At 29.1% G+C, this 115,343-nt stretch carries 75 protein-coding genes, 1 other RNA gene and 1 pseudogene (1 of these 77 running past the window's edge); 42 read left to right on the top strand and 35 right to left on the bottom strand.

The window, feature by feature from the left end:
- The 4 genes in view from nadE to pheT are tightly spaced (at most 11 nt apart) and all read left to right on the top strand, a layout consistent with a single transcriptional unit that may run on beyond the window.
- A protein-coding gene (gene nadE, locus OF377_RS00380) for an NAD(+) synthase (protein ID WP_263835927.1) crosses the window boundary here: on the top strand, positions 1-554 show its 3' portion. It extends 220 nt beyond the left edge of the window; 554 of the gene's 774 nt are visible here — the last part of the coding sequence; its start codon lies beyond the left edge, outside the window; it ends in the stop codon at positions 552-554.
- Positions 523-1,086, top strand: coding sequence for a hypothetical protein (locus tag OF377_RS00375; RefSeq protein WP_263835926.1), 564 nt, complete (start codon positions 523-525; stop codon positions 1,084-1,086). The genes nadE and OF377_RS00375 overlap by 32 nt, the downstream gene beginning before the upstream one ends.
- Positions 1,052-2,050, top strand: a complete 999-nt coding sequence (gene pheS, locus OF377_RS00370) for a phenylalanine--tRNA ligase subunit alpha (RefSeq protein WP_263835925.1) — start codon at positions 1,052-1,054, stop codon at positions 2,048-2,050. The genes OF377_RS00375 and pheS overlap by 35 nt, the downstream gene beginning before the upstream one ends.
- Before the next feature lie 11 nt (positions 2,051-2,061).
- Positions 2,062-4,383 (top strand): phenylalanine--tRNA ligase subunit beta, encoded by a 2,322-nt coding sequence (gene pheT, locus OF377_RS00365; RefSeq protein ID WP_263835924.1) that lies wholly within the window; start codon positions 2,062-2,064, stop codon positions 4,381-4,383.
- A 7-nt stretch (positions 4,384-4,390) separates the two neighbouring features.
- Here pheT and truA read toward each other — a convergent pair whose 3' ends face one another.
- Positions 4,391-5,119 carry a tRNA pseudouridine(38-40) synthase TruA gene (gene truA, locus OF377_RS00360; protein ID WP_263835923.1) on the bottom strand — a complete coding sequence of 243 codons (729 nt, stop codon included), beginning with the start codon at positions 5,117-5,119 and terminating at the stop codon, positions 4,391-4,393.
- Positions 5,120-5,176: 57 nt separating this feature from the next.
- Between truA and leuS the strand changes: the two genes are divergently transcribed.
- Together leuS and pip are read left to right on the top strand one after the other, a co-directional pair.
- Positions 5,177-7,600: a leucine--tRNA ligase gene (leuS, locus tag OF377_RS00355; RefSeq protein WP_263835922.1), complete on the top strand. Its 2,424-nt coding sequence runs from the start codon at positions 5,177-5,179 to the stop codon at positions 7,598-7,600.
- Positions 7,601-7,605: 5 nt separating this feature from the next.
- Complete coding sequence (gene pip, locus OF377_RS00350) at positions 7,606-8,547, top strand: prolyl aminopeptidase (protein WP_263835921.1); 942 nt, start codon at positions 7,606-7,608, stop codon at positions 8,545-8,547.
- A gap of 77 nt (positions 8,548-8,624) precedes the next feature.
- Here the strand turns inward: pip and OF377_RS00345 are convergent, their stop codons facing one another.
- Entirely contained in the window at positions 8,625-9,293 is a 669-nt protein-coding gene (locus OF377_RS00345; RefSeq protein ID WP_263835920.1) for a LemA family protein, read from the bottom strand.
- Between the two features lie 86 nt (positions 9,294-9,379).
- Here OF377_RS00345 and OF377_RS00340 point away from each other — a divergent pair, with 86 nt between their 5' ends.
- The 11 genes from OF377_RS00340 (at position 9,380) to OF377_RS00295 (ending at position 20,827) form a co-directional block, all read left to right on the top strand.
- On the top strand, positions 9,380-9,790 hold the full coding sequence (locus tag OF377_RS00340; RefSeq protein WP_263835919.1) for a hypothetical protein: 411 nt from the start codon (positions 9,380-9,382) through the stop codon (positions 9,788-9,790).
- A gap of 4 nt (positions 9,791-9,794) precedes the next feature.
- Complete coding sequence (locus tag OF377_RS00335; RefSeq protein ID WP_263835918.1) at positions 9,795-10,571, top strand: TrmH family RNA methyltransferase; 777 nt, start codon at positions 9,795-9,797, stop codon at positions 10,569-10,571.
- A complete protein-coding gene (gene holA, locus OF377_RS00330) occupies positions 10,561-11,487 on the top strand; it encodes a DNA polymerase III subunit delta (protein WP_263835917.1) in 927 nt (308 codons plus the stop codon). Before OF377_RS00335 ends, holA begins: the two co-directional genes overlap by 11 nt.
- Entirely contained in the window at positions 11,488-12,855 is a 1,368-nt protein-coding gene (locus tag OF377_RS00325; protein ID WP_263835916.1) for a hypothetical protein, read from the top strand. It abuts the gene before it with no gap.
- Between the two features lie 22 nt (positions 12,856-12,877).
- The gene (locus OF377_RS00320) at positions 12,878-13,867 is read left to right on the top strand and encodes an ECF transporter S component (RefSeq protein WP_263835915.1); all 990 of its coding nucleotides are present in this window, start codon (positions 12,878-12,880) and stop codon (positions 13,865-13,867) included.
- Between the two features lie 132 nt (positions 13,868-13,999).
- Entirely contained in the window at positions 14,000-15,391 is a 1,392-nt protein-coding gene (gene nusA, locus OF377_RS00315) for a transcription termination factor NusA (protein WP_263835914.1), read from the top strand.
- Between the two features lie 2 nt (positions 15,392-15,393).
- On the top strand, positions 15,394-15,651 hold the full coding sequence (locus OF377_RS03285) for a DUF448 domain-containing protein (protein WP_443080788.1): 258 nt from the start codon (positions 15,394-15,396) through the stop codon (positions 15,649-15,651).
- Between the two features lie 26 nt (positions 15,652-15,677).
- Positions 15,678-17,525: a translation initiation factor IF-2 gene (infB, locus tag OF377_RS00310; RefSeq protein WP_263835913.1), complete on the top strand. Its 1,848-nt coding sequence runs from the start codon at positions 15,678-15,680 to the stop codon at positions 17,523-17,525.
- Positions 17,525-17,860, top strand: a complete 336-nt coding sequence (rbfA, locus tag OF377_RS00305; RefSeq protein WP_263835912.1) for a 30S ribosome-binding factor RbfA — start codon at positions 17,525-17,527, stop codon at positions 17,858-17,860. The genes infB and rbfA overlap by 1 nt, the downstream gene beginning before the upstream one ends.
- Before the next feature lie 1,014 nt (positions 17,861-18,874).
- Entirely contained in the window at positions 18,875-19,354 is a 480-nt protein-coding gene (gene msrB, locus OF377_RS00300; RefSeq protein ID WP_263835911.1) for a peptide-methionine (R)-S-oxide reductase MsrB, read from the top strand.
- A 105-nt stretch (positions 19,355-19,459) separates the two neighbouring features.
- Positions 19,460-20,827: a Vmc-like lipoprotein signal peptide domain-containing protein gene (locus tag OF377_RS00295; protein ID WP_263835910.1), complete on the top strand. Its 1,368-nt coding sequence runs from the start codon at positions 19,460-19,462 to the stop codon at positions 20,825-20,827.
- Positions 20,828-21,289: 462 nt separating this feature from the next.
- On the opposite strand, the gene rnpB is transcribed toward OF377_RS00295, so the two are convergent.
- The 4 genes from rnpB to OF377_RS00275 form a co-directional block, all read right to left on the bottom strand.
- Positions 21,290-21,674: RNase P RNA component class B (gene rnpB / locus OF377_RS00290), an RNA gene on the bottom strand.
- Between the two features lie 36 nt (positions 21,675-21,710).
- Positions 21,711-24,143: an Ig-specific serine endopeptidase MIP gene (gene mip / locus OF377_RS00285; protein ID WP_263835909.1), complete on the bottom strand. Its 2,433-nt coding sequence runs from the start codon at positions 24,141-24,143 to the stop codon at positions 21,711-21,713.
- 18 nt (positions 24,144-24,161) lie between these two features.
- Positions 24,162-26,579 carry a putative immunoglobulin-blocking virulence protein gene (locus OF377_RS00280; protein ID WP_263835908.1) on the bottom strand — a complete coding sequence of 806 codons (2,418 nt, stop codon included), beginning with the start codon at positions 26,577-26,579 and terminating at the stop codon, positions 24,162-24,164.
- A 130-nt stretch (positions 26,580-26,709) separates the two neighbouring features.
- The gene (locus tag OF377_RS00275; protein ID WP_263835907.1) at positions 26,710-29,109 is read right to left on the bottom strand and encodes a putative immunoglobulin-blocking virulence protein; all 2,400 of its coding nucleotides are present in this window, start codon (positions 29,107-29,109) and stop codon (positions 26,710-26,712) included.
- Between the two features lie 229 nt (positions 29,110-29,338).
- Between OF377_RS00275 and OF377_RS00270 the strand changes: the two genes are divergently transcribed.
- The 8 genes from OF377_RS00270 to OF377_RS00235 are packed head-to-tail and all read left to right on the top strand — an operon-like array spanning position 29,339 to position 39,662.
- Complete coding sequence (locus tag OF377_RS00270) at positions 29,339-30,814, top strand: MSC_0624 family F1-like ATPase-associated membrane protein (protein WP_263835906.1); 1,476 nt, start codon at positions 29,339-29,341, stop codon at positions 30,812-30,814.
- Positions 30,815-30,820: 6 nt separating this feature from the next.
- Positions 30,821-31,348, top strand: a complete 528-nt coding sequence (locus tag OF377_RS00265; protein ID WP_263835905.1) for a DUF2714 domain-containing protein — start codon at positions 30,821-30,823, stop codon at positions 31,346-31,348.
- Positions 31,349-31,383: 35 nt separating this feature from the next.
- The gene (locus OF377_RS00260) at positions 31,384-32,217 is read left to right on the top strand and encodes an MSC_0622 family F1-like ATPase gamma subunit (protein ID WP_263835904.1); all 834 of its coding nucleotides are present in this window, start codon (positions 31,384-31,386) and stop codon (positions 32,215-32,217) included.
- Positions 32,218-32,231: 14 nt separating this feature from the next.
- On the top strand, positions 32,232-32,699 hold the full coding sequence (locus tag OF377_RS00255) for an MSC_0621 family F1-like ATPase epsilon subunit (protein ID WP_263835903.1): 468 nt from the start codon (positions 32,232-32,234) through the stop codon (positions 32,697-32,699).
- 7 nt (positions 32,700-32,706) lie between these two features.
- On the top strand, positions 32,707-35,082 hold the full coding sequence (locus tag OF377_RS00250) for an MSC_0620 family F1-like ATPase-associated subunit (RefSeq protein WP_263835902.1): 2,376 nt from the start codon (positions 32,707-32,709) through the stop codon (positions 35,080-35,082).
- A complete protein-coding gene (locus OF377_RS00245) occupies positions 35,082-36,611 on the top strand; it encodes an MSC_0619 family F1-like ATPase alpha subunit (RefSeq protein WP_263835901.1) in 1,530 nt (509 codons plus the stop codon). The genes OF377_RS00250 and OF377_RS00245 overlap by 1 nt, the downstream gene beginning before the upstream one ends.
- A gap of 20 nt (positions 36,612-36,631) precedes the next feature.
- The gene (locus tag OF377_RS00240; protein ID WP_263835900.1) at positions 36,632-38,053 is read left to right on the top strand and encodes an MSC_0618 family F1-like ATPase beta subunit; all 1,422 of its coding nucleotides are present in this window, start codon (positions 36,632-36,634) and stop codon (positions 38,051-38,053) included.
- Entirely contained in the window at positions 38,028-39,662 is a 1,635-nt protein-coding gene (locus OF377_RS00235) for an MIP family Ig-specific serine endopeptidase (RefSeq protein ID WP_263835899.1), read from the top strand. Before OF377_RS00240 ends, OF377_RS00235 begins: the two co-directional genes overlap by 26 nt.
- A 304-nt stretch (positions 39,663-39,966) precedes the next feature.
- Here the strand turns inward: OF377_RS00235 and polC are convergent, their stop codons facing one another.
- From polC to OF377_RS00195, 8 genes are all read right to left on the bottom strand, one after another.
- The gene (gene polC, locus OF377_RS00230) at positions 39,967-44,250 is read right to left on the bottom strand and encodes a DNA polymerase III subunit alpha (RefSeq protein WP_263835898.1); all 4,284 of its coding nucleotides are present in this window, start codon (positions 44,248-44,250) and stop codon (positions 39,967-39,969) included.
- A 78-nt stretch (positions 44,251-44,328) separates the two neighbouring features.
- Positions 44,329-44,592 carry a hypothetical protein gene (locus tag OF377_RS00225; RefSeq protein ID WP_263835897.1) on the bottom strand — a complete coding sequence of 88 codons (264 nt, stop codon included), beginning with the start codon at positions 44,590-44,592 and terminating at the stop codon, positions 44,329-44,331.
- A 96-nt stretch (positions 44,593-44,688) separates the two neighbouring features.
- Positions 44,689-47,091 carry an endopeptidase La gene (lon, locus tag OF377_RS00220; protein WP_263835896.1) on the bottom strand — a complete coding sequence of 801 codons (2,403 nt, stop codon included), beginning with the start codon at positions 47,089-47,091 and terminating at the stop codon, positions 44,689-44,691.
- A gap of 112 nt (positions 47,092-47,203) precedes the next feature.
- Positions 47,204-48,718 (bottom strand): trigger factor, encoded by a 1,515-nt coding sequence (gene tig / locus OF377_RS00215; RefSeq protein ID WP_263835895.1) that lies wholly within the window; start codon positions 48,716-48,718, stop codon positions 47,204-47,206.
- A 91-nt stretch (positions 48,719-48,809) separates the two neighbouring features.
- A complete protein-coding gene (gene scpB / locus OF377_RS00210; protein ID WP_263835894.1) occupies positions 48,810-49,808 on the bottom strand; it encodes an SMC-Scp complex subunit ScpB in 999 nt (332 codons plus the stop codon).
- Between the two features lies 1 nt (position 49,809).
- Positions 49,810-50,640, bottom strand: a complete 831-nt coding sequence (locus tag OF377_RS00205) for a segregation/condensation protein A (protein ID WP_263835893.1) — start codon at positions 50,638-50,640, stop codon at positions 49,810-49,812.
- A gap of 98 nt (positions 50,641-50,738) precedes the next feature.
- Positions 50,739-51,527, bottom strand: coding sequence for a lysophospholipid acyltransferase family protein (locus OF377_RS00200; RefSeq protein ID WP_263835892.1), 789 nt, complete (start codon positions 51,525-51,527; stop codon positions 50,739-50,741).
- 36 nt (positions 51,528-51,563) lie between these two features.
- Positions 51,564-51,851 carry a hypothetical protein gene (locus OF377_RS00195; protein WP_263835891.1) on the bottom strand — a complete coding sequence of 96 codons (288 nt, stop codon included), beginning with the start codon at positions 51,849-51,851 and terminating at the stop codon, positions 51,564-51,566.
- Between the two features lie 186 nt (positions 51,852-52,037).
- Between OF377_RS00195 and OF377_RS00190 the strand changes: the two genes are divergently transcribed.
- From OF377_RS00190 to OF377_RS00155, 8 genes are all read left to right on the top strand, one after another.
- The gene (locus tag OF377_RS00190; RefSeq protein WP_263835890.1) at positions 52,038-52,943 is read left to right on the top strand and encodes a deoxyribonuclease IV; all 906 of its coding nucleotides are present in this window, start codon (positions 52,038-52,040) and stop codon (positions 52,941-52,943) included.
- 46 nt (positions 52,944-52,989) lie between these two features.
- Entirely contained in the window at positions 52,990-54,075 is a 1,086-nt protein-coding gene (gene rsgA / locus OF377_RS00185) for a GTPase RsgA (protein WP_263835889.1), read from the top strand.
- Positions 54,062-55,333: a bis(5'-nucleosyl)-tetraphosphatase (symmetrical) YqeK gene (gene yqeK, locus OF377_RS00180; RefSeq protein WP_263835888.1), complete on the top strand. Its 1,272-nt coding sequence runs from the start codon at positions 54,062-54,064 to the stop codon at positions 55,331-55,333. The genes rsgA and yqeK overlap by 14 nt, the downstream gene beginning before the upstream one ends.
- Positions 55,334-55,335: 2 nt before the next feature.
- On the top strand, positions 55,336-56,025 hold the full coding sequence (gene mtnN, locus OF377_RS00175; RefSeq protein WP_263835887.1) for a 5'-methylthioadenosine/S-adenosylhomocysteine nucleosidase: 690 nt from the start codon (positions 55,336-55,338) through the stop codon (positions 56,023-56,025).
- Positions 56,009-56,185 (top strand): hypothetical protein, encoded by a 177-nt coding sequence (locus OF377_RS00170; protein WP_263835886.1) that lies wholly within the window; start codon positions 56,009-56,011, stop codon positions 56,183-56,185. The genes mtnN and OF377_RS00170 overlap by 17 nt, the downstream gene beginning before the upstream one ends.
- Positions 56,167-57,624: an endonuclease/exonuclease/phosphatase family protein gene (locus OF377_RS00165; RefSeq protein WP_263835885.1), complete on the top strand. Its 1,458-nt coding sequence runs from the start codon at positions 56,167-56,169 to the stop codon at positions 57,622-57,624. Before OF377_RS00170 ends, OF377_RS00165 begins: the two co-directional genes overlap by 19 nt.
- Before the next feature lie 246 nt (positions 57,625-57,870).
- Positions 57,871-67,962, top strand: coding sequence for an SGNH/GDSL hydrolase family protein (locus OF377_RS00160; RefSeq protein WP_263835884.1), 10,092 nt, complete (start codon positions 57,871-57,873; stop codon positions 67,960-67,962).
- Positions 67,963-68,014: 52 nt separating this feature from the next.
- Positions 68,015-72,331 (top strand): hypothetical protein, encoded by a 4,317-nt coding sequence (locus OF377_RS00155; RefSeq protein ID WP_263835883.1) that lies wholly within the window; start codon positions 68,015-68,017, stop codon positions 72,329-72,331.
- A 58-nt stretch (positions 72,332-72,389) separates the two neighbouring features.
- Here the strand turns inward: OF377_RS00155 and OF377_RS00150 are convergent, their stop codons facing one another.
- A complete protein-coding gene (locus tag OF377_RS00150) occupies positions 72,390-74,048 on the bottom strand; it encodes a hypothetical protein (protein ID WP_263835882.1) in 1,659 nt (552 codons plus the stop codon).
- A gap of 245 nt (positions 74,049-74,293) precedes the next feature.
- On the opposite strand from OF377_RS00150, the gene rpsD reads away from it, so the two are divergent.
- Together rpsD and OF377_RS00140 are read left to right on the top strand one after the other, a co-directional pair.
- Complete coding sequence (gene rpsD, locus OF377_RS00145; protein WP_263835881.1) at positions 74,294-74,902, top strand: 30S ribosomal protein S4; 609 nt, start codon at positions 74,294-74,296, stop codon at positions 74,900-74,902.
- 93 nt (positions 74,903-74,995) lie between these two features.
- Entirely contained in the window at positions 74,996-75,958 is a 963-nt protein-coding gene (locus tag OF377_RS00140) for a hypothetical protein (RefSeq protein WP_263835880.1), read from the top strand.
- Between the two features lie 70 nt (positions 75,959-76,028).
- Here OF377_RS00140 and OF377_RS00135 read toward each other — a convergent pair whose 3' ends face one another.
- The 5 genes from OF377_RS00135 to OF377_RS00115 are packed head-to-tail and all read right to left on the bottom strand — an operon-like array spanning position 76,029 to position 78,189.
- Positions 76,029-76,352, bottom strand: coding sequence for a 4'-phosphopantetheinyl transferase superfamily protein (locus OF377_RS00135; protein WP_263835879.1), 324 nt, complete (start codon positions 76,350-76,352; stop codon positions 76,029-76,031).
- Positions 76,343-76,648 (bottom strand): hypothetical protein, encoded by a 306-nt coding sequence (locus OF377_RS00130; RefSeq protein ID WP_263835878.1) that lies wholly within the window; start codon positions 76,646-76,648, stop codon positions 76,343-76,345. Before OF377_RS00130 ends, OF377_RS00135 begins: the two co-directional genes overlap by 10 nt.
- Positions 76,649-76,653: 5 nt before the next feature.
- Entirely contained in the window at positions 76,654-76,920 is a 267-nt protein-coding gene (locus OF377_RS00125; protein WP_263835877.1) for a hypothetical protein, read from the bottom strand.
- Between the two features lies 1 nt (position 76,921).
- Positions 76,922-77,188, bottom strand: coding sequence for a hypothetical protein (locus tag OF377_RS00120; protein WP_263835876.1), 267 nt, complete (start codon positions 77,186-77,188; stop codon positions 76,922-76,924).
- A 44-nt stretch (positions 77,189-77,232) separates the two neighbouring features.
- On the bottom strand, positions 77,233-78,189 hold the full coding sequence (locus tag OF377_RS00115; protein ID WP_263835875.1) for a ribonuclease HIII: 957 nt from the start codon (positions 78,187-78,189) through the stop codon (positions 77,233-77,235).
- 75 nt (positions 78,190-78,264) lie between these two features.
- On the opposite strand from OF377_RS00115, the gene OF377_RS00110 reads away from it, so the two are divergent.
- Together OF377_RS00110 and OF377_RS00105 are read left to right on the top strand one after the other, a co-directional pair.
- On the top strand, positions 78,265-78,873 hold the full coding sequence (locus tag OF377_RS00110; protein ID WP_263835874.1) for a hypothetical protein: 609 nt from the start codon (positions 78,265-78,267) through the stop codon (positions 78,871-78,873).
- Positions 78,874-79,368: 495 nt separating this feature from the next.
- Positions 79,369-83,052, top strand: coding sequence for a hypothetical protein (locus OF377_RS00105; protein WP_263835873.1), 3,684 nt, complete (start codon positions 79,369-79,371; stop codon positions 83,050-83,052).
- Between the two features lie 354 nt (positions 83,053-83,406).
- Here OF377_RS00105 and OF377_RS00100 read toward each other — a convergent pair whose 3' ends face one another.
- The 6 genes from OF377_RS00100 to OF377_RS00075 all read right to left on the bottom strand — a co-directional run bounded on the left by OF377_RS00100 (position 83,407) and on the right by OF377_RS00075 (position 96,304).
- Positions 83,407-88,512, bottom strand: a complete 5,106-nt coding sequence (locus OF377_RS00100; RefSeq protein ID WP_263835872.1) for a DUF1410 domain-containing protein — start codon at positions 88,510-88,512, stop codon at positions 83,407-83,409.
- Positions 88,513-88,719: 207 nt separating this feature from the next.
- Positions 88,720-91,275: a hypothetical protein gene (locus tag OF377_RS00095; protein ID WP_263835871.1), complete on the bottom strand. Its 2,556-nt coding sequence runs from the start codon at positions 91,273-91,275 to the stop codon at positions 88,720-88,722.
- A gap of 383 nt (positions 91,276-91,658) precedes the next feature.
- The gene (locus OF377_RS00090; protein WP_263835870.1) at positions 91,659-92,438 is read right to left on the bottom strand and encodes a hypothetical protein; all 780 of its coding nucleotides are present in this window, start codon (positions 92,436-92,438) and stop codon (positions 91,659-91,661) included.
- Positions 92,439-92,919: 481 nt separating this feature from the next.
- Positions 92,920-94,896: a Vmc-like lipoprotein signal peptide domain-containing protein gene (locus tag OF377_RS00085; protein WP_263835869.1), complete on the bottom strand. Its 1,977-nt coding sequence runs from the start codon at positions 94,894-94,896 to the stop codon at positions 92,920-92,922.
- Between the two features lie 275 nt (positions 94,897-95,171).
- On the bottom strand, positions 95,172-95,831 hold the full coding sequence (locus tag OF377_RS00080; protein ID WP_263835868.1) for a hypothetical protein: 660 nt from the start codon (positions 95,829-95,831) through the stop codon (positions 95,172-95,174).
- Between the two features lie 2 nt (positions 95,832-95,833).
- The gene (locus tag OF377_RS00075) at positions 95,834-96,304 is read right to left on the bottom strand and encodes an HIT family protein (protein ID WP_263835867.1); all 471 of its coding nucleotides are present in this window, start codon (positions 96,302-96,304) and stop codon (positions 95,834-95,836) included.
- 83 nt (positions 96,305-96,387) lie between these two features.
- Between OF377_RS00075 and OF377_RS00070 the strand changes: the two genes are divergently transcribed.
- Entirely contained in the window at positions 96,388-96,801 is a 414-nt protein-coding gene (locus OF377_RS00070; RefSeq protein WP_263835866.1) for a hypothetical protein, read from the top strand.
- A complete protein-coding gene (locus OF377_RS00065; RefSeq protein WP_263835865.1) occupies positions 96,761-97,351 on the top strand; it encodes a YigZ family protein in 591 nt (196 codons plus the stop codon). Before OF377_RS00070 ends, OF377_RS00065 begins: the two co-directional genes overlap by 41 nt.
- Here OF377_RS00065 and OF377_RS00060 read toward each other — a convergent pair.
- The 5 genes from OF377_RS00060 to OF377_RS00040 all read right to left on the bottom strand — a co-directional run bounded on the left by OF377_RS00060 (position 97,348) and on the right by OF377_RS00040 (position 104,669).
- Positions 97,348-98,022, bottom strand: coding sequence for a hypothetical protein (locus OF377_RS00060; RefSeq protein ID WP_263835864.1), 675 nt, complete (start codon positions 98,020-98,022; stop codon positions 97,348-97,350). The two genes, OF377_RS00065 and OF377_RS00060, sit on opposite strands and share 4 nt — an antisense overlap.
- Before the next feature lie 321 nt (positions 98,023-98,343).
- Positions 98,344-99,480 (bottom strand): methionine adenosyltransferase, encoded by a 1,137-nt coding sequence (metK, locus tag OF377_RS00055; RefSeq protein ID WP_263835863.1) that lies wholly within the window; start codon positions 99,478-99,480, stop codon positions 98,344-98,346.
- A 248-nt stretch (positions 99,481-99,728) separates the two neighbouring features.
- Complete coding sequence (tsaD, locus tag OF377_RS00050) at positions 99,729-100,733, bottom strand: tRNA (adenosine(37)-N6)-threonylcarbamoyltransferase complex transferase subunit TsaD (protein WP_263835862.1); 1,005 nt, start codon at positions 100,731-100,733, stop codon at positions 99,729-99,731.
- Entirely contained in the window at positions 100,726-103,416 is a 2,691-nt protein-coding gene (ileS, locus tag OF377_RS00045) for an isoleucine--tRNA ligase (RefSeq protein WP_263835861.1), read from the bottom strand. Before ileS ends, tsaD begins: the two co-directional genes overlap by 8 nt.
- Before the next feature lie 197 nt (positions 103,417-103,613).
- Positions 103,614-104,669: a hypothetical protein gene (locus OF377_RS00040; protein WP_263835860.1), complete on the bottom strand. Its 1,056-nt coding sequence runs from the start codon at positions 104,667-104,669 to the stop codon at positions 103,614-103,616.
- Between the two features lie 168 nt (positions 104,670-104,837).
- Here OF377_RS00040 and truB point away from each other — a divergent pair, with 168 nt between their 5' ends.
- Positions 104,838-105,518, top strand: a complete 681-nt coding sequence (gene truB, locus OF377_RS00035) for a tRNA pseudouridine(55) synthase TruB (protein ID WP_263835859.1) — start codon at positions 104,838-104,840, stop codon at positions 105,516-105,518.
- Positions 105,484-106,341 carry a riboflavin biosynthesis protein RibF gene (gene ribF / locus OF377_RS00030; RefSeq protein ID WP_263835858.1) on the top strand — a complete coding sequence of 286 codons (858 nt, stop codon included), beginning with the start codon at positions 105,484-105,486 and terminating at the stop codon, positions 106,339-106,341. The genes truB and ribF overlap by 35 nt, the downstream gene beginning before the upstream one ends.
- Positions 106,342-106,920: 579 nt before the next feature.
- Here ribF and pepF read toward each other — a convergent pair.
- The 4 genes from pepF to def form a co-directional block, all read right to left on the bottom strand.
- Complete coding sequence (gene pepF / locus OF377_RS00025) at positions 106,921-108,729, bottom strand: oligoendopeptidase F (protein WP_263835857.1); 1,809 nt, start codon at positions 108,727-108,729, stop codon at positions 106,921-106,923.
- Positions 108,730-109,675: 946 nt separating this feature from the next.
- Complete coding sequence (gene parC / locus OF377_RS00020; RefSeq protein WP_263835856.1) at positions 109,676-112,090, bottom strand: DNA topoisomerase IV subunit A; 2,415 nt, start codon at positions 112,088-112,090, stop codon at positions 109,676-109,678.
- A 2-nt stretch (positions 112,091-112,092) separates the two neighbouring features.
- Positions 112,093-114,021 carry a DNA gyrase/topoisomerase IV subunit B gene (locus OF377_RS00015; protein ID WP_263835855.1) on the bottom strand — a complete coding sequence of 643 codons (1,929 nt, stop codon included), beginning with the start codon at positions 114,019-114,021 and terminating at the stop codon, positions 112,093-112,095.
- A 2-nt stretch (positions 114,022-114,023) separates the two neighbouring features.
- A complete protein-coding gene (def, locus tag OF377_RS00010; protein WP_263835854.1) occupies positions 114,024-114,626 on the bottom strand; it encodes a peptide deformylase in 603 nt (200 codons plus the stop codon).
- 272 nt (positions 114,627-114,898) lie between these two features.
- On the opposite strand from def, the pseudogene OF377_RS00005 reads away from it, so the two are divergent.
- Positions 114,899-115,343 (top strand): annotated as a pseudogene (locus OF377_RS00005) (hypothetical protein); the annotation flags it as partial.

The following is a 115,343-nucleotide window of genomic DNA, read 5'->3' as shown; positions in this document are numbered from 1 at the left end:
TGCAAAAACAATATCCAATGATAGAAGTAGTTGATCTTAAAACTATTTATGATAGTTATCAAACAATGATGCAAAATCAATTTACAAACCCTATTGTTTATGATAATTTAAAAACTCGTATTCGAAATAATTACTTATATGCAGTTGCAAATGAATATCAAGGAATTGTTATTTCAAGTTTAAATTTTGATGAATACCATTTAGGTTTTTTCACAAAAAATGGTGATAATAATGCAGATTATCATTTATTAATCGGATTATTAAAAACTCAAATTTACAAACTTGCAGCATATTTTCAACTTCCTAAATCGATTATTGATAAAAAACCATCACCCGGTTTTAATGATTTAAGCGATTATGATATTCTTGGTTTTAATTACCAAGATTATGAACGTAATTTATTGGGGTATAAAACTGCGAACACTAAGCATTTATTAAAAATCAAAGAACAAATTAAGAAAAACACACACAAGCATTTTACGATTAACCGATATGTGTTCACAAAGGAAGTGCAAACTATCTATGACCAATGATTTAAACCAACAAACAAATAATTTAAACACTCCGCCTTTTTCTGCAAAGGTACCAGAGAATAGTAAATGAAAAAAAATACGTAAATGAATGAAAACTTATAAAGGTTTTTGGGTAATTACCGCGATTACGTACATTTTTATTGCAATTTTAGTTGCTATTCTTATTTACGCTGCTGTTAATTTGGATTTTTCACTTAAATCATACAACCACTGGATTGATGTGCGTTACGATATTATTATTGATGATAAATACGGAGTGAGTTTGGATAATTATTACGCTTTGCAAATTTTTAAATGGGGTTCAGTTGTCGGGGTTATGTTGTTTTGTGTTCTCATACTAAACATTAATATTTTTGCATATTGGTCATATTCTAACCATTATATTCCTGAACTAAAAGAAAAACGTTTATTTTCAAGTTGAATTAAATTCTTTACTCAAAAACAAAAAATTAACAAAGACGAGAAAGAGACTAAACGGTTAACAAAACGTCTTACAAAGAAGAAGGTTAAAATCTCTGATGAACAAACAAGAAATTCTACAACAACTGCATAGCCAATTAAGCGTTGCGCAAAATAAACAGCAGTTAACTGAAATTAAAAACATTTTTATTAAACAACATTTGACACCATTATATAAAGAGTTAAAAAGTGCGGACGACAAAAAAACTATGGGTTTAATGATTAATGAATTAAAACAAGGGATTGAAGAATTATTTCAATCAATTTGTACAAAATTTGATCATCGTAATGAACCTAATTCCTTTGGTATCTATGATAATTTAAGTTTAAATACTCAACTTTTAAACCAAGGACATTTACATCTATTTACCCAGACTATCAACGATGTTGTTAGTTTCTTTAAACAATTAAATTTTGAAATTATTTCAGGGGATGAAGTGGTTTTACAAACCAAAAACTTTGATGCTTTAAATATTGATCCTAATCATCCAGCACGTGCAAACGCAGATTCATTTTTTATTAATAGCCAGTTAATGCTACGAACACATTGCACAACCAACACAGCCTACTTGTTAGATAACAACCAAAGTGATGATATCCGAATTATGTCATATGGAAATGTCTATCGAAAAGATGACGATGATGCAACCCACTCTCATCAATTTATGCAAATTGATTTTGTCTGAGTTAAAAAAGGTTTAAGTATTGCAAATCTTAAATGAATTATTACCAATTTTTTAAGTCATGTTTTTAATAAAGATTTAAAAACACGTTTTCGTTTAAGTTTCTTTCCGTTTACTGAACCATCTTTTGAAGTTGACGTAGAATGTTTTAAATGTAATGGGGATGGGTGCAATGTGTGTAAATATACAACGTGAATTGAAATTATGGGTGCAGGAATGTTGCATAAAAATGTATTAGATTATGCGGGAATTAATAAAGATTTAGATGGACTTGCATTTGGTATTGGAATCGATAGAATTATTATGTTAAAACACAACATTGATGATATTCGACATCTATATAATAATAATTTTAAATTTAACAAACAATTTTAGAAAGGAACATTATGTTAATTAGTTATAAAAAAATCTTAGAAATACAACCGAATTTAGCAGAAGTTCCTTTTAATGAATTATTACAATCATTAATGAACTTAGGGTGCGAGGTGGAGCAAGTAAATCCTGTATCTAATATTGATAAGATTAGTTGTTTACAAATCATTGATCGTGCAGATCATCCACAATTAAATAAGGTTCAAGTTATTTTTTTGAATAATGATAATCAAAAGTTACAAATTGTAACAAACCAATTGCATTTAATGATTGGGGATTGGGTTTTGGTGGCGCACACTGGTGCAAAGATCGGTAATTTTACAATAACTGAGCGTGATTTTAAAGGTGTTGTATCTTACGGGATGTTGTTGGGAATTGATGAATTAGATTATGAACACGCAAGTTATTATTCTAAAATTGATCGAGCAAACGCCATTGCAACAAAAGAAGTTGAACAGGCATTGACATTATTAGATGATCTTTATATTAAGGATTTAATGATTGACTTATCCTTGCCATCAAATCGTAATGAATTAAATAGCTACCATTATATAATTAAAGAATTAAGTGCTCTTTATAATTTTGTTTATGATAAGAATGAAACAATTAATATTCAACCTTTAACAAGTGATATTATTAGTGTTAACACCAATATTATTCGCAGTTATTTTTTAACAAAGATTACCAATTTTGATACTACTGTTAGCTTGAAACAAAAAGTTCTATTAGCACATCATAAAATAGTTGTACACAATAATTTCAATGATCACTTAAACTATTTAACTCTGATGACTTCAAACCCTATGCACTGTTTTGATGCGGACAAGGTAGTGGGAAAATTATTTGTTCGCGAACTAACAACTACTACCCGAATGGTGGGGATCGACCAACAAACTTACGATTTGTTACCAGGGGATTTAGTTTTAACTGATGACACTGGTGTTATTGCTTTATGTGGGATTATGGGCGCTGCTAGTCACGCAGTTGATAATCAAACAAAAAATGTTTATATTGAATGTGCTAATTTTGATTTTACATATGTGAAAAAAACAGCCAACCGGTTAAAAATTAATTCAAATGCAGCTAGTTTGTTTTCTAAACCACTCAATGAATCTGTCACATTACTGACCGTTAAATATTTACAAAATTATTTTAAAAATTATCAAAAACTACTGTTTGCAACTTTTGAAGAACCAACAACTAGTATCAATGTTAATTGAAACAAGCTTTATCAGGTACTAGGAACTAATGATATTAATATTAAGCAGGCACAAGAATTTTTAATTCGTCTAGGTTATTTAATCGCAAAGGATAATGTTATTGCCCCTGTTTATCGAACTGATGTGCTAAACGAGTATGATGTGTTTGAGGATGTTATTAAACTCTATGATATTAATAAGATTCCTGCTTTACCCATTGCATCCGCTAATAGCAATAAAGTTAACAATTTCAAATACGATGTGGTTTATCAATTAAAAGAAAAACTGATTAATAATAATTTAGTAGAATTAAAAACCTACCATTTGAAACCAGAGTCTAAAGCATATGCTTTTAATTGATACTATCCAAACCAAAAGACATATGACATTCTTAATCCACTTTCATCAAGTAAGGCTCATTTAAAACTAAATAACATTGATAGTGTTTTAGATGCTTTAACTTATAATTTACATTATAAAAACGATTTACAAAACGTTTTTGAAATTACAGAAATTAACCAAACAACAGAGAACAAAGCATTAAATATTACGATCGCTTTAAGTAGTTTTTTATTTTATAACTCTTTTGAACATCAGGGTTTACAGCCGAATTTATTAGTAGCTAAAAACTTTGCTCAATTAATTGCCGATCATTTAGGTTTAAAACTTGAGTACTTAGCAAACGATGATGCTATGGAATTGAACACAAATCAGTCCTTAAAAATTAGTTTTAAAAACCAACTAACCCATGGTTATCTAGGTTTATTAAAACAAAACATTAGTCAGGGGTATGATTTTATTGATCCAGTATATTTAGTTAGCTTAAATATTCCGTGAGACTTAATACAGCCAAAACAACCGGTTATATATCAACCGATAAGTAGTTTTCACGACATCATTAAGGATTTTTCAATTCCTTTAAACAACCAAACTAATTTAAATAAAATTTTAGCTTCTTTAAGAAAAATAAAACAAGTACACCAAGTATATGTGTATGATGTTTACATTAAAGACACGCACACAGTATATACATTCCGTGTCCATTTTAATAATAATTCCCGAATTATTAGTAATGATGAAATTATTTCATTGATGAAGGAAATTCAAGCATTATTAGAATCTTATCAAATCAATTAAATTTAATTTAATAATTAACTTTCATTAGATATAATCCGTGTCCTGGAAGAATTGCTTGAGCACTTCCTTTTAGCGGATGGTTTAAAAGATAAATGATTTCTGCTTCGGTTCGTTCATAGTTCATATACATCAACATACTTGCCACTACCATTCGAACCATATTTTTTAAAAAACCGTTTCCTGTAATATAAATTCTTACATCTTTCTTTGTTTCAATAATTTCAATTGCTTGAATTTCCCGTACAGTATTAGTTAGTTCACTAGTGCTAAATGAAAGAAAATTATGTGTTCCATAAAATTGTTGCTTAATTATTTCTAGTCGATTAATATCTCATTTTAAACGACTATCATAATATGCATAATGGCGTTCAAACAAATTTGTTTCTTTGTTAATGACATACATATAGGTCTTATTGATAGCATTGTATTGAGCGTGAAAATCATCATCAACTATTTTTACATCAATGATTTGAATATCAGAAGGTAAAAAAGCGTTAATGGCTTTTTGAATTATGTGTGATGGATAGTGCAAATTTGCGTGGAATACATTACAAACTTGTTGATATGCATGGACATATCGATCGGTTCGTCCTGATCCAATAACTTTAATTCCATCAAGTTTAAATACTTGTTGAAATGTTTTTTCAATAACCTCTTGGATTGTTTGTTTATTTGGTTGTTTTGCTCAACCATAATAATTGGTTCCATCATATTGAACACTAATTTTATAATTCATCATTAAACCTACATTTACAATATAAAATATAATTTATCATAACAGAAAGGATATTATATGTACAATCATAATAAAATCGAAAAAAAATGACAAAAACACTGACTTGAGCATCAAACATACCAGTTTCAAGACCGCAAGGATCACCCTAAATGTTATGTTTTAGATATGTTCCCCTATCCCAGCGGAAAAGGTTTGCACGTGGGACATCCCAAGGGCTATACTGCAACTGATGTTATTTCGCGTTTTAAGCGCTTAAATGGTTTTGATGTATTGCATCCAATTGGTTGAGACGCTTTTGGGCTACCTGCAGAACAATATGCACTTGAAACTAATAATCACCCTCGTGAATTTACAATGAGGAATATTGAGGTCTTTCGCAAACAATTGCAAATGTTAGGTTTTGATTATGATTACAATAAAGAAGTCAATACAACTGATCCCCAGTTTTACATGTGAACACAATGGATTTTTGTGCAGTTATATAAAAACAATCTTGCAGAAATCAAAGACATTGATGTTAATTGATGTCCAGGGTTAGGGACAGTTTTAAGCAATGAAGAAATTGTTTATGACGAACACAATAATCCAGTCAGTGAACGAGGCAAATTCCCCGTGTTCAAGAAACCAATGAAGCAATGGGTTTTAAAAATTAGTGCTTATGCAGACAAATTATTAAACAATCTTGTTGATTTAGATTTCTCCCCATCACTAAAAGCTTTACAAACTAATTGAATCGGTCGTTCTAAAGGTCATATTGTTCATTTTCCAGTTATAAATACGGATTTAGTTTGTGATATTTTTACAACACGTTTGGACACGATTTACGGTGTAAGTTTTGTTGCAATCGCATATGATCATCCGTTAGTTGATGCATTGATTAAAAAAAGTACAAACCAGGCTGCGGTTATTAATTTTATCAAGACAATGCAAAATACTTCTGACCGTCAACGTCTTGCTAACCAAGATAAAAATGGTGTTTTTATGGGATTATACGCCTTAAACCCTATTAATAATGAACAAATTCCAATTTATGTAGTGGATTATGTTTTAAATACCTTTGCAACAGGAACAATTATGGGTGTTCCTGCACACGATGACCGAGATTTAGCATTTGCAAAAAAATATAATTTGCCTATTAAAGTTGTGATTCAAAAATCAATTAACAATAACGAGGATCAATACATTAATTCGCCATTAATTAATGGTTTAAACAAAAGAAAAGCAATAGATGCGCTTGGAAAATATTTAGAGGATAACCAGATAGGAAAACCTGCAACATTTTTTAAATTACGAGACTGAGTCTTTTCACGCCAACGTTATTGAGGAGAACCATTCCCAGTACTATTTGATGAGAATAATAATATAAAAATTCTTGAAGACTTACCAGTTTTATTACCGGATTTAGAAGAATTTAAACCAAGTGGAGATGGGCAAAGTCCACTAGCTAACAACAAAGATTGATTATATGTGGAAATCGATGGGAAAAAATATCGACGAGAAACAAACACCATGCCGCAATGAGCTGGATCGTCATGGTATTATCTAGCATATATTCTAAAAAATTCTGATGGCACATATTTACCTTTAAACTCTAAAGAAGCCTATGCACGGTTCGAGAAATGACTGCCCGTTGATATTTATGTTGGAGGTCAAGAACATGCTGTATTACATTTACTGTATGCTCGTTTCTGACACGCTTTCTTATATGATATTAAGATTGTACCAACAAAGGAACCATTTTTTAAAGTCATTAACCAAGGAATGATTTTGGGACCAAATGGTGAAAAAATGTCTAAATCTAAAGGTAATGTAATTAATCCGGATGATATTATTAAATCTCATGGGGCCGATACTTTGCGATTATATGAAATGTTTATGGGTCCGTTGACCGCTTCATTACCATGAAGCGATGAAGGGCTAGATGGAATGCGAAAGTGATTGGACCGTGTCTACCGTTTATATACTAATGCCAATCAATTAACTGTTATTAAAGATGTTGATGGTTTACACGAAGATATAGTTTATGCCTACCACAAAATGGTTAAAAATGTTACCCAAGCATTGAATGAATATAGTTTCAACATTGCGATTAGTGAAATGATGGTATTTGTAAATATCTTATACAAATATAAACAAATCAATTATGATTATTTAGATAATTTCCTAATTATGTTATCTTGTTTCACACCTCACCTTGCAGAAGAATTATATGCAACAAATCATGCTATGTCAGTTAATCATCAAAATTGACCTATTTATGATGAAAAGAAATTGGTTTTGAACTATATTAGTTTACCAATTCAATTTAATGGAAAATTAAAGCATACATTAAAAATCAATAAAGACCTTGATGAAGCGGCAATTCTTGCGATTATTAACGCAAATGAAGAGATGCGCACGCTATTTAATGATGTGGAAATTATTAAAACAATTTATGTCCCAAACAAAATTATTAATTTTGTTGTTAAGAATAAAAATTAGAACTTATGCCTTATAAAAAATACCTTTATCCTAAAACAACGCCGTGATACACGGGTTATATTACAACATCTGACAAACACCAAATTTATTATGAATTATCTGGAAATAAAAATGGAATCCCTGTAGTTTATGTCCACGGTGGTCCTGGTGGATCAGTCGGGAGTGCTGCACATCGTTTTTTTGACCCTAAAAAATACTTTGTAATTACTTTTGATCAACGAGGATGTGGAAAATCAAAACCTTTTTTGAGTCTTGAAAACAATACCACCCATCATTTAGTTGAAGATATGCAACTACTGAAACGAACTTTAAATATTGAAAAATGAGTTATTTTTGGTGGTTCATGAGGAACAACTCTTGCTCTTGTCTATGCAATTAAGTATCCTGAAGATGTTCGTAGTTTACTATTGCGTGGTGTGTTTCTCGCACGTGCTTCATCAATCAAATGATTATACCAAGATGGTGCGAATATGATGCGCCCAGTGGAATATGAACAATTTGTAGATGGAATTCCAGAAGAGGAACGAAGTGATGTAATCAAGGCGTACCACAAGTTATTAAACTCATATGATCCAGCGGTTATGTTGGCTGCTGCTTATCAATGAAATGATTGAGAAACTTCGCTTGTTTCAGTTAATGATCAGAAATGACCAAAACGGGTTGACAGAGAAGAGTTTGCGGTTGCTAAACTTGAAAACCATTACTTTTATAATAATAGCTTTTTAGAAGAGAACTATATTCTTAATAATGCAGATGTTATTAAAAATATTAAAACTTATATTGTTCACGGAGCATTTGATCTTGATTGTCGCCCCATAGATGCTTATGATTTGCATAAAAAATTACCAAATAGTGAATTATATATTGTTAAAAAAGCAGGACACACAACTCGTGACATCCCACTTTTGAAACAAATTCTTGAAATTTTGGATGAAAAAATTAAATAATAAGCAAGTTATTATTTAAAAAACAACTTTTTTAAATAAATAAAAATACCACCCGGTAGTGGTATTTTTATTTAATTTTATCAGTTTGATAAACTTGCCATATTGACATCTTGACGTTCTGCTTGTGTTGCAGCAAAAACAGGCATTGTTGATAATTTCATTTGTTCTGCTACAATTACAGGCATAAATGAAAAAATCTTTGCATTTCATGCAGTTGATAATGCGTTGTATGCACGACGCGCTGATGCGATTTCTTTTTCCAATCAAGTTGAAACAGACATCAATTCCATCACCATTGTTGATGATTTTAAATCGGGATAACGTTCAAACGCAACATTAACTAATGATTGTAACTGTTGAATTGTTTGTTCATCTTTTTCCACGTCATTTGTTAAACGCATTGATCGATTTTTTGTGACATCATCTAAAACGCTATTTTCGAATTTATAATGTGATCTTACTTGTTCAACAAGTTTATTTAAAGTATCAAATCGTTTTGCTTGATTTACCTGGATTTGTGAAGATGCTTCATTTAAATCATTTTTCTCACTTAGAAAACTATTTTTTTGTTTAATCTTTCAAACTAAAAGACCAATTCAGCCAAGCAAAGAGATCACACCTAGAATTCAAAAGAAAATATATAATGCTTTTTCTCCTTTACTTGCTTTTGCATCATTTCTAACATTTGAAACGTTGGGATGCATTCCTTCAGCAGATTGTTGCTCTCATAAATTAATATCAGACATTTTAACCTCTTATTCATAATATTATGTTAATACGTTATATTATAATATAATAATGGTATTGTAATATTAAATTTGCAGGAGGATTTATGAGTAAAAAAATTACAATTGAATTTTCAGATGAAAATTATGAAAAATTAGAAAACTTTAAGATGCAATTAGATCCCGCCGGATTAACTCCGATGGTTGATTTTATTCAAGACTTAATTATTGATTTAGTTAAAACTACAGATAAGGTTGCAATTAACCCTAATGCTGCGGAATTTATGAAAGAAATGACACAGCATATGCAAAAAGCTTCTGAACATCTTCGTGGTGATAGTATGGAAGATTTTAGTAAGACACTAAGTGATTTTATGCAGACATTAAAAGATAACGAAGAATTTACTAAAAATAACCCTTTTAGTTTTGGATTTAATGACGATGAAACTGAAACAACCCCAACCCCAACCCCTGAACAGAAACCTGATCCAAAACCACAAGTAAAAAGAAAATCATAAGAGAATGCAAATAATTACATCAAATAAAAATCCTTTAATTATCCATGCTGCAAAACTTGTTGCTGACAAGAAATATCGTGATGAACATCAGGCGTTTGTCATTGAAGGGATTAAATTATTAGATGAAGCGATTAATAATCAGGCTGTAATCACTCATTTATTTGTCACAAACAGTTTTTATGACAAAAACTATGAGCAATTTTTTCCATATACTCTCATTAATAATATTACGATTATTCAAATTAGTGACCAGGTTGCGAAAAAGATCAGTAGCAATGTCCAAAGTGGGCATCTTTTCGGTTTAGTAAAAATGATCAACAAACCATTAGCGATGAAAAAATCAATTTTATTTCTAGACCACATCCAAGATCCTGGAAACCTTGGGACTATTTTACGTTCTGCTGTTAGTTTTAATGTGCAAAATATTGTTTTATATAATTGTGCTGATTTATATAATCCTAAAACAATTAAAGCGGCAATGGGTGCAACTTTTAAAATCAATGTGTTGAATATTAATCAAAAACAAACTGCGGTGGATTTTTTAAAAAAGATACAATTAACTAAAATAGCAACAGCGTTACATAAAAATGCAACTCCTTTACATCAATTTCATAATACAAATCCTTATTGCCTACTAGTAGGTAATGAAGGTCATGGCTTGGATGAAATCTTTATTAATTTAGCAGATCACATTGTGCAAATTATGTTATCTAACACAGAATCGTTAAATGTAACTAATGCAACTAGTATTTTTATGTATGCTTTAAATTATGAATCATAAAACTTTTTTAGTCAGTGACTACTACTTATTTTTTAATAATTGGTTAAAAAATAATATACATGATGAAATTATAAAAATCCAACCTGATGAAATGGTTGAAATGTTAGATGCTTTAACACAGTCTTTTTTGTTTGATGATGCAAAAACATATGTGATTGAAAATACAACTTTTTTTAGTACATTAGATACTTTTGAGGAATTTAATAAAAAAATTTTTAGCCACCCAAACTATCAGCAACTAAATTGTGTGTTTCTTATTGATCCTAAAAATATTAGTAAAGCGGCAAAAATTAAAGCATTTTTAAATGCTCAAATAGTTATTAATGATGTTACATGGACTAAAACAAGTGCTCATAAATATGTAGTAGATTTTGCTAACCATAACAGTTGGAAAATTACTGATGAAGCTATTAAAATGCTATTGTTTAATACAAATTACAATCGTTTTTTCTTGCATCAAGAATTAGAAAAACTTGCATTAACTCAAATTAAAAATATAGATAAAAATATAATTAAAATATATACTAGTGTTTATGATGATGCTAATATATTTCATTTATTAAACTTTTTGTTTTCCAAAAAATATGAAGAACTAAACAAATTAATTCAACAATTAAAATTATCTGGTTATGATGAAACAAGTATCATTAATTTAATGCTAAGTTTACTAGTTAATTACGCAGTTGTTAAAAAAAAGCTTGATCAAAAAATATCAACATCCCAAATTACAAAAGAATTAAAAATATTACCTTTTCAAATGCAAAATTATGTGCAGCATTTGCAATATATTAGTTATGATCATTTATATTCGCAAATAAAAAAGTTAATATTTTTAGATCTTGATCTAAAATCAAGTAAAATAAATAAGATATTAGGATTATCTAATTGAATCTACAATTTCTGAAAGGAAAAATAAATGATTAATAACCTCAATAATGCCCTTTTGTTGCGGACAAAAACCAATGCGTATTTAAATATTGTATTTTTAAACCAAAAATTAAATCACGCGGTCGCAACGGATAAGGATTTTGCTCAACTAGTATCACAAGTCATTGTGATGCTTGAACAACTAGAGCAGGAAACAACAAACAGAGACACTGTTAATAATAGTGTTGAATTTAATAAAGCTCTAATCGCTTACCATCCAAATATTATTTCTACACCCATTCAACTAAACGATGTCGATGATTATGAAGATTTATTATCTTCATTGCAGCATTATGTGCAAAATACTTATACTCTAAATATTGGGGAATTCGTTTCTCAATTTACAAGTGTCAACTTTATTTATGATAAAAAAGAATCATACGGGTACGAAGAAATTGAACAAACAAAAGTAGAAACTGAACCAGCTGTTAATAAGGTTGCAAGCGACCAAGTTGTTGATTTAGATGATGAGACTATTAGTGATCAAGAAACTACAAACCAAAGTAAACAATCTTCAATGGATGAAGATGTTTTCAAAAATCAATATTTAGACCAGGCTGCAATGATGGTTTGAAATCAGCAGGTTTTAGATAATAAAATTTATATTTATAAAACAAAACCACGAATTATTCCAATTATTAAATACTCAATTTTTGCACTATTATTGTTACTTTTCTTATCTGCTGTTATTTCGTTTGCTACAAAAACAACAATCATTACTAATAGTGATTTATATGTTGAAATTACACGGGATGATAATAAAAGAGGAATTTTTTCTTTATCGCAAGTTAATAGCATAGGTGTTCCTGTGATGTTAATCGCTGTTGGTTTGATTACGATCTTTATGGGAATTTCAGTGTTTAAGAGAAATCAGAATGAAAATTCAAAATATAGTTTTAAATTTGGTTTCTTTGGTTTTTTTATTGTTGCATTCTTTATAATTGCAATTGTTGAAATTTTCAATAAAGGTACAATTAGTTTTAAAAACGGAAACATTGCTTTAGAATTTAATAATATTCGTAATTTTTCACTCAATTATTTAGATAAGAAATTAGGGTATAACCCGTTGAATGATGGAACAATTCGTTTCAGTGATTCTGTTTCAGTGCAAGCTTTCTATGACCATCTATTCAGTGTTTGAATGACAAGTTTTGTCTTTAAAATGATTGAATTTGCAATGATTTTTGCGATTCTTGTATGTTTAATTATTGCACTTGTCTTCCGACCAAAATATGATCACGAGCGAAATGCAGAATTGATTAATCAAATTCGTGATGATATTTTAAATGATAGAATTAACCCAAACCAGTATGTAAAGCGTTCACAATCGATGTTTTCGCGCTTATTTGATATGTAATCATAAACAAGAAAGGATGAATATGTTTTCTTTTCAATATTCCTTGTTTTCCAAAAATCCCCGTCAAATAAAACTAAAAAGTAAATTTTTAGTTTTTTTATTCCCCTTTTATCCTTTAAAATTAATGCGCACAATTAATTTAATGACAGTTTATGCTCTTTTATTTGGTTTGCGTTTAGGGTTAGGATTCTTAAATATTAAACTAACTGGGGTGAACACTACGATTTCTTTTGCCTGGTTACCATTGATGGTTTTGGGATGGTATTTTGGACCAGTAATTGGGTTTTTTTCAGGTTTTCTGACCGATACAGTTGGATTTTTAATTAGACCAGCGGTTTGGTTTTGGATGTATGCTATTCAAGAACCTATTGTAGGATTAGTTGCGGGTTTACTAGGTTCAATTGCTACATTACGTAAAAATACCACCCGGCCAATTGTGGATTTACTAGTTAGTCAGATTCTCTATATGCTATTCATTGTTTTCACCTTTGTTATTATTATTGAATTAATTAGTCCCAATGCATCTGTCTTCAAATACCACAATAATCGTAAATCTCAATTTAGTCTTGAGGACAATTTTGTTAATACTTTTAAATATCTTGCCCTAGGATTCTTAATTTTTTTCTTTTTAATTACAGAATTTTTTGTTTTAATATACTATTTTAAAAACCGTAAGAATCCCAAAAAGCACCTAGTGTATTTAATTTACGGCTCAATGTTAGTATTATTTTCCACTCTTGTATTCTCGTTTGCTCTGGGACCAATTACAAGTGTTAAGTATTTAGAATATATCGGGCGTAAAGCAACATTGTATTTAAAATATGGAGCAAATTATTATCTGCTTCCTCGAATTATTAAAGAAAGCGTTAAAACCCCTGTTTATATTATTTTGTTTACTAGTATTGTTTTTAGCTTTGATTATATTTTTGTTAACGTTAAAAACATCGCAAAACATAAGTGGATTAGACCGTTATTTAACTTAAATAATAAAATTAGAATTAAAAATAATTAGGTGTTTTTTATTATAGGTCTTGCTGTTTTTGAGAAATTAGTTTATAATTATTATAATTTTATATATTTTATAGAAACGACGACCACTCCTAGGGTTGTCGTTTCTTTATCTCATTAACGAAAGGATTAACCAATGAGTAACCAAGAATCAGGTTTATTAAAACTTGTTAAAGAAATTGCGGTGGAGAAAGATATTTCCATCCAAGATATCCATCATATTTTGTTGGATGCTTTTTTAAAAACTTATAAACGTTCAAAACCGGATGAAAATATTCAGTTTGCAATTGATTTCGATAAAGGGGATATTATTGTTTCTGAATCTTTTCTCGTTGTTGATGATACGAGTTACGAAGATGATAGTTTCGATGATACTGTGCAAATATTACACAGTGATGCGTTAAAAATTGATCCTAAAATTAAGGTTGGTCAAACATTAGTAACACACCCTTTAATCAATGAAATTTTTTCTTCGTATGAAGTAGCACAAATTTTACAATTATTAAAACAACGAACAACCGAATTACATAATAAAAAGGTTTCGCAATACTGAGAACCAATGATCAACACTGTTGTGTATGCCAAAGTTGTTGAAGTTAGTCAACATAATGATTATATTAACGGCTATCATGTTCAATTAGAAGATAAATGAAATACTAAAGGTTATTTATCAAGTCGTGAAATTGTTAAAGGTGAAAACTTTGTAGTTGGTAATTCATACTATTTCGCAATTAAAGAGGTCAAAGAACAAAGCAAATTATGACCAGTTTTATTATCGCGTAAAGAACCAGTATTAATTAAGACGATTATTGCTAATGAGGCAGTGGATGTTGCCAACGGAACAATTGAAATTAATGCGATTGTTCGTGATGCAGGATTTAAAACTAAAATTGCAGTGTCTTCAACTAACCCCCATATTGATCCTGTTGGATCAATTATTGGTCAGGATGCCAATATTTTAAAAACAATTCAGCGCCAAATCGGTGAAGAGCGCTTGGATGTTGTTAAATATTCAACTGATAAACAAACCTTTATTGCAAATGCAATTGGGGTGAATAATATTTTAGGGATGACAATCAAAAATGAACCCAATGAAGATCCGAATGCATTATTTAAAGTCAAACAATTAGTGACTGTTATTGTAACTAATGAATCATTCCCAAAAATTATTGGTCGTCAAGGAAAAAATATTCGTCTAATCTCTAAATTAGTCCAAGCAAATATCGATGTGAAATCTATTGCTGATGCTCAAGCGCAAAGATTAGCTTATGAATCATTTAATAAAACAGTTTGACACCAAAAACAAATGCATTTAATTAATGAAAAAAACCAATCAAATGATGAAGTGTTGGCGATGTTAGATGCCGATGAAAATTCAGCATTACTTGCTAAAACATCAACAATTAAATCTGATGTACCAATTATTCAACCAGTTCTTCACGAAGATTTGAAAAATGAAGATTTAAGCAACGATGAAGATGATGATAACTGAGTTGTTGAAGGTTTTGAGGACTTAATTACAAAATAGTCATGCGACCTATCATTTCTATTCGAACATGCGTTAAAACACGTCATAAATATCCCCAAACAAATTTGCTACGGTTTATTATCACTCGTGAGCAATATATTCTTTTTAATCAAATGAGTGGTAGGGGATATTATATAATGATTGATCAGAATACTGATTTAAAATCAATCCTTACCTTTTTTTCGAAAAGGTTTGGGTGTAAGAATTTAGATATGGTTGCACATTATTTAAATGCTTACCAACAAAACTTATTAAAATAATATTAGATACCTAAGGAGCGTACAATATGGCCAAGAAAAATACCAAAGTTAAAAAAGATAAACGTCAAAGTATTGATTTAAAGAAACAAATCAAACAGGTTGATGTAGGAGTTTTCGATGGAACATTTGTTTTCACATCACCCTTAACGATTCAGGAATTAGCTCCAAAATTAAACAAAAGCACCAATGAAATTATTATGCATTATTTTAAAAAAGGAATTGTGTACAATCTCAACTCTGTGCTAGACGAAAATGCAATTGGTGAGTTGTGTTTAGAATATGATTTAGATTTTAAAATTGAAAAAAACATTTCAACTGAAAATGTTTTAGAGAACATTAATTTTAATGATGATGAAAAAGATTTGGAAAAACGACCTCCAATTGTAACAATTATGGGGCACGTGGATCATGGAAAAACAACTTTACTAGATACAATTCGAAAATCAGCAGTTGTTGAAGGAGAAGCAGGTGGGATTACTCAACATATTGGTGCATACCAAGTGATGAAAAATAACCAGCTAATCACTTTTATTGATACTCCAGGTCACGAGGCTTTTACTGAAATGCGAGCTCGAGGAGCAAACTTAACAGATATTGTTATATTAGTGGTTGCAGCTGATGATGGGATTAAAATGCAAACTGAAGAAGCAATTGACCATGCTCAAGCAGCAGGCGTGCCGATTATTGTTTTTGTTAACAAAATGGATAAAATTGGTGCGGACCCCGAAAAGGTTATTAGTCAATTATCAAGCAAAGATATTGTGGTTGAAGATTTTGGGGGAGATGTTGTTTGTATCAAAGGTTCTGCATTAAGAAACGAAGGAATTAACGAGTTGTTAGATGCAATTAATGTTATTGCAGAATTAAATGAGTATAAGGCTAATCCTAATCGACTTGCTTATGGAACGGTTATCGAAGCAAACCTTGATAAAGGTTTTGGGCCCGTTGCTACTTTATTAGTTCAAAATGGTTCGTTAACGAAAGGGGATTATTTAGTTGTTGGGGGCACATACGGAAAAATCCGGAATATGTTTGATGAAAATAATAATGAAATTGCCCAAGCATTACCGTCTAAACCTGTTAAGATATCAGGGTTGGATGAGGTCCCTACAGCGGGTGACAAATTTTTATCTTTAAAAGATGAAAAAGAAGCACGTGATGTTGCTTATTCAATTAAACAAAAGAAAATTCGCCTTGAACGTGCAGAAAATACCCAAACCGATAGTGTACGTGAAAAAATTAAGAGTGGTGAATTAAAAAATATTAACTTAATCGTCAAAGCAGATGTTCAAGGTTCGTTGGAAGCTATTCGGGGTATGTTAGATAAGATTGAGATGGATGGTGTTACAACAACATTAATTCGTGCGGCAATCGGAGGAATCACCGAATCTGATATTCGTCTGGCTCAAACATCCCAAGCATTAATTATTGGCTTTAATGTTCGTGCTAACAGAACAATGAAAGAAATTGCAGATGATGCACATGTTGATATTTATAGTTATGAAATTATTTATAAATTCAAAGAGGATCTATTAAACTGAATGAAAGGTGAATTAGATCCAATAAAAGTTGAAGAAGTGATCGGTGAAGCAAAAGTTTTACAAACATGAAAACATTCACAAATTGGTACAATATGTGGGGTGGTTGTTTTAAGTGGTAAAATGAAACGGAATGCTCTTGCTCGGGTAATTCGGGACGACATCGTTATTTATACAAGTAAAATTAATTCTTTACAACACAAGAAGGATCACGTTTCTGAAATGGGCGCTGGTAAAGAGTGTGGTTTAACTATTTTAAACTTTAATGATGTTAAAGAAAACGATATTATTGAAGCGTATGTAATTAATGAAAAAAGTGTTGATGAGGTTCAATAATGTCAACAAAAATTTTAAAACAAGAATCATATTTAAAAGATATGATTAATGATATTTTAGTAACGAAAGTGGAAAATAATCTAGCTAATAAAGCACGGGTTACTTATGTTAAATTAGCATCTGATTTATCCGTAGCGAAAGTATATATTGATGCCTTAAGTCGGGAACATATTGATAATGTATTAGAGGAGTTAAACCGTGTTAAAGGTTTTATTCGTTCTACATTAGCAAATGATTGAAACCGCTTTAAAATGCCTCAATTACTGTTTTTTAAAGACCAAACAATCGATTATGCACAACATATTGAAGATCTTTTAAAGCAAATCAAACAATAAAATAGATTACTAAATTTAAATATTTAGATTTAGTTAATATTTCTTTTCAACTTCAATCCTTCTCATAGTAACATAAGCATATGCTAAAATTATTTGTGCCTCTTATGTGTTTCTTATAAATTCAGAAGTCAAATAATAATTTAAGCCGAGTATAATTCTTTGTACAAGTGAGCCATTATATGCAGATGATATCTTTTAATCCACTTCTCTGTTTAGTTGGTATATGCAGTAGAAAAAAGTTCATATTGGTTTTTGTATAAAAAATTCGCCAATATAAGTATTTATAAAGAAGAAAACACCACCTAAAAAGTGGTGTTTTGTTTTATCTTAAACTAAAGAATATTTGGGGCTAGATTATTTTCGCAAGAAAATAATGAACTGATTTGATGATAAAAAAGCAATTTTTTGTTTATTTATTATTTCGATATCTAATCCATTTTGTAGAATTTTATAAATATGTTTGTAATATTTTATCAATATTAACATAATTAAACAATTCGATTTTAATTTTGCCAAAATATGTTTTATTCAGACAAATATCATATAGGGAAATGTTTTCATAGCATTTTGTAAGGACGGTGCAGAGTATGAAATAATGTGTTTATTGTTTCATTTGGAAGGATTATCTCATGCTCAATATCTTTCTTAGTTTGCCCTAATACACACTATTTTTAGAATATAATTAATATTTAAAACTTATAATGTAATTATGGATATCTTATTTATTAAAATGCATTTATAATAATTAAATAATTTTCATCTATCTTTATGTATTAATAGATCTATTTAAGAGATGATAAAATAAAAAATAATATAAATATAATTGTTAAATATATTAATAGCTATCTATGGCGGATAAATTAAATAGTAAATTTGCTTCAGTAAGATTTTCAAAAATAAATTATAATGAAAAATTATTCATGATGTCTTTCATATTTTCTTGTATATTTTAATGCTTATTTTCGCTTTTTATCTTACAATATATTTCATATATAAAAATAGAGCAGGGTATTTATGCAAAGAAAAAGAAAAATAACACCAGAAGAAAAGCAACTTCGGTTGACTGAATTAACAGATATTCAATATCAAGTAACCCAAGAGTCAGCAACTGAACAACCGTTTACTAACGAATATGATCGTTTTTTTCAAAAAGGAATTTATGTTGATATTGTGGATGGCACACCCTTGTTTTTATCAACATATAAATATAATTCTGGTTGCGGATGACCCGCATTCTCAAAACCAATTACTGCAGATTTAATTAGCGAATATGCTGATAATAGTCACAATATGCATCGGACAGAAGTGCGAAGCAAAAACGCTGATTCACATTTGGGTCATGTTTTTAGTGATGGACCTAAACAGGACGGAGGATTAAGATATTGTATTAACTCTGCAGCTTTAAAATTCATTGCATATGATGATTTAGAAAAGCAAGGTTATGGTGAATATAAATCATTATTAGATAGTGAAGAGTTAAAACGTAATAATTAATATTTGTATCCCTAATTAAGTAGTGTGTTGCTTTAGCCACTACTTTTTGCTTGTTTTAAAAGAATATATATAATGGAAATATTTATGAAAGAATAGGAATTAAAAATGAAAAAATTACATAAAAAATTAATCTTTATGATTTTGAGTGGTACATCTCTTTTAGGTACTATTGCAGCTATCGCAGCTAGTTGCAAATCTGAAAAACAGGAGAAATTAATTAAACAAACCAATCCAAATACAAAAAATTCTAAGGACGAAGCACCTAATAATAATTCTACACCACAACCGCAACCCACACCTAGCGATGAATCAAAAACAAAAAAACCTGATGTTACATTATCTCTTGACCCAGAAACAAATAGTGAAACTAAATCCGAAGTTAAATTAGAACAACAACAAGAACAGAAACAAGAATCTGAAAAGCGATCACCATCTCCAGAACAACCAGAGACGCATAACAATCAAAATAATGATAAACATATGAACCAAGAATCAAATCAGAATAATGGTAATCAACCAGAATTAGCGCCTGAAGAATCAAAGCCAAATAATAAAACTATGGATAATCAGGAAATGTATGATTCACAAATGTTTATTAGTTTTACTAGTCAGAATGCGAATATAGTTGATTTATTTGAGAATCAACCTACTCTATATAGTGTTTTAATATCTAACGATATTGTTCAAGAAAATTTAAAAGTAGAAGGTTATTATTTAATTACTAATTTATTTGACAATATTACAGGTGAACCGATTTTGTCCTTTTATAGTTCAACAGAAGATATTAAAGATAAACGTCCTATCGATGGTTATACATTTGTAGATTTTAAATTTGAAAAAGCAAAACTTGAAAATATATCATCATTTGACGTCGTGGGTATTAAATATGTTGGCGGATCCAAAAAAGATAATTCACAATCTAATCAAGAACACGTCATTAAATTCCAAAACCCTTTAGTTATTCAAGTTCGTAAAACAAACTCAGATGGAGTTTCTGAACTAAGAAATAATAATTATTTAGCTTTAGAAAACGTCATTAAAACCCGAGCGCAAAATTATTTAGAAGCCCATAATGAAATCGTTAAAATTGTTGATGAAATCCATGACAAAAAACAACAAACTACCTTGCGTGATCAATGAATAGCTGCTTATAATAATTTACAAGAAGCTTTTACTAATATCAGTTCAAGTAATACGTTTAATGAAGATTTGTTTATTAAACTATATGAAGCAACTGTTGATTATGAGCAAAAACCATTAAAGGTTAGATACCAAAATTTATTAGAACAGTTGAATAATTTACTAACCGAAGTAAATGCCAAATCCGATACCGAACCAAAATACAAAGAAATAAAAGCAACATTAGAAAATGCTTTGAACGAAGTTCAACAAAAAATTAATCAGGAAAGTTGAAATACTGATTATAAAAATGCGATTGAAAAGTTAACTGAAATATTAGGCAATGTTAATTAAATCCAACAATATAACTATAGGATAAGTTCATCTTTTATCAAGGAATTGAATTAATACTTAAGTTAGATTAAGTGTTTTTATTACTATAAATGATTTTCTTTTATGAATTTATGTTGCAAAGACTGTTGGCAAGCCTATTAGAAAATTAAGCAAAAGAATTTTCATATTTTTGTTTTAAACAAGTTTATATGCTCGTTGTTATTGCATAAGCAAAAAGTTACTAGTGATTCACAAGTGACCAAAAAGATAGATATTTAAAGTTATTATTTACCCAATATAAGGATTAGGAACTTATAAGCATCTTAGGTTGGTAGAGAACACGTAAAAGTAACTGAGTTTTGTTTTAATAATTAACTATACTTGAATTTATAAAAAAAAGCATAAGACTTAATCTTATGCTTTTTAAATTCTCTATAAAGATAAGAAAAACAGTAGCAAGCTACTGTTTTAATGTTCATCATATCAAATAAGCCGTGTTCTGTACTCTTAATGAGTGTTAATTATTTATCTATAAAATAAACAGTAGTTTATTTTATCTAGAAACCACTTATGATTCGTGTTTTCTAATTCCCTTACCAAAATTTAGGTTTCTTGCTTGCGGGGTTTACCAACGTTTCATCCCTTTAATTTCTTAAAGATTCGTCCCTGTGGCACTTTTAGATTGTTATTCCATATATTTTTTTAAATAAAATACTTAGGCTTAACAATAGCCGTCATTGATGAACACAATGCTATGCTTTATTAATTATACATACAACAAACACTACAAGGATTTCCACCTTGTGCAAGCACGGACTTTCCTCTATTAATAATCAATAACGATTTTAACAGCAATTAACTATGATATGGATTAGTTTTTGTTTATAAAAATATTTTTTAAAGTTTAATTATTGTTTGTATTACTTGTTGAAGGTTCGTTTTTGAAACGATATTTTTCTTCAATATTTTCTTCCTCAAAACCGTTAGGAAAAATATTTGTTCTCACATTTGGATTATTTTTATTTAGTTCTTTCAAAGCTTGACGGTATGAAGTTTTTTGGTCTTTACCACCACCAAAAATTAAATCGTATTGTGGCAAATTATATGTTCCATATAAACCGTTATAATCAAAACCTTCTGAACGTAATGCTCCAACTAAACCTGTGGATGTGAACCGCGTTGCAGTGTGGTATACACCAATAACTGCGTTATGTTGGTTACGCATCGATGAACCACTTGCTCCTCCGAATGGTTCATAATCACGTGGCATATATTGCAATCCGAATGAAACGTATTGCTTACCATCATGAGTTGTTAGGTATTTATCACCATTTCGTGGAGAAGCGATGAAAGCGTCAGATACCCCAGGTTTATTCAGGAATGAACGGTAACCAACTTGATAACTGAACCGACCACCTTTAGCTAATTCTTTTGCGTGTTCTGCACGCTCTTCATCGGTTGTTCCTACTTCTGGTAAAACCAATTTATCAAAGAATTCATATTTACCATTAGTTCATAGTGAAGTTGATCAACGAACTCAATTTTTAACTCGTTCTTCATCGTACTTACCAAAATAGAAATCTTCAATTGCCAAGGGGTAACCTAGTAAGAAGAATTGGTCTCCAGTATATTTATCAAAATCGGCTTTTAATAATGGTGCTTGGTTTTCTTTGTTACGAGAAAGATAATCGTAATCTAAAAATTTAATTTGTTTATCTGTTTCGTTAGCGTAATTGTTTGTTAGTGCTTCAGCGACTTTAGCATTGTTATTGACAATATTTTCAGGCACCACATTGTTTTTTGAAATGATTGATCATTCATTGGGTTTAATTTTACTAAAATCAACTTCAATAACTGCAAAATCTAAAAATTCTTTTCTATCTTTAAATTCTTCTTTATATTTGCTAGCTAAGTAGTCACTTGGGTCCTTTTCCAAAAAATCAGTAGCACTGTAGACAACTTTAAAGATTTCACTAATTCGGGTTGTTTCCTCTTCAGTTTTAAGATCTGTTCCAATTATAAATGTTGAAAAATTACTATCGTGTTCTGTCAAAGTGAATTTTGTTTGTAGAGGTGGATTTTTGTTTAGACGTGACAAACTAACGCCTCGCGTATTGTTACGCAATAAATCTGCAACGTGCAAGTTTGTCCCAAAATATCATTTAGTTGGGTATGAGCCATCAGTTGTTTTTTCGTAGTCTAAAATTCATACCGTTCCTCGAGATGTTGTTAATGGAAACTTTGAGGGATCAGATGTTGGGATATTTGGATTTTCTTCATTACCTTTTATATAACTTTGGTTTTTATTAGTAAAAGAGATTCCAAAAGTTTGTTCACCCATTGTTTGGTATTCTTTGTTTAGTAAAACTCGGGCAAGTCCTTTATTTCTATACTGGTTTCGGTTGTATGAGTCTACTCAAGACGGACCCTGACCAGGGAGTTTTTTGGCAATTGATAAGCCATCAAACTCTCCATCATTATTATAAACAGGTAGTGTGTAACCTTTAAATGCTTGATTATTGTAAGTATCTAAACCTAAATTTTTAGCTTTTTCGTCAAATTTAGTCTTTTCTGTACTAGTAACTGCAGCGAGATCTGGACGAACTTGATCGATAGATTCGTTGTTAAGTTGACGTTTTAGTTGATTTAGATAGTCTTCATTTTCATAAGCTACTCGTTGTTCAGGAGTATAACTTGTTAAGTAATTGACACGCTCTTGTTCTTTAGTTGCGGTTTTTTCATCAATAATTATTCCGTCTTTATCAACCAAATAAGGTTCAGTTTTAAAACCACTGATTTCTAAATCTTTTTCAACAAATGTTTTAGTTTTGTTATGAACGATTTTTAGTTTCAAGGTTGCATGACCGGTTTTGACAGAAATATTTTGTTTGGCATCGTTGTAATCAGGTTTAACTCCGGTAACAAGGACTGAAAATAAATCTGCTTTTGGTCCAGTTAGTTTAATTTTAATTTGATTTAAATCTTCTAAATCTCAAATATGAAGTTTTGATTTGTCTGGGTTACCATCGAGAAATTGGGTAACTTCTAATGCTAGTTCATTGACTCAATTTTTAACGTCTTCACTTGGTTCAGCGTTATTTAGTTCTGTACTGCTATTTTGGTTATTAGGCGTAATTGTCGAATTAGCTTCTGATGCATTTTTATCATTGTCAGGATTATTTGGTTTAGTATTAGGGTTATTAGGTAATGTATCGTTTGGCTTATCATTTGTATTTTTTTGCGCACAAGACGCAGCAATCGCGGCAATAGATAAGATTGTTACACTAAAACCTGTCAGTGCGTATAATATTTTTTTTGTATGTTTTACTTTTTTCATTATTCGTCATCCTTTGGATTATGCTACATCAATATTAGCTGTTGGATTATCTTCTTGAACAGCAAAATTACTTTGAAGTATTTGTTTTGTTTCTTCATCTCCGGCGTTGTATAAGACAGGGTTGTTTTTAACACCACTTGAATCAGTGTATTCTCGTAAGACTCGTAAATTAGCAATACCTTCACTATTTAATGGCTCAGTCCCTTTAATAACTTTAATACGTTTTGTATCCTCGTTATTTGAGAAAAAGATTTTTGTTCGTGGCATTTGGGGTTGTTCTTGGATCATAATTTCTTTAAATTGAGCGTGATTTAATTCATCGGTTGTAATTTCAAATGTTGCAGTGTCGTTTCTTAATCACAAGTATTTAAGTTTTCGCGTCCCATTTTCTGGTTTTTTGTGGTCTTGGAAAACAAGGCCACGCAGTGATTTTAATGATGTACGCGATAAATCTAGCCCTCATGGATATGAATTACCGCCTTGATTGTGATCAGGTTTTAACCCTGAGCCCATTTCACCTTGAAAGAAGGGCTCGTTATTTCGGACGAAATAGGCCATTCTTAAACCATAGTTAATTCGATTAAGTTTTAAAGCAAGTGATTTCTCATTCTCTTTAACATCTGATTGGTAAAAAGCAAGCGATGTAAATTGGATTCGTGTTCATGGGTGATAGCCATTACCATATCCACTAGGGGAGTTATAGTCATTAGTGTTAATTCAATGTACATTTTTTAAGGCTCAAGGGTTAATACGTCATGCTTCATCATAAGGGAGTTCATTAGTATATAGACCTAGTTCTTTAATTTCTTCTTTTTCCTCTAATGCAGCTAAAGCGCTTGTATCCTTCTTAACAAAAAAGAATTCAAGTTGTAATATTTTTTTAGGAAGAGCTTTTATAATGTGAACAAAAGCTTGATTAGCGTCTTTTGAACCAATATTTAAGAAACGGTATCCCTCAATTGTAACATTATCTTGTTTTAGTTTTTCTATTACATTAACAGTTCTTTCGTAGGCCCCTTGTTTAGATACATCAATTGTTAATACCCGACCTTCATTTCTTTTGTCATTTTCAGGATTATTTCTAGTAAGTTTATCAAAATTAATTCCGTCAATATTTTCAGAGTTATAACGAGCGTTATACTCAGTATCTACAGTTTTAGTTCACCCTTCATAGGTCCCGTCAATTAAGTTTTGTGGTGTTCGATTGTAATATGAGGAATATCCAAAAATTCGACGATTTGCGTTGTCATACTCTAAACGAGAAGTAACTTTGTTTGTTCCTGGCAGAGGATTGGAACTGTAACTGTTTATTTCTCCTTTTTCATCGATATATGAGTTTGAATCATCCAGACTATGACCATCCCGAATCGCTTTTTCAGCATCCTTTGATAAAGTGGTGAATTTATCGAAATCTAAATAAGAAACAATTTTTATGATTTTTGCAACCGATTTAGGAGTTTGGGGTAACGGATCTTGTGGTAAGTTTTTCAATTCTTGAATTTTTTCGGGTGGCGTTCCATCAATAACATATTTTTCTCAATTTCCATATCAAATAAGTCTTCAGTATTTATCAGATAAACTTAAAAAAGGGTTATCCCGCGAAAAATCATTACGATCATATTCATTGTGTCCATTAGTTAAGAAATATTTAGCTAAATTTTCTTGAGTAGCGTTTCGTACATAGTCTTTTTCTAGGGTTGGACTAAATGTATTTTTTTTGAAATAACTTGTTGATTTATCAACTTGTTTTTTGATGAATTCTTTTGATGGATCAAAATTTACAACATCAGGAACACGTTCAGAAAGGTATGGATCAGGATTTTTATTAACAATACCTGCTTCCTCATCACTTTTAAAATATAAACGATTAGGTTGCGGTTGTAATGTTACTTTTTCGGTTAACCCATCTACTTCGACATCTTTTTCAATCTGAGGTGGAAAAACTTGTAAATCTTTTGGTAGTTCTGTCTCAGTAATATCTTTTGGAGTAAGTTCATCTTCTTTAGTTATTTCATGAATTGGTTCTAAAATTTCTTCAATGGAAGGTTTTTCTTCTGGCTTTAAAATAGGTTCTTCAGGAGCAGGAGTAACTTCTGGTTCTTTTGGAACTTCTGGAACAACTTCTGGTTCTTTTGGGATTTCCACCTCAGGCACAGTTGATGGTGGGACTACTTCTTCAATCTCTAACTTATCAGTAATCTCAACTTTATCTTCATTGTGCTCGTTGATTTTGGTATTTGGTTGTGCTGGAGTAATTGGTTTGGAGATATTAATCTCATTAATTCCGTGATCATAGAAATCTGCGTTCTGAACGCGCGGATCAAGAATTTCCTGGGTAGCAGAATGTTTATTTAAACCCAATGTCGCTGCAATTGTTGAAGCAATTACTGCCGTTGTTGCGATGATACTGAGTGCTAGTTTGTGTTTTAATTTCATAAATTTCAACACTCCTTTCTTTAATGTATTTGCTGAATTTTATTAAATTAATTTAATCATTTATTTTGTTAGTATTTTTGTAATGATTTATTTCATTGATTATTTAGGTTTTATTATTATATAACAATTTTTACGCAACCTCAAAACTATGTTTTTGCACATTAACAACAGTTGTTGCATAGCCATTGTTTTCTAGAATTTTTCTTAAATCACTTGTATCTTCCTGATCAATTAGAATCGGTCGGGAATTAATTCCATTGACAGCGTATTTCAAGAATAGTCGTAAATTATTTGCACCGGTTGAATTTAAAGTCATATTTTGGGTGTTAGTAATTAAAAGTTCACGGGTTACATCTCCATTTGAAAACATAATTTTTGTGGGCGGCATTTGCATTGGTGAATCATCAAGTACATCAAAATGTGCATTATTTAGTTCATCAACATCAAGAGTATAAATTGAACTATCATTAAAGAAGTGAACACGTTTTAAGACACGTGGTTTGTTCTCTGGTTTAAGTTCATCGCTGAAGACTAAACCACGCAAACTTCTCAGTTGCTTGATACGTGACAAATCAAGCCCATTGGGGTACGAATTATTTCCTTCATTATTGTCAGGTTCAAGACCGCTGCCAAATTCACCCTGAAAGATTTTTTCGTTGTTACGAACTCAATAAGCCATTCTCAATCCTCGATTAATACGACTTAAATCAATTTGGTTATTATTTATACTTACATCCGCTCGGTCAAAGACTAGTGTATTGAAAATAATCCGCGAAATTGGTGAAACATTATTTGCAAATTTTCCAACTCGGTATTCCATTGTATTAACTCAAGCAACATTCTTAATTGCTCATGGGTTAATACTTCATTCTTCATCGACTGCCGATTGGTAAGTTGTATAAATTGATAATTCATCAATTTGCTTGTCGCGAATTGCATATAATGCAGATGTATTATGGTTTTCAAAGAATAATTCTAGTTGAGGGAGTTTAGAGGGCAGGATGTTTAAAATTTGATAAACTGTTTGTTGATGATCATCTCGACCAATATTTAGAAAACGATAAGATGTAATTTCTTGATTAGCATTCTTTAGATTATTAATAATAGCTACTGCTTTTTGATAAGCATTTGGATGTGCTAAATCAAAACTTACTTGGACACCCTTGTTACGAAGTTTTTTATCTAGTTTATTACGAGTTAGTTTTTTAACTATTATGCCTTGGTTCGGTTCAATTCCATATGGCTTATAATCAGCAGTAATATCAACTGAACTTCAACCGGGATATTCACCTGCTCGAATTGCATCGTTATTAATTCTTCCATCTGGTGAATCATATCCAAATGTACGATATTCACGGTTATCACGTTCTGCCGCATCACGCGCGTTATTAACTAAGGGGCGTCAACCGTATGACTCTATTTCTCCATTTTCATTAATAAATATATTATCTTCATCAATTGTATACCCTTTTTTCAGCCATTCATTAGTTGTTTTACTTGGCCGTTTTAAAAATTTTGATGAATCAAGATAGGCGATAATTCGAGCTAGACGTAATCAATATTTACGCTTATCTTTTTTTGCTTCTGCAACACTGGGGAATTTATCATAGTTAGCTTGCCCTTCTGCTGTTAAGAAATCTTTAACTTTATCTGTTAAAACAAAACGACCAATCCGATCATTAAGATAGCTTCATTGAAAATTTACACCTGCTGCTTGCGGATCTAAATTATTTAGCGCCTCTATACTTGGCTGGTTGTAAACTTTTAATAAAATTCCTTCCTCGCTATATACAGAGCCAGCTGGACCAATTTTATAGACATCTGGTTGCAGTATTGCATCCTTTAAACCAAGAACACCAATTCGAGTGTTTTCATCGATGATTTCTTTTGTTAAATCATCGATTCCAGTCATTCGCGGACCCGGTAGTGCGGTGTAATTAATGCGATTTGCAATATCACTATCGGATTCAAAACGTTGTCTTTCAGGTGGTCATGTTACAGAAACATAAACTTTTAAATTACCAACTGAACGGACAACTTTATTTGGTTTAGCAACATCAGATTCCAAATGTTCAGCTGTAGAAATTGATGGTGCTTGATTAATTATTTTGTTGTTTTCAGGTTGAATAATCGGCTGAACCTCTTGGACTTCAGGTTGAGGTTCTAATTCAGGTTTAACTTCTGTAAATTCTTCTTTTTCTGGATTATTAACTATAGGCGTATTTGACTCTACAATAATTTGATCATGGGTGATTAATTTATTTTCGTTAGGATTAATTAATAATGGTGTTTTAATTGGCGATTCGGGTTGTATTTGATGTTCTTTTGGTATATTACGATGGGGCGTTACTGGTTTATTTGTAATAAGTGGTTTAATTTGGTAATCATTAAAAACTTGGTCTGGTACAACTTGATTACCATAGAAATGTTTATTTTTTTGGTAATGCAAAATAACTGGAACACTAATAGCAGTTGTTAACGCAATTGCAAGAGTAGTGGTTGTTAACGCAATTTTTGGTTTTAATTTCATAGATTACCTCCTAATTCCTTATATTATATAAAAAAGTTTATTTGCGATAATAACTAATTAGATATACGAACCTATATAAGGATAAAAATGATAAATATTTTCATCTTTTTTATAATTTTAATTAAATTTTGACCAATTAGATAAATGAGAAATTTTTTTATATTATAATTTAAACATTATAAATAAGGATATGATAAGTATCTACGTAAAAAAAGAAAGATGAGGGAATATGCCCAATACATTTTTAACAAATAACTTGGGTCTTGTTGGCCAAAAAAATTTAAAAAGAAAAAAATACTCAAAAATTATTAAAAATAGTATTAGTTACGCTTTCTTGGGGATATACCTTGCAATCAGTTTAGCAATTTTATTTACCTTAGATAAATTTCTTTTTGGTGTAAAACAATCAACTGGTTTGACAAATGTTTTTGCATTTGATAATACGCGGTTATATTTCGAAAGTGCTGCACAAGTTACGAAAGCTGCTATTTTATTTTTTAGTATCTTTTTAAGTTTGTACTTTATGTACGCGTTATTTAATAAATCTTATTTCAAAGTTAAACACCATTGATGACTTCTAGGTTTATATGCTGTTTTATTTATTGTAAGCATTGGATTATATTTCGGTTTTGAAATTAAATCCTGAAAAGATGTCTTTGGGGTTAGTTTTTTATTTCTAATCCTAGCAATTATTAATTTATTTGGTTTTATTTTCGTAAAAACAAAGGAATTAAGTATTAACCTAGATTTTTACAAAAAACGGGTTTTTAATTATTTATCACACACATTTCTGATTTTATTAATTGTAATTGGAATCGGAATGTTAGGGGGTTTGAGTTTTAATGATCAACCTTTTGATCTTATAAAAGCAAATTTTGTTCAAGAAACAAAAACCCTAGTAGCAAACAAAGTATATGATGAATTCAACAATTTAGCTTACACACTAAATCATCCTGGTTATGCTGTTTTATTATTTGTTGTTATTTCACTATTAATTACTTTTGTTGTTGGAGCAAATTTAGTATTTATTGTAAATTTTAAAAATGCTTTAAGATGATTAAAATCAAAAGCAAACATCTTCGGATTTGCGATAGTAATTTTTTTAGCGGTTTTCTTTTACTTTTCAGTAATAAGTTTTAATGATAATAAAGAAAACTTATATCGTTCATTTATGAATAAAGAAAGTTTTGATTTAGTCTACGTAAACATTGTTTTTAGTATACTTGCAATTATATTATTTATCACATTAAGTTGGTTTAAAAGTACTAAAAATTGAGTACAAAAAAACATTTTTAACATTTTCTTTGCGGTTGAAATTATTCATTGATTAATTACATATCTACTTATCGCAAATCAAACTAATGAAGAACAAAACTTTATTTTAATTTGATTAAGCGCATTGACACTTTTGATTAATTTCGCAAATTACACAAGCATTACACGAGAAATATCACAACGTAATAAAATTTATTTAAGTATTTTCTTGATGTTAATTGTCATCATTATGAGTGCGAATGCAGCAAATGAATGATTAACACGATACCAAAATGATTTACAAACAAATCATTATTTAACATTATGAAATGCAACATTCATCCCATTAATGGTGTGTAGCACTTTATACACTATAGTTTATGGTTTAATATACTTTATTAAACAAATTAGAACATACCAAATTAATATGTATTTAAAGAATGAGAGATAGCGAAATATGAAAAAAGATAATCAGGAATTCCAAGCATTCAAAGAAAATGCACGGGTAGAAGCAAATAAAACTGGTTTAAATGGTGTTTATAAGCGTTTTTATGAGGCTGTGCAAAGTGATCGCTTTGTAAGTTTTGAAAGTTTAATTAATACAGCATTTTTAGATGCAAACTTAGTTTTTGATGCAAAAATATTAGAAAACTTAAAAGAAATAATTAAACAAGGAATTAAAAGTAAAAAAGATTTAGTTACATCAAGTTTTGTTGTTGCATTTGCTAAACAACCAAGTTTTAGTTTAATTAAAACTTACCCAACACTAAAAAGCAGTGAATCTCCAACAACAGATAGTATATCGTTAAAAAATAGTAATAATGATCAAAATTTAAACACTTTACTTACTGCGTTTGATGCATTAATTCATGAATTAGTTCTAGTTCAAAACAAATTTGTTGAAGTTGTTGAAGAAATTATTGTATACCAGCAAAAAGACACGGGAGCTTTGAAACTAGTGTTTAGCGAAAATGTTTTTAATTAATAAACTTTTGTGTATTACACTAGATAGGTATTTTTATGAATCTAAAAAAGAAAAAAGAACTATTAATTAACTATGTCAAACTAAACGACATTGTTTCTTTGAATCGTTCGTTATCATTGATTGCAATCCAGCAATTAATGAAAAAAATTAATAAACAAGAAAATAACATTATGACACATATGTCATTGTTAAACCAAGTATATGATAAAGATACGAACCAAATAGTTGAACCGAAAACTTTGTATATCTACTATGAGGCAAATGAGAAATTTACATCCGATTTCTATAACACTATTAAAGATTATTTAAGTACTCACTTTGAAAAGAAAAAGGATGCGCTCATTACAATTGGTAGTCGAGCAAAAGATTTTGCGGAACATCAGTTACAACAAACACCAGTCTTATCATTTCCTGATAAAGCAGATTTTAAAGAAATCGCTACTCAATCAGGTTTATTAGCAAACCTATTATTAACTAGACAAACAATTAATCGAGTTGTATTTTTGGTACGGTCAAATAAAATTAATGACTTACAAGCTGTGATGTTTCCGGTTGATGAATTCAGTTTTACTTTTAGTTTAAGTGAAGATAAAATCAGTAAATGAACTAACTTTAACAATCAAGGTTTTAAGTTTTATGATAATGTTACAAATTTTAAAGATAACGCTTTAGTTTCTTATTTTCAAACTACTTGTTATTTATTATTACTAGAATCATCATTTATTGTTTTTAAAAATAAGTTAATCAATGAAAATAAGATTCTTAAGGATTTAGAAATTCGGATCAAAAAAGCTAAAATGAGTTTAAACCGTGCGGTACGGGAAGCAGAAATTCAAGAAATAAACTTAATCCATGACAACAAGAAATAAAGGAAGTAAGCATAATGAATAATGAACAAACTTTGCGCACCGTAATTATTAATACATACGATAATGCTTATGTTTATGCTGATAAAGTAAAGATTGCTGTAAATATGCATAATGAAGATACATGGTTGCCTTTACAAACTAATCATGTTTCTTCTTTAAAATACGCAACTTACAAACTAAGTAACAAAAATAATGAGGATGTTATTTTTCATTTATGAAATGGGATTGTAACTGTTATAGAGAATGAAATCATTATTAATACCACGGATGATTTGATTTTTTATACTTCTAACAAGAAACTATATTTAACTAACCAAAAAAATCAAGATAATAGTGATTTACAAGCACGAATGAAATTGTTAATGAGTCAGGATAAAGATAAATTAACTTATATGCAAGAGTTAGAACTTGCTGAATTAGGTTGGAAAAACTATGTGTCTGTAATTAATGCTAATTTATATTTAATTAATAAAGAGGAGTAGAGAATATATGAAAAAAATAAAAAAACTTTGATTATCTTCTTTTGGTATTGTAGCTCCTTTAACTCTTCTTGCACCACTTACAATTAGCGCTAATGAAGCTAATACAGAGAATGAACCCAGTCAACCAACTCCCCCGCCAGCAACGCCACCTAAACCAAAAACCGATGAGGAGTTAGCAGAGCTTCAAAAAATTTTAGTGGAAGAAAATCAGACTCATTTAAAAGCTTTATTAAAAGCTTTAGTTAAAATTGCTGAAGATTTAATTGGTGAACTCGAAAAACGTGAATTTGACCCCGAAAAAGATGAATCTGAAGATAAATTTAACAAGTATAAATTACAGCGTCGTTTTTATTTGTATAAAGTTAAAGAATTTTTAGATACGAACTTGGAAGCAATTGAACAAGATCCTAAAAAATTCGGTTTTATTATTTTAGCTCCTAATGTTATTGCATACAATAAAGAATTTAACCAAGGGAAAATTAACATTTTTAACGAAGATTATAGTAATTCTTTTTGAGGTTTTACGAAAGAGTCTGATTATGCAGATGGTTTAAATCCATTTCATAATTATCAAAAAGAATCTGATCCCCAAAAAATTGCGAAAGCATTAAACGAATATGATGAAAAGCAATTTAAAAAATTTATTGGCGATTATTACCAAAATTTATACACCCGTGGTCGATCAATCTTCTTTTCTGAAGAAGATAATCCTGTATTAGATGAAAATTTTAAAATTGTTAACTCTGCTGATTCATCAGGTTTTCAAGCGACTAACCCTATTATTGACGATGATGCGATTGAAACCTGAGATCACTGGATTATTAATAAAATTGCAAAACGTTTCACAATTTTTGATTTAGAACAAAATAATAAAATTATTGAACCTCAACAAGAAAAACCTGATCAAAAAGAAGAGATTGAAAAACCGGATATACAGGATCCAGAAGTTGGACGACCACCAGAAGGTGAGAAAATTCCTAATATTGATTCTAATAAACCGAATGTCATCGACAAAAATGATGTTGAATTTATTAACGAATTAAAACAAGTTGATGTTTTTTTACATCCAAGTATTACTCCCGAAACATACCGCGAATATGTTAATAAATTTAATGAAAATCCGTCAGCTCCAGAAGTACAAAATTATTTCTTAATCAATTACCCTTTGAATAATTTTATTGAATATAAGGTTGTGAAAGCTGAACTTAATAGTGATGATGAAATTGTTGTTACTATGAATATTTGAAACAAATTTCAAAATAAACAACTTGCATTTAATGAAAAAGAAAATTCATACCAAATTATTGTATGAAATACGAATAAGAAAAATATTAGTAATTATTTAAGTGTTAATAATCAGTTTAATTCCAGATACAACCAAAACTATTACCAACTAGTATATGCAATAAACAGTAATTTAAACGCTTATTTCTTTGACCCAATTAAAAATACAACTAGCTTCCCTGATGGAATTGAATCAATTGGTGAATTATTTAATTATATTGACCCAGATAAACTAGCACTAGAATCCAAAATAATTCCAACAACCGTTACAGAATTAGAAAAAGATGTAGATGCAACCAACACTTCAAGAATTAGTCTTGATGATAATAATCAAAATAAATCAACGGATACAAGCGACATAGAAAATAAAACAAACAAACCTCTAACAAATCCCCAACTAAATAGTCGTATTATCAAAGTTTTAAATAGTTTATATACTTATTACTATCGAATGGTTAATTTAAAATCATTTCAAACAAAAATTAATGAAATTATTAACCAGAATTATAAGAACGATTTAACAGTTAATTCTTTAGCTACGGTCAACCAAGAGGCTGTTGATCTTCTTCTAGAATACTTCAAATATATTCGCCTTGAAAATGTGAATAAAAATAAAGATTCTAACCTAATGCTAACGACAATTCAAGACTTTGAACGTTTGTTTAATATTGGATTAACAATCAAGCAAAGTCCTTATAAAAATGAGTTAGAAACAGTAACACGTAAATTATTAATTCAATATAACCGCTTAATTCAGGAAGCAAAAAAAGTTAGTTTAAGCAAAAGTTTAAATAACACAACTTGGTACAACCAAATTACGAGTTTATTAACTCATGCTAAAAAAATCCCCTTGCAGTTACGAGAGATTAACGACACATTAACATCTGTTAAGGATGATGCCGCGTACAATAAAATAGTTATTGATGCAATTAGTAAATTACAAACTTTATTAAACCAGACTCACACGAATGATCATCACGCAGAAATTATTGCTGGTGTGTTCACAGGGATTGTATTAATTATCGTATTGATGGGTTTAACAATTTATTTTCTCAAAAAAAACAAAAAAATAACAAAGGTTAAGGAGTCATCTAAATAATGTCTAATTCTAGTCCGAAAATTATTGCTATTTACGATTATGTCGTACTTGCAGAAGGGAATATTGACTGAAAAGAACGTCAAAGTTTCCAAATTAAAAATAAACCCCACACAAACGCTATTGTCTTAACCGCAACCACTAGCCAAGCGTATCTTTTGGTAGACAGTTACGCAAATGACTTTAACGTTGGGGATGAATTGGTCGCTAACAACCACTATAACCAAGTGAGTACATCAATGGACTTTTTTGGTCATATTATCGATATTAACAACCAAATTCTGGATGAACCAGAATTAAATAATAATGTCCATTTTGAACCAACATTTGCAAAGACGTTTGATATCGCAAGTGATATGATGCACCGTAAACGTTTAGATCGTCAATTATACACAGGAATTCATGCAATTGACTTATTTAATCCCATTGGATTAGGCCAACGTGAATTAATTCTTGGTGATCGACAAACCGGAAAAACGCATATTGCATTGAACACAATTATTAATCAAAAAAATCAGGATGTAAAATGTATTTATGTGAGTATAGGTCAAAAACGACAATCATTATCTTATGTTTATAATACACTAAAAAAATATAATGCTCTTGATTACACAATGATTATTGACACTCCATCAACATCTGCGTTTCAACAATACCTTGCACCTTATGTTGCAATGGCTCATGCTGAAAATATTGCTAAGACCCATGATGTATTAGTGATTTATGATGATCTAACTAAACATGCAAATATTTATCGAGAAATTGCATTATTAACAAATAAACCGATTGCAAAAGAGGCATATCCTGCTGATGTTTTCTACGCCCACTCATCACTACTTGAACGTTCTGGAGCTTTTATTGATAAAAAAACAATTACTTGTTTACCGATTTTATCAACAATCGATAATGATATTACATCTTTAATCTCATCAAATATTATTAGTATTACTGATGGTCAAATCGTAATGAACTCAAATATGTTTGCAAATGGCCAGTTACCTGCTGTAGATGTTGATTTGTCTGTCTCTCGGACTGGTTCATCAGTACAGACTCGTGCAATTGCAAAAATTGCTAGCAAATTATCTAAAATCTATCGTGCGTACCGTAAACAATTAAAATTATCAAAAGTTCATTATGAGTTTAATAATGAAACGAATATGTTAATGATTAAAGGGGAACAAATTCAAAACTTCTTGCTACAAAAGAACTTTGTTTTGCACTCACCAATTGGTTTAATTATCGCTACAAAAGCTATTGGGTGAGAATTGTTAACTAACAAGTATGATACAACAAAATTTATGAAATTCCTTTCCCTATTAATTAATAACGATAAGCGTGCTAACAAAATTTTCGCAGCAATTATTAATGAACAACCAATTGATGAGCAACTAGCAAAGGCGTACTTTATTAGTGTTGCAAACCAATTTTATAAAACAGTAGGTGTGGAATATAACATTAAAAGCAAACTTAATACTATTGGTTTAGCTGACGAATTACTTACAGCACTTGTAGATAAAGTTGTTAATCGGTAAGAAGAGGAAAGATATTTATTATGAATGGAAAAATCGTTAAAATTTTTACAAATGTTGTGGAAGTTGAATTTATTACCCCAAACAACAATTTAAAAATTGACCAAGTGCTAACAATGCATGATAGTAATACGGTGTTATTAATTAAAGCTATTATTTCTAATCAACTTGTACGTGCTGTTGTTTTGCAGGCGCAAAGTGATATTAAAATTAATGATGATGTTATTAACACTGAGCGTTTGCTAGCTGTTCCTGTAGGTGAAAAAGCTAAAAATAAAGTGTTTGATGTTTTAGGAAATCCAATTTCTTTAAAAGATGAAGCTAATACTGAACTTGATTATGTACCAATGAATTCTTTGATTCGCAAGGAAAAACAATTAGACAATAAAACAACAATTTTAGAAACAGGGATTAAGGTCATTGACTTCTTCACACCCATTATTTCTGGCCAGAAACTAGGAATTTTTGGTGGTGCTGGGGTTGGTAAAACCGTTTTAATTAAAGAGATTATTTTTAATGCAAAACGTTTAAAACAAAAAACCTCTCCTATTTTTATTGGTTCAGGTGAACGTTCACGTGAAGGTCTTGAACTTTATGATGAATTAGTTGAAGCTAATTTAATGAGCAGTTCAACAATGTTTGTTGCTCAAATGAATGAAACACCAGCTGCTCGTGCTAACATTGTTCCTTATGGAATCACATGTGCAGAGTACTTGCGTGATTATCAAAAAGAAAATGTTTTATTATTCATTGATAACATCTACCGATTTATTCAAGCATCTAACGAGGTTGCGTCTTCATTAGATAAAAAAACGAGTATCGGAGGATACCAATCAACTCTTGACTCTGATGTATCGTTCATTCAAGATCGATTATATGCAAATGAAAATGGTTCTATTACATCTTTCCAAACTGTTTTTTTACCAATGGATGATATTTCAGATCCTGCTGCTGTATCCTTATTTTCGCACCTTGATGGTTCGTTAGTTTTGTCTCGTGATTTGATGGCAAAAAACTTATATCCAGCAATTGATCCACTTGAATCAAACTCGGTTTCTTTAAATCCTGAAATTATTGGACAAAAGCATTTTGATGCAATCGTAAAAGCGAAATCAATTTTAAAACAATATAAGGATTTAGAAGATGTTATTATGGTTTTAGGGATCGATGAACTAGACCCTGAAAACAAACGGGTAGTCAAAATTGCCTTACAATTACAAAACTTCTTTACCCAAAACTTTTTTATGGCTGAACATTTTACAAAAGAAAAAGGGGTTTATGTTCCATTAAAGGATACAGTAGATAGTGTGATTCGCATTATTAATGGGGAATTTATTAATCAAGGTCCAGAAATTTTTACTTTTATTGGATCAAATCTAAATATGAAAAGTGATACACAAATAACAAGTGAGGAACAAAATGAAACAAGCAAAGAAAAAAAGTAAACTCTGATGATCTTTAATTGCTGTTCCTTCATTTGCAATAATTGCGGGGATCGCTGCAAGTTGTAGTCCAGAAACAAAAAAATCTACTTCCCCTGTAATTCAACCTGTTTTGCCATCTATTGATCCTAAACAACAAAAAAGTGATAAACAAAAAACACAGACAAACACTAATCAAAAAAATGAGGATAAGACCGATAATACTACCTCTCAGAATCCTACTGCCCCAAATACAAAACCCTCTAAAGTAACTAATCCAGCAGTTGACAAATTAGTAGTGACAGACACAAAAGTTTATAACGACCGAATTAATAATTATAAATATACCAAACCAACACCTCCAGACCCAACAAACCCAGCCGGTGGATTTGCAACGGATGGTGACTGAGAAATACAAGGTAAACCACGTTATTGAAATGTAGCGAAAAATGATCAATATAAACTTCTAAATGATATGACAATGAAAATTGAAACAACGAATCCTGAATTAGGTGTTTTTACGGGAACTTCGTGAGTTGTAGATTACATTGAAAAAGAAGATGGAACATATCCAACAACTTGGTTTTTAGCAACAAACTTGCACGTTGTTGAAAAATTCTTATTTGAAGATGATGAATATGAAACAGGTGTTGCTAATATCCGCCAACCAGAACAGCATGCTTCCTTTTATGTAAACACTGTTCCAGAGCTAGATACTGAAGGAAATGTTATTAAAGAACAGGAACAAATTGCTGTTTCTAAATATCCGAAATTATTTTTTGCTGCAACAAATTATTTTACAGAAGGCAAAACAGCTGCTTTCTTTCAACACAACCCTAATGATACTTTAGGTACTGAAACAAACAAAAATGTACAAAATTACTACAAAGATTTTGCAATCCTAAAAGTTGAATTCGATGATTCTGAACAAGCAAAACAAGCAACAAATGATTTTTACACAAAATATAAGGATAACGTTGTTCCGTTTGCTAAAAAATCTTTATTAACTCAAGATCCAAATATTTTACGAGACACATATAGTTTATACACATTATCTTATCCTGGTTCACCAGTCAACAGAATTGATCCGGAGACAAACAAAGCATATAAATATAATAGCAAGTTTGTTATTAATAAGCGCGAAGGTGATGAGGATTGAGATCGTGGAGCGCCATTATATGGTGATGCAATTCGTGCTTGAGATTTACAATGACGAGCTCGTTATTTATTAAAAAATAAATATGACCAACACATCCCTGGTATTTTCTTTGCTCAAACAATCACAATTGATGCAGTTTTAACGGGTATCAATTACTTAAATACACATTACGATCGAATTGGTTTATTATATGGAATGAAGGATTCAGCAATTCCGCAAGGAGCTTCTGGCTCATTAGTTATTAACAAAGATAAAGAAATTGTGGGAATCTTATTTGGAGGCAATCCATCTGCACAAGTTGGATTCGTTGATCCAATTATCGGGGAAGAAGTGAAATATAGTAATAATTCAACTGCTCCTGCTTCTTGAAAATTTGATTTAATTAATGGTGCAGAAGGACAGACAAAATCTTACAAACAACAATTAGATAAATTCTTCCCTAATCTTAAAACATGACGCTATAAAACTCGTTAAATTTAAATTAATTACGACGAAACAAGGCAAAATTAATATACAAATTATTTACAACACTATTATATTCAGCACAACAACATACTGTTGTGCTTTTTATATATTTAATTTTTTGCTTTTTAGTTTGTTCCTATATACAATTTATCCAATATCAATTTCTTAGTTGCTTTTTGTTATTTTTAATAAAAATTATTTTAAGCACTGTTGATAATATATTTTTATAGCAACTGTTTAGTGAATCTAATTCAGACTTTATGAGATAAACAAAACACCACATAAAATGTGGTGTTTTTTCTTTTAATTACTACTAAAATAATTCAGTTTGAGCTGATTCATTAAAGTCACTTAAAGAACCAATTTGTTTTAATGTTTCAATCTGGCGCTTATTAATCATTGTACGTTCAACTAAATCATCAATGGTGGTAAATGTTTTTTTGTCTCGTTCTTGCATAATTGATCAAGCAACTTTTTCTCCTAAAGACGGGATACAAATTAATGGAGGAATGAGTGCGTTAGTCTTAACATCAATTAAAAAATCAGTGGCGTGGGATTGGTTTACATCAATGCTTGTTAGTGTAATTCCGCGCGCAAGTAATTCAATAATGATTTCATAAGTTGTTAAACTATCAAGTTCCTTATTGGTTGCATTTTTATTTCTTTTAATGCTCTTATATAATTCAACAACTTCGTTACGACTTTTTCCAAGAACTTGCAGATCAAAATTTTGGTTTCTTACAGTTAAGAAGGCAGCATAGTATTGTAAAGGATAATAAAGTTTATACCATGCAAATTTCCAAGCGTGCATAACATAGGCTGTGGCATGGGCTTTGGGGAACATATATTCAATTTTATTTGCTGAATCTATGTATCAATCAGGGATATTGTTGTCTCTTAAAATTTGTTCGTGTTCAGGCTTAATTTTTTTACCTTTTCTCACGTCTTCCATTATAAAAAATGAAGTTTTAAAATCTATTCCGTGATTGATTAGATAGCTCATGATATCATCTCGACAAGCGATTACATCTTTTAGTTTTTTATTCTCATTTATAATTAGCGACTGAGCATTATTTAAGTACACATTAGTCCCGTGTGACAAACCAGAAATTCGGATTAAATCAGCGAAACTACGTGGTTGAGTTGCAACTAACATTTGACGGACGAAACTGGTTCCAAATTCAGGAATCGAAATTGCTCCCGTTTTCTCATCTAACACATCTTCGGGTTTAATTCCCATTGCACCAATATCATAGAACATACGCATTGTTTTCTCATCACTTACTGGAACATCATCTTGTTTTATGTGCGTTAAATCTTCTAGGATTTTCAAAATAGTAGGATTATCATGTCCTAGAATATCGAATTTTAATAAATTATCATGAATATATTCAAAAGCAAAGTGAGTTGTTTTTCATGATTCATTTTCGTCATCAGCAGGATAATTGTAAGGGGTAAAATCGTAAATCGATAGATCATCGGGTACAATAATAATTCCTCCAGGGTGTTGACCTGTAGTTTTTTTGGTTGCATAACATTGCTTAACATACAAATTAATTGTTGAGTCTCGAATGACATCATCTGTTTTTTGTTCAAAATATTTTTTAACCATTGCATATGATGTCTTTGATTTAAGTTTAGAAATTGTTCCTGCTCGATAGGAATGAGTTTCTCCGAAAACTTCTTTGATAAACTGGTGAGCCTGAGGTTGATAAACCCCTGAGAAATTTAAATCAATATCGGGAACTTTATCCCCATCAAAACCTAGAAAAGTTTCAAAAGGAATATTGTGGCCTTCACGATCTAGAACATGATTACAACGTGGACATAATTTATGTGGTAAATCATATCCATCTTCTGCTTCAAGAACGAATTCGCAGTGTTTACATTCTGGACATAAATAGTGGGGCGCTAAAGGATTTACATCGGTAATATTTAAAAAGGTTGCAACTAAAGAGGAACCTACACTCCCTCGTGAACCAACTGTATATCCGTCATCATTGGATTTTTTTACAAGTAAATGTGAAATCCAATAGACGACACTAAAACCGTGGGTGATAATTGATTTTAATTCCTTTTCGATACGGGCTTGTACAATTTCAGGTAGATGATCACCATATTTTCTTTTTGCTGTTTGATAAACGAAATCAGTGGTTTTCTGATCTACATTCTCAATTTTAGGAGTGAAAAGTTCATCTTTTAAAGGTTTAATACTGAAATCAATTTGGTCTAAAATAATTTGGAAATTATTATTTAAAATTTCATATTTATCTTTTTGATCAATTAAATAACTTAGTTCATTTGCAAATTCATCATAATCTAAATAATGCAAATCGGGAACATAACTTTCGTTTCCAAAGCGATGCGCTCGTCCATTTAAACCCTTAGATTTGACATAGACATCATAGTATTTTTTATAATCTGCTTGTAGATAATAAACATGACTAGATGCAACGATGGGTTTATTAGTTTGTTTTGCTAAGAAAACTAGTTTATTAAGGGCATTATGCAAATCGTTAAATGTTAACTTTTCGTTGTGAATTTGATTTTTAAAGCAATTAACACTTGGTAATGTAATGAAGTCATAATAATTTATTTCTTTAATAATGTCATCATCATTTTTATTAAATAAACTATTAATTAATTCATTGTCATAAACAGCGTTGGTTAACAATAGGTTTTCGCGAAAAGGTGCGATTAATTCTCTGGTTAATGTTGGGCGGTTATTAAAATAAGTTGTGTGCGATAATGATACAAGCTCATAAATATTTTTAATCCCCGTTTGGTTTTTGGTGTAAATAGTTATTTGGTCTCCGAAAAAACGATTACGTAATGAACGGTTTTGAATTGCGTCGTTAACTTCTTTTCAGTTGTTAATGTGATGTTCATTAATTAATTGACTTAACATAATATTAAAAACATGTACTAAAACTTCTGCGTCATAATCAGCACGGTGAGCTATATCGTCCTCATAGCTAATCCCATTTTTCTTGCAAATTGCACCTAAACGGTGACTACGAAACCCTGGGTTCAAAGAACGAGACAACATTAATGTATCAATATACATATTTTTTAGTGGAGGTAAGTTATACTTATTTAAACGAATATTAATAAAATTAATATCAAAATTAATTGCATTATGTGCAACAAGAATCCGATCTTGAAATCAGTCTAACATTTGTTTTAAACCTGTTTTTTCATCTACTGCATTTATCACATGATCGTTAGTAATTTTTGTTAAATTAATAGTTGTTTGTTTTAGAGGTTGAGTAGGTTTTAAAAAGAATTGTTTTCGCTCTAAAACTTGTCCGTTTTTAACTAAAACTCCTCCGAATTCAATAATTTCATCATAATTGGGATACAAGCCAGTGGTTTCTAAGTCAAAAACAATATATTCTCGATTTTCGAAATTCAGATCTTGTGGGTTAATAACTGCATCGATCCGTTCTGGTAAAAGTTCAGATTCAAAACCATAGACGATTTTTAGAGTATCAGAACTTATTTTTTGTTTTTTAAGATATGTTTGAATTTCGGGATATGCTTGAACAACATAACGATCAGAAATTCCAATACAGGGAATTTTATGTTCGACTGCAAAATCAATTAAATCTTCAGTTCCGATAATGCAATCACTGCTGGTCATTTTGGTGTGAAAACCTAACTCAATTCGTGGTTTAATATTCTGTTTGTTTCCTAGATTTAATTCCTCATTAATTTTCCATAATTTTTTAGCTTTAATCATCGGGATCGTTTTCGTTAAATCATTGAAAGTATTGGTGACATCACCGAAAACTCCAATATGATCGCCTTCTTTTAAACTAAGAAAATGATCTTTAAATTTGTTGTTCATGCTAACATAATAACTAACACTCAAAGTTTCTGTTTCATCCTGAATAAAAATATTCATTACAACATCTTTGTTACTACGTTCTTTTTTTTCAATTTGAAAGATTCTTCCGTGAACACTTGCACTGTTCATATCCATATTTACATCTATGAGTTTAACAAATGTTTTAGCATCGTTTTTGTTGTATCTATTTCAATTAGATTGATTTTCATAGTTATTAAAAGCAATAGTTGGTTCTTGGTATGAATGTAATTGTTGAATTAAATTATTAGTTGTACTCGCTTGTTCGTTTTCAATTTGATTGATCATTGATGATTGGTCGTCAAACACAAAAACTAAATCTTTAAAAAAACAGCCACACGCTTGGAAATCATTTATTAAATTTTGTTTGAATTCCTCAAGAAATGCAAGCTGAATTTTTAAACTAGTTTTTAAAACTAGGTTTGGTTCATCAACAGTTAATTCTAAATAAATTCGGTTATTTCACTGGTTTTTTTCGAAAATATAATCTAAAAGATTTTGGTAATCATTAACATCGCGAAAGTAATTGATGAAAAAAAGCTTGAAATCACTAATGTGACTATGCACCTTATATTGACTAATTTGATCAAGGATAGTAAAATTAACGAAATCACTAAAACGGACAAGTAATTGCTTTTGACTTGTTTTTTTAACTGTATAAGCGGGTAATTTATCGTGTAAATACTTGGGTAATTGGGGGATAAGTTGCATTAAAATGTTATTAGGCATAAATATTCTCTCCTAAAAGTTGTGTTAATTTATTAGATAATAAAAAATAAGAAGTTGCCTTCTTATTGATTAAGGTTACTATTCTTCAAAATACAACGTAACATACACATGACCATCAGCGTAAATGCAGTCACCATCTTTAAGTTGATCAACTTGATCAACAAAATTTAAATTAAAACTATACTCTGGTTTGTTGACTGGACTTTTGGTTATAATTCCTGTTCTTAACTCATCTTTTTGCATTAGAATTTTATATTCATGAACATGGATGTGTCCGTGATGATGAGGTGGATTTGCTAAAATGTTATCTACAATTTTGTTATATTCAGATTTTATTTCCATATAAACATCTCCTTCGTTTATATTAATATATTATACTAAATAAAATTAGGAAGTTACCGGTGTAACTCCCTAATTGAGTATATATTTTTAATGTTACTATTGCTTTTGATCACTAAAAACAATTTGATAAACTTCATCGTAGTGTTTTACTAAATGAATTTGTAAATCATCGCGAACTTCTTGAGGTACATCCTCAAGGTAGCGTTCATCGTCAACTGGAAGAATAATTTCTCTTACTCCCGCACGGTGCGCTGAAATAACTTTTTCTTTGACTCCCCCAATAATTCCGACATTTCCCCGTAACATAATTTCTCCAGTCATTGATAAAATAGAACGAACAGGGCGTTTTGATAACGCAGAGATAATTGCAGTTGTTAATGCGATTCCCGCACTTGGTCCATCTTTAGGAATGCCTCCTGATGGAACGTGAACATGAATGTCAATTTCATTGAATTTTAGATCTTCGGGTAAGCCGTATTTTTGTGCATTTGCCTTAACAAATCCCAATGCGACACGCACAGATTCATTCATTGTTCGTTCAAGGTTACCTGTAATTGTAATTGCCCCACCTTTAACATTTGGTGTGAAGTTGACTTCGATTGGTAATAAGTCACCACCTGCTTGTGTATAAGCCATTCCATTAACAACTCCAGGAATTGTAATTTCTTCTTTTTGGGTAACATCGTATTTAATTTTACCAAGGTATTTAACAATTAACTCTTTAGTTAGAGTTGTAGGAATTAATTCAGTTGTACTTGGTTGTTCGACAATGTATTTACGTACAATATGTCCTAGTTGCCGATCAAGTTCCCGCACTCCCGCTTCCTTAGTGTAGTGCTCAATGATGAAGTCTAATACCTCATCAGTAAATACTAGATCATTAGTTTCTAGTTTAGCATCTTTGAAAATTCGTTTTAGTAAATGTTCTTTGGCAATATGACGTTTTTCAATTGCTGTATAACTTGAAAGCTCGATAATTTCCAAACGATCCATTAATGCGTATGGAATTCGGTCATAATAGTTAGCAGTAGCCATAAACATAACTTTACTTAAATCATATTCCTCTTCGATGTAATTATCAGAGAAGTTTTTGTTTTGCTCTGGATCAAGAACTTCAAGTAATGCGGCTGATGGATCACCACGATTATCTGATGTCATTTTATCGATTTCATCTAACAAGAATAGCGGATTATCAACTCCTGCTTTTTTCATTCCTTTAATAATTCGTCCTGGCATAGCTCCGACATAAGTTTTACGGTGACCACGGATTTCTCCTTCATCCCGTACACCTCCAAGCGAAACTTTAACAAAATTCTTATTCATTGCTTGTGCAATTGAATAAACAAGCGAAGTTTTCCCTACTCCAGGGGGACCAACTAAACAAATAATTGGACCTTTGATCAGTGGATTACGCATACGTAATGCTAGATATTCAAGGATTCGTTCTTTGACCTTACTAATTCCATAATGGTTCTGTTCAAGTACTTCTTTTACTTTGTTTAAATCATTGTTATCAACACCCATTTTACCTCATGGAAGTTCTAATAATCAATCCAAGTAAGATTTAATGATTGATGATTCATTAGAAGACATTGCCGCTTCGAAACGGCCGAGTTCAGCTAATGCACGCTCTTTGACTAGTTTTGGAAGATTTAACGTGTTAATTTTTGTACGCATTCGATCAGCATCGTCTTCACGAGTGCTTAACTCTCCTAACTCTTCTTTAACAACTTTTAGTTGTTCACGTAAGTAGAATTCTTTTTGTTGTTTTTGCAAATTGTTGTTAATAATTTGATTCACCCGAGCACGAACATCAGATTCAACTTTTGATAAATCAGTTAGTTTTGTATATAAAGACTCCAAAATTTGCTGGTGGACACTAACTAAATCTGTTTTTTCCATAATTTTCAAACGTTCTGCTGTATCACTTGTTTCATTTTCTGAACCCGCATTCGCAGGGAAATAAGTTTTAGCAGCTAAAAAGGCAAAACTTTCGGGATGAAATTGTAACGCACTTAAGCGTTCGGGAAAGTCCACGTTTTTCATTTTTGAACGTTCAGCAATAGTATGAAAAATTTGGGTATTGATGTCTGTAATTTGAGTTTGTTCTTCATCTGTTAAGGTTGTATTTTCGATTACAGGATCACAATAGAACATAAAATTCTTCTTTGCTTGTGATGTTAAATCGATGACTTCATCGCTATTAAAGTCAATACGAACTGCACGAATTCCGACAATATCGATAACATAACCACCATCTTCATCTTCCCGTAGATCTTTAATTTTAGTTAAAGTTGCGATTGGATGTAATTGTTGGGGTACAATTTTGTCTCCTTCGAATTGGTTATCAATTTGTGAAACAAGAACTAATTCTTTTGATTCTGAATTAAACGCAGTTTCAACAGCGACTTTGGAAAGTTTACGACCAACCTCGATCGTGATTTCTTGATATGGGAGAATAATACTCTCATAACTAATTAAAATAGGTTTTTTATCCATATTTTTTCATACCGTCCTTTTATTACTTGAAATAATTATAACAATAAAAAAACAAAATTAGCAAATAAATTAAAAGAGTGCTAATTTTGTTGGGATAACAGGCTAATGTTTTTTATTTGGTTTTTGTAGTTTTTGGTTTTGATGTTTTACTTGTATTTTTTGTTTTACTTGCTGATTTTGCTTTTTTAACTGGAGTTTCGGAAGTTGCACTAGTTTTTGTTTTGCAGACACGTTTTGCTTTGTTTGCTGTTTTTGCTTCATTGGTATTACTTGCAACAGTTTTTTCTTTATTATTTGCTGCAACTGGTTTGTTGTCCTTGTTCTTATCAATTAGGAACTGCATTACCTTTTTTTGGTTTACGAATTCAGTAACTAATTCGATATGTTCGTTTAGGTATTTAATTGTTTCATTGTTTGATGAACCATATAAAGCAGCCATTGTAGGAATTTGAGCACGTGTTTCTTCTTCAGTTACTTCAATATTTTCCTTATCAGCAATATAATCAATTACTAATGAAAGTTTAACTGTATCAACAACTTGTAGTTTTAAATCAGCGTTTAATTGTTCTTCGGTTTTGTTTGAAACACGTAAGTATTCTTTTAAATCCATATTGTAACGACTTAATTGAGCTAATAATTGTTGTTTTAAATTTGCACTTTCTTTGTTTAGCATTGATTCTGGAATTGTTGAAATAGTTGTTCGTGCTAATAATTGAGCGTTAATTTGGTTTTGTGCGTTGTTGTAATTTTCCTCTTCTGATGCTTTTTGAGCATTAGTTAAAATAAATGTTTTTAATTCTTCTAGTGTCTTAACACTTGGGATATTAAACGAAGCTGCAAATTCATCATTTAATTCAGGGAAAACAATTGAACTAATAGACTTAATTTTTAATTCAAATTGTGCTTCCTTACCAGCTAAATCATTTGCGTGGTAATCAGCTGGGAAAGTTACTGTAATTGTTTTTTCTTCATTAACCTTTAAACCAAACATTTGATCTTCAAATCCTGGGATAAAAGCATTTGAACCTACTACTAATGTATGGTCTTTTGCTTCTCCACCTTCGAAAGCAACGCCGTTAACAAAACCTTTAAAATCAAAGACAACTTCATCTCCGCTTTCAATGATTCCATTTTCATCTTTTTTTGTACGTTGCGCTCGAACTTTTTGTGCGTGTTTTAATTCCTTGTCAACAATTGAAGGATCAACATTTACTGGATTTAAACTTAAGGTTAAATCATCATATTTTTCTAATGTAATTGTAGGATAAATTTCATAAGCAAGACTTACAACTAGTTTATTATCATCAAGATCTAAAACGTTTACGTTTGGTGTATCTAATGTTTCTGTTGGATCTTCTTTGAATTCAGGAAGATCTTCTAGTTCTTTAATTAATGTAGGAATCACTTCATTTAAAGCACGGTCATATAAATCAAATCGATTAATTCGTTTTTTAACTTCTTCATCTGGTGCTTTCCCTAAACGGAAACCATCAATTTTTACTTTTTTCTTTAATTGACGTGTCAATGCCTGGGTTTGGTTTTCAAGTGCTTTTGATCAGATTGCTTGATCAGCAGTTACCTCGAATGTAATATTTAATTCATTTTTTGTTTTTTTATTTAATTGCATATCTCTCACTCGTTCTTACTATGTATTTATTTTGTATGTTTTTAAAAATGATTACTTCTAATATTGTAGCATTAAAAAATAATTATTTTTTTTATTCTCAATTTTCTTCCCCAACATCAACTGGATTAAAATTATGAAAATCCTTTTCCAATTTTGGAAGTTCCGCAATGTTTTTAATTCCAAAAAGATCAAAAAAACGTTGACTAACTTTATATAAAAGGGGTGATCCTAATGTTGGAGCTCTCCCAGCCTCAATAATTAAATTATGTTTTAATAGGGTATCTATCGCAGATTTAGGATCTTTTTTGCGGATTTGATAAATTTTTGCACGGGTTGTTGGTTGGTTATAAGCGATAATTGCTAATGTAATCATTGTTGTTTTACTCAAAATTAAACGGGTTGGTTCGTTAACAAAAAGTACCAAATGTTGTTTATTTTTTGGTTTAGTCAAAATTTTATATTTATCTCCAAACTTGACTAAAACAACTCCTGAATTTGATGTTTCGTAGTTTTTTTGTAACTTATTTAAGATATCGGTAATATCATAATGTTCTAGTTGCAAAGCGTTTTTAAAATCATTCAAACTTGCCCCATCTTCACCAGTTAAATACAAAATAGATTCAATAACTGAAATCGCATTTTGGATTTGTTCATCATTTAAGTCTGTTATTTTGAAAGTGTTGGTAAATTTTTGTTTTTCAAAATTTTGATGTAGAGTATTAAATTTAATTTGTTTTTTATTTTTAATGAAATTTGCTGCGTTGTTGCTTTGTTTTTGAACGCTATTATTTAAAATAATTTCTTTTTTTTCGCTTGTTTTCTTAATTATTGTATTTGGGTCAACAGGGCGGAAGATATCAGATGTTTTTGAACTTTTATTATCAAAATCATCTTCTGTAACAATCTTGGCTTGGTAATACTCGTTTTCTATACGGGTTTTAGTTTTGTGTTTTTTTAATGATTGTTTAAAGATTTCATCTTCATCACTGGTAGATTCAATAAAATAATCGTTATCCTTGAAACCTAAATGATCATGAGTATCATCTTGTTTTTTAGGATATAGATTATGCAAAATGTTCGGTTTATTCATACTAATTTCCTGTTTTATCAGTTGTACTATCAAAGATTAAATTATTTATATTGGGATTTAGTTCCAAAAGAGTAATTGTAATTTGATCAATTTCGTTTGTAATGATTTTTAATTTTTCCTTATAAATCAATGTTAAAATAACTAGCAAACTTGTTACTAAAAAACGTTTGTTTTTGTGGGTTGAAGGTTGATCAAGAAAATAAGTTAATAAATCACTTGTGTAATCTGGTTTACTTTGTAAATAAGTAATTAAATTTCACATTACATCATAAACATTATAATCCGGATTAACAAATTCGGTTTTAGTGAGGCTGTTATTAAGTTCGTATTCCAATATAACTTGATCCATCAATTCTTTTAACAATGTTATAGGTAGTTTATCAGGTAATGGCTTAAATGTTGCATCTTCATCAATAAATTCGGCATAATCTTTTTGAGGAATATCATACATTTTTTTACGTCAATGCATACATTCTTGCAAATAATTTGCGGCCTTTTTATAATTGTTATACTCAATTAATCGTTTAATTAAGTCTTCACGATCCTCATTTAGTTTTTGTTGTTCTAACAACGAAGGATTAGGGAGTAATGATAAGACCTTTAAACGTAATAAATGCGATGCATAATACAGATAATCACTGACGAGATCAAAGTCTTCAAGCGTGTTAATTTGTTCATCAATATATTTTTGGTACTGGTTAGTTAAACTGACAATATCAAGGTTGTTGATATTTTTACGACCCATTTTAATTAGTTCAATTAAGACATCTAATGGTCCGTCGAAATCATTTAATTGCAAACAGAAATCGAATCGATTCTTATTTATATCCATGTTAAAACCTGGACTCTCTTTTTTATATCTATGTTCTATATTATATACATTAATATGCAAAATACAAATAAAAAACAAACACACAAAAGCGTGTTTGTTTAAAAATGATAAACATTTTTTAATCGTGCATATTCATCGATGATTTTTTGTTCAATATTTTTCATTAAGATTTTTTTGTCAATATCTAGATAATCATAACTGTTGTATGGTTTTAAAAATGACACGTAAACGGTTTTTGTTTTAAAAAAATTACGTCGGAACCGTTTTTTATTATTATCATGTTTATCAATTGTATTAATTGAGTTTCCAACTACAAATGGCTGAATCGCACTTGCGGTGTTATAAGCAGGAGTTAAAGTTGCTGCTTGGAAAGGGAAAAAATCATCGCTGTGATTGCGTTTAGTTTCCGGAAAGACAACCAATCCACGTGTATGCTCTTTCAACAGTGTTTCTTGAGTTTTCATTGTTTTTAGAATTTGTCGAAGATCTTTACGATTTACATAAACAACATCGATTAAATTAAATAGGGGAGCAAAAAAAGATTTTTGTAACTCGATTTTTCCGATGAACGTGATATTTTGTAAGGAATGTTGTTCAAGCGCTAAAAATAACGCTAGAGCATCAATATTAGATTTATGGTTTCCTACATATAACATACTTCGGTTTGATAAAAAAATCTCATTGGTAGTTTCAACTTTAACATTCAATAATCACATTAAAGCGCGAAGTGCTTTGCTTACTCGTTTATAACGATCCGCTTCCGTAATGTCTTCTGGATTCTTTTTATATTTGTTTGCAAGTAGTTTTGCAAATAACATTTGGACTAATAAGTAGATTGCAACAAATGGGTATGATAAAAATCAGCCCAATGCTTTTAAAAATTTCATGATATCACCATTTGTTTATTGTAGCATATTACCCCTTTAATAATATGTATTTAATTCTAATTTTTCACATTCAATTAAATTAAAAAATTTTTGGTCCCAATTTTCATTTAACTCTGCCTTAACTATAATCAAATCACCATCAGATAATGTTTGCGTGTTAATTGCTTGTGTTTTGTTAAAAGTTAGAATTTTTGAAATGCATTGGTTGTTATGATCCAAGTAATAGGTTAAAATTTCTAATTGCTGGGATTGATTATGGTTATTAACTACATAACCACTAAAAAAATGAAAAGTATTTTCTTTGCTATAAATATGTTTTTGCATAGTATCATCTCCTAATAAAATTATGCAAAAACTAAATCTTAAAGAAATGTTAATAAAGGGTTATTTTTCCTATGTTTTATTATTATTTTATTTATTCTTATATTTTATTTTTCAAACAAAAAGACATTTTTTTAGGTAAATCTTTTATATACTATAATATACATATACTATATTAAGGTAGATAGAATGAATCATTACAATTTAATCATTGGTAGTCATGTCAGTTTAAAAGCTAAAGACTATTTTTTAGGATCAGTACGAGAGGCGTTAAGTTATGAGGCAAACACCTTGATGATTTACACGGGTGCACCCCAAAATACTAAGCGTACAGATGTTAGTGAATTTCAAATTCAGCAAGCACATGAGTTACTTGCAGCACATAATATTGCATTGGATAATATTATTGTGCATGCTCCGTACATTATAAACCCTTGTTCTTCAAAACCTGAAGTTCGGGAACTCGCAAAAAGTTTTTTAACTCAGGAAATCAAAAGAACACAAGCGTTAGGCTTGAAGAAAATTGTTTTACACCCTGGATCGCGTTTGAATCAGGATTTAGATGTTGCCCTGAATCAATTGGTAGATATGCTAAATGATATTTTTAGAAATCTTGACACAGATGTTTGTATTTGTTTAGAAACAATGGCTGGAAAAGGTAGTGAAATCGGGGATGATTTAATGCAACTCGCATACATCATCAACAAAATTGAATCAAAGAAAAATATTGGAGTTTGCTTGGATACTTGTCATATGTTTGATAGCGGTATTGATTTAACTCGTAGTTCGTTTAATGCATATTTAAATGAGTTTAATGAAAACATTGGACTTGAATTCATCAAAGTTTTACATATCAATGATTCAAAAAATATTCTCGCAAGTCATAAAGATCGACATGAAAATTTAGGTTATGGAAATATTGGTTTTAGTAATCTTTTGCACATTTTATACCATCCGTTATTAGATAACATTCCTAAAATCCTTGAGACTCCATGATATGGTGATAAAAAAAATCCAATCCCTCCATATAAAGATGAAATCGCTATGATTCGCAATAAACAATGGTTTGATTTTAAAAAAGAAAAACAAGAGTAAAATTTGATTTTATATAATATAAACATATTAACCAAGAGAAACATTTATGAATTTAAATAAAAAATGTAATGGTTGTGGAAGTATTCTGACCAACCAACAAGACCAACCGGGTTATACCCCTAAAATAATTGACAATCAAACAAAAATGTGTCAAAGATGTTTTAAGATTAAAAACTATAACTATAAACCTGACCACCAAAATATTGATGAAAAAATCAACAATGTATTAGCTCAACTTGATTTCACTAATTTACACATTATGATGGTGTTAGACATTTTTGATCTTGAAAATACGGTTATCGATGAGTTAGAACCTTATCAGGATCAAATCACCTTTGTTATTAACAAGATTGATTTATTACCCAAAAGCTTTCACGCAAATTTACTTAAGGAAAATATTATTGGTATTTTGCAAAACCACGGTTTTGTCAATCCTAATATTGTTTTTAGTTCAATTAAATCAAACACAAGTTTAAAAAATTTAATGGAAATTATTAATCAGCAAACGAAAAACAAACGAAAAACAATTTTTTTTGGTAAATCTAACGTTGGAAAATCGTCATTGATTAATGGATTATTAATGGTTAATAAATTACCCGCAAATCTAACAACTAGTTCATTCATTAATACTTCGACAAACATTTTAAAAATTAAAATTAACCACAATATCGTTTTGGATACACCAGGTGTCTTATTTCCGGATAACATTTTGAATTTTGTGCATAATGATGATAATAAGAAAGTTATTTATAAAAAAACAGTGGTTCGGAATTATTATTTAGCTCCCCAACAGACAATTATGTTTAATAAATTAGCATATATTTCATATTTAGATGGAGCACAAACTAATTTTAGTTTTTATATGAATGCTGATGTTAAATTTAAAAGAATGCAAACGCATTTAGTACAAAAGAATCTTGATAATACTTTGTTAGATCAAGAATTAAAAGTATTATATGCGGATTCTAATTTTGTTTGAAAAACTTATTATTTTGTTTTAGAGCCTGAACGTAAACATAATATTAATATTGCTGGTTTAGGATTAATTTCTATCAACCAAGAGGCGCGTGAAGTTAGCGTTACGGTGCATGAAAAAGTAGGAGTGAAATTAAGTTCGCATGCCATCATCTAATAATATTCCTCCCCATTTAGACCTGGTACAAACACAAAAAATTGTTTTATTTTTTGGTGCATTTGATATGTTTCATTATGCACATAAAGAAATGATTATCAAAACACAAAAATATCTGAGCGATAACACCCAGATTATTTTGGTGCCAGCTTCTAATAAATTCAATGCCGCACATTATGATCCGGATGATGAAATTGCTAAATTAAAAACTGATTTAGCGAGTTTTCATCATCGTTGTCAAATGATTAAAATGCAAACACAAAACATTGATAACTTGTATATTTCTGACTTAGAAATCATTTTAAATAAGCAGTATAAACGACAAATTTATAGTTATGAAATTTTAAAAGAATATCAAAAACTTTACCCTAATGCAATGTTCTATTTGATTATGGGAACGGACAATTTAAAAGAATTTAAAACTTGGTTTGAATATGATGTTATTCTGAAAAAAACAAAAATTATTGGTTTTAAGCGAGCGGATGATTGCATTAATAAAAAGTGTGTTGACCGGTGTATGTGTACAATTTATCAAATAGATGATTACCCAGTAATGTTAATGGATTTAGTTTATAAAGATGTATCATCGAGTCAAATTAAACAAACTCATGAATGAAAAGATCGTATTGATAACCAGGTTTTTTTGTATATGCTTGAGCATGGTTTTTATGGGATTTGATTACTAGAAAAGCATATTCGTAAAATGATTAATAATGAATGAAAAATCGATTATTACCGAATTAAACATTCGATTCGGGTGGCAAATTTATCAGCGAAATTAATGCAATATTATGATCCTAAAATTATGCATCTAGCATATACAGCTGGCTTGTATCACGATCTTTTAAAACCTTTAAATGAAGTACAAACAAACGAATATTATGATAAGTATTCAGCAGACAAGACAGAAATTCCGTGAACAATAAAACACGGAAGTAACGCTGCATTTTTATTGTATTTTACATATGGTTTTAAGAATAAAAAGATTTTGAACGCAATTATTCGTCACACACGCCCATATTTATATATTAAACGCCCAACACTTTTGGATATGGTGCTATTTGTAGCTGATAAAATCGAACCTGAACGTACAATAGATGATCATCCCCAAATTAAAACATTACGTGTAAATGCTTTTGAAAATATTGAGAAGGTTTTTTACGAAATTGATACATACCAAGATATGTGTTTTGGTCGCATCGAACTTGCTGATAATAAATTAATTAATCTTTTAAAAAGTAATAAGAAAGAAGGTTAGAAATGATTGGAATAATTGTTGCAATGCAGGATGAAGTTAGTTATTTTCTTGCTAAATATAGCGAATATAAAATTAAAAAAATTAATGGTATTACCTATTATATTTATAAAATTAATCACTATGAATTTGTTCTGGTTTTTTCAGATGTTGGTTTAGTAAATGCAGCGATGACAACTAGTGCTTTAATAAATAATTTCCAAATTGATTTTTTAGTTAATGTTGGAAGTTGTGGAACAAATAGTCCCGAAATTAAAGTTTTAACACCTTATTTGGTTGATAATGTTCAATATATGAACGTTGACCTCACAGCGTTTGGGTATCAAAAAAATCAAATCCCTCGCAAACCAACGAATTTTTTGGCACATAAAGATTTATCAGATGAAATTGCCGCAAATTTAAATTTAAATAGTTATGTATGTGGAAGTAGTGATATATTTGTCGATCATGAACAACACAATTTAATTAATGATTTTCAGCCAACTTTAATTGATATGGAGCTTGCCGCTATTGCGCACGTTGCATACGCTAATTTTATTCCGTGAATCAGTGTTAAAATGGTCTCTGACACTTTGGTTTCAAAAGCAAAAACAGCCCAAAGTCACCAGGATAATTTGAATGAAATTAACTTATATTTTCAAGACCATTTACTAGAAATTATTAAGACGGTTTATTTTTATGTCAAAGCCAATTAACACTAAAAAAATCACAAGTATCATTACGGGTATTCTTGTTGGAGGGATGTTTATTGCAACGATAACAACTGCTGCTGTTTTGACTAATAAACCTCCACAAAAACGAGAATCAAAAGAAAATGATGAGTTAAAGGAAAAAAAATGAAAAAACCAAAACTAATTAAAAAAATTATTGGTTATTCAATGCTAACTGCAACTAGTATTACATTAATGAGCAGTGCAACTAGCTGTTTTGCATTGCTAAATAGTTTTAAAACTGATAAACAAAAAAAACAAAATGAAGCAACAACGTCAAAATCTGATTTAATTAACCAACGAATTGAGACAAAGAAAGATGATGAAAAAAATGCTTCTGCAAACAATCAACAAAGTGACAACAAAGTTCCGAATACAAATGTTTCTTTATCAAATAATCCTTACCGACAATTAACTAAACAGGCTGGTTATTGACGTATTGGTCATTGAAATGTGTTAAATCAGGGAGGAGACAATGAGCTTAAAAATTTATTGTTAGCTCGGACAATTAATTATTTGAACCTTGATGTAATTGCTTTGACAGAGATAAACGCTCATAATGAAAACGATCAAGCGGTCAAAAATATTATCAAATATCTAAATCAATGAAACAAGGAAAATCCTTATGCTTACGTTTTAAGTGATGAATTATATAGTCCTGATTTTGTTACCCAAAAAGAACGCGTAGCATTTATTTATCGAGCAAATGTATTTGATGTTCAACAGGAGTTTTATTTTTTAAAAAACAAAAGAACTAACGAGCCAATCGAACTAAAACAAGTAGTTACAACAGAGGAAAATGACCCTAACATTAAAATTACTTATTCGCGTACTCCTTATGGCGTTAGTTTTATTGATAAACAAAAACAAATGGATTTTTCGATTTTAGCTGTCCATTTAGATTCACCAGGATCATCGAAAAATGCAAAAAGCAAACAAGATTTCGACTACCATTATAATAACGGTACCAAGGAATTAAACGAGGCCTATTGGTTAAAAAAAGTTATGCAAATGTTTGACGAACAAGATGGTAATAATCAGGATTTAATACTAACCGGTGATACCAATATTAAGGGTAAAAACCACAATCTTGTATTTGGTCATTTTAAAAACCAACCCAATGTCTACACAAGTTTATTAGATCCAATGATGAAAACTTCATTAGGTCAAACATATAGTAAATACGTTTCAGCATATGATAAATTATTTTTACACACAGATCGTGATTTAAAACAAGCATATACGAATCAACAAATGCTTGATTTATGGAATATGGGTCAAAGTCGATACGACATTATTGATGATGAAATACGTCGAATTGTGTTGGAAAACTGAATTGAAAAAGGCAAGAATAGTAAGAAAAAACCAGCAAATTATAGTGAGGATGAAATTAAAATGTGAATTCAAAATTGAAAATATTTTGACGATTTAACGAAAAGATCAACCTTAACTAAACCGGTACGTGACCAAATAGTTGCATATATTAATTATCTCGTTAGAAACCAAACAAGCGACCACGCACCTGTCTTTTTTGATCTAAAAATTGACACCCAAGATATCGCAAACGAGACGCCTAAAAATTAGTATAAAGAAAACGCATATAGTATTAAAAATCAAACAGGGAGGCTGTTTGATTTTTTGTTAATATTTTCTTTTTAATATTTAATTTTGCATTATTAGCGACTTTTGCGTTTATTTTAAATGAAGTAATATATTATATAAATATAATATATTAACAAGTGATTTTAAAAACCTAGCAAGAGATAAAAAGTATGCTAAAATAATAAGATATTAGTGTTGCATAGCAACATCTCTCATAAGGAGGACTTTATGATTAAGAAAAAGAAGATTATTGCTTGGGGATTGATTTCTGCACTCACAACGGCAAGTGTTGGAACGCTGGCAGCAAGTTGTGCAAAAGAAGAACCCATTAGTGAGTTTCCTGATCCAATAGAGAAAACAAATGAGGAGAAGCAAAAAGAAGAAGACAAAAAAGATTTAATTAATCGAATCGGCGGAGGAATTGATGTGGTTAATAAACCAAATAATAAACAACTAACTAGCATTGCTCCAAATGCTGATTTAAATGTAATTGAAATTCCTAAGACGCAAATTAAATATGTTGCTCTTGGTGATTCTATTACAGCAGGATTTAATGATATTCTAGGTTCTGATCTTGCTGGAGAGTTGATTGATAATGAAATATCAGGTCTTTCATATCCTGCTTTTTTAGTTGATTTTATGCAACGCTTAAACCAAAATGCCGTACTAAGTTATGATAATGCAGCGATGACTGGTTCAACGGTTGCAAGTTGACTATATCTATTTAACGATCGCAATCCTGCTTATACAAATGGTGATAAAAGTCGTAATTTAAGATTTGGCTACGCATTAGATCAACAAGATAATGCGGCATTCAGGGATCGTTTAGCAAAATATTTTGATCCAATTGCATTTAGTGATCAAGAGATCAGCGTTGAACAAATGCAACAAGCTACAAGTAAATTACGTTTGAAAATTAAAGATGCCAATTTTTTAACACTAACATTGGGAGCGAATGATTTTATTTTAAGTCATACGTTTACAAGCCTAATTCGTGATCTATTTGGCGCAACGGACGAAGGGGTTGCAGAAGTTTTTACTCGATATGAAAACCAAATTCTTGAGGAATTAAACGTAATAAGTGCAAACATTGCAAAATTTGTAAGTATTTTACAACAAATTAATCCACAATTAAAAATCAATTTAATTGGTTACCCCAAACCTTTATTACGTTGAGAAAAGATGCTAAATAAATTGTGAAGAGTTAAGGATGCTAATAACCAATGACTTAGTGATTTTTTACTTAATAATTTAAATAATGCGATCGCAAACGCGGCGGCGAAAACGAATGTCAATTATATTAGTACTTTTGATTATGATGACTGATATACCAACCGAAACGTTTTTACTCGTTCATTATTTGATATTCACCCAACCGAAATTGGCTATAAAAAAATGGCCCAAGACATCTTGCTAAAATTAAGTTTAAATACCACAACTGATAGTTATCGATCGGAAGATCTTCCGATGTGAAATTCTGCGTACATCAAAACTGATAAGGATAAATACCACCAACAATTATGATTTAGTGATTATACTAACCAAACATTAATCAATACTTTGGTCGGGCATAATAACAGTGTTTTATGAACAAAAACCAAAAATGAAAATGCATTACTAAACAATCAAGGGGTAAATTACCGTAACAAAACATCAGCAATTGTTAGTTCTTGAATTACAAATCACCCTGAATTAATTGATCAAATGCTATTTTATTTTCAAGATGTTTTACGAAGTTTAGGAATTGATGATATAGGTGTTAAGACAAATTTTCTTGGTCAAAAAGATGAGTTTGGAAAAAGTAATTTTTATAAACTCGTTAAAGCGTTTGCCGAAACTAAAATTTTAGACAACATTTTTATTGGTGTTCAGAATGAAATTGATGCTAAAGCTTTAGCTGATCCGAATTATGATTTAACATACGAAGATTTTATTAGTAGTTTTAAGAACAATTTACTAAAATCAGAAAATATTATTGAAACAATTAAAACTTTATTAACCTCTAGCGTTTTTTTACAACACCCTAACGAAACAAAAACAGTTATTAAGGCAATTTTAAAATACTTTTTTAACTCTCCATTGCTTATCGATGTTTTTTTAAAAAAAGGTTTAAACGCTTCATCAATTAATATTAAAGATGATTTACAAACGATTCTAAGTAGCATTAATACATCTGGTCATTTAGAAACATTAATTAGCGCAATTGTTGATGATCTTTTCGACCACACTTCGGTTTATTACTCTTATGAAAAACTACCAGATTTGCTTGTTGCACTCGTTAAGAATAATACTAAGGTGATTCGAGAAAATGTAAATGGAATTGTGCAAAATTTATTAGACGATCAAAAAACACGTAGCACTCTTTTAGAAATTATTAAAAAAACATTTGCAACAGATTTTTTGGATATTATTGATGAACCAAATATCAAAGAGATTATGGACAAAATTTTGTTACGTTTAAATTCATTAGTAACATTTGAAAAAATGAGTGCTAATGTTTTTGAAATGCTAAATGATCCCGGATTTTACAATCATTTGTTTCATACAGAACAAAAACAGAATGATGATTACAAATGATCGTTGTTTAAGATTGATTTGGCTGATTTAATTAATGATTTATTTGCTATTTTAAGTCAAGAAAACATTAGTAGTGACCAATGACAAAGAGCGTTAATTAGTATTTTAGGGTCAAATATTATTCATCAATCATTAAATAATGGTTTGATTCCGTTGGTAGTTAAGCTGATTCAAAATAAAAAAATTAGTTTTGATAATTTCCTTGAACAATTTATTGCAGGTTTAAAGAAGCAAGAATTTACAAGAAGTCAAAAAGAGCACTTTAAAAAAGTTTTAGGACAATTAATTACAACGTTATTTAATAACGATACTTCTCAAAACATTATCAAATTAATTACTAATTATGGAATCAATCGTTTGGGTGATTTATTAATTAAACAAGATAATGTAGTTTTAAATAAAATTAAAGTTGATTTATTCCAAGTGATTGAACAAGGAATTAAAACTTTAATTCCATCTGATACTTTAAATGACATCTTAACGAACATATTATTTAATTTTATTGATCACAATCATGATTTTGCGAGTCAATCTTATTGAACAAATTTCTTAACCACTTTATTAGATGTTAATAGTACACAGTTGCAAGATGGGATTAAAAAAGTTCTTGGTCTATGGTTAAAAAACCCTGATATTAATCAACATTTAATCAATATCATTTTAACTTTAATCGAGCACTATTTACCTTTAAAACAACCGTTAAATGCTGAGATTAAACAAGCATTAACAAGAATTTTATCGCCTTTATTAAGCAGTCTTGGTGATTTAAAAACATTTGCTTTAATTCAAGAGCGAATTTTTAGTGTTTTAGGTCGTCATCTGGCAGGTCTTGCCAGCAAGCAAGTTAATAGTTTACCTAAATTTACAAATGATTTAATCGCAACAGTATTATCAACATTACCTGATCTTGTTGAGTTATTAGAATTAGCAGAAATTGATGCTATTAAAACTGATGATGTTAAAGAAGTTATTAGTTTCTTTGTTGATAATATTAACTATGAATCTATAGTAAGTAAAAACGAAAATACCGGATCAGTTGAACAACAGTTAGATGTTTTAGATTTAGTTTATAAAACTTTAATGAGATTTATCAATTCGTCGTATTTAAATAATAGTGTTGATAACCCAAGTGCAAAAATTCAATCAAATAGACAAAAAGTTAAGGAAGTGCTCGAACATACGATTACGAGTATCTTTAACTCCCAAAGTTTAAAGAAAATGATTGTTTCGCAAATACAAAAAGTTTTATTAGAGAACCGATTATTTGCAGAACAAGAAAATGGCGAACAATTAGTATTGATTGAAAGATTAGTTAATGCATTTTTTAATGAATCACACTTGGATGTACTTTTAAAGAGTATTATTAATAAAACTTTGGATAATCCGGATGTATTTACTAATACAGACAATTTTTTAAGTTTTATTAGTGTTATTATTCGCGAAAACAAGGAGCAAGTTAAAAATTGATTAAATAATTTTGTGACAAATTTATTAAGCAACGACGATTTTTTAAATTTTGTATTTAGTTTAATCATTCCATTAATTAACAACACAAAAACGTGAAATGATGTCGAAAGAACAGATCAAGATACACTAAAAGCGTTTATTAAAAAAGCAATTACATCAATTGTAAATTTACAATTATACAATGATGTTGTTGATCAGTTATTAAATTTAATTAGTGATCCAGCTACAGTTAATGTTTTATTAACTAGTGGATTTGAAAGTATTATTCAAAAACTTTTGCAGTCAATTCACTTAGAAACTCCGCAACAAATTGCGAATCTAGTTAATGATATTCAAACAAATATTAGTGCACGCGAATATGCTGATTTTATCAATACTATTGTTTTTAAAGTTCGTTTAAACTTTAAAATTAAAAAGGATAACGCCGACCAAGAATCATCGAATAATTCTGCTAGGTTACAGCAAACGGATACAAATATTAATGCATCAAATTTTGTTACAGAATTAATAAGAGCAATCTTTGCTAATGGTTTTAATTCATCAACAGGGACTAAAATCAAAGAAATTATTAAACTTCTTATTGATGACTTAAAAAACGAAAGAATTGTTGTTAATACTGAACGTTACCAAGTTTTCGCTGGTTTATTAGAACAAATAACTTATCATACAAATTCCGAGATTAACGATAAAATCAAAGCTCTGGTTAAAGCGATTATTAATGATAATCAATTACTAAATCAATTGGCTGATTTAGTCCAAATTATTATTAATGATTTATTTGATAACCATTCAGCATATGGTCAAATTAATAGTGTTAAGGATATTATCCATATTTTATTTGCTAACAAAAAAGAAGTACTTAAAGAAAACATCCACGACACTTTAGAGATGTTTGTTTCTAATGAAACAATCAACGATAATTTAGTTGATGTTGTTTTTGCGATAATTATTCAACAATTAGATCAATTTAGTGAAGAAAATGTACTTTTATTCAAAAGTGTCATTAAAAAAGTTTTAAAACATATTCCTGATTTAAATTTATACAATGAATTATTTGATAAGTTCTTTGATTTAACTGAGAATATTTTTGCCTCAATATTAGTTGGAGAAAAAATTAACCTTCAACCACTAATTAATTTATTAACAAACAATCTTGCTAACTTTGTTGAAGTTTTGGATTTAATCAAATACGATGACATTAGTGTTGATGAAATTAAAGAAGTGATTGATATCGCATTAAACCACTTAATTACAACACCTGACACTCAGAGCACAAATGTTCAGTTAAATGATCAACAAGTTGTAGGCATTAATTATGCAGATTTAATTTTTAAAATTTTAAAAAAAGTTAGTTCGCTTGATTTATTACATACGAAAAATGAAAAATTCCAGACAGTACTTCAATACTTATTGGATAACGTATTTGCAAGTTCAAATTTAAAAACTAGAGTTGTGCGTACTTTATTAGCAAACTCGCAAAGTAAAATGTTTTTTGATTTAATTTGACCTACAGAAAATCAAGAAACAAATTTATTAAAAATTGTTAATCAAACATTTAATAAAGAATTTAAAGATGTTGTTTGATCTTTAATTCAGTATTTTATAAGTCACCCAAATGATTGACAAAACGCAAATGATCTAGCAAGTTTAATTAATTTGTATGCAAACGGCGTGCAAAGTGGTTTAAAAACAAAAATTGCAACTTATCTGAGTTCGTTAAACAATGCTAATGATTTATGAAAATTCCTGGCTCAAGTAATTATTAAACGAATTAATCCGGATTTTGTCGTTGATGCCCCATCCACAACTATTGAACGATTAACAACTATTTTAAGAACGCTTGGTACTAACCTTTTCAATATTCCATTTGTTTCAAATTTATATGATGGTATTTTTGAATTATTTAAAGAAAAATCAAAGGTTGAAGGTTATTTAGTAAACAAAGAAACGTTAGTTGCAGATTTACAAGTTTTATTTGATTTTAAAAACCCTGAACATACTTTACGCTTATTAGATATTTTAGATTTGGAAGATATTAATGCGCAACAAATTAGTGATTTAATTTTTAATCTTATTTTTGATGTTCATGTGTTTAGTTCAAAAGACACTATTACCTCTGAAACAAACGCAAATGATCAAAGTAAAGATCAAGAAGTTAATTATGTTGATGTTATTTTTAATTACATTAAAGTGTTTAATAACCACTCATTGAACGAAAATGTTAAAACTAAACTACAAACCATCGTTAATAACTTACTTAGTATTTTAAAAACTGATCATTTATACCATGAGCAGTTAGTTAATTTATTAGCACCATTCTACAATCAGTTGATTACTATTCTAGGTCAAAAAGTGCCCTTTATCGCTGAACATAAAACATGATGAATTAGCTTTTATGCCCAATTAATGCAAAATGATGCAATTTGGAATAGTTTTAGTGCATTAGTAAAAAAACTATTTGCAGACTATTTAGATAACAAGCAAGCATACACTCAGGATAGTTGACAAACTTTATTAAGCGAATTTGTTAAACAAAATATCCAAAATGATAAAAATCTTATTAAAGATTTAATTGTACAAACATTAAGTAATTTAAAAGAACTTAATATTTATCAGTTTGCTATTGACCAATTTACTTTAATCGGGGACGAATTAGATGCGCCAACTCAAACAACTCTGATTAATGCACTAGAACCAGTTATTAACAAGATTCCAACATTGAAAATTTTTAATGATGGTTTGGACAAGGTTATTGAATTAGCACAAACCAATTTCATGTCATTTTTGAATAATGATTTCTCTAGTTTAAAAACATACTGAACTAATGATTTTAATACCTTGACTAATTGATTAAATTTATTAGAAGTTTTGACTCGTGACGATTTGAATATTCAAGATTTAAATACTATTATTCATACACTTGTAAGCAAGATAAGTGTCCAAAAAATTCAAGATCTTGTTAGCCAAAAAGTTGATTCTAGTGCGACAGATGAACAAACAGAAACATTAGATATTAATAATGTTTTAGGCCAAATTTTTAAAATTATTAATAACCTAGTTAAAAATCAATACTTTAATGAATCAACAAAGACCAAAATTCACACATTATTAACAACACTTCTAAATGCCGTTTTTGAAAATACAAATATTAAAAGTTACTTAGCGACAACGATTTCTGAATTTGTTTTGAAACTAAATTTAGATTCATTTATCACATTAACTGCCGTTCAAAAACAAGACCTTGTTCAGAAAATTATTGAACAAGTTTACAAAAATGAACATTTTAAAAACTTATTAACACACTTTGTCCAAAATCTTCTTTCTACACAGCAAGATTTCAAAGATAAAACTGATTTTTGGGGTTTGGTTAACTTTTGGTTTACTAACCAAAAAACGACCATTAAAGAAGATATTAACCACCTCATCCAATCGATTTTTAATGATGATATCATTAGTGAACAAGTTAGTTATTTTATCTTTAATATAGCTACTTATAAAGCTCCCGAAGAAATTAAACACCAAAATTTTGTTGATTTAAAAGCATTAATCAAAGTTATTGCAAATAATATTACTCGAACATCGATTTACCAAGATACATTAGATGCATTGTTGAATGTTTTTGCTTCAAGTACAGATATTGTATTAGTTAAAAACTTTATTGAAAAGAAAATTGATGCAAGCCAGTTATTTGTGAGAAAAATCTTTAATTATGATGAAAACAAGGAATATGCAGACACAGTTGCTAAAGTGTTACAAATTTTAGAATTAAATGATTTGGATGTAAATATTATTGCTACAGGTGCAATTGCGCTTGTAAATGAAATTGACTGAAACAGAATTTTTAAAAATGATTCTGTTATAAAACTTTCCCCAGAAAATTCCACAAGTACAGAAAATAGTAGTAATGTGACTACAATAAACCAAGGCACAGATCCTCAGCCGATTGCCAAAGTGAATAACTATTATAAATATGTGAAAGCCTTATTTGAATTTCAATTATCAAATACCGCAAAAGATAAAGGAAAAGAAGTTGTTAATAAACTAGTTGATGTCTTGCAAACAAAGGCATTATCACCAGGTGGTTTTTTAACTAATTTATTTAAGGATTTAGGAATTAAATTAAGTAGTTTAATTATTCAAGAAATTCCTTTATTATCTAATTTACAAACTGATTTCCAGGATTTATTTGCAACTTTATTTAATAACCAAGCAATGATTGTTGATTTAACAGATCAACTAAAATATTTTGTTGACAAATTTATTGATGATGCACAAAATTACCGTTCAACAAACACTTTTGGACAATTAGTTAAAGAAGTTTTAAAATTAAACAAAACCGAGTTTATTATTAAGATAAAAGATGTTTTCAAAAAACATTTTGTAGCCAATAGTCCTATTATCACTAAATTAAGCGATGTTTTTGTAAAAACAGTTAAAAAATTGCTGAATCTTCCTGACTTAAATGAGGAAGATAGATCTAAGATTGCCAACATCATCAAAGTATTTATCCCACACGTTTTTGATTTAGAGATTATTAGCAAAACCCTTGATCATTTCGTTAATTTCCTTGAAAACAATGCAGAGAAAATGATTGATGAAGAACAAAATTTCACGAGCTTATTTAAAACGAATGTGTTACCTGAAATCACAAAACCAGAGTATTTAGCTAATGTAATTGAATTAATCAAGTATGACGATTCAACACTAATTAATTTTATGGATGTTTTATTGAAATTAATTCCATATGAACAATACAAGAAGATGTTTGATCCAATCCTGTTGAAAGTTACTTCAATAAACAATCAGGATACAGTAGACCAAAATGAAACAACAAATAAGCCAAGTCCATTTGCATTGGTTTTAAAGACTATTGCTTATGTTTTAAAAGCTAACGTTTTAAAAGACCAACAAAACCAAAATAAACTTAAAGAGACAACAAAACAATTAATAAATAAATTCTTAAAATCAGAACATTTATCACGCTATGTTATTGATGTTTTACAAAATAAATTTACCAACTTATTAGTTGAAAAAACAGGTATTGCTAGTGATGAAACTCAACGATTTATTAGTGGGGCTTATAGCTGATTTAGAGACTCTGAAATCTTACAAAAAATTCTTAGATTATTTATTGATGACGTATTTAAATATAAAGATACGTATGCTGATTTACTTTTAAACAACGAACCACTAAATGTAATCAATAACTTTATTGATCATAATTTTGAAGCACATTTAAAAGAAGATATTCTGAATTTTGTTATTAATTTTGTGACTTCAAATGCTACAACTCGATACGTTGCTAAAATCATGTTTAACAAACTAAAACTAGAAGGAACAAATGAAAATGATATCGAAATTGTTGCAAACTTAATCAAACAAGTTATGAAACATATTCGTTCATTTGATTTCTTAATTAAACCGGTTGAAAAAATTCAATCAATTTTTAAAGAACATAAACTTGCAACATTCCAACCTGATCATTTAGCAGAAATTGCTTCTATTGTTAATAAATATATTACAGGCGACCCGATGCAATTTACAAAAATTTTGTCTTTTACAAGCCATATCGACAATGATCAATCAAAAATTCACGTTATTTACCTGGCAAACTTCATTAACTTAATTTTTGAAAAATCACCATTAGTAAATTATGATAATTTAAGTACTAACCAACCGTTATTTTTTGCGATGCACCGGAATAATATTCAAACCAAAAACTTCATTAATGAAATTATTCCGCACTCAACACCGCCTTCAGAATTGAAAATTACTGGTGCTAATCCATTAGAAGCTATTAAAACTTTCTCATACAATATGTGAAAAGCGGATGAAAATTTCTGAAATCGAAATCGTAATTTAACTTATAAAGATGAAAGTCCATACCACCGTGCGATGTTCCATATTACATTAGCTGTTTTATGATTTGCACATGAAACATACTTCCGTGATGTTGGTGCTGGGGTTTGATGAAACGCTGTTTGAGGGGCAAATGGTGTTGGAATTGTTGGTAAAAACTTGAGTGGTGGAGCGACTAGTGGTTATGCTGCTGATAGAGTTTGGAATGATATTTTTGGAGATTACTCACCAACAAAATCTGCACGATCATACGAATGAGGTTATCGTGATTTTGACTACTTATACATGATTACGTATTGAAATTCAAAACGTAATCTAAAAAACAATATTAAAGTGGAAAATAAAAATAGAAATAAGGTTAATTATATTTTTGAATCAATGAAACGAGGACGTCCTGCAAGTCGCCAACGTCATTAATTTATAAAATATTATTTAATTTAATTGATCTAAAAAGGAGTAAAAGAAGTATATGACAAATCAAAAAAATAAACAAACAGAGATTAAATATGTTTGTTTAGGTGATAGTTATGCATCGGGTTATGACCCTATTTTGGGATACGAATTGCCGGGCAAGATGAATAACAATCTGGTTGATGGTTTGTCGTATGCTTCTTTTCTTGTCTATTACTGAAAACAATATACTGATTATCAAGTAGCTAGTTATGATAATTTAGGCTTAATGCATGCCCGAATTGTTGATTGACTTTATTTATTAAAACATCCAACAGATGAATATTTGTATAATGAAGAATTTAGTTATTTTCAATTTTTGAATGAATGAAATAATGTACAAAAACCAGCATTTAATGAGCATTTAAATAGTTTTTTATCACTATTTTATTTATTTGATCATACTCAATTTGCACAACTGCATAATGAGATGACTAATAAGTTAGTGAATAAAATTAAGGATGCTAATATACTTACAATATCATTAGGTTTATTTGATTTCCTAGATTACGATTTAGTTAGAGATTTAAGTATTTTGATTAAAAGTAAAAATAATCAATTAAATGCATTTGAAAATTTATTTGATAATTTATATTTAAATAAACAAATTATTATTAAAAACTATGTTCAATTAGTTAAGATTATTCAAACAATTAATCCGGATGCAAAAATTTATTTAGTGGGTTATTTAAAACCTTTTGCTCTTCTAAATAATTTAATTGATCATTGAACAGCGTTTGGTGAACAAACAGATTTATGTGTACAAATATGAGATCAATTAGCCAATGTTATTAAGCAAACAGCGAACATCACTAACGTTTATTACATTAATCCGCATCGCCTTATTTATGACCAAAAAATCAAAAGATATCATTCTTGTTGATACGATTTACATCCGTCATTTTCTGCATACAAACAAATTGCCATTGATTTGCTTGTGAAAACAACTTGTCAAAAGGAGGTTTATCAATACTATTTATATGATGAAGTTAGTACTCGTTATCTAAGTACAGACGAAAATTGTTTTGATTTCTTTTTAAAAGTAAGTGAAAACCAACAAACTAAAATCGTTGATCAACTTTTAAAACATGATAGTGTGTTATCATTGTCAGAACTTGAAGGACAACAAGAAGATTTGATTTATCAACCGATGAACAAAAGATTGTTGACTTATTTATCACTAAGTTGGTTGCACAGATATAAAAATTATTTTTTAAAGATTTTAGATTCATTTTTTAGTCTTTTTACTTCTGATTATGAGAGTAATATTGCTTATCGATTTCTAAAAAAGATGGATGATCAAAATAATTACCTTGGTTATAATTTATTGTATTATGCGATCCAAAGTGAGTTATGAACAAAATGATTAATAAGTATTCAGGATAACCTGGTCAATAAAAATAAGAAATTGTTTGTTGACGAAGAAACTTTTTGAAAAGCAATTCTAGTGGCCATTTTTCACTCAGAACATTTTAATATCTTAATTGAAATTATTTTTAAAAACCAGTATGTCAGAGCGCATACAAAACAATGAAAAACTTATTTAATTGATTTTTTTACATCCTTTCACAATCACACAATAATTATTAATTTTTTGTTATATGTTTTATTTAACAAGAAATACAATCAAAAAATTAAAGAAGTTTGCTATAAATTGATCGAGTTGTTAACTAATCAAATTAGATTTAAGAAATATGTTTTATTGTTTATTGATCAAATATTTTTATTTCAGGATTACATTCTTGCTCAAAAAACAATTTATGAAAAAATAATTGCAGTTTTCGAAGTTAATAAATACCTGTTTGCGAAGGATGATCAAACAGTTGTTGTACACCAATTAATTAGTAATGAGAACTGGTGAAGTGGTCTATTTGATTTATTAATTTGACTTTTACCTGAAACTTTAATTAGAGGTCTAGGTAGGAAAGAAGTTATTAGGTATTTTAAAGGATTAAAAACTTTATTAATAAATAAACAGAATTTAAATTTAATGACGAACCATTTATACGGTTTGTTAATGCATTATGATTTAATATATTTATTTTATAATCATCGTTGAAGTGATGTTGCCGATGTTATTAAAAAAATTTTTAAACCATATGTTTATCAAATTAATGAATTATTATTAGTAAATTTAAGTCATTTAAATTACTCTCCGGCAACAATATTTATTTTATTTGATAATTTATTGTTGTATTCAATTAATAAATATTATCGATTTATAAAAAATAATCAATTAGTAAGTCGACAAAAAAACCAGGATGTGCATCGCTATTTTTTAAAACAAATATTGTTAGTTTTATATAACCAAAATTATGATGTTTCCTTGATTAAAGATATTATAAAATCATTATTTGCGCATTTATTTTTAAAGAAATATACATCAGAACAGTATCCTAATATTTTGTTGGCAATGACAATTAAACAAATTAATTTCAAAGCCAGCACTAATAAATCTTTAGCAAACAATCTATTAGATTTATTCAAGCATTTGGATCTTATTTTCAATGATCAAATTCTAATGCAAACTATTTATCAATTATGTGTACAAATTAGTCATGATACTCTTTTTATTGAATCTAATAATCAGGATCCTTTAATTACTTTTATCAATCGTTTCTTAGAGTCATTAAATAAGTGGATAAACAATGAATTTAGTAATTTATGACGTTTAATTTGTGATGATAAAGGTTTGCTAAATACGAGTATTACTGGATTGTTAATACGTTATCTAAAAGTTTTAACTAGCAACCAATGTGATTTATTAATTAACGCCGAAAAGAATGCTGTTAGTTTCTTTTTGCACAATTTACAAAATCGACCAGTATTTAAACATTATTTTATTTATTTAATTTCGCGAATTAATAGTGAAATAATTAATTATCAAGATATTAATAAAAAACAATTTGCTTATTTAGTAAAACATTATTCATACCAATTTTGGTTAGAACCAAAACACGTTGATCAGCTAATTAATTTACCTTGAAGTCAATTAAAAAAACTTGTTGATTTGTTAGGGGTTTATTTACAAACCTTCCCTTGAATTAAAGGTCAAAAATTTCTAATTAGTTTTAGTAAATTAATAACATTCCTGATTAAAGCTTATCAACATGTTGAATTGATATCTAGTCGCCAAAAATTAACTTCGACAATGAATTTTATTTTAAACGGAATTAAGGATTGAAAATTTATCCACCGACTAATTATTGATTATGTCAATCAATATTTCCAAAATATTAATTTAAACATTAGTGTACATGAGCATAACCAATTAATTGATTTCTTTTTAAATAACCAAAAGTTTATTAACCTAATTAAAAAGTTTTATGATCTTGTAATTATCAAAGATCCATTTATTTTTGATCTTTGAACCCAAGACAAACAACATATGCTTGTGCGTTCATTATTTTATTTAATTGATAAATATGATCTAATTGATGATTGAAAAAACGTTTTCTTTGAGCTAGTTACAAACAAAACAATCGTTCATATTATTACCCAGTTTATATTTATTCAGTTAAGGATTGATACTAAAAAAGTGAACTGAAAACTCCAAAAACAATTTATTGGAGAAATGATAAATTATTTAATTAAATTACCAAATGTTAATAATTGGTTCATTAATACAACTAAAAAATGTTTATTAGTTAAACACAAAGAATCAACGGTTTTTTATTTAGGGATATACTTAGATTCGTTTAAGGATTTTATTTTTTCAAATTTTAATAATAAAATTGAATTATTACTATTTGCATTTGAAAATAAAGAAATTAATTTTTTAGGGCTATGTGATTTTTTCAACACAGTTGTATTGCATTCCCCACTTGATCAACTAGATAATATTAACCCACTATACACTCCATGGTATTCGTATCTTTTGCAATTACTGTTAGTCCCCCAAATGAATAAACAACGATTTAATTATAAAACGTTACTTTATAAAAAATATTTACAGCGTTTTTATCGTCTTTTATGATTTTATGTTGAACAACATGATCAGTATTACGAAATATATTACCAAAGTTTACAAAATTTAACACTGTGTTTGTTTGCATATACGCATCAGAAATATTTTATTCATTCATCTCATGGATTATGGCATAATAAGACTAAATTTTTTTCCTTAAGCTACTATTTAATTAAGACAATTACTTTTACTTCTGAACAACAGATATGAATAACTAATTTTTTGCAAATCCATAACCATTCTAAAAAAATAGTTGATATGGAAAAAATTGTTTATCAACGCTTATATTTTCATTTAATATCATTTTTAGGCGACAAACCAAATGCTAATATCTTTTTGTTCTTAGAGCTTCTAAAACAAAAAAAATAAACATATATCTGTAAACAAAAACTAACATTATTGAAATGTTAGTTTTTTAAAATAAAAATTATTTTGTTTGTAAATTATTTTTACTTGAATTTGGGTAATTTTTACTCTCAAATAAAGTAATTTGGTCCAAATAATCGTTAATATAGGTAATTTGTTCTTTCGAACTTGGATTATTAATTAACTTATAAACCAGTTTATTTTCATCCAAATAATTCTGACAAACGTTCATTCATTCGGGGATCTTTTGCATAATTAAGTTTGCATATTCCATAGTCTTATTAATTCGCTGATCAATGATGGTTAAATTATACAAGACTTCGTGACTATTAGTTAAAAAACTAAAATTCTTATCTAATAGTTGTTGATAATATTCGTTTAGATATTGCTGATCATATTCCAAGATAATAAGTTGTTTGTTCTTTAAAGCAAGGATTTGGTTTATATTGTAAATATTTTTTCGCACAAAATATTCAATTTTTTGTAAATGATCATTATATGTTTGCATCAATTGTTTTCATTGGTCTAAATGGTTTATACAACTAAGAACATTTATAAATAAATGCTTTAGTTTTTGCAGAGTATTATAGTCCTGAATCAGAAGGGTTTCATGACTAATATTTATAAGTCGTTGGCATTCATTACCGATAAGGTTTAATTGGGAAATTAGTTCATCATAGTGAATAGATGATAATTGAATCTGGTATGTTTTTACTTCGCTTTGCAGATCTGTTAATAAATGTTGAACAATGTTTAAAGCATTGTTCATATCATTTTTTAATTCTTGATAAGTATGTTGTGTTTGATGATGTTGGTAAGCAAGTGGAATTAAAAAATTAAGTTTTTGTTCAAGATTAAATAAATATTTTTCATAAACAATATTGAATTGTGAATTATTTAAATAAGTTTTAAAGTTTTTTTGTTTGATAATAGTTCATTCATTTGCCAACATAAAATATTCATCTAAAACAGGGTGCTGGAATGTTTGTAGTAAGTAATTGTTTAATAATTTAGATTTATGTTCTAAATCTTCATTTAGACTAATAAAATAAACAAGATTGCGAATCAAGTGAACTTTATTTTTTCAAATACTATTAATTTGTTTGTTGATAAATTTTTCTTGTTTTTTGTCAAAATGGCCATTCTTTTTTAATAGTTCTAGCTGGACAATGAATTCCTCAATTTTTTGAGCGGCTTTATTATAGTTTGAATTATCTAAATCATACTTACGGCAGAAGTCCATATAAAATGAATCAAGTTGTTTATTAGATGTAATATAATTAACTAAACAATCATCATTTTCATCAAATGAGGATCAGAAATGATTTAAATCATTGTTAAAAATTTTTACATTTTTTTCAAAATTCGTAAATTGTTTATGCAAGTGGCGTATAAATAAATGAGTTTTAAAAATATACCCTTTTGTTATTAAATGATGCAGAGTGATTAACTCATCGTTTAATATACTAATTTGTTCGACTAAATCATAACGATATGTGTTAATTGTAGAAATAGACTCAGGTTTGGCATATTGATACATATTGTCTTGATTAATAAATACTTTATTAAATCGATTGTCAAATTTTTGGCGGTAAATAATTAGTTTTTGGAAATAGTAATGGTAATATTTCTTTTGTTTAATTGACATACACAACATTGTTATTCCTAGAATTAAGGCCAGGATGATAAAAACTAACAAACTTAAAATTTCGTATTTCATAAATCTCACTATTCCCTTCACTTTAAATTATAAAAGGTTTTAAATATATTAATTTTTTTTAATTTGTGTTAAAATAATTAAAGCATATGATTAGCGAATCAACATATTCTGCAAATATTTAATTACGGGATGCATTAAAAGTAAGAAGTGCTATCATTCTGAAATTATTAAAATTAAATTATGCAAACAGAGTTGATTATTGAAGTTATATGCCTATATTAAGAAATAAGAGGAAATAACAAACTATGAGTCGTTATACAGGAAGTATTTACCGCAAATCTCGTCATTTAGGCTTTTCTTTATTAGAAAACAACAAAGAGTTTAACAGTGGTAAAAAAAGAACCTATGGACCCGGTCAACACGGTAATAAAAAAACTAAATTATCAAACTACGGTCAACAATTATTAGAAAAACAAAAATTAATGTATCTTTATGGATTAAACGATCGTCAATTCCGTCGTTTATATAAAGTTGCAATGAAACAAGGCGGTGTTCTTACTTTAGACCTATTACAAGTACTAGAATCGCGTTTAGATTCAGTTGTTTTCCGTGCAGGATTAGCTCCAACTCGTCGCGCCGCACGTCAATTAGTAAACCACAGTCATGTATTAGTTAATAACAAGAAAAATAATATCCCATCAGCATTATTAAATGTTGGTGATGTTGTTTCTTTAAAATCAACTGCATTAGAAATTCCAGTTGTTAAAAATACACAAAATAAACCAGCTCCATTTATCGAAGTGGTTGATGCAGAAAAGAAAGCATTAAAATTAGCTCGTTTACCTCAACGTGAAGAATTACCAACAGATGTTAATGAAGCTTACGTTGTTGAATGATTCAATCGTTTACTGTAATTACTAATAAACACTATTTTAAACCACCTAGTTTTTTAGGTGGTTTTTTATTCACCTTGTATTTATAAACTAATTAGAAAAAGGAAAATAAGTATGGATTTTTTAAAAATTATTACTCTCAATCCGATTAATGAAAATGAACTAGAAACGCTAGTTGTAGATTTTAATAACCAAACCCACCCGATGAAAACATATCCTTTAGAAATGGAAAATAATAATTGAATTATTCAAGGGCCAATTGATCGCATTTATCTAAAAACACTTTACCAACTAAATCATTTTTTACAAAATAATCTAGGACAACAAGTAATGTTAGTTGTTACACAGGTTTTAGGTAAGGATTTTAGTTTTAATGGTAATACAATTCTCTTTGACTTTAAACACGATGTTTTACTAGAAAAACTGCTCGAGGTCGATGATTTGTTGTTAAGTAAATTAATTAATGAAAAAAATGTCATCATTAGTTTTAAACACAAAAACGTTTTTCAAAAAAGTAAAGAGATTGTACTACAGACTGAACGTGGACCATTAAATTACATTATATTTGAAGAACAATGATCAAAAAAAATATTCACTGCGGCGTATGTTGGCAGTTTAGATGATGTTGTTAATTTACGAATTCACCACATGTGTGAAACTAGTGAAATTTTTGATTCACAACACTGTGATTGTAAATTACAATTAGAATCTTTTAAAGATGTTATGTTTAGTGAAGGTGGATTAATGATTTATGCACACGAGGAAGGTCGTGGAATTGGCCTGTTAAACAAAATCAATGCTTATTATAACACTCAAGTTTATCAAATGGATACATTCGATGCAACATTTGATTTAGTTGGTAAGGGTGAAAATCGTGCATTTGACATGGCTGCTGAAATTTTGTCTCTATTAAATGTTAAAGCGGTTAATATTTATACTAATAATCCTTTAAAAATTAATCCTATTATCGATCGTCATATTTTAGTACATCGTAAGAAAATTTGAGAATCACTAAATAGTAATGAACAAAAAAACTACACACAAACTAAAATTAAACGTATGGGCCATATGAAATAATAAAAACAAAAACCACAGTTTTTTTGTGGTTTTTGTTTTATTTTCATTATATAGTGATTATAAGCGTTAATTATAAATGGCCAATAACCGAAGCAATCATTAAATTATCTTCAAATGAAGTAGTTAATATTAAATTAGTTGGTTGGTTTTTTATGTGAACCAATCATGGTCCTTTAGTGATTTTAATTTCAATATCATCATATAAGTATTGTAAATAAAACGCCTTCATCACCGCTTCTTTACAAGAGAAAATTACACCAAGAACTCACGAAGAATTACTGTGGTTAAGATAAAATTGATACTCATTTTTAGTCAAGACTCGTTTTGCAAGAATATTATTTTTCAATTCTTTTCGCTGCAAATTAATTAGATCGATTCCGTGTCTTAATTGCATGATTTTAATGTTGGTTTTTGACTAATATAGTCAAAAGAATCATCTAAATTAATTTTGTCTTTAATATTATTAATGAATTGATCTAATTCTTCAGCATATTGCTTGTAGTTTTTTAGCTGGTGGTTATCAGCGTTTAGTTGTTTAATCAATGACTCTAACTCATCAATTTTTTTATAAGCATCTGTTAATGCTTGAATATAGAGATCAAAATCTTGATCAACACTTTTAGCATCATAACCAAAATTATTGGGAACATACTTTTTATGCATTAATTTATTAAGATCCAAACGTTTCATAGATTTTACTTTCCTAAAAAATAAATATATTGACTAGATTGATAAGGTTGGTTAAAAACTAAATCATCTGCAATTTGGTTTTCTAAACTGTAATCTTCCTCCTTGTGAATTGACGCAAGTGCGATATTTGCAATACCTGACGCAACTTGTACACCAATTGATGCGATGGTTGATCACAAAAGAATTTTATTTCACATTACAAGTGGGGCGGCGAGTAATGCGGCAAAACCACTATAAATGTTTTGTTTTTCATCTTTTTTCAACAGAATCATTTTAAAAAAACGGGCTCCCAAAACTCATTGTAGCCTTGCTTGGGTGTTGAGCGATTCGCGCATACATTCGTGCTGCAGTATTATCTAGTAATTGGGTGCGTGAATATTTGGGGTTAGGATTTAATGTTTGCACCAATTGAGCGATTAATCCGATGCTGCCTGCTAAATTTTGGCCAAGCATGCCGGTAATAATAGCGGTGTTTCATAAATACGAAGCACCGTATCCACCGGTTAAATTAGTTTTTTCTTTTTCATTTAATAATTTCATTTTTTCCTCCTTTAATTAATTAACAGGAAATAAAAAATGATTTACTATTTTTTTATTCTTTTTGCGTTAGGAAAATTACGAAAATGAGCCTTAGCTAAATAATAAAGAAAACCAGGTTTATATTTATTATGAATGTAATCGATTGCAACTCTGATTTTTTCGTTATCAGCACCTAAAGGTAAATTAATTTGATATTTCTTTTCTAGACTTAATTTATTTTCTAATAGATAAGCGCGTGCAATAATTGAAGCACAGGCGACACTTAAATAATAGCTTTCTGCCTTGTTTAAACTTTTGTCGATAGTAATTGGTTTTAGTTTAGCAATACTTTCATATTCATGAAATTTCTTTAGTGAAACATACTGGTCAATGACTGTGTATGTTTGGGGATGTTTCTTTTGTAAAACACTAATTGCTTTGTTATGCAGAATTGTTTTAAGAATATGTGCATTTTGCATTTCTTTATATAACTGGTTATATTCATAAGGAGAAAATGATTTAATTACATAATCAATTTTTTCCTTAATAATTGGGGCAATTTTTAAAATATAATTATCGGTTAGTTTTTTTGAATCTATTACTTTTAAATCTTCTAAAAAACTAAAATCAGTTTTTTTTAAATAAACAGCGCATACAACTAAACCATGAAAAAAATCGCCCACACCCACTTCATCACTTCCGATAATTGCGTTGTGATTCAATTGATCATTATTGATTTCCTTATTTTTGGGGGTTAGTTCTTTCTTTTTGTTAATCGCTTGTTGTTTGCCTAAACAGATTAATATAGGAAACCTTATAAGTAATTGACTTCATAAATTATCATCATAAATTTGTACAACAGTTTTATATGTACTATAAACATCAATTCGGAAGTGTTTTAATTGTACAAAACGCTTTAAAATGTACAAATTATTATTACAGGATGTTAAGATATATGGTTGTAATATTTGACTAATCTGTTGATATTCTGTTGAACTTAATTGTACTGTTCAAATTTGCATATGATCTACCTTTTTTCTTCTTATCTTTTATATTATAATTAATAATTAGTAAATTGGAAGAGCAGGGAATGCGTTATGCAAAATTTTATTAAATATAATACCGAAGATAGTTTGTTTAAATTTGTATCTTACAACAATCAAACAAAAATGATTGACGTTATTGCAACTAGTAGTGATGCTTTTGTAACAATTTTAAATTGTGCTGCAAAAAATCCTTATTTGAAACGTTCAACAATTAAAAAAGCTCAACAATTATACACTTTAACTCTTGAGCAATTAGCAATGGAGGATTACGATGCAATGCAAGCGAATCAAAATCAATATACAGATGTAATGCAGAGTGCATTGGTTGATGAGTCGTTGTATTTGTATCATAGTATTCAAAAAGCTATTATTATTGCTATGCGCCGAACAGCAAGTTTAGAAGATTTTATTCCTTTTGTTCCTTATTTAGCAGAAATTAGTCACATTGTTGATTTAGATGATCAGTTTTATTTTGGTTTAAAAGATGTACGAACAACAAATATTTTAATTCGTAATGCTTTGCAGATTTATTTAAAAATGACTAATCAAGACCATAGGGTAATTCAGGCTGAAAGGTATGCACCTCATCAAGCATACATTAAAAGTTTAAGTCTAAAAGATGATGTTTGAAAACGGATTTCTACTCGTCGTAAATCATAATTTATTTTAAAAACAGGGTTTATTTTTTTGTATTTTATAAGCCTTGTTTTCGTTTTATATGACTAATTAAAATAGGATTTTATTATTTGCTAACATAACATTTTGCTTTCTAATTTTTATTGTTTTTTATAAAAAAGAAGTAAGTTGTTTATTATTCTAATTTTTCTTCTTAAAACATTATTAAATAAAATTGTATTTGTATTTAAAGTTTTTTTATAATATCTAACTAAAATAAATATAATTTTACTGCATATTTAAAAGTGTATTATATGCAATTAATAAATAAAATAATGTTATTATTATGAAAATTTACATTCTTTAAGTTATATGAAAAAAATCAAATAATTAAAATTCCCCTTATAATATAAAGAAATTAGTCGAATAATTGATAAAAATGTTTTTTATCATAATTTTACACAAAATTATTCAAAAACTAACAAATTTGGACTTATAATTTAAACTAAGAAATAAAGAGTTTAATATGGAGAATAGCATATGAATGAAGAAAATTTTAAACAAAAAGAAAAAAAACGAAGACGACGAGTAATTGCTGGGGTTGTTATTGGTTCTCTAGCTGCAGCAGCAATCGTAATTGCTGCAACACAACTTTATAAACCAAAAAGTAATTCAAATACAGCAAATACAGAATTAAACAGTTTACGTCGCACTTATGATGCATTAGATCATTTCTTTAAGAATCTAAATATTAAAAATATGGAAAGCAATGAAGTTACAACGATTATGAATGATTTAGCTAATCATATTGATGGCATTAATGGCGATAACGATCACAGTTTTATCATTCAAAAAGCAAAAGATTTTCTAAATAATAATAAAAAAATTATTGAACCACTAAAATTACTTAACGAATTAAAAAACAAAAAACTTGCTAATTTAAAAACAAACGAAGAAAAACAAAAACTAAATTATGAATTAAACAGGTTGATTGAGCAGATTTTTACACCTGATGTAGATTCGCCTACAGTTATTAAAGAAATTAAAACTTACTTGTCTGATTTGGAAAAAAACGGAAAAGAAAATACGGATAGTAAAGACACTGTAGATCATAATAAAATGATAAACGAATTTGATGTGCTTAAACAGAAAGCAGAAAGATTTAATGATACTATTACCACTCTTCCTGAGTATAATGATTTATCTTTAAATCTTGCAAATGCAATTAAAAAATACAATGATATTGTGCACCCCGCTAATAATACTTTTGTTCCAAGCAAAGATATTGAACGTGCGATTAGCGACTTAGAATTAGCTTTGATAAAAACAAAATACCAAAAAGAAATTCACGATCTGCAAAATAAACAAAATGACGATAAAAAAGAGGAATATCATTCTGGTGATAAAACAACTGATGATATTTTATCTGATTATAAAAAACAAATTAACTCTATGATTGAGTTCTATAATGCAAAAACAACAGAGTTATCAAATAAATACCAATCAGAACACATTCCAAATGATGATGTGAATACCGTGTATCCTAAATCATACGCAGAGATTAATAATCCTAACAATCCAGAAAATACTTATAACAAAACATATAAAACATTTCTTGATAACCAATTGATATTTATTCGTGAACAAGAAGCTAATTTAACAACAACGAATAAAGAAATCGCTTCGAAGATTTATGAATCAATTAAACAACATAATTTATGATTATTACGAACAAATTTGGAAGAAAAAATCGAAAGCGCGCGAGAAAATATTGGCTTTATTATTAGTACATTAAGTAAAGAACAATATCCACAATTAATTGCGGATTTAACAGCTAAGTTACAAAAGTTACCAACAACGGATGCGAACACATCTTATATGTTTAACGGAAATAATTCGCTAACTGAACTAGAAACTATTTTTAACAATTTAAATTTAGTATTTAACGCCCTTCCTGGACAAAAGGCAAAAGCTGATTTTAAACAAATTGTCGACAATGATAAAAATATTTTAATTCCCTCATTAAGAGGATTGTTAGACGTTGGCACGACAAACGCAATTGATTCAACTCAAAATCCATGAGTAAAATTCTTAAGTGTTGAGAAAATTGAGAAGTTAAAAGCAGATATAGAAACATTTAATGAAACAGTTAGGCAAATTGATGATGTTAATTTTGCACAAATTAAAGAAAAAATTAGTCAGTTTAATGGTGTTAAAACAGAATATATTAATGCTTATAGCCAAGCAATTGGATACTATGCTAATGAAGCACATGATAATTTAATTAACAATACAATTGGAAACAATGCTGATTTAGAAACAATTGTTAACCAAATTATCGCATCCGCAAATGGTATTTCAGCAGTTTTTGAAAAAACATTAGAAATTAAAGAAGTGTATGCAAAAATTAAAATGCTACTAGCAGATTTAGCGAACACACCTGTCCAAATGACAGCAAACTTGTTGCAAATTGGAATTAACTCTGGACAATTATATAAAGATATTTTGCAACAAAAAGTAGCGAATATTGAGAGTGAAATTTCGAGAACAGAAAATATGTTTGAACAAATTGCAAGAGATATTACAAAATATTATAATGATTTTAATGGTTCCCATTGAAAACAAGAAAATGGTTGAGATTTATCTTCTTTTGTCCATGCAGTACAAACCGGACGGGGTAATAATACAGTGGATGAAAATCATCCTAATTTAGAAGTTTTATTAAATAGTTGAGAACAAACAACTCATTTTAATACAAATAAAGTTTTAATTAGCGAAAAATTAAATTCCATTGCAGATTTCTTTATCAAAGAACAAGCGTTTAATAACCACCTTTATGAATACAATAAAGAATATATTGCAAATCAAGTAAACGATGAACTTAAAAGTAAATTGACTGATGCTTATGTGCAAAATCAAATTGGTTATTTATTTGGAAACTATAATCAAACTAGTGGTGTAGCCTTCCCATATGGTAGTGATATCCAAAATTTAGTTGGTAATTATGGAAATGATCACGAATTTGCAGATTTGAACAAATTTAGTGGTATTTCGCGTGCATACATCAATGATATCGCTAATCTATTAAATAACGCTGATGACATTATAACGAAAGAACAATCTCAGGTTAACGATTATGCGTATGCTGTATTCTTATTCAAACAATTTAAAGAACCAGCAAACAACTTAGTAAATAAGCAAGAAAATCGTAGCCCTTCCTGAGTATACAAGAACATTTTAAGTACTAACGCTTGACAAAGTTGGAATGAAGATAATAATCGTTGGGTACGATCATTATTAGGAGAAACAAATAGTACCGAGGAACACCCTAGTGTTGCGGGATATGAAATGTTGACATATATGTTGTATGGTTTAATTGAAAAATACAAATCATTATATGCAATGAAAAATAGTAATCAACAAGTAGATATTAATTACTGAGATGATAGTCATACCGCTTTTAAAACTGATTTAACAACTATCCAGAAAGCACAAAAAATTTATGACATTTTCGGAATCAACACCTTTAGAAAATGAAATGGTTTTAGAATTTATGCCTCACAATACCACGATTTTGTTGCAAAAAAAGATTGAAATCATGATCAAATTCCACTAATTAAAGATGTTCAAATTTTTCAAACAAAACCAACAGATGATGGATATAACATGCCTAAAGACTTTGTTGTTTATGAAGTCACTTTAGGTAATAATGATAATTTAACTCCTTATCGATTAGATCAAACGAAAAAACCAATACCTGCAGGAATAGGTGCAATGGTTAGCAAAAAAACATGACTTTTAAACGCAATGATTAATATTATGGATGTTTACCAAACTTTATTCAAAGAAATGTTAATTTTAAATAAAGATGTTAATCCTAATGATGCATATGTCTTCCAAAAGGATTTAATTTCGAATTTGATTTGAACTAATGCCCAAGATTATCAAAATCATATTACAGAAGCGACAAATGGTGGAGGTAATACAATTAACACGGCTGTTGAAAACAAAAAATATTTTGAAAACTTTGAAACAGAAGAAATTGGCAAAGAAGAACATCAATTTGTTGATATAAATCAAGAATATCCCGTATATGAAAATATGCGGATTATTGACAAACTTAAACTAGTTAGCTTTACAAACGCAAAAATTAGCGATCGTTTCTATATACTTGGTAATTATAAGAATATTTCAATTGAAGATCCGTTAGTTGAAAATAATTAATATATTATTAAAAAAGGACTAAACCTAATATAATTGGTATTAGTTCTTTTTTAATAATAACTTCGCTTAAAAAAGAATTCTATAAAACTTTTGCCAAAATAAAAAGAATCGGAGATTTAATTGTTTAAATGAAATCTTTAACTTTTTTGAAAAAGAAAAATTTATTTTCGTTAAGAAAGTTATTCATTAATTTAATATTCTGGAAATAAAAGTAATTAATATACTTCCTACAGCAAAAAAGAGTTATTTACAAATGTAATTTAGGTAATTTCTTCTTCTTGACAAGACAAAAAACACTTTAATTGCTAAAGTGTTTTTTTGAAATCATTTGCTATGTTTATATTAAAAATTATTTTATTTGTTAAATGGCTTTTCAAATGTATAAAATACATTTAACATATCATATTTTTCAGGATATAAGCGATGTTTTCTTTGGATATAATACGCAAATGAATGGTTGTTATAATCATATAGTTCGCCCATAAAGTTCATTCGGGGAGTTGAAAGAATATATGCTCCATTTTGACCGGCGTCCTTGCCCGCATGGATAGCGATAAAATCACCTTTTGCGTCATAAATTCCTGTTCCTGAACTGCCTGGTTGCAATTGATACTCAGCATCTTTGGTGGATGTAGGGAATTCGTTATAGAAACCATATGATAAAGTTAATCCATAGCTTCCGTAGTCAGCACGCATAAAATCACCTACAAAATTGTGCTGCATTTGAATGTTATGTTTTGTACCATAACTTAATGAACCGGGAAACGATGATAAATAAAAGGTAGCAAATGTATGCGGACGAATATAACGACCTTGTTGTGAGAATTTAGTGTTTTTATTTACGTTAATTCAGTTATATACATTTTCTGTTACTTTAAAAGTATCATCAATTGAATTTTGGTCTTTGTGGGCTAAATAATAATCAATTAATGGCTTAACATTAATTTTTGCAATCTGTAAATCAGTACCTGCCATTTTTTGTAAATATTCATTTCCACTTTCATAGCCATCTTGGTAATTAGCAAATGTAGCATATGTACCATCGATTTTTTTGTTCGCTGTTGCTTCCCAAACAACCTCTGTTTCTAAATTTCATTTGCCTAAACGTTGGTGGTAATATGATGTATCAGTTTGGGATGTATGGGGTTTTGGAGCTAATAATGCCTCGCTATAATCAATCGGCACATGTTTATTGGTTGCAATGTAATAGTGATAATCATTTGGATCACTTGGTTTTACTTTGCTAATTAATCATCCAGTACCAAAATCCAAGCCGATTGATCGCATTATGACATCATCATGAATTTTATTGACTGGATCATTTGTTGTCTTTCAATTAGAAACAGCGAATTCCATTCCTAGTTTTTTGTTTGGTTTGTCATAATCATCTAACACAACAAAGTGGTTTCTTAACTCATACATATAACCTTTAAAATCTGTGACATTAGTAAAAATATCTTTCATTTGATTGCTCTCATACACAAGATCATTATTGTTTTTCGGAATAGACATGACAGAGAAAAAGGTGTTAGCTTTGTCAACATAAGTTGATAATGATTGGGATAAATTATGGATATATAAATCTTTATTCATAACCCCATTTTTGGCTGTTAAAGTAATAATTAATTGGTTGCCTTTTAGTACTATTTTAGCGCTAATCCGATCGTTTAATATCTTTTCAAGGTTATCCTCATCTAAAGTTAAGCGATACGCGTAATTCCCATCTAGTAAGTGGTTAATACTCTTATACATTGTTTCTCAATTTTGTACAAAATCAATTTTAACATTATCTAAAGTTTGGCTTGGTGCATTCTTTAATTGATTATAAGAAAAACTCAAACTATATGAGAAATGATTTAATTCTCATTCATCTAAATTAATCGGTTTGACACTAGCAAAAAAGTTCAAGTTCATTAAAATGTCATTTTGATCATTTAAATTTATGAAGTTATTTAAGTTTTTTGTAATTGTTAACTTTTTGCGGTTATCTGTTTCTTGTCACTGTCGTTCGTTATAATTTTCCGCAACAACCCCCCAGTTAACTTTTTGGTTATTAGCAAAATTTATTTCTTTAACTGTACGTTTTTTTGGCGAATAATCTTCAACAAATCTATAAACTTGGTTAAATTTTTGGGTTGCGTAAATATAATAACGGTTTAAATTACGGTAATTATTATAATTAAAATCAATTGAGTAAGAAGTGGCATCGGACATATCGTATGCTTTTAGTGTTGCATAACTAGTTACTGTGCTATTTGCCTGTGGATTAGACATAAAATTAGTCCCAAACGCATCGGTGAATGCCAAATTAGATTGATTAATTCTAGGTGTTAGCAAATTTAAGCCAATAAAATGTGAACTAGTGAAGTTAAAATTATGGATAGGTTGCAAGTCGTATTTATTTACTAACTCGATCTTATATAGTTCATATGTAGTTTCCTCCACTAAATTATCAAATTTAAATTGCTTAAATTCATCAAAATTTAAATAAACATATTTTAAATTTGCTGGTTGTTTATCGCGAGGTAAATATCCATAACCCAATGCATAGAAACCATAGCGGGTGATATCATTTTGTCCATCCACAGGTGTTTCTTTTTGTTGTTTGTCAATAAATGTTAATCGTAAATATCTACCAGTAAATAATTTTTCTTGGTTTTGTTGTCAATTAAAATTAATTGTTCCATAAAAAACATTTGTTGAACTATCTTTTTGGATTTTAACTTTAGTAATAGTTGGATAATTTGACAAATTATTAATTGTTATAATTTGATTTTCTGCAACACTAACTATTTGGTTAGTATTCACTGATTTGATATGAGTTAAAACGTATCGATTATATGCGGGATTTAAATAATCTAGATGATTAAAAACTAATCGGTTGTTAATAACTTTTGCAGCTAGTTGTAAATCTGCGCCAGATACATTCACATCCGGTTTCAAAGTAATTAGATAGGTGGAATTTTCGATTGCATTACCTAAGAAAAGAGTTAAATTATTATTGGTTTGATCCAAATTAAAACTTGTTAAACTAGTGTTAGTTTGGGATATCAGTGATGCGTTTTCATATCTTATTACTGGTACAATTATATTTTGCTCATCAAAATTAATTACTAGTTCATTTTCGCTAACATCACTGACTTGTAAAACAATAATATTTCCGTTTCCATCAAAATGTTGGTAGTAAGTTTTATTGTTTTTGACTAATTTAATTAACCCCTGTTTTTTTGTTGGTTCATTTAATTCAATTAAATAATTAATATGATCATTAAATTTATAACCTATAATTGTTTTAATTCTAAAATCATGTGTTGTTTTTTGTTCACTAACCATTTTGTCGTAAATAGCAAAACTTCCCATATCACTTATATCAATATCAATATCATTATTAGTCTTTTTGAAACTAGTTGTAAATGAAAGTGGTTGATCATTAGTGAAATCGATTTTTGTACGCTGAGTTGTGATGTTATCTAATACGTATTGGGAACCCGGTAATAAACTAGTTAAATTAAATTGGTAAGTTTGATTATCAATCACTTCGAAAGTTGTTAAACTGTGTTCCTGATTGCTACCTAATTTGTGGTATTTTAGTTCGGGAATTATATCATTGTCAAGGGGTTGTTTAAATCTAACAACCACATTTGCTTGCTCAAAATTAATATTGGTATAATACAAAGCATCAACTGAGTTATTAGCTTCATTAGTTGTAGTAAAACTTAATATTTGATCATTAATAGGGATGTTTTTGGTGTTTAAAGTTAAGGCAGATAAATTGTATGTAGTGTTTTTATTTAAATGTTTTAAATCAAAACTTACACTAGAAGTATTTGGTGTATAAAACGCTTCGTATGTTTGATTATTAATTGTTAGAACAAATTTATTTGCACTATTATCTTTTAGTTCATGGTTACTAAAAATAATGTTAACATTCGCTGATGTGTTTGTGATGTTTGTAATGTTAATAGTATTTACTGTGAAATTATCATTTTCAATTGATTGAGGATTTTGGAGAGGAGAATCGTTGTTTAATGTTGTAAAATTCAAACTTTGGTTTTCCAAATCCACTTCTTTACCATCAATTATTAAACCAACGACTGTATATGTAGTATCGGGTTCTAAGTCATTAAATATCATTTCGTTTGTATTATGAAAATCATAAGTTTCAACCCTTTTATCCGCCTCTAACATGACACGAAGATTTTTATTTGTAAAACTAGGGTTAGTTGTTAGATTTAAACGAGCGCTATTAATTGTAAGATCACTAAAACCTAAACTTTGGATTTGGTATGTAATCTCAGATTCGGGCTGAGATGGTGGGGGAGTGGGTTCTAATTCTTGCAATGTTTGAAAGCTAAAACTATTTTGATCAATTGAAACACTATTGTTATTTAAACGTAAATCGTTCAGATTATATGTTGTGTTCGGTTTTAAATTACTAATTTCTACAGTTAGATTGTTTGAGTTAGGTGTATATGTATCATCAATACTGTATGTTTGATTATTTAAAACTAAACTAAAGTTGTGATTAGCATCATTTGCTAATTCATAATTACTAAAACTAAATGTTAGTACTGCGCTATTAGCTGTAATATGACTTGCATTAATATTTGAGACGATAAACTTATCTACTTTAGCAATTGAATCTTTTGGATCTTCATGATTTTCAATTGATTCAACTTCTTTGGTTGTAAATCTCCAATTTATAAATTCATTTAAATTAATGTTTTTATCTTGATTTTTTAAACTAACTAAAGAGTAAGTAGTATTTTCAACTAAATTTGTAAAGTTAAAAGTTTGACGAGTTCCATATGACGTATTGATCATTTTTTCAATTGTGGTTTGATCAGAATTATTTTTTAAAACCAGGGTGAGGTTTTCGTTACCAACAAATGCTTCATTAAAGTTGAAGATGATGTTTGCGGTTGTTTGTTCGCTAGATGTATCAATACCGCTAATTGTATAATTCTTCGTGCTTGGTTGTTCAGGTTTTACCTCTGGATTTTCAGGTTCTGATTTTTTTGGTTCTAATTTAGAGATTTGTTGGTTTAGGGTTGTAAAATATGATTTATAAATACTTAAATTTGCTGATAATCGGTTTGCAGTAATTGTCTTTAATTCATATTTCATATTTTTTTGCAAATTCTTTAAATGAAAAATAATTTCCTGGTTTATTGGATCGTATTCATTACTTCTAAAAGTTTTATCATTGACTACTAAACTGAAATCAGTTAGTTGTTTGTTAGAATTAACAAATTTAATCCGCACATCAGCACTATTTGTAGTAATGTTTGAAATTGAGATGTTTTGAATCTCTAATTGATTGGTTGATAAACGGTTTTCGGGGATCTGAGAAAAAGCTTTGTCAGTTTTGCTACAAGCAACAATAATTGGGGTTAAAAATAAGGGTAAACTTAAACTTGCAAGAATTTTAATCTGTTTGTATGAGTAATTTTTTTTCATAAATTCATTCCTTTATGTTTGCTTTATGATGCTTTAATATTAATTATATAATAATTAATTTTTTAAAACAGGCAATTGATTTGTTTTAAAAAACCAAAAAATAAGTTAATTATTAAAATTTTTTTATATTTATGGTTTTGAGAAATAATAGATAAATAAAAAGAAGTGCAATTTAATCACACTTCTTTGTCTTATGGTTAATTATTTTTACTCTTTTGTTTTTTTGAAATTAAAACTGATGTTTTCATCAACAATACGCCGTAACATATAGAATTCGTCAGTAATTTTTGCTTCGACAAACTTATTAACTTTGTTTTGATTAATAATGCGCGGTGAATTGCTGCCAGTATATGTAGGCAAATTAGTAATATATGTTGGTAAAGATGGTAATTCTGCTGGCAATTTAATATGATAATCATTTTCTAACTGATCACGATTAATTGTTTTATCATCATTTAAATAAAGTTGGGTAAGTGTACCTGCAGAAATATCAAAGATATTATTAGTTTGTAATCATTGGGCATAAAAATCATTAATTAAAGCGTTCTTGTAATTGTCAACACTGTTATAAATTAAATTGTTAATTAAATCAGGTTGAAAAATATAATGGAAATGATGATTAGTTTGTTCGTTTAATACTAACATCTCTTTAAATAATTCTTGATATACGTCAGAAATGTTTATGATTGCATTAATTATTCATTTTTGAGCATCCACAACTGAATTCTGTTTTGCAATAATTTTAACTTGTTTATCTAGGGTGTATGGTATTAAGTTATCGGAATCTGATTCAAGATAATTATAGATTGCAAAATCTTCAGGTAAATCAAAACCACTTTCATCAGGTTTTGTTTTGTTGATGACAAAAGTTTCTGGAACTAAAGTGTTGGGATTTCATTCTAGTTGATTGGTAAATGTTTGATATTGAGGTATAAACCCACTAAACCCATTTCAACGCCGATATGTGTTTACACCAAAAATATCTAATACTTGATATGCCTTTTGAATTGTTGTTAAAACATTTTTAAAGCCAGTATGCTCAGGGTTTCAATAATTCTTGTCTAATGTTGTATTAGGATACTGTTGGCGATATAATTCTTCGTATTTATGAATTAATCCCATTAACAAATAAGTGATCATTTCATAACCTGATACACTAGAATAATTATCGTTTGTTGAACCTAACAAAGATCATATTCACAACATATTCTGTTGAGCATGGTTTCAACCTTTTCATGCTTTTGTACTTAAAATTAAATCATATGTTCACGATGGTGTAACAGTTGATCGCGGGAGATTATAATTATTATTCGCATTTTCAATTTGTTCATACATGAAGATTGCATATCCATAATCATTAATGCTAGTCTCATCTTGGTAAATAATAGTATCTGCTTCGTTTAACAATTTGGCAATATCATTTAAATAAGCAGCTGCTTTCCCTTGGACAGTATTAATATTTTCATCGTATGAATAATTAAATAATGAATTATTATTTACTTCGCTGTAAAGAAAACTAACACCATTTGTTTGTTTATAACCCCCTAAAGCATAACCAATTTGATTCTTTACAAAGTTATTTATTAGTTTTTCTTTAAACTTATTTGTTAATTTGTTTGTAATATATGTTTTGTTATAAGTTGCTAACACATTTTTAAATTGCCGTTGCAAATGTTTGTATTGATTAATTTTTGCTAAATTATTAGCAAGGGGCTCTAATTTATTTAAATTTATACTAGCTTCCCATTGATCTAAAATATTAAGTAAATTTACATGTTTGTTATCAATTAAAACATCACTGGCTTCTGTTTGGACCCTATTTGCAAAAGTTCTTAGAGAAAATTCATTTTCATCTTTATAGAAGTGATCCGTGTATCGATTATACTGGTAATGCAAAATATATCCAATATAGTCTAAGTGTGGACTAATTTCTTGAAGTGTTGTATCAATATTGGCTATTTTAGCATCTAACGTTTGCTGATAAATAACTCCTGAATTTTTCCCAATCGTCAACAAATTAGATGTTATTTGCACTGGTGTATCAATGAAATCATCAATTAATTTCTTTGTTCTTGTAAATATATTTTTGATCTCTTGCACATCATTAAAAGCATCTAATTGATCATCAGAAGTAGTTAGTAAATCGTTAATACTTGTATCCAACCGATTGATATCACCAATCTTTTTTTGAATAATTTCGTTAACAACTTGATCAGTGTGTAAACGAATCGCTTTTTTAAAGGCATCGATGTATTGATTTTTTAATAGTTCAAATTTGTCGATACTTGTACGGATGCTAATGTAATTGGTGTTTGGATTTTTGTTTATTTCATCATTAAATTGTCTTAATTTGTTTTTTAAATCTTCAATTTGTTTAGTTTTTAGTAAATTAATTCATGGGTCTGTTTGTGGATCAATATTTATAACATTAACTACTGGCAACAGCCCCTCAAGTGAAGGGATTAAGATATTTTGGTTAATTTCCACTTCTTGTTGAAAATCCACTTTTGCAATTTGTCCGGGAACTGCCCTTAAAATTTCGTTTAGATTAGCAAAGATTTTTTCTAATTCTTCTACTGAATTATTCCCATCAAACATATATTGTTTTTCGTTATTTTGGTTGTTAGGTAATAATTGTAATTTTTGAGTTAATACTTCTATTAGGTAACTATACTTGTTTTTATTTTGATCTAGTGTTTGCACAAAATTACGAATATGTTTGCGCGCATTTTCGATTTTGTCTTCAATTTTTGTTCGTAACAATCATTGATATTGTTTTTGAAATAATTCATTAATTTTTATAACTATTTCTTGGTTGTTAGCAGTAAGGTTTTTTTCTTGAACACTAACTCATTGTAATTCACGATTAAGTTTTTCTTTATAAATTTTATTTAGAGTGGGATGAGGATTGGCTGGGTCATTAATTTGTTTATAAGATAGAGGATAAACTCCTTCTTGTTTATCATCAATTGTTTCAGTTTGGTATTTACCAGAAAGTTCTGCAACTTTCTGGTTATATACATCAAGGTCACGGAGTAAAAAGTTTTTATAGTCTCTTAAAATATCTGCTTGGGTTTGGTTTTGAGGAATATATTCTTTGGGAGCAGTGATATCGATGTATTCTTTTTCAGTAATTTCCTTATTTATTAGATTGCGAATGTTTTTTTGTAGTTAGTTTCTGTTAAAACAAGTTTTAAATCATTAGTCGCTTGAATAACATCTATCACTGATACATCAGGATTATTATGTACAATAGCATTATAATTACTAATTGCGTTTTTTAAATTAATTGCTAGATCATTAAATTCAGGGTTATCTCCAATTTTTTGATCATACTCTTCTGCTTGTTGTTTTATAATATCAAATTTATTTATTAAATCAAATAATTCTTTAGAATTTTTAGAAACTGATTGTTTAGGGTTTTTAAGATCATTTAAAAAACTAACTAATGTCGCAAATACATAGTTTTGATCCTTATTAGGATTCGCTAAATCATTAATTAGTTGCTGATATTGCTTAAGAAAAATACTTTTTTGATCTTTATTTAATCGATCAAAATTGTTACTTTTAAAATCATTGACTAATTTTAAACCATCAATAAGTTTTTTATTATTTTTTAAATATTCTTGTGCTTTTGTAATTATATTAGGGTTTATTTCTAGGTTGATTTGTTCTTTTAAACCCTTTTGAAGTTTCTGTGTCTCGTATTGAGAATTATTTTGGATTTGTAGGTTATTAAATTGTTTGTTTAAATCGTCAAAAGTTTTGTAAAGAATTTCTGATTCCTTAGAACTTTTGTGGTGATAACCCTGAAATTGAGTTGCAGCAATAACAATTCCTGCTGTAGTCAAAGAGCCAAGAATGGCACCAGTAATCACTTTGTGTTTATTTTTCTTATAAATTATTTTAGGATCTTTTTCCTTCATCGGGTTCTCCATAACTAAAATCATATATATGTATTTTGTAAATTAATATTATAATTTTTGTGTAATTTCGCGATAAAAATGACTTTTTATTAATAAAAAACCAATTCATATCAAAAAAATGTACATAAAAATAAAAATATTGGGATGATTGTTAAAACATAGATTAAATATGATGAAATTATAAAAAATTTTTAAAACAATAAAAAATAGCACTCTTAGATCCTAATTTTAGAATATGATTCAATTATTTTTTTGGATTTGATTATTCGATAAATGATAATTTTGTTATTTAAAGTTTTATAACACTAACAAATTAAAAAAATATCAATTATTATTTCGCCAATCAATCTCTATTTTATTTAATTACTTATTTGGGAAGTAAAATTAACAAAAAAAAGAAGTTCAACTGATTTGTGTTGAACTTCTTTCGATATTAATTTTTTTATGATTTTAAAATAGGAAAAATATGCTAAAAAATTAACTAGTTTTCATCAAGCGAAGCTTTTGCTTGTTTAATTTTCTCGAAAACGGCTTTAAAAGTTGTTAATGGGGCTCCATCTTCGTTTGGACCGAATACGCCATCTTGATCATCGTTACGGGTTGCGGCATGAAATTTATTATATGCAGGTTCGTATTCAGATAATAATTGATTGTATTTTGCTTTATCTGCGCGTAATTGCTCTAACAACTCTGTTGATTCAAGACGAAGTTCTTTATATCCATAAGCTGCAAATGTGATTTCCTGATTTGCAATATAGGCTTGAATATATGCTTCATGGAATGTTTTATATGCTGTTAATAAATCGTTATCTCGATTTGCATTAAAACTTTCTTGATGTGTTTTTAATTGATCCTTAATAGTTTCCATTTTTGCACCTTGTTCTGCATATTGTGGGTTCGCTTTATAACGAGGAATTTGGAATTCAAGGTTACGAATGAAAGCATTTGCTTTTCTTTCTAAAATAGGAACTGCTTCTTTAATTTTAATAGTTTCATTAATTGTTTTTCAAGCATCATAAATAATTTTAAATGACTCAGTAGGTTTTGTAGCTAACATAGCATCAGCAGAGGCAAATGCAGATTCCATTCTTGTTTTAAAATTAGTTTTTTCTGCATCTAATTCTGTTCCTCATGATTGAATTTGGTGTTCAATATCATGTTTTAAAGTATTATATTTATTTGTATATTCAACCTCTTCTACTTTTTGATTTGCTTGTTCATAGTATGATTGATAAACATCGATTAGTTTTTTGTAATCAGTTCATAATAAAAATTTACGTTTTAAAATAGGTTGAACTTCTTCGTATGCTGTTTCTACTAACTCTTTAGCAGCAATATATCGTTGATCAAGACGTTGATTTTTGATTGCCTTTAATAACAAATTATTTAGCATACTTTCTTCATACACTTGGGTTAGTTGATAAATAAATGTCATATAGTCAACATATGCATTATACAAAGCCTTAAATTTAAAAGAATCGTAAGCTGTAGTGTTTTTTAAATCATTCACTGCATTTTGCAAATTAACATATTCGGCACGTAATTGATCACTTAATTTATTTTTTGTTTCAGCTTCTGTAATCATTTCTAATTTATCCACTTGTTTAATATGATCACTTAAAGCATTTGACGCAAGTTCAAGGTATTTATTTTGCAAAATAGTATAACTGTTTGTACGGTTAGCACTTGTTTGTTCAGATGTTGCATCACTAACAACACTGACAGTTATTGGTTGAGCAAATTTAACTACATATCCATCCGCCACTTCTACTTTATGATCGAAACCGTGGTTATGAATGTATTTAATTCCTGTAACTTTAAAACTTGTTTTATTTGCTAAATCTGCATTTTCAAAACCGATATCAACAAGTGTTTTTCCATCTGTATATTTTGCATCTAACTCCGCATTTCCTGATACATATTTAGATAATACTGGTTCGTTATTACTATTCATCATATCAGTAATTAAGTAATAACCTGAAACTGATAAATAATTTCGAACTCAACTATCATCAGCTACAAATACTCCATAAATCATTGATCCTAAACTATCTACATAAATAGTAGGTGTTGTGTCGACAAAAGTCACAAATTTTTCTGCTGGTCAAGTTTCTTTTTCTTCTGCTACTTCTTTATGAGTATGAGTGTGTCCTTTATTTTCATCATTGGAATGGTTGTTATCGTGTTTACTAGATTCTTCTTTTTCTGTTGCATTATTAGAATCATTTTTTTGATCATTATTAGTGTTGTTTTTACTTTGATCAGTTTGTTGGTTGTTATCTTTATTTGTTTCTTGATTATTTATATTCGAATTAGTTGAACCTTTAGGACTATCCGACTTCTTCCCCGGTTCATTACCTTTTGTTTTTTTACAACTAGCTGCAATGCTTGCAATCGCCAGTGCTGCTAAGGATACACCTAGAGCACTAAATAATAATTTTTTAGATTTTTTTAACATAAGTATTTTCCTTTAAAAATTCAACTGCAAGAACTTTTTTTGTTGCAGTTTCAATTTAATTATTGAGAACAATCAAAAAAAAAAAAAAAACAACACGAAAAAAAGATGAATTGGAACGATATTTTAAAATAATTGGAACAATACCACGAGGTTTATCTTTTTGCGGTTTTGTTCCAAATTTTTCTTATTTTTACATAAAATTGATCTTTTTTGTGTAAATAAACATAAAAAAACACTTGTTATTAGCAAGTGTTGATATAGAAAAATAATACCTTTTATTCCTTATGCAAAGTACTAACCACAATGATTAAAATAATTAATCCCAAAATAATTGCGCTAACAATAAAAACCCATCAATGGTGATTTAAGAAATATGAACGAAGCGCTATTTTGCGTTCGTTAGTTGATAAATTAACTAAAAAATAATGGTTGTATACTCTTTGAATTCTATTTAATATTTTTTCGTGATTATCTGTATTGATGAATAATTTACTTGTAATTTTATTTCTAATATTTTCTTGGCAAAAATTTTCTAATTGATCTCATTGCTTAAAGATTTTAAAGGTATGGTGCCCAATGATCCAGTGAACTTTTTTAACTTCTTGGTTATTAGTTGTATAAGACAGCATTAAATACGGTAAAGCAACAAAAAATTGGTTAATAAAAACAAACAATTCTAATTCATCATCTTGTTTAATAGTATTTCATGTATTATAAAATTGTTTTATTTTTAAATTTGTAATTTTATCTTTATCTAATGGATATTCCTCAACAAAATCAACTCATTGTTGTTTAATCGCTCAAATATCGTTTAATAGCGCTTGAGCATCGATATTAGCATTGTTCGAAAAATATGCACGTAAAAATTCAAAACTGTTTTTAAGAACTGTCTTTGTATTAATTAATATTTGTTTTAATTCGTTGATAATAAGCATTATTAAGCCATAAAGTGTTTGCTAAAACGCGATTTTTTTTGTTTTTGCACCACAGATTGAACCTTCTTATAAATTTTTAAATTTTGTTTCTTTTGTTCTTCAGAGCTAATCTCTTTTTTATGAGCCCCAAAATAAAAACCTTCATCAGGAGCGTACTTAGGAATGATATGTAAATGTGTATGCATTATAACTTGCCCAGCCATAGGATAAGAATTCATCAAATAATTAAACCCCATTACATTATCTAAACTATCTTCAAGAACAAAGGTTAGATTTTTTGCTAGGAGCATCATTTTCTCTAAATAAACACTATCAGTTAAACCGAAGTTAGTAAAATGCTTTTTGGGTATTATTAATAAATGTCCATCTGCTGCAGGTGAAATATCTAAAAAAGCCATTACATATTCATTTTCATCAACAATTTGCGCTGGAATTTCTTGGTTAACTATTTTACAAAATAAACAATCACTCATAAAATTGATAAACACTTTCTTTTTTTGTTAATATAATTAATTGTAATATAAAAACCTATTATAAAAAAATGAAAGTAATAAATATGAAAGATATCTTTATTGATTGCATTAACAACCCTAACCACCCTCGTAAATATCCGACCTGAAAATACTATGCAATGGTTTTTTTAATGCTAATTGCATTAATCATTGTTTTTTTAATAGCGGTACTAGACCACCGCATCAATACCTTATATATTCTTATCCCTTGTTTAATGATGGTGGTTTTTTTCTTTGTCTTTATTATGATTGTTTTACTTCACAAAAAATACTGAAAACAATTGCACGAACATTTTAACCAAAAACCCTTTTTAACTGAAAAACAAATATCTTACTTTTTAAACAGCATCATCTTTTTTTATTACGATCATAAATATAAAAAATACAGTTTTTTAAAAGATGAAATTAAAACCTACTATGCCGAATTACAAAACAATCAAGCAATATCAAACAATTAAATATAATATTAATAAATCAAATTTCTACGCATTCATATATCCTGTGCACAATGCAAACGATATTGACCAACACCTTAATGAACTACGCACAAAATATTATGATGCTACCCACATTGTTTATGCTTATGTTTTTAACAAGCAAACTACTATCATTACCAAGGCGTTTGATGACCAAGAACCAAAAAACTCGGCAGGGGCAGTTATTTTAAATAATTTACTCAAGTATAATTTAATGAACAATTTAATTTGTATTGTCCGATACTTTGGGAAAGTTAAACTCGGGTTAAGCAATCTTAAAAATGTTTATAAAAAGATGAGCGAACAAATTATTAATAACAGTATTCTTGATGAATATGTCATCCTTTATGATTATCAAATCAAAGTTTTATTAACTAATATGAAAACTTTTAATATTTTTCATAATCAGCATCCCAATCTCATTATTAAACAAAAAACATGTCTAGATGACATGTTGGTTGTAGATTGTCAGATTGATGAAATTCTTGAAGAAATACAATCTGATAGTTGAGAAATCAGAAAGATAATTTAATATTTTAAATGCTGTTTAACCATAAATTTTTTAATGATATTTATCGGTCGAATCATAAATAAAGTAATTCAAATGTTAATTGCCAATGAACCAAAAACAACAACTGAATTATAAATATAAGAACCTTTTCAGTTTACTCCGTAAAACAATACCCCTTGTAAACTATAAAAAAATCACACCCCAAAATATGATACAATACTAAAAATTCAAAATAACATCATTGCGAAGGCTGTAGTGTTATTTTTTTTATGAATGTAATTTAAACGCAATAAAATTAAATCAACAAATAAAAATAACGCAAAGGAATAATGGGGAAATACATAACCAATAATCGGTTCCGCCCCAAAACCGAAAATAAGCATCGCAAATGGAGCGATTAACAAATAAAAAAGTTTATAATAAAAATTAGGTAGCACCATTAACCCAATAACTAAGACAGCCATTTGCAATTGTCAACTAGCTCCGTTTAAGAAGTCAAGGTTCTTGGTAATAAAACGAGCTAACAAAAAGAAAGCTAACATTAAACCTGCCATCGCAATGTTATAAGTCTTTTGAGCAGAACTAACTTTTTTAATATTAAAATAATCTCTAAGAATTTTTTTTCAAGCCAAATTATCAAATTGTCTATCGTGATAAGTTTTAAGATTAAAACTAAACTGTTTTTGACTCATATTTTGTCCTTCATCTTTAATTCTATAGTTCTAATATTATACAAAACACTAAAGATAATAGATGAAAAAATAGAAATATTTATTTTTTCTTTAATATTTTATTTAACTCTATGACTAAAAAATATTTTTCTATAAATGAATTGAATAGATAACAACTACCAAAGATCAATTCTAATAATTTCCATAAATAAATCGATTAATGAATTTTTATATAAGATATTTTTATTAGGAATTGCCTATTTGGCATAAAAAAATTAAAAAATATACACACTAAAAATTGAAAATCAACAAATATTTTTTTGGCATGCATATTTTATAAGTCTATTTTTTTAATTTTGTATAAATTTGTTTTAACTGGTCAACTTTATTTAAACGTTCCCATGGAAGATCCAAATCATTACGACCAAAATGTCCATAAACCGCAACATTTCTGTATGCTACATTGTATAAATCTAAATCATTAATAAAATCATTAACATTAAAATTAAAACTTTGTTTAATGATTTCAAACAATAAACTTTCGTCGATTTTGTTTGTGTTAAATGTATCAATATACATTGCAATTGGTGCGGGCTTCCCGATCGCAAAAGCTAATTGAATTTCTAGTTGTTCACAAAACCCTGCTGCAACAACGTTTTTTGCAATTCAACGTGCAAAATAAGCGCCTGAACGGTCGGTTTTAGATGGATCTTTCCCTGAAAACGCTCCTCCACCGTGTTTTGCATAACCACCATATGTATCAACAATAATTTTTCGACCAGTTAACCCTGTGTCCCCAATAGGTCCACCAATAACAAATTTTCCTGATGGATTAACAATTTTTTTGAAATTAGTATTTAATCCGTAGTTAGTTGCAACATCAACCATCACATCACTGACATCTTTTTCTAAAGTAGCTTGATCATAATCTGCGTCGTGCTGTACACTTACTAGCATTGAGTCAATTTGAACTGGTGTTGTTGAGTAATTAATACTTACTTGTGATTTCATATCACTTTTAATATATGGAATTGCTTTATTAACCCGTTTGGTTTCTAGAATTCGTACTAAATCATGTGCCATACTAATCGCTAATGGCATATAACTTGCCGTCTCATTACATGCATACCCAAAAACAATACCTTGATCACCGGCGTTAATGATGTTTTGTTGATCTACTGCTTGATTAATATCATTTGATTGCTGATTAACATTAGAGATAATTGTAAAATCATTTTCATTATAACCTAACGGTTTAATAACATCCCATGCCGTTTGGACAACATCAACATAAGCGCTAGTTGTAATTTCTCCTGCAATGACAATTAAATGATTACAAGCAAGAACTTCACAAGCAACTTTTGCATTTTTATCTTGTGTCAAACAGGCTTGTAAAATACTGTCACTAATTTGGTCACAAATTTTATCGGGGTGTCCAGCACCAACTGACTCAGATGTGATAATTTTTTGGTATAGCATATTCTCTCCTTTGAATTTTGTTTTTTTATTATAATTTTGCAATATATTTCACTTACTTGTATAAGCAAAAAAACAAAAACAAAATTAGGTTTCCTGTGTTCCTTCTAAGAAACCTAATTCTTTTCTTAAAATTATTGATTTTTTTATAATAATCAGACCTTGTAAAATACGTCTTAGAACTTATTATCCTTTGTTAATAAAAACAGATTTGCTAAGTAATAATAACGATAAAGTATAAATCAATATTTTTAGTTGTTTTTATTTTTCTTTCAAGCGCACAAATCTTCATTAATTTTAATTAAAACTGATTTTTTATTGTTCTTAATCAAAAAATAAGCATAAATGCCAATCATTGCTGCATTATCGGTTGTGTATAAAAGTTGGGGGATATAAACTTCATTGGCAAGTGTTTTAATGCGTGTCCGCAATAATTTATTTGCCGATACACCACCACCCAAATAAATACGATTTAAATTATATCTTTGTAGATAATACTCTAATTTCAAACACAGCTCATCAACAATATATTTTTGCAAAGAAGAGCCAACTTGAACCTTGTTCACATCCCGTTTTTTTTGTCTTAAATTATGAACGTAATTAATAAAAGCAGTTTTTAAACCCGAAAACGAAAACATTTGTTCAGGCTTTGGATGTTTAACTAACATTAAATCCGCTTCTTCTGGATCATAATGCTTGTCGATTATTGGTCCCCCGGGATAGTTCCAACCTAAAATCCGGGCAATTTTATCATAAACCTCGCCCACAGCATCATCTTGTGTTTGATTGATAATTTCGATATCATCGTAGTCTTTAACATGATAAATACTTGTTTCTCCTCCACTAACAACAAGTCCTAGAAAAGGAAATTTTATGGGTTGATCAATTCCTGCAGAAAACAAATGAGCATGTAGATGATTAATTTTGACAAGTTCTGCACGATAAATTCGACTAATTAAATCAGCAAAAACTTTTCCTACGTGCAAACATCCGGGTAAACCCGGAAACGCTGTGTATGCAATATGTGTTAATTGATTAGGATTAATGCCTGCTTGTTTAATAACCGTTCGGAACACTAGAACAATATTTTGTTCATGATACCTCGAAGCCACTTCGGGGACAACCCCTCCGTAATCAGCTTGGACTTGCATTGAAGTGGTAATATTGTGTGCAAGCAATTGGTTGTTTTTAAAAACAGCCATGCTTGTTTCATCACAACTAGTTTCAATGCTTAAAATATATAGATCATTAGTCATTTAAAACCTGGTCACAACGGACGCAAATATCATCACGCATTTGATCATCTACAAAATAATTTCAACAACGCAAACACTTGTTAAAATTTGGATTAACAACACTATTTTCATTTCCATAAACAACTTGAGCAACGTTCAACCATTGTGCAAGAGTCATTGGATTATCTTTTAGAAATTGACATTTAATCAAATCTTGATTAATATTGATTAACGCTTCATTATTCTTTTTAATCAAGCCATCCTTACGTGCTTTTTCTAGTAGACCAAATAATTCGTCCTTGATATCAAAAAAAGCTTGTACATGTTTAATTTCAGCAAAATTAAATTGATCAAAAGCTGCAATAGTTAAGAAGTTTTCTAATTTAATTGATGCTAATTTATTCACATCATTTAGTTGCATATATGCTTCTTCACAAGTGTGTGGAATAATTGGTGTTAGTAAAATAAGGGCGTTTTTTAAAATAAAATACACAGTTGACTGAATTTGTCGACGCCGTAAATCATTTAATTTTAAGCAGTATAAAGCATCTTTGATTAAATCAAAATACCAACCTGATAAATCTAAAATAAATTTATTAACTTGTTTGATAATTTCCATAAAATCAAAACTATTATACGCTTTTACACACTCAAAATATAATTGTTTAAATTCATTCAAGACATATAAATCTTCTTGTTTTAACTTATTTGTGTAATCGGTAATAACATCAAAATCACTCAAAACTGATAATGAATATTTAAAGAGTGTGTTTCTAATCCGACGGTAAATTTCTGCAGTTTGTTTCAAGATATCATCTGATATGCGTGAATCATTTTCGTAATCAATATTACTCGCTCAAAGACGTAAGATATCTGCCCCATACTGATTGCAAACACTTAGTGGATCAACAACATTACCTTTGGATTTGGACATCTTAAATCCGGCCCCATCTAAAACCATTCCATGGGCAACAAGATATTTATATGGTGACTGGTTATTCAAAATTGTTCCAGTAATAATCGATGAGTTAAATCAACCACGGTATTGGTCGTATCCTTCGAGATATAAATCAGCAGGATAGTTTAAACCTGCATGTTGCAGTATTGAATATGAACTCCCCGAATCAAACCAAACATCCATAATATCTTTTTCTTTTCTAAAAGTTTTGTTGGTTTGTAAATACTTAGTGGTTAAAAAAGTATTAACATCCTCGCTAAATCAACTATCTACACCTTTATTATCTAAAACATTAATGATGTGCTCAACCAGCTCAGGATCATAAATTGGTTGGTTGTTTTCGTCAAAAATCATTGGAATAGGAACCCCTCATACCCGTTGACGCGAAATGCATCACTCCTTCCGGTTAGCGATCATTTCTTTAATTCGTTCAATTCCTCGTAAACTCTTTGTTTGCACATCTTTTTCAAGAGTTTGAATAATTTTTTCTTTTGCGTTTTGCACTGATACAAATCATTGTTTAGTCGCGCGGTACATTACTGGTTTTTTTGTTCGTCAGTCATGTGCCACTGAGTGGGTAATAATTTTTTTATCAAATAGTAAATGATCATCATTTAGTTTATCTAAAATAATTTCGTTCGCATCTTCATAAAAAATATTTTCAAGAATAGGATCATTCACTAATGCATTATATTTTCCGTATTGATCAATCATTACTTCTGCATTAATATTATATTTTTTGCAAGCATAGTAGTCTTCAAGACCGAATGCGGGTGCATTATGAACTAAACCTGTTCCATCACTATCTGATACATATTCATCCATAATAATTGGACAAAGTTTTTTTGTATAAGCAGAAATATATTGTTTATTTTCTAATTCTGTTGCTTTTAATGTTCTTATAACACGATAGTTTCTTAACCCCATTTCTTGACATCATTGCTTAACTAAATTAGTTGCAATAATGAATTTTTTTGGTCCAACTTGAACTACATCATAAGTTAATGTTGGGTGAATGCAAATTGCTTGGTTAGCTGGCAATGTTCATGGAGTAGTCGTTCAGATAACATAAAAAGTTTGAGCTTCTAAAACATCATCTTCTACTGCAGGCATTAAAACATAAATTGCATGTGATGAACGATCTGCATATTCGATTTCTGATTCTGCAAGGGCTGATTGTGAAGATCAAGATCAGAAAACAGGTTTGAAATCTTGGTATACATAACCTTTTTTTAATAATGTTTGAAACAATTTTAACTGGTCAATTTCAAACTGGTGGTCTAACGTTAAATAACGCTCTTTAAAATCCGCAAACATTCCTAAACGTTGGAATTGAGCAGTTTGGTTAGCTACTTGCTCTTTTGCGTAATTGGCGCACAAGAAACGACGTTCATTAACACTTAAATCATTCAGTTTTGTTTTCTTTGCTAATGCAACTTCAATAGGTAATCCGTGTGTATCTCAACCCGGAATAAAAGGAGCATAAAACCCTTGCATATTTTTAGATGCAATAATAATATCTTTTAAAATTTTGTTTAGTGCGTGTCCGATATGGATGTTGCCATTTGCATATGGCGGACCATCATGAAGCACATATTTTTGGTTATTTTTATTTTTAGTTAAACGTTGTTGATAAATGTTATTTTCGTTTCAAAAATTTTGAATTTTTGGTTCTTTAACGTTTAAATTTGCTTTCATTTCAAAAGCAGTATAAGGCATATTTAAAGTGGTTTTATAATCTTTCATGAAATCTCCTGTAATCATTAAGTACGTGTCTGATTATATTAAAATAATGACATATTTATATATTTTAACAAAGATTAGGGTAGGTTGTTGGTGGTTTATGTTATAAATCAAAAAAAGAGGCAAAAAATAACAATATTATCCCAAAAACAACTTAAGGCAATAAAATGCAACTGTTTACAGTTGCATTTTGAATATTTTTATTCCTCTGATGAAAAAGAAATATGAACCTCATTTGTGTCATTATGAAAAACAATATCTTCTCGTACATTTTGGTCAACATCTTCTTGGTTGTTTTCTACATTAATAATAGAAGAAGATAAACGACCATTTTGATAAATTGAAACTAGATCATTTGCTTTCTCTTTACTTAGAACAATTAACGTTAAATTATCAAAATCTTGCTTAATTGTTTTTTGCAAATCAAAAATATCCTTGTCTTTATCATCATCAAAATCAATAACCATCATTATATTCATTTCGTGCAATCCACCATAAATATAGTTCATCACCCGCATTAAATTATAATCAGGTTTCATATTAAACACTAGTCGATGGTTTTGTTCTTTAATACCGGGAACAAACTTAACTTGACGTTTCAAAATTCATTTAAAATGATTGATTAAATTCATTTTAGCAACTAAATAACCCTCAACATTCAATTTATTCGTTGCAGGTCGAATTTTGCGTTGCATATAAATATATAAAAAAGAAAAGAAAAAGAAAAAAATTGTTAACAATAACGGTGCAATAACTTTCGCATCCTTAAAAGTAAGTCGTCATACTTCGGGAATATATTCAAATTGGTCAGATAAAGCACCTCCAGCAACATTCCCAGTTTTAGTTAATCCTTCAGCAATCGTTACGCCATTTACAACTAGTTTACCCACATAATCAGATTTCGCTAATTTTATAGATACAAATGATGCGGTTAAAATTGGTTTTGCAATTCCAGCAAGAATACATGCAATTAAACCAATAATACATAAAATAAAAAAAAGATTTACTAGAACCCAAACGATCGACATTTTTTTGCGAGATAAATCAGGATCTAACTTATGGTTTGTAGTATAAAACCACCAGTTCATAAAATAATATAGCGGAATACTTTTCTTCTTCACATGTTGATCAAGGGTTTGACTAGCTAAATTAAGAAATCGATCATTATGAAAAAATGGCCCACTATCATGCATAATATTAGTCCGAAACTCTTTCTGATGCTCATAAGTTTTATTCATAATAACAACTGTTTTCATTAATTTTTTTATTTCCCTTGATTATAAATATTATGTTCAAATTAACTTTAATAAATGCCTGTAATTCAGTTTCGTTATTAAAAGCTACCTTTTTATTTTATAATAAAATAAAGTATATGCAAATAAAGAAGATCACTTTGGTGATCTTTTTGCATGGTAAAGAAGGTAATGTACTTGATCGATAAAAAAAATCTTTTAATAATAAATAAACCTAAAGACTGAACATCATTTGATGTAGTAAATAAGCTAAAATATATGTTAAAGGTCAAAAAAATTGGACACGCTGGAACTCTTGATCCCAACGCAACAGGCGTACTTGTCATTGGAATTAATAATGCAACAAAACTTCTTGGTCAATTGACATTAGATGAGAAAGAATATGTTGCAGATATTTTGTTTAATATACATACTGATACTTATGATATTGTTGGTCAAATTCTAAAAGAAGATAATACAAAAGTAGATTTATTGATGATTCAAAACGCTCTTCAAATATTGTCATCATCCCCTTATTACCAAATGCCGCCAATGCACAGTGCAATAAAAATTAATGGAAAAAAAGCATATGATTTTGCACGCAAAAACATTAGCTTAGATTTACCCAAACGACTAGTGGAATTAAAAGAGTATGAAATCATTAGTTTTGTTAATAATATTTTAAAAATTCGTTTAGTTGTTTCTAAAGGTTTTTATGTACGCTCATTTGCTGTTGATCTTGCAGACATAATGCATACATATGCGGTTTTAAAAGATTTACAGCGTACCCGTAGTGGTCATTTTCGTATCGATCAAGCATTAGAAATAAGTGATGTCTATGATTATTGAACTCAAACCCCAACAAATAAATAACCTAGTAATGGATTCAGGTGTTGATCTTATTATCGGTTTTTTCGATGGCTTACACCACGGACATATGAAACTTTTTGCTGAATCCAAAAAGTTTAGTATTTTAACCTTTAAAAATATTCCCCGAAAAACTGCAAGTTTATACCCCTTTGAAAAACGCATTGAAATGTTAGAGCAACTACCTGGCTTAGTTGATATTTATGTTTTTGATATTAAAGAATACAACATTGATGCTCAAAATTTTATTGATTTATATTTAAAAAAACTTGCGCCCGAACGAATTGTTATTGGTCAAAATTTTAGTTTCGGCTCCGATCAACAGCCAAGTAGTTTTTTGAAACAAAGTTATCCTAATACTTTGATTATTGAAGCACCATTGAACTCAGTTTCCACATCATTAATTAAAACTGGAATCGCAACCAATAACTGAGATTATGTAAACCAAAAACTAGTTAATCCATATACTCGTTGCGGATTAGTTGTGCACGGAGATCAAGTAGCTTCAAACCTCGGCTTTGCAACTGCAAACATTCATTGTGATCCAAATCTAATTCGTTTAGTAGATGGAGTTTATATTACAAGTGCGATTGTGAATAATAAAACTTATAAGGCAATCACTTATATAGGTGTTCCTAAAACAATCGTTAGTCGTGATTATTCGTTTATCGAGACGCACATTATCGATTTTCATCAAAATATTTACAACCAAAATCTAACAATTATTTTTCATGATTACATCGCACCTAACAAAAAATTTAATTCAATAGACGAATTAATCAACACAATTACATCATATGTTCAAATAGCAAAGAATGCAAAGTATTAGTAATTATTAATTAATAAAAATAAAACAGGTTGACGCCTGTTTTTTTAATTGCATTCTTCAATAATTAACTAATGTATTTATGCTGAGAAATTTTAACATTACTTTGCATGATTATTACACGTTTAAGTGTTCTATGAATTTTAGTATGTCCTAGTAACTGTTGTAATCGTTGAATAGCTATCCACTTATCAATTACAATTATAGCTAGCGTTTTTTGAATCCGCCCAACTTATAATCTTTTATACCCGGATTTTAATGATACAAATAACACCGTATTATCATGTTACGACCATTTAAAAAGTTTAATCATTTTTGTTTGTGCATCAAAAAACAATTCACTTTTTCTATCGCCTTTGCCAAAAAAAGAATATATTCAAGCTCATTAAAATTAATATCTGTTTTATTTAATAAAACTTTTTCATTTGGAATAATAATTAATATTTTATCTAAATCTTCATAATTTACACTTTCTTGAGTTGCACTATGAGTTAATTTGTCTTTTTAGTTTTCAACACTTTCCAAAAAAATAAACATAACATCAATTGATGTTATGTTTATATAAATTATTAATAATTATTCTTATTTGGTTAATTCATCAATGAGCGCTGTATATTCATTAATTCACTCATTAACAATGTTAATTCCGTCAACTCATGTTTGAGTATCATTTAAATTAATATTCAAAAGTTTAATCGTGTCAAGCGGAGATCTTGAACCTCCACTTGATAAGAAATCGTAAAGGTATTTTTTATTTGCTTCATCTTTGTAAATACGATCCCCTGCAATTAATGCGCAGATTTGACCAATTGCATATTTGTAAACATAAAAGTTTCCTGCATAAAAATGTGGAATTCTCAGAGGTGTTACGTTTGCTAACACAAATGCATCTAAATTTTCACGTGAGCTTGTTTTACCAGCATATATTTCGTTTAATTCTGCATATGTATCTAAAATAATGTCCGCTGTAAACGCTTCGTTGTTATTAATTTTTTGATTTGCAATTCATTCAAAGTTTGAAAAAACTATCTGACGAGTTGTTGTTGCAAAGAAACCAGAAATCATTTCATCAAGAATTAATAAACGCATTTTTTTATCATCTTTATATTTTTTTAATAAATAGTAGTTTAATAAAACCTCGTTAATTACTGATGCAATTTCTGCATAAAAAATTTTGTATTCACTAAAAATTGGTTGATTTTTGTTTGCGTATAGAGAATGCATTGAATGTCCCAATTCATGAACAATAGTTTGCACACTTTCGATTGATTCTTCAAAATTCATTAGAATATAGTATTTGTCAATACCGCGAATTCCTCCAATTGAATAAGCTCCTGAACGTTTCCCTTTTGCAGGTAATCATGAAACTCAATTCTCATCAAATGCACGTTTTAAATTTCCAACATATTCATCCCCTAAAACTTGTAGAGATTCTAGTGTGATTGCTTTTGCATCTTCGACACTATAAGTAATGTTTTTTTCATACAACGAAATTTTTGTATCTCATGGTTCAATCGTTGATTTATTTAATAATTTCTTTAAATATTTATTTCTCGCTTCTTCATATGCAACTATGCTTGGACGATATTTTTTAACTTGTTCATAAATAAAAGTAATTAAATCTGGTGTAACTTCATCTTGAAATGTTGCTTCATGAATGTAATCATTGTAATTACGAACCTTTGCACGTTCATTATATGCTAAGTAATTAAAATAAAGCATTTTAGTTAAACTCGCTTTATTAGCAACATAAGCGTTATATAGAGATTGATAAGCTTGTTTTCGTAATTGTTCATCACTTGATTTTAAATATTTAAAACAATCCGCTTCACTTGCGATTGGATAAATTTTGCCATTTGTATCCACAAGATCAGCGAAGACCATATCATTATTTGTAAATGTTGAATAAATTTCTTCGAATCCCGCAGTTGCCCGGTCCATTAAATTAAATAAATTTGTTGTTTTCTTATCTAATGTATGGTTTTTAAAACGTAAAATCGCTTCATAACGAGGTGTGTATGCTTTAATTGATTCATCTTTTAAATATGAACGAATTAATATTTCATCTTTAATTACTTTTTCATTTAAATCCGCAAGGGCATTGTTAATTTCGAACAACAAACTGTTTAGCTTTTGGTTTCATTGGTTGAAATAATCATCAGCCACATTAACATTTAAACTGTTGTGTACATAATTATATAAACGATTTGTAGCAATTTCTAATTGGTCTTCAAAAGTGATTCATTGTTTAAAATCAGCTAATGAACGTAAAAAATTTGGATAGTGTTTTAAAACTTTATTTTTAAGTGCAACTAAATCGTTATAATTCTCTTCTAGGGACTTATTATTTAATAAATCTGATAAATCTCACTGGTATTTTGTGTTTGTCATATTTGCTCCTTTAATAACAATGTTATTATTCTAACACACTTGTGTATTTTAATTAACCGAGTTTTAAAGAAAAAAATAATGAACGAAGTAAATATGATATAAAATAAGCAAAACAAGATTCTATTTCTAAAAAACACGATAAATCTGTAATTTTAATTATAATTTTTGCAAATATTTAGATTCCTTATTTTGTCGTTATTTAAAAAATAACAATTTTTTTATTAAGCTAAAGGTAATAACATCAAAAAAACATTTAATCTCTCTTTTGGTAAAATATGTACTCCTTAATTTTTATTCAAAAATTAAAAAGGAGGGGTAAAAATGAAAAAAATTAGAAAAGCTAACAACAATATTAAGGCAAAGGCACAGAAGACTCATAGCCATCAATAATAATGTAAATAATTTTATAGACAAAATGATTTTATAATCTTTAGAAATATTATGAATAAGTGGTATACAAAAGAAATATCAAGAAAAATAAAATTTACATTTAAATCAAAAAAACAAAAAATATACAACAAACTTTCTATCTTATGGCACCTCAAAAACAAAAAAGATAGAAATAAATGGATAATAAATCAAAAAGTACCTGAAGTAGTAAGACACACATCCGATACGATCATATAAGGTAATCGTTAATATGAAATAGTTGAGTAAAAACGATTAATAATAAGAAAATGCGCTAAAACACAAGTTTGCCCCAGATAAATATCGATTTATTTTAGAAAAAACAGAATAAAAATATTCGGGTAATTGTATGTCTGTTATGTAGCATAATTGGTAATTAAATACTTTGTCTTTATAGGATATAGTATTGTTAAGAATTAAGTCAAAATTAATGGTAAATATTTTTAAAAAAGAAACAGAGAGTTAATCTGTTTCTTTTTTAATAAGTTGTTAACTTGTTATTTATCAAATATAACCATAAACTTTTTATTTCTCTAGACTATTCATTATTTTTGACACTTAAATAATGGTTATATAAAACAGATATAATATTCATATCATTTTTTACAAATCGGTTAGTAATCTCTTTTGCTTGATATGAAATTTGTGAACAGATCAAGGTTTGATCGTTTTGTTTACAATTAAAAATCATTTCTTTATTAAAATAAACGACCTGGTCTAAAAAGATAGGTTTTTTAATTGGATTTAATTCAACACCTTTTAAACCACGTTTAAAAATCTTAAAATCATCAATATTAACCATTTTAGTTCATTCATTATTAAACAACCATAAGTATTTAATTTTTTCATCAATCAGATATGTTGTTAATATATAATCTCCATCATTCAAGCTCATCACTTTTGTTCCGATGGCATTGCGATTAGCGATATTGATTTCATTCACCTTAAAAATAAGAGTTCTTGCTAAAGCACTAATACATAAAATATCTTGATGCTGATTCGCAGTCTGATGCACGCTGACCACTTGATCATCGTTTATTAGTTTAACAATGCGTAAATCCTTGATTTTATTCTTTTCAAAACCCGTAATTTCACTGCAACTAATTTGTTTAATTTTGTTATTTTTCGTCACAACTATTAAGTGGTTGGTATCTTTCATTTCCTCGTACACAAAAACACTAACAACTGTTTCGTTTATGTTTCATAAACAATAAGTATTTAAATGTTCACCTAAATCTTTTCACTTGAACTGATTAACTTTGTTAATTGGTAAATATAAGCAACGACCGTATGATGTTGTGATCAGTAAATGCTTATGGTTAGATAAATAGCTATGAAAAACTAAATTATCATTATCTTTTAAACCAATTTCTTCATAATTATTAGTTTGAAATGATTTTGGGCTAACGGTTTTAATATATCCGTTTTTAGAGATACATAAATGTAAATCTAATTCCTGGACCATTTGCATTTCATCAATTTTGATATCTGCTTCCTCGGGCACAATAATAGATTTGCGAGAATATCCGTAAGTTTTTTTATAACTTGTAAACAAACTAATTAAATATTCACGCATTACATATTCATTACCTAAACGATTCATCAACAATGCTTGTTGTGTTTGCAATTCGTTTCATTCTGTTTGCAAAGCAAATAAATCTGTTTGTGTTAACCTATACAAACGCATCATTACAATTGCTTCTGCCTGGTTATAAGTAAAAGCAAAACGGTTAATTAAATTCTCACGTGCACTCTGTTTGTCAGATGAACTCCGAATAATTTTAATGATTTCATCAATAATATCTAACGCTTTCATCAACCCTTGAACAGTTTCCATTCGGAGATTAATTTTGTTTAAATTAAACTGGTCAACCTTAGTTAATATATCTAAAGCATGATTAATAAACGCATCACAATATAAATTTAAATTAAACACCACTGGCGCTCGGTTATGGATTGCCACCATTTTTGCGTGGTATGTAATTTGTAGGTTAGTTTTTTTATATAAATACTGTTTGATATTTTGATAATTAATATCTTTTTTGATATCAATAACAATACTAATTCCATGTGCATCAGATTCATCACGAACTTCAATGATCCCATTAATTTGCTGGTCGTAAATCATTTGATCAATGGATTTAACAATTTCTGCTTTATTAGTTTCATATGGAATTTCGCTAATAATTAACTGGTTATATTTATCATGGGAAGTATTGGCATTAATTTTTGCCCGTAAAACAAATTTTCCGATTCCTGTTTTTAGTATTTCTGCACACTCCTCGGGCTGATAAATCAAACCACCAGTTGGAAAATCGGGTGCTGGCAGGAGGGTTAATAGTTTATCTATTGAAGCATTAGGGTGTTTAACTTTATAGATCAAACAATCAAAAACTTCGCTTGGATTATGCGGGGGGATATTTGTTGTATAGCCACTCGCAATTCCTGTTGCTCCATTAATCAATAGATTAGGAAATAACGCAGGAAGAATATTTGGTTCTTTTTCTGAATCATCAAAATTGTACACAAATGGGACTGTATTTTTATCTAAATGTTCAAGCATTAAATCTGCAATTTTTGCTAAACGCGTTTCTGTGTATCGCATCGCAGCGGCGTTATCTCCATCAATTGAACCCTTATTTCCATGCATATCTAGTAAACACAAGTTGTTTTTTCAATCTTGACTCATTCGTACCATTGCTTCGTAAATCGATGAATCCCCGTGCGGGTGATATTTCCCAATTACTTCCCCAACAGTTCGGGCCGATTTTTTATAAGCTTGATTAGATGTAATTTTTAAATCATACATCGCATATAAAATCCGCCGTTGTACAGGTTTTAAACCGTCACGTAGGTCAGGTAATGCTCGGTCCTGAATGATGTATTTAGCATATTTTGCATAACTTTGAGAAACAATCACAGCAAGATTTTGGTTAATAATATTTTTGGACATCTCTAATTACCTTCCTCTTGGATAATTTCCTCATCGTTGCTAAAATCAATATTTGCATCTATTCATTGCTTTCTGATTTCTGTATTCTCACCCATCAAGGTATTAATCTGTTGGTGTACGGCTAAATAATCTTGAATACTAACTTGTCACATCACTCTGCGTTCGGGATTCATAGTAGTATTATACAGCTGATCAGCATTCATTTCTCCTAATCCTTTATAGCGTTGGATTTCGTAATTTTTAGTTGATTGTTTTAAGATACGTAAAGCATCTTCATCATATGCATAATCGACTTTTTTGTTATTTTTGTTCACAAATTTATAAAGTGGAGGTTGAGCAATGTAAATATGCCCATTTTCGATTAGAGGTTTAAGATATTTATAAAATAAAGTTAGCAATAAGACTTGAATGTGAGATCCATCAACATCGGCATCAGTCATAATAATTATTTTGTGATATTTTAGTTTTTTAATATCAAAATCCTTATCAATCCCTGTTCCCAAAGCACGAAAAATCGAAGCAATCTCTTCATTTTTTAGAACATTACTAACATTAGACTTTAAAACATTAATCACTTTCCCCCGCAAAGGTAAAATTGCTTGATATTTTTTATTGCGCCCTAATTTAGCTGAACCTCCCGCTGAATCCCCCTCAACAATAAAGAGTTCGTTTAGTTCGGGTTTCTTAGATTGGGCAGGGGTTAATTTACCACCCATTCCAACTTCTTTGCTAATACTTTTTTGAGATTTTTTAACATCCCGTGCTTTTTTAGCAAGAAGTTTTGCTTCTTTAATTGTTTGAGCGTTTTGGATAATCAATAAGGCATAGTCTGCATTCGAATTTAATCAAAAAATAAAATTATTAACTAGTGCTTCTTGCACAATATTCGCAACTTCAGGGGTTGATAATTTATTTTTCGTTTGACCTTCGAATGCAATTAATGATTCGGGAACCCACACACTAATTACAGCAACTAAACCCTCTAATAATTCATCTTCACTAAACCCCTTATCATTAGATTTAATAATTTTTTTTAACCGTGCATAATCATTCAAAATATTGACTAAGTTTGCTTTAAAACTTATAGCGTGTACCCCACCATCAACAGTATTAATAGCATTAGCATATGTATTTAAAATATACTGTGATGACTGGTTAAATCGAAAACCCAAATGAACAGTAATGTTGTTTTTTTGATGACTAAAATAAATTGTTTCTCCAATATTTTTTGTTTGCTTACTTAAGTCATTCACATAATCAATAACATTGTCTGGATAATAAAAATTGGTTTTATCTTTACTAATCTCATTAATAAAAATAATTTTTAAACCACTAATTAAATACGCTTTTTGTTGCAAACGATTTTTAATTGTTTGTGGATTAAATGCCAAGCTTTTAAAAATACTTTTGTCAGGCATGAAACAAATCATTGTTCCTTTTTGATTTGTTTCTCCGATTATTTTTAACGGTTGTGCAATTTGGCCACCATTTTTAAACCGAGCCTCATAAAGTTTATTATCTTTATGTACTTGGCAAATTAAACTTGAAGACAACGCATTAACAACAGCAGCTCCTACACCATGTAGACCACCAGCATTTTTATATGTATCTTCATCAAATTTTGCCCCAGCATGTAAGCATGTGAAAATAGTTTCAACCGTAGAAATTTTGGTTTTTGGATTAATGCCTGTTGGAATTCCTCTACCATCATCAAAAACACTTAAAGAATAATCATTATGTAAAGTTACAATTAGATTCTTTCCGTAACCATTACTAATTTCATCAATTCCGTTATCAATGATTTCTCATGCAAGATGGTGTAAACCGTTAATGTTTGTGTCTCCAATATACATACCCGGGCGCATTCGCACTCCTTCTAAACCTTCAAGTACTTGGACACTAGTATCATCATAAATGGGTTGTTTAGCCATAATTATTTAATGCTCCCAATTTTAATCCATTGGGGTTCAGTGTGATAAAGATCATGATTGTTAATACGGTCATAATATAAACCTGCATTAATATGATCAAGTTCATGTTGCATACAAATACCTAAGTAATCCGTAAAGGTTTCCTCAATCATTTGTTCGCGAATTATGTCATAAGCACGTACTTTAATTCATTCGTGACGAATAACATATCCTGGTCGGTCGTTATGTACTGATAAACAACCTTCTCCTGTTGCTAAAAACGCTTTGTTATCAGAAACAGCAAGAATTTCTGGATTAACTAATAGATAGTGGTTTTCTTTTTCGTGATCATCAAAATGAATATACACTACTCGTTTATCTCACCCTACTTGGTTTGCAGCAATTGCAATTCCTGCTCGAATCCCATATTTTTTTGCTTTATTAATGTAACATTGATCAATATAGTTGATCATTTGTTTAAGTTTATAAATATCTTCTTTATTAAACTCATTTCCTTGCATTGGGGTTAGATTTTTACGAATGATTGGATGATCATCCGAAAACAACCACATACGTGATGGAGCAACTTTTTTCTTACTTAAATCTTGATATTTGATATTGTACATACTACTTCCTTAATTGCAATTATGATAAATATAATTAATTATATATGAAGAAAAGGAATTTACAAAATCAGCGAAATAAATATTTACAAACAAAATTACACTGAAAATAGAATTTTTTTGCAAAATACTCGCAAGATTTTATATTCTTGGCATTTTATTAAATTTTTAAATCTTTTTATAATCCAATATTTATCTGCAAAAATACCCTATTTTAATATAGTTTCATATATAATTTAAGGTAATAGAAAAATATCACAAAAAGGTTAGATATAATGAAAATTAAAAGTGAAAACCCAATAAAAAATACAAGTGATTTACGTCGTTTGTTCAATGAAACAAATTCAATCCGTAACCGCTTATTAAAAGTTGAATATTGTGCTTGTGATAATGATGCTGATATTTGCGAACACCAAGATCAATTAGTAAACGCAAACGCTAACACTTTTGATCAACATAACCAAAACCATAATGCTGATGCAGAAGCATGTGCAACCAATGTCATTACCGCCGAACACCAAACTTTCAATATTGAACTTGATGTGCAAACTTGTTCATCAACAACAAGTCAACCTCAAACAATTATTAAAGAAGTTGAAAAAATTGTTTATGTTGACCGACCGGTTGAAGTTATCAAAGAAGTTGAAAAAATTGTTGAGGTTGAAAAACCAGTTGATGTTCTTAAAGAGGTTGAAAAAATTGTTTATGTTGACCGACCGG

The organism is Ureaplasma sp. ES3154-GEN (genome assembly GCF_025780075.1).
GTDB lineage: Bacteria > Bacillota_I > Bacilli_A > Mycoplasmatales > Mycoplasmoidaceae > Ureaplasma.
The sequence above is the reverse complement of the archived record's forward strand: the minus strand, read 5'-3'. Positions and strand labels throughout refer to the sequence as shown.